This window comes from Streptomyces yongxingensis, assembly GCF_055597465.1.
In genome coordinates this window covers 4,145,565-4,255,958 of sequence record NZ_CM145717.1, presented here as the reverse complement: position 1 = coordinate 4,255,958, position 110,394 = coordinate 4,145,565, and the positions used below count along the sequence as shown (strand labels likewise).

Below are 110,394 nucleotides of genomic sequence, written 5' to 3'. Positions count from 1 at the left end.
AGCTTGAGACAGACGGCGAAGCCGGTTTCGAGTAGCCCGGCGACCACGACCAGCAGCCACGCCATAGAGATGCCCTCCCGCGCCGCCGTCGGCTGCCGTCGCCCGCCCGGGGCATCCCCGGGCGCCTGGATTGCTTGATGCGATTATCCATTTACCGCCCGGATGGAGCGGCAAACACGCTCCCTGGGGGTGTCCGGCGGATCGTGACGCCTGCGGCGGGCTGTTCCCCTCCCCGCCCCTTCCCGAAACTGGGGCTCCGCCCCAGGCGCCGGAGGGTCGGGGCTCTGCCTCAGGCGCCGGAGGGTCGGGGCTCTGCCTCAGGCGCCGGAGGGTCGGGGCTCTGCCTCAGGCGCCGGAGGGTCGGGGCTCTGCCTCAGGCGCCGGAGGGTCGGGGCTCTGCCTCAGGCGCCGGAGGGTCGGGGCTCTGCCTCAGGCGCCGGAGGGTCGGGGCTCCGCCCCAGGCCCCGGAGGAGCGGCTCGGCCTCAGGCCCCGGAGGAGCGGGGCTCCGCCCCAGGCCCCGGAGGAGCGGCTCGGCCTCAGATGCCGGAGGGCCGGGGCTCCGCCCCTGCCGTGCGGCGGAGGGCACGCCTAGTCGCCCTCTCGCCGCTCGCGGGTGGCCAGCAGTCGCCGGAGGGAGTAGAGCCGGGCCGGGTCGGCGTGGCCGTCGGCCACCCACTGGTCCAGCGCGCAGTCCGGCTCGTCGTGGCTACAGGCGCGCGGGCAGCCCTCGGTGCCCGGCTCCAGGTCGGGGAAGGCGTGGATGACCCGCGCCGGGTCCACGTGGTGCAGCCCGAAGGACCGCACGCCCGGGGTGTCGATCACCCACCCCTTGGCGTCCGGCAGGGGCAGCGCGAGCGCGGAGGTGGTGGTGTGGCGGCCGCGGCCGGTGACCGCGTTCACCTGGCCGGTGGCCCGCTGGCGGTCCGGGACCAGCGCGTTCACCAGCGTCGTCTTGCCCACGCCCGAGTGGCCGACGAAGACGGTGATCCGGTCCGTCAGCCGCTCCCGCACCCGGTCGGCGGCGGCGTCGCCGTCGGCCAGCTCGTCGCGGCTGGTGACGACATAGGGGACGCCGAGCGGCTCATAGGTCTTCAGCATCTCGGCCGCGGGCGCCAGATCGGACTTGGTGAGCACGAGCAGCGGCTCCAGGCCCGCGTCGAACGCGGCCACCAGACACCGGTCGATCAGCCGCGGGCGCGGCTCCGGATCGGCCAGGGCGGTCACGATCGCGAGCTGGTCGGCGTTGGCGACCACCACCCGCTCGTACGGATCGTCGTCGTCGGCGGTCCGGCGCAGGACGGAGGAGCGCTCCTCGACCCGTACGATCCGGGCGAGCGTGTCCTTGTCGCCGGAGAGATCCCCGACGATCGCGACCCGGTCGCCGACCACGACGCCCTTACGGCCGAGCTCGCGGGCCTTCATGGCGGTGATGGTGCGGTCCTCGACCAGGACCGTGAGCCGGCCGCGGTCGACCGTGAGCACGAACCCCTCGGTGGCGTCCTCGTGTTTGGGGCGGATGCTGGTGCGCGGCCGGTTGCCCTTGCGGTTGGGGCGGATCCGAACGTCGTCCTCGTCGGTGTGCTTGCCGTAGCGGCGCATGAGTCCAGGCTCTCAGGATCTCCGCGCCGAGGTCGTCGTCGCGTCGAGCATGCCGGTCCACAGACCGGGGAAGTCGGGGAGGGTCTTGGCGGTGGTCGCCACGTTCTCGACCAGCACGCCGTCGACGGCCAGGCCGAGGACGGCGGCGGCGGTGGCCAGCCGGTGGTCCTCGTAGGTGTGGAAGATCCCGCCGTGCAGCGGGCGCGGGCGGATCCGCAGGCCGTCCTCGGTCTCGGTGACGTCCCCGCCCAGCTCGTTGATCTCCTTGGCGAGGGCGGCGAGCCGGTCGGTCTCGTGGAGCCGCAGATGCGCGATGCCGCGCAGCACCGACTCGGAGTCGGCCAGCGCCGCGACCGCCGCGATCACCGGGGTGAGCTCGCCGACCTCGTGCAGGTCGGCGTCGATCCCGGTGATCCGGCCCGTTCCGGTGAAGGTCAGACCGGTGTCGGTGAGCTCGCAGGAACCGCCCATCTCGGTGAAGATCCGGCGCAGTTCGTCCCCGGGCTGGGTGGTGCGCTCCGGCCAGTCCGGGATGGTCACCCGGCCGCCGGTGACCAGGGCGGCGGCCAGGAACGGCGCCGCGTTGGACAGATCGGGCTCGACGACCAGGTCGCGGCCGAGCAGCGCGCTCGGCGCCACCCGCCAGACGCCCCGCTCGCCGCCCGCCTCCGCGGTGTCCACCCGCGCGCCCGCCGCGCGCAGCATGTCCACGGTCATCCGGATGTGCGGCAGCGAGGGCAGCGCGGCGCCGATGTGACGCACCTCGACGCCCTGGTTGAAGCGCGGCGCGGACAGCAGCAGCGCGCTCACGAACTGGGAGGACGACGAGGCGTCGACGCGGACCGGGCCGCCGTCCAGCGCCCCGCCGCCGTGCACGGTCATCGGCAGCGCGCCGCGGCCGTCGTCGTCGATGCGGGCGCCGAGAGCGCGCAGCGCGTCGATCACGCCGTGCAGCGGGCGCTCGTGCGAGCGAGGGTCGCCGTCGAAGTGGACGGGGCCGTCGGCCAGGGCGGCGACCGGCGGCAGGAAGCGCATCACGGTGCCGGCGTTGCCGACGTCGATGGTGGCCGGGCCGTGCAGCCCCGCCGGGATGACCCGCCATGCCTCTCCGCCGCCGGAGGGGCCGCTGGAGCCGAGGGCGCCGTCGGACACCGTCTCCTCGATGCCGACGCCCATGGCGCGCAGGGCGGCGGCCATCAGGAGGGTGTCGCGGGAGCGGAGCGGGCGGCGCAGCCAGCCGGGTTCGGCGGCGAGCGCGGCCAGGATCAGACCGCGGTTGGTAACCGACTTGGATCCGGGCACGGTGACGGTCGCGTCGACCGCTCCATCGGCGGTCGGAGCGGGCCAGAGGGCGGTGTGGTCGCCCGGGGAGGTCTCAATGCCGGTCATGGGTCTCACTTTAGTGGTTCGCCCGGAGTGCCAATCTTGATCGAAAGTGGCGAAACCCAGTCGAAACACGGCACTGCTACGAGGCGCCCACGAGGTGCCGACGGTGGCGCGCCGGGCGCTCGTACGGGGCCACAGCCCCAGTCGGGGTCCCAGCCCCGGTCGGGATCACAGCCCCAGCCGGGGTCCCAGCCCCGCCGGGGTCACAGCCCCATCAGCCAGCGCCCTCCGGCGAGCAGCGAACACAGCGAGACCACGTGGAAGAGCAGCAGCCAGGCGCCGGCCGGAATGCCCGTCAGCCGGGCGAGCTGGTCGGGGTCGGAGTCGTACGCGCCGCCGTGACGGCGCTTGCGCTGGAGCTCGAAGGCCGGACGCACGCCCCCCAGGAGGAGGAACCACACCACGGCATACGCGAACCCCGCCTGGACGTCCGGCCCGGTCAGCCAGGAGACGAGGAAGAAGGCGGCCCCGCTGATGACGACCGTAAGGACGCCATAGGCGTTGCGGATCATCACCAGCATCGCGACCAGCAGCGCCGTCGTCCCCCACAGCAGCAAGGTGATGTGGTTCGCCGCCAGCAGCCAGGCGCCGCCGAGGCCCAGCAGGGACGGGGCGGTGTAGCCGGACGCCGCGGTGAGGATCATGCCCAGGCCCGTGGGCTTGCCGCGCGAGACGGTCAGCCCCGAGGTGTCCGAGTGCAGCCGTATGCCGTCCAGCCGCCGCCCGCTGAGCAGGGCGACCACGGCGTGGCCGCCCTCGTGGGCGATGGTGATGGCGTTACGGGCTATCCGCCAGGCGGTGCGGAAGACCACGACCGCGAACGCGATCACGCCGGTGGAGACGACCAGCCAGGTGGTGGGGTCGGGCTGGGCGCCGGTCACCCGGTCCCACAGGTCGGCGGCGTTCGTTGCGTCCATGTGCGGGCGGCTCCTCGCGTCGGTAGGGGTCGTGGCAGTGTGGCACCTATGTGCGGTCGATACGCAGCGAGCCGGAGGCCGGAGGATCTCGTCGGGCTCTTCGGAGTGGAGAAGTGGGAGCCGGAGGAGACTCTGGCGCCGGACTGGAACGTCGCGCCCACCAAGGACGTGTACGCGGTGCTCGAACGCCCCCTTAAGGACGCCGCCGAACCGCGCCCGGTTCGCCAGTTGAGGGCGCTGAAGTGGGGGCTGGTGCCGTCCTGGGCGAAGTCCCCCGAGGGCGGCGCGAAGATGATCAACGCACGGGCCGAGACCGTGCACGAGAAGCCGTCCTACCGGCGCCCGTTCGCCTCGCGGCGCTGCATCCTGCCCGCCGACGGCTACTACGAGTGGGTCACCGCGGCGGGGGAGCGGCAGCTGGAGGAGAAGGGCAAGCGGAAGCGGCCCCGCAAGCAGCCGTACTTCGTGACTCCGGTGGACGGCTCGGTGATGGCCATGGCCGGCCTGTACGAGTTCTGGCGGGACCGGACGCTGCCGGACGAGCACCCCCGGGCGTGGTGGGTGACCTGCACGGTGATCACCACCGAGGCGGACAAGGAGCCCTTCGGGGGCGCGGCCCGGGACGAGGGGCCGGGGTCGCTCGCCGAGATCCACCCGCGGATGCCGCTGGTCCTCACCGAGGACCGCTGGGCCTCCTGGCTGGATCCGGGCCGCACCGACACCGACGACCTGCTGCCGCTGCTGGCGCCGCCGCCCTCCGGGCTGCTGCGGGCCTACCCGGTGGCCACCGGGGTGAGTGATGTCCGTAACAACGGCCCCGAGCTGCTCGAGGAGCTCGAGGCCCCGGAGGAGGGCACGCTGTTCTGATGGCCGCGAAGAAGACGGATGAACCTCGGGTGACCACCGAGATGGTGGTGACCCCGGCCGGAGACGCCCGGATCACCTGGCACCACGCCCCGGGCGCCCACGCCCTCCTCGCCGCGAGCCATGGCGCCGGCGGGGGCATCGAGGTGCGGGACCTGCGCGCGCTGGCCGGGGCGCTCCCCGGGCTCGGGGTGAGCGTCGCGCTGGTCGAGCAGCCGTGGCGGGTGGCTGGCAAGAAGATCGCGCCCGCGCCCTCGACCCTGGACACCGGATGGCGTGCCGTATGGCCGGCGCTGGAGAAGGCCGGGCTGCCGATCGTGGCGGGCGGCCGCAGCGCCGGGGCGCGGGTGGCCTGCCGGACGGCGACGGAGCTGGGCGCGAAGGCCGTGCTGGCGCTGTCGTTCCCGCTGCACTCACCGGGCAGGCCGGAGCGGTCCCGGGCCGAGGAGCTGCTGGCCACGGGCGTGCCGACGCTGATCGTCCAAGGTGGCCGGGATCCGTTCGGGCGACCGGAGGAGTTCCCGGAGCTGCCCGCGGCCATGGAGCTGGTGGAGGTGCCGTACGGGGATCACGTCTTCGGCCTGCCGAAGTCGGCGGACCTCGACGAGCCCGCGGCGCTCGCCCTGATCACTGGGGCCGTCACCGACTGGCTGCCGCGCGCCCTGGGCTGATCGCTGGCCAATGGCCTTGGCCGCTGGCCGCTGACCGCCGACCCCGCCCTGGTCAAGGGCGCCCGGCGCCCTTGACCAGGGCGGGAATGCGACGGGAGGGATCCGTGTTGAAGGGGCTGTCGGTACTCACCGTGTAAGAGGCACTGATACGCGGAATACGAGGAAGAGGAGTCCCCCGCATGGGTTCGCTTGCTTGCCCGGCCCGTCCACAGGCCGCTGACCTGGACTGGTCCCAGCTGCAGGCGGCGCAGGCCGTGAAGATCGGAGCGGCGGGCGCACCGGATCGTCGTCTATTCTCCGATTCGAGCGGGTCCACATCCGGACCCGACACGAAGCTGGAGGAGGTGGGTCAGGTCACTGGGACCGACGCAGGGACCGACGGCGTTACCGAGGGAGAGCCGGTCGAGCGGTCGCAGGAGTCGTCCTCGGAGCGCAACGCGCGCTTCGAGCGGGATGCCCTTGCCTTCTTGGACCAGATGTACTCGGCCGCGCTGCGGATGACGCGTAACCCGGCCGACGCCGAGGACCTCGTGCAGGAGACCTATGCCAAGGCGTACGGGTCCTTCCACCAGTTCCGCGAGGGCACCAACCTCAAGGCGTGGCTGTACCGCATCCTGACCAATACCTTCATCAACTCGTACCGCAAGAAGCAGCGGGAGCCCCAGCGCAGCGCGGCCGAGGAGATCGAGGACTGGCAGCTCGCGCGGGCCGAGTCGCACATGTCGACCGGTCTGCGCTCAGCCGAGTCGCAGGCCCTCGACCACCTGCCCGACTCCGATGTCAAGGAGGCCCTCCAGGCCATCCCCGAGGAGTTCCGCATCGCGGTCTATCTCGCGGACGTCGAGGGCTTTGCCTACAAGGAGATCGCGGACATCATGGGTACACCCATCGGTACGGTGATGTCCCGGCTGCACCGTGGGCGCCGCCAGCTCCGCGGTCTGCTGGAGGACTACGCCCGTGGGCGCGGGCTGGTCCCGGCGGGCGCGGGCGCCGCGGCGGACGAGTCGCACGATCGGAAAGGCGCGGACTCATGAGCTGCGGAGAGCCGCATGAGACGGACTGCTCCGAGGTTCTCGACCACCTCTACGAGTTCCTCGACCACGAGATGCCGGACGGCGACTGCGCCAAGTTCGAGGTGCACTTCGACGAGTGCTCTCCGTGCCTGGAGAAGTACGGTCTCGAGAAGGCCGTGAAGAAGCTCGTCAAGCGGTGCTGCGGCCATGACGACGTGCCCACCGACCTCCGGTCGAAGGTCATGGGGCGGATCGAGCTGATCCGCTCCGGGCAGGCGGTGCCGGAGCGCGAGATCACGACGGAGACGAACGCGCCGAGCAGCGTCCAGGAGTGACCCCGGGGCTTGGGCCCCAGTGGATCGCCGGTCGAACGCCAATCGACTTGGCGCGTTCTCATTCCCACCCTCGGTGATCAGATCATCACTCGAAGGGGTGTAATCGGACAGTCCCTCCGGTCCCATACGCCCCGCCTCGTCCTAAGCTCCCCAACCACCTGACCCGCCCCGCCCGAGAGGGGCGGCGCGATGGACATGGATGGGGAGGAGGACACCGTGCGGGCACTTCCCCACGGGGCGCGCGCCTATGTCCTGTGCGCCGTGCTCGCCGGGGCGTACTGCGCCGCCCCGGCCGTACGGCCCGGAGCGGCCGTCCCCTGGGCCACGACCGCCCTGCTCGCCGCGGTCCACGCGGTCGGCTCCAGGGTCCGCGCCCGCTGGCCCGAATGGTGCAGCCCCGTCCTTCTGGCCGGGGCTTTTCTGCTGCCGCCGGCCGCCGCGGCGCTGGTCGCCGTGCCCGGTGCGCTGCTCGCCCGCGTCGAGCGGCCCCCGGCCGGGGCGCGGCGGGCCTGGCGCGCCGCACGGCTCTCGCTGGCCGTCTGGGCCGCCTCGTGCGCCTTCGCGGCCCTGGACGGCCCCGGGACCCTCAGCGCCCTCTGGGCCCTCGGCGACGGCGCCCAGGGCCCCGCTGGACAGGCGTCGTCCGATACGCCCGGCTTTCCGTACGCCCTGGCGGCCGCCGTGGCCGCCGCGCTCGTCCTGGGCCTGACCGCCACCGCCCTGGAGGGCGGGGTGCTGGTCACCGCCGAGCGGCAGTCCCCGCGCGCCGCCTGGTGGGGGCGGCTGCCCGGCGCCCTCGCCCCGTATCTGGTGCACGGGCCCGCCGGGCTGGCCATGGCGGTGCTGTGGCGCAGCCCTTACGGACCGGCGGCGGCCCTGCTGGTGTTGCTGCCGATGTACGTCTGCGCCTGCGGCTTCGTGCTCTACCGCCGCGAGAGCGCCGCTCACCAGGCCACCATCCGGGCCCTCGTCCAGGCGGTCGACATCAAGGACCGCTACACCCGGGGCCACAGCGAGCGCGTCGGCCGCGCCTCCGCGATGATCGCCCGCGAGCTGGGCATGAGCGGCGACCGGCTGGAGGCGGTACGGATCGCGGGCATCCTGCACGACGTCGGCAAGCTCGGCGTGCCCACCCGGCTGCTGCGCAAAAACGGTCCGCTGACGCCTGATGAGCGCCGGGTGATCGAGCTGCACCCCGAGTACGGCGACGAGATGGTGCGCGGCATCGGCTTCCTGGGCGAGGCGCGGGCCGCGATCCTCCACCACCATGAGCGGCTGGACGGCAGCGGCTATCCGTACGGGCTCGCCGGGGCGCAGATCCCGGAGTTCGCCCGGGTGGTCGCGGTGGCGGACGCCTTCGACGCGATGACCTCGACGCGTACGTACCGCAGGGCCCGGCCGGTGCCCACGGCCGTGGAGGAGCTGCAGCGGTGCGCGGGCTCGCAGTTCGACCCCCGCATGGTGCGGGCCCTCACCCGCGCCCTCGACCGCCACGGCTGGCACGCGGCGGTCACCGCGGACGCCCCTGAGGAGCGCGGAAACGTCCCGGCAGACGCCCTCCCCGAACCCGCCCCGCCCCTGGTGCGCGCGGCGGCCCCCGGCACGTCGGACGACCCCGGCGGGCCCCGCCCCGGCGCGGGCGGCCCCGGCGGTGGCCCATGAGCCCCGCCGAGGACCCCACCACGCCCGACAAGAACGCCCCCGACCGGGCCCCCCGGCCCGCCCCCGGGTCAGCCGCCGAGGTGCCCGGGGAAGCCCCGGTCACCTCGGGCAGAGGCGGGGCGGATGCCCCGGACCGTCACGGCCCTGAGCGCGGCTTCCGGCCCGCCGCCGGTCCGGCCGACGGGGGCTCCGGGGGAGCCCCGGACGTCTCGGCCAGAGGCGAGCGCGGCGCCCCGGACCGTCACGGCCCCGACCGGGATCCTCGGTCCGCCCCCCGGTCGGCCGACCCGGAACCCGGGGGGTCCCCGGTCACCTTGGGCAGAGGCGGGGCGGATGCCCCGGACCGTCACGGCCGCGAGGGTGGTCCCCAGCCCGCGCCCGGCCCGGTCGACGGGGGGCTCGGGGGAGCCCGGGACACCTTGGGCAGAGGCGGGGCCGGCGTCCCGGAGTGCCATGGTCCGCGTGACCGGGACGAAAGTGCGGCTCGATGGGCCGCCAGGGCGGCCCGTCCCGCCTCGGCAGCGGCCACGCCCCGCACCCCGAACGCCCTCCCCGGCGCCCTCGCCCGGATCGCCGAGCGGCACGCCCGCGCCCTCCACCGCGCCCGCCACCAACGAGCCGAGACCGCCGCCGCCCGCGAGGAGGGGCGGGAGCGCATATCCCGGGGCCGTTATGGCGGCCTTACGGTCGTCGCCGTCTATGGCGCGGCCGGGGCGCTCGCCGTGGTGGCGCTGGTGTGGACCGAGTGGCATGGGGTGCGGCAGGCGGAGGCGGCGCTGGCCTTTGGGGCGCTCATCGCCGTGGGGGAGGCGATCCGGTGCGTCGAGGCGCCGCCCGCGCTGCCGGGCGGCGGCGGGGGAGTGCCCGATCCGCGCGGTGAGCCCGCGCCCCTCGCCGCCGCCGGCGCCCTCGGATACGCCCTGCTCGGGCGGCTCGGCGGGGAGCCCGCCACCCACGGCGTCCTCCAGGTGGTCACCGTCGTCGTGGCCGCGTCGCTCGCCGGGCTGGTGGCCCCGCTCGCGCTCGGCTGCCCGGTCGACCCCGGCCACACCGCCCGCCGGGTGCTGACCGCCGCGTTCGCCGCCGTCTGCTTCCAACCGCTGCACCGGACCGGCCGTTTGGCCGACTGGCTCGGCCACGGTCCGTCCATCGTCGGCTATTTGCTCGCCCTGCTGGCCCTGACCGCCCTGTGCGACGCCGTCCTGGCCGCCGCCCTCGCCCGCGCCCGTACCGGCTGGCCTTACGGGCCGCTGCTCCGCGACGAGCTGCGGTCGCTGCCCGGTGTGGGGGCGGCGGTGTGCGCGACCGCGGCGGTGATGGCGCTCACCGTGGCCGTCGCCGGGCTGTGGCCGGTGCCGGTGCTGGCGGTGCCGCTGCTGCTGATCCAGTACTCCTACCGCCGTTACGCCGGGATACGGGCCACCTACCGCCAGACCATCGCCTCCCTGGCCCGGTCGACCGAGATAGCCGGGTACACCCCGACGGGCCACGCCCGCGAGGTGGCCGGGCTCAGCCGGGCGGTGGGGCGTGAGCTGGGTCTCTCCGAGCCCCGGCTGACCGTGCTGGAGTACGCGGCGCTGATGCACGACATCGGCCAGCTTTCGCTGGTGGACCCGGTGCCCGCCGGGGCCACCGAACCGCTGCCCGCCGCCGAGCAGCGCAAAATCGCGCTGCTCGGCGGCGCTGTGGTACGCCAGACCGGGGTACCCGCCGAGGTGGCGCTGGTCGTGGAGCGCCAGGCGGACCCGTACCGCGAGCAGCCGCTCGCCGCGCGTATCGTGCGCGCGGTGAACGCGTACACCGAGCTGGTGAGCGGGCCCGCGGCCGAGGGAGCGGCCGGGGCGGCCGCGCTGCGCGCCCTGGAGCGGCTGCGGCTGGCCACGGCGCGCGACTTCGACCCGGCCGTGGTCGAGGCGCTCGCCACGGTGCTGTCGGGCGGGGTTTACGGCCGCCCCCGGTGAGAACTGATAACTCGCCGGTAATGAGCGGGGCTCCCGAGGGGCATGGTTGGATGCGAGGAGAGGGGTGCCAGGCCAGATGGCCGGTGGCAAGGAGGTGTGGTGGGCGTCGCATCCCGGCCGCAGGGTGAGGGGTCGGGCTGAGATGTCCGCGAATGTGTGGCAGGTTGTCTTCAAGGGAGGGCGACGCCGTCCGCGAAGGCATCTGGTACGGGACGACTTCGATACCGGCAGGCGGGAATCGTGAAGATCTTCGGCAAGGTACGGCACCGGCCGTCCGCCTCATGGCGGCAGGCCACGGACCGTGCGTTCACGCTCATCGGCGACGGCCGGTACGAGGACGCGGGCGCGCTGCTGACCCGCGCCGCCGACCTGGAGCCGTGGCTGTCGGAGTCCTGGTTCAACCTGGCGCTGCTGCACAAGTTCCGGCACGACTGGGAGCAGGCGCGCGCCGCGGGGCTGCGGGCGGTCGCGCTGCTGGACCGCGAGACGGGCGCTCCGGACTGGTGGAACGTGGGGATCGCGGCCACCGCGCTCCAGGACTGGCCGCTGGCCCGCCGCGCCTGGCAGGCGTACGGGCTGAAGGCGCCCGGAGAGGCGTCCGCGTCCGGTGAGCCGCTCGGCATGGAGCTGGGCAGCGCTGCGGTGCGGCTGTCCCCGGAGGGCGAGGCCGAGGTCGTCTGGGGCCGTCGGCTGGACCCGGCCCGGATCGAAGTGCTGTCCATCCCGCTGCCGTCGTCCGGGCGGCGCTGGGGCGAGGTGGTGCTGCACGACGGCGTACCGCACGGCGAGCGCGTGACCTCCGCGGGCCCCGCGTACCCGGTCTTCGACGAGATCGAGCTGTGGGCGCCGTCCCCGGTGCCGACCTGGGTGGTGCTGCTGGAGGCGGCCACCGAGGCCGACCGGGACGCCCTGGAGCGGCTCGCGGCGGACGCGGGCTTCGCGGCCGAGGACTGGTCGTCGTCGGTGCGGCTGCTGTGCCGCTCCTGCTCGGAGAGCCGGATGCCCAGTGACGAGGGCGAGGGCGAGCATCTGGACCCGCACGACCACAGCGAACCGGGCCATCCCGGGCCGCTGGGCCACCGTATGGCGGGCTCGGGCTCGCTCTGGGTCCCCGAGCGCGAATGCGGGATCGCGGCGCCCGGGGGGCTGGTGCGGGGGCTGCTGGACGGGTGGGTGGCCGACAGCCCGGACACCCGGGAGTGGCGGGACCTGGAAGAGGTCTGCTGACCGCCTGGCGGCTGCCCTGGAGGCCCTGGGGGTGTCCGGTGGACGTGACGCCTGCGGCGGGCTGTTCCCCTCCCCGCCCCTTCCCGAAACTGGGGCTCCGCCCCAGACCCCGGAGGATCGGGGCTGTGCCCCAGACCCCGGAGGATCGGGGTTCCGCCCCAGGTCCCGGAGGGTCGGGGCTCCGCCCCAGACCCCGGAGGGCCGGGGCTGTGCCCCAGACCCCGGAGGGCCGGGGCTCCGCCCCAGACCCCGGAGGGCCGGGGCTCCGCCCCAGACCCCGGAGGATCGAGGTTCCGCCCCAGACCCGGAGCGCCGGGGTTCCGCCCCAGGTCCCGGAGGGCCGGGGTTCCGCCCCAGCTCCCGGAGCGCCGGGGTTCCGCCCCAGACCCGGACGGCCGGGGTTCCGCCCCAGCTCCCGGAGCGCCGGGACTGCGCCCCAGAACCGGAGGGCCGGGGTTCCGCCCCAGACCGGAGTGCCGGGGCTGCGCCCCAGACTCCGGGGGCCAGGGGCGGAGCCCCTGCCATGCGGCGGAGCCGTGTATCGATGCCGGGGGCCGGTCACAGTGCGTAAGCGCACCGCGCCCCGCCGCGTGGTGCCCGTACCCTGTAGGGCGACGCATCACGGTTGAAGGAAGGCATACGGCGGACGATGTCGCAGCAAGGGACGAAGCAGCGGGTGGACGACGAGTTCATCGTGGACACGGAGGACTGCGAGGAGCGCGAGCGGGCTTTCCGCGAGCGCGGCACGGCCCGCCCGATCACCGTGTACGGCAACCCGGTCCTGCACAAGGAGTGCCGGGACGTGACCGTGTTCGACGAGGAGCTCGCGCGGCTCGTCGACGACATGTTCGCCAGCCAGCGGGCGGCGGAGGGCGTGGGCCTGGCCGCCAACCAGATCGGTGTCGACCTCAAGGTCTTCGTCTACGACTGCATGGACGACGAGGGCGTTCGCCATGTGGGCGTGGTGTGCAACCCGGTGCTGGAGGAGCTGCCCGCCGACCGCCGGGTGCTGGACGACTCCAACGAGGGCTGTCTGTCGGTCCCCACGGCCTACGCGGAGCTGGCCCGCCCCGACTACGCGGTGGTGCGCGGCCAGGACCTCGACGGCGAGCCGATCGCGGTGCGCGGCACCGGCTACTTCGCGCGCTGCCTCCAGCACGAGACCGACCACCTTTACGGCTACCTCTACATCGACCGGCTCTCCAAGCGCGACCGTAAGGATGTGCTGAAGCAGATGGCCGAGGGCACCGCCCGCTATGAGACGGTGCCGAACGACTGAGCGTGCCGTACCTCACAGGGCCGGGCCCCTTGGGCCCGGCCCTGTTGATGTCAGAAGTCGTCGTCGAAGGCGACCGACCCCTCGACCGCGACCTGGTACGCCGACGCGCGCCGCTCGAAGAAGTTGGTCAGCTCCTGGACGTTCTGCAGCTCCATGAAGGAGAACGGGTTCTCCGAGCCGAAGACCGGCGTGAAGCCGAGCCGCTGGAGGCGCTGGTCGGCCACGCACTGCAGATACTCCTGCATCGACGCGGTGTTCATGCCCGGCAGCCCGTCCCCGCACAGATCGCGGGCGAACTGGAGCTCCGCCTCGACGGCCTCCTTCAGCATGTCGGTGACCTGCCGCTGGAGCTGGTCGTCGAAGAGGTCCGGCTCCTCCTCGCGGACGGTGTCCACGACCGAGAAGGCGAACTCCATGTGCATCGACTCGTCGCGGAACACCCAGTTGGTGCCCGTCGCCAGGCCGTGCAGCAGGCCGCGCGAGCGGAGCCAGTACACGTAGGCGAAGGCGCCGTAGAAGAACAGCCCCTCGATGCAGGCCGCGAAGCAGATCAGGTTGAGCAGGAAGCGGCGGCGGTCCTCCTTGGTCTCCAGCCGCTCGATCTTCTCCACCGAGTCCATCCAGCGGAAGCAGAACTCCGCCTTCTCCCGGATGGAGGGGATGTTCTCGACGGCGGCGAAGGCCGCGGCGCGGTCGTCCGGGTCGGGGAGGTAGGTGTCCAGCAGCGTCAGATAGAACTGGACGTGCACGGCCTCCTCGAAGAGCTGCCGCGACAGATACAGCCGCGCCTCGGGGGAGTTGATGTGCTTGTAGAGCGTCAGCACCAGGTTGTTGGCCACGATGGAGTCGCCGGTCGCGAAGAAGGCGACCAGACGGCCGATCAGGTGCTGCTCACCGGGGGAGAGCTTGGCGAGGTCGGCGACGTCGGAGTGGAGGTCGACCTCCTCCACGGTCCAGGTGTTCTTGATCGCGTCGCGGTAGCGGTCGTAGAACCGCGGGTACCGCATGGGCCGCAGGGTGAGTTCGAAGCCCGGGTCGAGCAGGTTCTTGTGGTGCTCGGTCGAGGTGTTCGCGGTGGTCATCTCGGATGCGGTGGTCATCTCGGATGCGGTGGGCATTACTGGCAGACCTCGCAGGACTCGGGGTTTTCCAGGGAGCAGGCGACGGCCTCGTCCTCGGCCGGTGCCTGCTGGACGGGGACGGTGGCCGTGGCGGCGCCGCCCCGGGCGCTCTGGGCGATCCGGGTGGCCGGACGCGAGCGCAGGTAGTACGTGGTCTTGATGCCGCGCTTCCAGGCGTACGCGTACATCGAGCTGAGCTTGCCGATGGTCGGCGCCGCCATGAAGAGGTTCAGCGACTGGCTCTGGTCGAGGTACGGCGTGCGGGCCGCCGCCATGTCGATCAGGGCGCGCTGCGGGATCTCCCACGCGGTGCGGTACAGCTCCCGTACGTCCGCGGGCACCCAGGAGAAGTCCTGGACCGAGCCGTTGGCCTCGCGCAGCGCCTCACGGGTCCGGGCGTCCCAGACGCCCAGCTTCTTGAGGTCGTCCACCAGGTAGGAGTTGACCTGGAGGAACTCCCCGCTGAGCGTTTCGCGCTTGAAGAGGTTGGAGACCTGCGGCTCGATGCACTCGTAGACGCCCGCGATGGAGGCGATGGTCGCGGTCGGCGCGATCGCCAGCAGCAGCGAGTTCCGCATCCCGGACTTCGCCATCCGCGCGCGCAGCGCCTGCCAGCGCTCCGGCCAGGTGGCCACCGCGTCCGGGTAGTGGTCCGGGTGCAGCACACCGCGCGCGGTGCGGGTCTCGGCCCAGGCGGGGTGCGGGCCGTGGCGCTCGGCGAGCTCGCAGGACGCCTCGTACGCGGCGAGCATGATGCGCTCGGAGATCCGCGTGGAGAGCGCCGTGGCCTCGGGCGAGTCGAACGGCAGCCGCAGCCGGAAGAAGACGTCCTGGAGCCCCATCAGGCCCAGACCCACCGGGCGCCAGCGGGAGTTGGAGGCACCGGCCTCCTCGGTGGGGTAGAAGTTGATGTCCACCACGCGGTCGAGGAAGGTCACGGCGGTGTGGACGGTGGCGTCGAGGCGCTCCCAGTCCAACTGCCCGTCCTCGTCCAGGTGCGCGGCGAGGTTGACCGATCCGAGGTTGCACACGGCGGTCTCGCCGTCGTCGGTGACCTCCAGGATCTCGGTGCAGAGGTTGGAGGAGTGGACGACCCTGCCGGGCTCGGCGGTCTGGTTGGCGGTGCGGTTGGCGGCGTCCTTGAACGTCATCCAGCCGTTGCCGGTCTGGGCGAGGGTGCGCATCATCCGGGCGTACAACTGGCGCGCCGGGACCTTCTTGACGGCCTTCCCCTCGGCCTCGGCCTCGCGGTACGCGGCGTCGAACTCCTCGCCCCACAGGTCCACCAGGGCGGGCGCGTCGACCGGGGAGAACAGCGACCAGTCGGCATCCGCCTCGACCCGGCGCATGAACTCGTCCGGGATCCAGTGGGCGATGTTGAGGTTGTGGGTGCGGCGCGCGTCCTCGCCGGTGTTGTCCCGCAGCTCCAGGAACTCCTCGAGGTCCGCGTGCCAGGTCTCCAGGTAGACACAGGCCGCGCCCTTGCGCCGGCCGCCCTGGTTGACGGCGGCCACCGAGGCGTCGAGCGTGCGCAGGAACGGCACGATGCCGCCTGAGTGCCCGTTGGTGCCCCGGATCAGCGAACCGCGCGCCCGGATGCGGGAGTAGGACAGACCGATGCCGCCCGCGTGCTTCGACAGCCGCGCCACCTGGTGGTAGCGGTTGTAGATCGAGTCCAGCTCGTCCAGCGGCGAGTCCAGCAGATAGCAGGACGACATCTGCGGATGCCGGGTGCCGGAGTTGAACAGCGTGGGGGAGCTGGGCAGATACGACAGCGTGCTGGTCAGCCGGTAGAGCTCGGCCACGTCGTCCAGCGCCCGCTCCGAGAGGTTCTCGGCGAGCCCGCAGGCCACGCGCAGCAGGAAGTGCTGCGGGGTCTCGATCACCTGACGGGTGATCGGGTGGCGCAGCAGATAGCGGCTGTAGAGGGTGCGCAGCCCGAAGTAGCCGAAGCGGTTGTCGGCGCCGTCGGCCAGGGCCCGCTCCACCAGTGCGTCCAGCCGCTCGGCGTGGGTGGCGGCGAACTCGGCGGTGGAGTCGGCGAGCAGGCCCTCGCGATGGCCCACCCGGACGGAGGTCGAGAAGGAGACCGCGCCCTGCCCGGCCGCCTCCTCCGTGATGGTCAGCGCCAGCAGCCGCGCCGCGAGCCGCGAGTACTCCGGCTCCTCGGCGATCAGCCCGGCCGCCGCCTCGGTCGCGAGCCCGCGCAACTCCGCCTCGTCCGAGCCGGGATGACGGCCGCGCAGGGCGGCGGCCGCCACCTTGCCGGGGTCGGTGGCGGGCAGGTCGGCGGTGAGTCCGGTAAGAGTCCGTAGCAGGGCGGTCCCGGGCGCGTCGTCCGCTGCCTGAGAAGCCGCCTGCGCTGAAACCGGATCGGCGGGCGCGATGGTCACTGAGGTGCTCTCCCTCGGTCGGCTGGACCGCGAGGGTGGTGCGATGGGCGCGTACGGGCATGCCGATGCCGCACTCCTCGTACGCCAGGCACACCACGCAGCGTCCATCGGCCCAACCCTCGAGGCCGGGGGACGTGTTCACAGGGCCGTCGGCAGGTGCTCGGACTCACGGGCACGCCGGATTGAGCGCACACGTACACCGTTGCGGGACAGTTCCGGATTCCCACCGGATTCCCCTGCGGCGACAGCGAGGACGAGCATACATCTTGTGTCAGCCGACGCACGCACCCCCATATCTTGTGTCGGGAGGTGCGGAGTTTCGTATGAATGTGCTAATGCGTTCCGGGGTGGCCCATGACCTGGGGCGTGCGGCCCGCCATGCGGCGAGCCTGCCGGTCAGCCGCCGCCGCGGCTCAGGCGGTCCCGCACCCGCCGGGCATCCTCGGCGCGGTGCTGTGCCAGGTACTGGGCGAGCGCCTCCTGCCAGCAACGGCGGGCCTCATCGAGTTCGCCGAGCTCGGCGTGGACCTGACCCAGCCGGTCCAGGGTCTCGGCCTCGCCGTAGGCGTGGCCCATGTCCCGCAGCAGGCGCAGAGCCTCCGTGAAGCGGGTCACGGCCAGGGCGTACTGCCCGCTCTGGTGGGCCAGCCGGCCGAGGGTGCCGAGGGCGTCCGCCTCACCGTCGCGCTCCTGGTGGCGGCGGAACAGGGCGAGCGAGGTCTCCCCGTGGGTGCGTGCCTTCTCGTACGCCCCCAGCCGGGCGGAGTACAGGCAGACCTGGTTGTGCGCTTGGGCTTCCCAGACCGGCGTGTCCAGGGTCTGAAAGAGGGTGAGGGCGTGACCGGCGTGGTCCAGCGCCTCCTGATCGTATCCGCGGCGTTCCCAGGCGTAGGCCAGCACCAGGTGGGTGTGGGCCGTTTGAGTGACGTCCCCGGAGAGCTTGGTCATGGACAGTGCCTGGTCAAGGTGGTCCAGCGCCTCCTCGTGGAGGTCGGAGCGGATGCAGGCTATGCCGAGGTTGCGGTGGGCGAGCGTCTTCGCCGCCGGGTCGCCGAGCCGTCGGGTGGCCTCCAGCCCCTCCCGCCAGGCGGCGAGCTGAGCGTGCAGATGGCCGTTGCGGCGGTGGAAGGTGTCCAGCACCCAGGCGATCCGCCACACCACCTCGTCCCAGCCCGAGTCGGCGGCGAGCCGCTGGGCCGCCAGCAGCCCGGCGTGTTGGTCCTCCAGCCAGGCCAGTGCCTCAGCCTGGTCGGCCATGGCCAGCGGGTCGGCGGACGGCTCCGGGAAGTCGATCCGCATGCGGTGCGGGTGCAGCAGCCGTTCGGCGCCGCGGGCGGTGTGGAGGTAGAAGTCGACCAGCCGTCGCAGCGCCGTGGAGCGCTCCTCCCGCCCGCCGGTCCGGTGGGCCTGCTCCACCGCGTAAAGGCGCAGCAGATCGTGCATGCGGTACCGGCCGGGACGGTCCTCGCGCAGCAGGTGCGCGCGGATCAGCTCCTGCAGCACCGCGCGTACGCGTGGGGCGGGCAGGGCGGTGAGGCGGACGATGGCCGGCTGGCCGATGTCGGGCCCGGGTGCCAGCCCGAGCAGGCCGAACACCTCGGCCGCCGCGGGGGACAGGGCCAGGTACGAGGAGGTGAAGGCGGCCCGCAGACCGCCGTCCAGGCCGTCGGCCTCCAGGGTGTCCAGTCGGCCGGCCGCCTCGCGGAGGTCCTCGGCCAGCGATGAGAGCGGAGCGTGGGGGCGGACGGTACCGTGCGCGGACACCAGGCCGAGCGCCAGCGGCAACCCGGCGCAATGGCTGATCAGTTCGGACACGGCAGCCGGCTCGGCCGCCGTGCGGTGATGACCGAGGCGGCTGGTGAGCAGGTGCCGGGATTCGTGTTCGTCCAGCACATCCAGGGTCAGGTGGTCCGCCCCGTGCTGCATGGTCACCCCGACGAGCTGATTGCGGCTGGTCACCAGCACACCGCAGTCGGGGCTGCCGGGTATCAGGGGCAGCACCTGGGCGGCGCTGTGCGCGTTGTCCAGCACGATCAGCATTCGGCGGCCCGCGGTGAGGCTGCGGTACAGGCCCATCTGGGACTGTTGGCCGGCCGGAATCGATCCCGGCTCGACGCCCAGGGCGCCGAGGAAGCTCTGCAGCACCGCCTCGTGGGGCAGGGGTTCCTTCGAGGGGTCGAAGCCGAGCAGGTCGACGTAGAGCTGGCCGTCCGGGAAGTCGGCCAGATGGTCGTGTGCCCAGCGCAACACCAGCCATGTCTTCCCGATGCCGCCGGGACCACCGACCGTGGCGATCACCACCCGGTCGCCCCGCTCCGCCCACCCCCGGTCCAGACGGTCGAGTTCCCGCGCCCGCCCGGTGAACAGCGGGGGCGGGGCCGGAAGCTGGCGCGGCACCGGTAACGTCGCCGCCCCCGGCTGATCCGGAACGGACAGCTCGGGAGCGGTGGTGAGGATCTGCTGGTGCAATTCCCTCAGCCGCGGAGTGGGGTCGGTGCCGAGCTCCTCGGCGAGCTGCTCCCGGACGCGCTCGTAGTGCTTGAGCGCGTCGGCCGGGCGTCCGCAGCGGTAGAGGGCGAGCAGGTACTGGACGGCCAGGCGCTCGTCCAGCGGATGGTCGGCGATCAGCTTCGCGAGCTCGGGGAGGATCGCCTCGTGTCGGCCGATACGCAGCTCCGCCTCGTACAGCTCGGCCAGCAGGGCCAGCCGCTCCTGCTGAAGCCCGGCCCTGTTCCGCGCGGCCCAGTCGCCGCCGAGGCTGCCCAGGGCCTCGCCGCTCCAGAGCTCGGCGGCCCGGCGGTAGAGCTGCCCGGCGCCCTGGTGGTCGTGTTCTTCCGCGGCTTTCCTGCCCTTCCGGCCGAGCGCACGCATCAGGTGGACGTCCACCCGTTCGGGGTCCACCGCCAGGACGTAACCGCCCGACCGGCGGAGCAGCGGAGAGGAGCCGGTACCCGGGGTGTCGTCGTGCTCCAGCAGTTTGCGCAGCCGGGCGACATAGCTGTGCAGGCTGGCCCGGGCGGCGCGGGGCGGGGCGTCGTCCCAGACCCGTTCGATCAGGGCGTCCACGCTGACCAGTTGACCGGCCCGGAGCGCGAGGATCGCCAGTGTGCAGCCCTGCTTCGCCGGCCCCGCGGAGACGTACCCCCCGTCAGCGGTCCGCACCGTGATCTCGCCGAGTAAGCGGATCAGCGGTCGGGCCGAGTGCGCGCTCTCGATGCGGCTCATCCGGCAACGGTCTCACATTCAAGGTTCGTTCAAGGTTTCGCCACGAGCGTTCCGGCACGGTGACGGCTGCTGTCCGGTGGCCGTCGCAACGGGGGATACGGATGCTGGTGACCGAGTTGAACACGGAAACCCTGCCCGCGAAGGAGCGGTTCGCCGCCTGGGTGGAGCTGGCCAACCAGTCCTTGACACCCGCCTTTGTGCGCAGTGACGACGAAGGGGACTTCCGCGCCTCGATGCGTGTCCTGGCCCTGGGCGACGTCCTGGTGGCCGCGCTGGATCACCCCCCGGTGCGGGTCCACAGAACCGCCGGGCAGATCCGCGCCTTCGACCCCGAGGCATATGTGCTCACCCTTCTCCTCGAAGGCAGCGCCGTCGTGCGCCAGCAAGGCCGGGAAGCCACCTTACGGGCCGGTCAGTGCGCCCTGCTCAGCACCTCTCACCCCGGTGAAAGGCAGTGCGGGCACAGCCTGGGCACCATCTCCCTCGTCCTTCAGTGTCCTCGCGCACGCCTGCCCCAGTCGGCCAGGCACATCGACCGCCTCACCGCCGTCACCATCGATGTGCGCCACGGCTTGGGCGCGGTCCTCACCAACTGGCTGACCAGCCTGACCGTCCGTGCCCGTGAACTGGCACCCGCGGACGCCCTCACCCTGGCTCAGGCCACCCTCGACCTGCTCACCGCTCTCCTGACGACGCTCCTGCACGCCGGTGCGGACCTCAGTCCGGAAGCCCGCCGCCGTGCCTTGCGCGCGCGTATCGGCAACCACGCCGAAAGGCATCTCGGAGATCCCGGCCTCACGCCGCAGGCCATCGCCGACGCACACCACATCTCCCTCAGGCACCTGCACCAACTGCTCGCCGCCGAGGAGACCACGCCCGCGGCCTGGATCCGCCACCGCCGTCTCGAACGCTGCCGTCAGGACCTCGCCAACCCCCATCTGCGCCATCTGACCGTCGCGGCGATCGGCCGCCGCTGGGGATTCGCCAGCAACGCGCATTTCAGCCGGGCCTTTCGCAGTGTGTACGGCACCACGCCGAGCGATCACCGGCACACGGCGCTGACGGGGAACGGCGTATAGGGGCGCTATGCGGCAGACTCGCCCAGCTCCACGGTGAAGGCCCAGAGGGTGATGTCCGTGTCGGGCAGGGGCGCCCAGTCGCGCTCCGGGGCACGGGTGAAGCCCAGCCGCTCGTACAGGCGGTGGGCGGCGGTCATCGACTGCTGGCTGCTGATCACTATCCGCCGCAGGCCCAGTGCGCGGGCCCGGTCCAGGCAGGCTCGCACCAGCGCCTCGGCGGCGCCGCGGCGGCGCGACTCGGGGCGGACGGCCAGCATCCGGAACTCGCCCTCGCCGGGGCGGGCCAGCTCCGCGTACGCCCCGCCGTGCACGGCGAACGCCACGGCGCCCAGGACCTCGTCGCTCGCCGCGTCCGCCGCGACCAGCAGCTCGGCCTCGGCGGCCCGGCGGCGGGCGTCGCGCAGGGTGGCGAGATAATGATCACTGTCCCCGAAGTCCAGCAGCCCGTCGCCCAGGTACACCCGCGCGGTGAGCTCCCCGATTGCGTTCAGTTCCTCGTCCCGCGCGCGCCTGATCGTGATGTCCATGCCCGCAGTCTGCCGCAGGCCACTGACAGCCGGGTAGCCGTGCGCCGGGGGTGGGTTCTCGGCGTCACTGGGTGACGGCGGTGATCACTCCGGTGTACCCCGCGCGCCTGTTGGCGGCGTCGGCTTCCTGGTGGGTGACGTAGCGCCGGACCGTACCGTCCGGCAGCGTCAACTCATAGACGACAACGGGCTGAGGCGGCCATTGAGGTGCTGTTCCGCCGCAGTTGCAGGCCATGGTTTTCCCTGCCTTTCGCTCGGGTCTTGTTTCGGGTGGGGGTCAGTCCAGCCATCGCGAGGCGACACCGGCCAGGTAGGAGAGCGTCAGGGCGGTGGCCGGGAGGTGGAACCACGCGGTGGTGTGCAGCAAGGAGGCGTAGACGGCGATGGCGGCGGCCACCCATGTGCTGGTGCACCAGCCGCAGTTGACCAGGTAGGTGGGGCGGGAGTCGTCGCCGAAGCGGTCGGCGACCCAGGTCCTGAACCCCGCCGCCAGGGTGTCCTTGGTGATGAAGCGGGTGATCCGGCAGGTGGTGCCGAGGGCGAGAAGGAAGGCGGCGAGGGTCATCGGATCGTTTCCTCCCCGGGTGGTCATGCGGGGGTCGGCACGGCTGATGTCACCGATGGGTCGGCACTGCCGATGTCACTCATTAGAGGCATGACGGGCGACGGCAAGCCATACCTCTCGGCAGGCATTCGCCCGAATAGCCGAGCGCTTGTCATACAAGCTCGGTGCCATGCGCATCCTGATGCGCCAAACGAGTGATGGCCGTCTGAGGGCCTTGAGTGACGCGGAGGGGCGTGGGTAACTGGAAACGTGGCCGCCGAGGCTGCCCCATACCTCGTCGGCCACTCCAGGAGCCGGGCGTCCGCCCCGTGGCTCCGCCCTCATCCGCGCACCGCTCCCGCGCCCCGACCGGCCGCCCGTGGCTCATCCGTTCCTCCGGTGGCGGCCTGTCTCGACCGCGCGGTGATGACGAGGCGTTGACCGGTGGTGTGTCCACGTCCGTCGGCACGCCGTCGGCGCACATCACCCGAACCCTTCCCCGGAGGACCGACCATGACTTCGACCGCTCTCGCGACCGCCGCCACCCAAGCCGCCACCCACGCCGCCGCCACCGCGGGCTACTGGCCGCCGGTGGGACCGCCGACGCTGCTCGCCGTGGTGCCCGACTCGGGCCCCGCCGCCGGTGGCAACTACGTCCGGCTGTTCGGGCAGAACCTGCGCGGCGTCACCAGCGTGTCCTTCGGCGGCACGCCCGCCACCATCGTCTACCAGGACAACCCCGGCGGTGGCGGCGGTGGTGGCTGGGGCGGAGGTGGCGGTGGCTGGGGCGGTGGCGGAGGTGGCTGGCCCGGTGGCGGCGGCAGCCCCGGCTACGACGGCATCGTGGTGATAGCCCCGCCGCACGCGCCCGGGACCGTCCAGGTCACCGTCACCACCGCCGCCGGGACCAGCAACGGCCTGCCGTACACCTACGTGGCACCGGCCCCGCCCATCGCCATCGCCATCACCCCGACCGTGGGCCCGACCACCGGCGGCACCGTGTACGTGATCACAGGCACCAATCTGACCGGCGTCACCAGCGTCACCTTCGGCGGAAGCCCCTCGACCATCCTGGCCATCAACCCCGCCGGGACCAGCCTGATCGGCTTCACCCCGGCAGGCCCGCCCGCGGGCGGCCACGTCACCGTGACCCTCACCGGCCCCGGCGGCAGCACCAACGTGCCCGGTGGCTTCACCTACTTCGTCCCGCCGCCCGCACCGGTGCCGCTCGCCATCACGCCCGCCACCGGACCCGCCACCGGCGGCACCCCGTTCACCATCACCGGCACCAACCTCGGTGGTGTGCTGGGCGTGCTGTTCAACGGCACTCCCGCCACCAGTGTGACCGCCACCTCCACGACAGTGGCCGGCATCACCCCGCCCGGGGTGGTCGGCAACGCGACCGTCACCCTGGTGACGGCCTTCGGCACGGTCAATGTCCCCGGCGGCTTCACCTACGTCTGACGCGCGCATCCGGCCGAAACCGCGCCGGTCACCGGGCCCCTTCCGGCAGGACCCGGTGACCGGCCCCGCGTCACATGCGCGCGTCCGGACCGCCGCCGCCGATCCCCGGCACGCTGCACTTCGGGACCTTCCGCACCAGCCGGAACGACACCCCCTTGGTCGTATGGTCCTTGCCGAACTCCGCCACGATGAGCAGCGTCGCGCCCTTGACCCGCCTGCCGTCCGGCAGGACGGTGTCGTCCGGGATCAGGTCCGGGTGGATGACGGCGCTCCAGGGATCGGACGAGACCGTCAACGCGTAGCCCGCGGTGGCCCAGGGAGCTTGGGGCGGGATGCCCGTGGGGCAGTTCTCGTCCCCCTCCAGGACGGCCGCCCGCACGCCCATCTCCTTGAGCTGCTTCTGCAGACCGGGCAGGCCCTCGGGCCGGTCCAGGCGAAGGATCAGCGAGCCGTCGTCCTGCTTGGTCACGGCGTACGCGGGCGAGGCACCCGAGCCGCTCAGCGTCGGCACGACCACCGCCGTGGCGGCGGCCGCCGCCACCGCCGCGACCGCGAACCGGACGCGGAAGCGACGGGCCGGGGCCCGGGTGGCCCGAACGGGGGCCGGATCCGTGGCCATGGCCGACAGCTCCGACGCCAGACGCCGCTTGAATCCGGTGGGCGTGCTCATGAGACAACCTCCAAGGTGTGTTCGGTGCTATCGGTTTGTTCGGCGTGTTCGGCGCGTTTTCCGCCGGCCGGGTGCGCGGCGCGCAGCGCCCGCTTCGCGCGGTGCAGACGAACCCGCACCGTCGCCTGGCTGAGCCCGAGGGCCTGGGCGGCCTCGCGCGGGGTGAGGCCGTCGACGGCCACCAGATCGAGGACTTCGCGCAGCGGCTCGCTCAGCGCGCCGTGCCGCTCGGCCAGCGCCCGCGCCGCCCGTTCCGCGTCGATCCGCTCCTCGAGCGCGGCGATGTCCTCCTCGTCCAGCAGCCGGTGCCCGTTCAGCCGGGCCACCGCGTGCCGCTCGCGGACGTTGCCCCGGACATGGGACGACAGGACGTTACGGGCGATGCCGTACAACCAGGCGGCGGGTGACCCGCGCTCGGGGTCGTACCGGCCGGCGGCCTCCAGCGCCGCGACGAAGATGTCGGCGGTGAGGTCCGCGGCCACCTGCGGGCAGGTCGTGCGCCGGGTCACGAAGCCGAGGACGGCGTCGAAGTTCTCCTCGTAGAACGCCGCGAATCCCGCGGCGTCCGGTCGCGGCGGCGCGCCCCGGCTCATGGGTCGTTCGGGTATGAGGGGCACCCGTTCCTCCAAGGTGCTCGGTGATCCCTTCATCCGGTACTTGGCCGCACGGCCCCCAACCGTTTCACCGATGCCCGGGCCCCGGCCGGGCGGTTTCGCTCGGCACGGTCGGCCGACGCACCGGCCGCCCATCATGAGGAATCGATTCATGTGCTGAGCGCACATACAGGTGAGGCTTATTCTCAGGGGTCTGCTTGACGGTTCCATGCAATCGTGTGCATTCTGCACGCGATGAACTTACTCCTGGAAGGCGGAGCCATGCCCCGTACCCCGGAACCCGAAGTGCTCATCTGCGGCGCCGGTGCCGCCGGACTGACACTCGCCATCGACCTCGCCCGCAGAAATGTCGGCTTCCTGCTGATCGACAAGGCGGCCGGGCCCTTCATGGGGTCCCGTGGCAAGGGGATCCAGCCCCGCAGCCAGGAGGTGTTCGAGGACCTCGGCGTCATCGACCGGATCGTGGCCTCCGGCGGGGAGTACCCCGTACAGCGCTTCTACGCGGACGAGGGGCCGGTCGACCGGTTCGCCATCGAGATGCCCGCCCCGACGCCGGCGGAGCCGTACCAGATCCCGCTGCTGGTACCGCAGTTCCTCACCGAGCGCTGTCTGCGCGAGCGGCTCGCCGAGCTGGGGCACGCCCCGCTGTACGGCCACGAGCTCACCGGAATCGACCAGGACGGCGACGGCGTGTCCGCGCGGATCGCCACCCCGTCCGGGGAGCGCACCGTGCGCGCCGCCTACCTCGTGGGCGCCGACGGGGGAAGGAGCTTCGTCCGCAAGTCCCTGGACATCGGCTTCCCGGGCAGGACGCTCGACGTGCGGGCCGTCGTCGCCGACGTCCGCGCCGACGGCGTCTCGACGGACGCCTGGCACCGCTGGGGCGAGGGCACGGACGCGCAGGTGTCACTGTGCCCGCTGTACGGCACGGACATGTTCCAGTACCAGGCGCCCGTCCCCTTCGGCGTCGACATCGACGTCTCGGCGGCGGGGCTGACCGCCCTCTTCCACGAGCGCGCCGGCCGCACCGACATCGTGATCCGCGAGGTGTCCTGGGCGTCCGTCTTCGAGATGAACGCCCGCCTGGCCGACACGTACCGGGACGGCCGGGTGTTCCTGGCCGGTGACGCCGCCCACGTCCATCCGCCGACCGGCGGGCAGGGCCTCAACACCGGCGTGCAGGACGCGTACAACCTCGGCTGGAAGCTCGCCGCCGTCCTGGACGGCGCACCGGACTCCCTCCTGGACAGCTACGAGCGGGAGCGCCGCCCGATCGCCGAGGCCGTCCTCGGCCTCTCCGAGCGGCTGCTGAAGGCCGCGAAGAGCCGCTTCACCAGCCGGGGCCGCGAGGTCAGCCAGCTCGACCTCGGCTATGTGGACTCGCCCCTCACGATCGCCACGCCGTATCGGGACAAGGGCCCGCTGGCCGGGGAACGTGCCCCCGACGCCCCCGTCACCGGCGCCGGAGGGCTCGACACCCGGCTGTTCAGCCTCTTCCAGGGCCCCCACTGGACCCTGCTCGGCTACGAGGCCGACCGCGCCGCCGCCCCGACCGGCCGCAAGGGCCTGCACATCCACACCACCGGCCCGCGCGGCGATCTGCGCGACACCGGGGGCCACTTCCGCGACGCGTACGGCCTGGCGGCCGGGCAGTGGGCGCTCGTCCGCCCCGACGGATACATAGCGGCCATCGCCGACCTCCCCGCCATTGAGGCCCACCTCGACACCATCCGGTGAAGCTGCGCATCGGCCGCGGGTAGTCTCTGGGCCATGGCCACACGACGCCAGCGGCAGGTCACGCAGCGACGGCTGCATGAATCGATCATCGACCTCATCGCGATCATGAACCAGCCGCACCGGGACGAGATCCTCATCGCCGAAGCGGGCATCCAGCTCGACCGCGCGCTCTTCCCGCTGATCGTGGGCATCCACCGGTTCGCCCCGATCGGCGTGGTCGAGCTCGCCGACCGAGCGGGCCGCGACCACACCACGGTCAGCCGCCAGGTCGCGAAGCTCGCGGAGTTGGGCCTGGTGGAGCGCCGCCCCAGCGCGGAAGACCGCCGCGTCAAGGAAGCCCTCCTCACGGAGGAGGGTCGCCGCGTCATCGACGCGATCGACGCCGCGCGCGGTCGCCTCAACCAGCCGGTGTTCGAGCAGTGGAGCGACCGGGATCTGGTGGAGCTGGAACGGCTCATGCGGCGCTACGTGAACGACCTGGTCGGCTGGTCCGCGGCCGAGAAGGCCGCGGACGACCGCTGATCCTTACGCTGTGCCGAGGTGGTCGAGCCGCCCTGCCTTCGCGCTGCGTATGAGGGCGCCGAGGGCGGTGGGGGTGGTGGTGAGGATGGTCTCGGGTTCGTCGCTTTCGCGGAGCCGGATGGTGGCGTTGTCGAGTGCGGAGATGTAGAGGCAGGCGTTTCCTTCGGAGCTGTACGAGGACTTTCGCCAGTCGCGAGCGGACAACTCATTCACCTTCCAGGGTGCTGACGATCTTCCGGATGAAGTCACGGGATTGGTTCTCTGGCAGAGCGACCGCCTCCATGCGATCCAGCACGACGCGATACTTCTCCAGCTGGGCCGCTGCATCGAGGAGTTCGGAGCCATACTCCGCATCGAGTTGCACCGTGTCCAGCTGAGGGACAGGCCCGGTGGCGTAGCAAACGGACTGTCCCGATCCCGGGAACGACCCGGCGTCGAAGGGGATCACCAGCACTTTGATGTGATCGTGCTCGCTCATGTCGAGGATGTGCCGGAGCTGTGCTCGTGCGATGTCCGGTCCGCCGAAGCGCATCCGCAGGGCAGCCTCATGGACGATCGCCGTATAGGGCGTCGGCTTGTCCCGATAGAGGATGGCCTGGCGTTTTACGCGGTGCGAGACGCGGTGTTCCACGTCTGGAGGAGGCAGAGCAGGCACGGCCTGCCGGAAGATCTCCCGAGCATGCTCGGACGTTTGCAGCAGGCCGGGGATGTGGGCGATGTAGGCCGTGCGCAGCGCAACAGCGTGGTGTTCGAGTTCGGCGAGGTCGAGCAAGCCGGTGGGCAGGGTTTCCCGGTACTCCTCCCACCAGCCGCGCTTGCGCTGTGCCGCCATGTCGATGAGCGCCGCGATCAGGGCTTCGTCCCCGCACGAGTAGTTCCGCGCCAGTGCTCGCAGGCGCTCCGCGCTGACTCCGAACCGGCTCGCCTCGATGTTGCTGATGGCCGTCTGATTGGTGCCGAGCAGGCGCCCGGCCTCGGTCGACGTCAAACCGGCGCGCTCCCGAAGCCTGCGCAGCTCGGTGCCGAGGCGGAGTTGGCGTGCTGTCGGAACACTTCTCTGGGGCATTCGCCGATTCTCTCTGCTCATGCGCAACAGGCGCGTCACTCACACGAGTGGTATCCCAAGCACTTCTATCGATGGCGTCGAATACCTTATGTGGTCGGAGCTACGGTGTGTGCCCGGACACAGTCCAACTCCACGCACAAACCGGAGACTTCATGCCCACCGCAGCAACGGAAACCCCCTGGTCCTACTCCCTACGCCTGCCCCATGACCCCCGCGCCGTAGCCATCGCCCGGACTACCCTCCGTGCGGTCCTCGCCCGGCACGGGCTGGGCGAACTCACCGACCCCGCGACCCTCGTCGCGAGCGAGATGGTCACCAACGCCTACCGCCACACCACCGGCCCGGCCGAAATGCGTGTCCGCGCCGTGGAGGAGGGGCGTCTGCGGATCAGCGTGTGGGACACCAATCCGGACATCCCGCCGCCCTTCGACAAGCCCCCGGCCCTCTTCGACCGCTCGTCCGCCCTCGCGGAGGCCGCCGCGAACACCGAGGCCACCTACGGCCGTGGACTCCTCATCGTCCGGATCTGCGCCGACAACTGGGGCGGTTACGCCCTCGCCGACGAGCTCTTCGGGCGGAGCGGCAAGCTGCTCTGGTTCGAACTCGCACCGCAACACACCTGCGACGCCTTCGAGATCGTCGCCTAACGCCCACCGGGCGTCATAGCGGGTGGGAAGGAGTTCAGTTCCGGCTCTCCGTAGGAGTCGTACGATTCCTCCTTCTCCTGGCTCCAGTCCGGGTCCATCGCGCAGGGCCCGCTGCTGCCCCCGCCGAGTCGCCGGAACTCCGCCTCCCACCTGATCCCGGTGCTGAAGCCGCCGTCGCGCTCGGCCTTGACGCTCCACTCCTCGAGCTGCTCGTCCTTGCCGAATCGCGTGATGCGCCACCCCTCCGCCTTGAGGTGATCCCGCACCCTGCGCAGCGCGGGCAGTGCCTCCGCCCGGTCCACCTTTCCGATCGACCACCCGTGGATCAGCTGGTACGCGCCTTCCACGGGCGGGTCGGCGAAGCTGAACAGGCCGTCCGGGTAGCAGTAGTTGGAGTCGTAGGTGTTGTGGTTGTCGACATCGACGTAACCGCCTTCCACGGTGCGGTCGATGCCGAGCGCGGCGTAGGCGTCCCGGGAGTACCCGGAGAGCTGACGCGCCCGCTTCTCGGGGTCGACGTCGGGATACGTGGAATCGGTGCCCGCGTAGGCGAGCCCGGCGAGTCCGGCCACGGCCAGTGCCAGCACGCTGGTGCACCCGACGCGCCACCCATCGCCGCCCTTTCTGGCGGGCGCCTCACTTTCGGTCATATACCGGACGGTAGGTCCCGGCCCCGGTGTCCCGGATCCGCGCGGCCGCTCAGGACGGCCTAGGTACCAGTACTCACGTTCGGACGGTCGCGGAGAGGTCGCGCAGATCGTCGAAGGCCCGGAGGAGGTGTGCGTCCAGGCTCTGTGCGGGGTCGTCGATCCAGGCCCCGGCCGCGTGGTGGAAGGTGGCCCAGCCGGTCTGGGCGGCCAGGTCGGCCAGCCGGTCGGCGACACCGCGCTGCCGCAGCGCCGCCGCCACGGCTTCGGTGAGGGACGCCGCCTTGGCCAACTCGCGTTCGCGGAGTGTCGGCGTCGCCGCGATGATCGCCAGCCGTGGTTCGGAGAACGCGCGGTTCTCCTCGAGGATCCGTCCGGCGTTCCGGAAGGCGTGGAGCAGTATCTCCAGCGGTCGCAGGCCGTCGGGCGCCTCGGCCACCTCCCGCGTCAGCGTGGCGCGCAGGTCGGCTTCGCCGTCGAAGAGCACCTCGCGCTTGTCGGGGAAGTGCCGGAAGAACGTGCGCTCGTTGACACCGGCCCGCGCGGCGATCTCGGCCGTGGTGGTCCGGTCGAATCCGCGCTCCCGGTACAGCTCCAGGGCCGCCTGCTGAAGGCGGCGACGCGCTTCTGCTCCGCTCCGTGGCACGCCCCGAGGTTACCGCACATGCCAGTGACTGACACTTCGTTGCGTCAGTGACTGGCGCTACCGTAGGGTCAGTGACTGGCGCTAAGTAGCGCCAGTCACTGACATTAAGTGGGAGTCCCATGCATGTCTTCGTTACCGGTGGTTCCGGCCTGACCGGCCCCACCGTCGTCGCCGAGCTCATCGCCGCCGGTCACACCGTCACCGGTCTGGCGCGCTCGGACACCGCCGCCGCCCGGCTGGAGTCGCTGGGCGCCACACCGCACCGTGGCTCCCTGGAAGACCTCGACAGCCTGCGGAGCGGTGCCGAGGCCGCCGACGGCGTCCTGCACATGGCCTTCGGCGGCGACTTCGCCGACCCCGACGACCTGGAGCGGCGCGACCGGACCGCGATCGAGGCGCTTGGCGGGGCGCTGGCGCACTCGGGCAAGCCGTTCGTCTCCACCTCCGGCACGCTGGTCATGCCCGGCGGGCGGGAGAGCACCGAGAAGGACGAGCCCGACGCGGCAGGGATCGGCGGCTTCCGGATCCCGGGCGAGCGAGCCTGCCTGGGCTTCGCCGCCCAGGGGGTACGCGCGAGCGTGGTCCGGCTCGCTCCGACCGTCCACGGCCCCGGGGACTACGGCTTCATCGGCATGCTCATCGCCACCGCCCGGAAGACCGGCGTCTCGGCCTACGTCGGCGACGGCGGCAACCGGTGGCCGGCGGTCCATCGGCTCGACGCGGCCGTCCTGTTCCGCCTGGCGCTGGAGAAGGCCCCGGCGGGGAGTGTGCTGCACGGGGCGGCCGAGAGCGGCGTCCGCTTCAAGAGCATCGCGGAGACGATCGCCCGGGGCCTCGGCCTGCCCACGGTCTCCCTGACCCCCGAGGAGGCCGCCACGCATTTCCCCAGCCCGGCCATGGCCACTTTCTACGGCTTCGACGCGCCCGTCTCCAGCGCCCACACCCGGGAGCTGCTCGGCTGGACGCCCACGCATCCGACCCTGCTCGAGGACGTGGAACACGGCGACTACCTGGCCGCACCGGCCTCGTGACGCCTGACATCGGCGCCGTACGCACGCGAACGGGCCGTCGGCTCCCCGAAAGGAGCCGACGGCCCGTTCGCCGTCATCGATCCGCGCGGCCCGCCGCCAAGGCGTCAGTGGCCGCCCGGGGCGCCCGCCGTGGCGGGCGGGAGGTCGACCTGGACGCCCGGGTCGCCCGCGTCCGCCTTGTAGTCGGCGGAGGACGTCTCGTCCACGCCGTCCGGGGCCTTGACCGCCCGCAGGATCAGCGTCAGGACGACCGTGACCACCACGTTGAGCACGAAGGCGGTGAGGCCGATGTAGCCGATCTCGCCGATACCGGGCACATCCGCGGTGTTGCCGAAGTGCTTCTGGGTGCCGCTCGGGGTGTCGTACGCCTTCCACGTTCCGTAGACCATGCCGACCGCCCAGCCCGCCAGCAGCGCCCAGCGGTGGAACCAGCGGGTGAACAGGCCGCCCACCAGGGCCGGGAAGGTCTGGAGGATCCAGATCCCGCCCAGCAACTGGAAGTTGATCGCGACGGTCTTGTCCATGCCCAGCACGAAGATCAGCGCACCGACCTTCACCAGCAGCGAGACCAGTTTGGAGACCTTGGTCTCCTCCTCGGCCGTGGCGTTCGGCCGAAGGAAGTCCTTGTAGATGTTGCGGGTGAAGAGGTTCGCCGCGGCGATCGACATGATGGCCGCCGGGACGAGCGCGCCGATGCCGATCGCGGCGAAGGCGACGCCCGTGAACCAGTCGGGGAACATGTTCTCGAAGAGCTGGGGGATGGCGAGCTGGCCGTTCTCGACCTTCACCCCGGCGGCGATGGCCATGAAGCCCAGCAGCGCCAGCAGCCCCAGCATCAGCGAGTACAGCGGCAGGATCGTGGTGTTGCGGCGGATCACCTCACGGCTGCGGCTGGAGAGCGTCGCCGTGATCGAGTGCGGATACATGAACAGCGCGAGGGCCGAGCCCAGGGCCAGCGTGCCGTACGCCCATTGGCCCTCCGCCGCGGGTGCGAGCCCGCCCGCGCCGGCCTTGGTGAACTTGTCGTTCGCCGCGCTGAAGATGTCGTCGAAGCCACCCAGCTTGATCGGGATGTAGATGATCGCCACCGCGATGACGATGTAGATCAGGGTGTCCTTGACGAACGCGATCAGCGCGGGGGCGCGCAGACCCGAGGAGTAGGTGTAGGCCGCGAGCACACCGAAGGCGATCAGCAGCGGCAGGTCCTTGATGAACCAGTTGGTGTTCTCCCCGCCGCCGACGCCCATCACGTCCAGCACCGCCTGGATGCCCACCAACTGGAGGGCGATGTACGGCATGGTGGCGAGGATGCCGGTGATCGCGACGGCCAGCGAAAGACCCTTGGAGCCGAAGCGGCCGCGGACGAAGTCCGAGGTGGTGACGTACCCGTGCTTGTGGGACACCGACCAGAGCCGGGGCAGGAAGGTGAAGATCAGCGGGTAGACCAGGATGGTGTACGGGACCGCGAAGAATCCGGCCGCGCCCGTCGCGTAGATCGCGGCCGGGACGGCGACGAAGGTGTACGCGGTGTACAGGTCGCCGCCGAGCAGGAACCACGTGATCCAGGTGCCGAAGCTGCGGCCGCCCAGCCCCCACTCGTCGAGGTTGTTGGCGTTCTCGGCGGCGCGCCAGCGCGCGGCCAGGAAGCCCATGACCGTGACGGCCACGAAGAAGAAGATGAAGACGGCGAGCGCGACGCCGTTCACTCCGTCGTTCATGCGGAGTCACCCCCCTTGCGCTCCCGCCGCTCACGGCGGACCAGGACGTAGGCGACCGAGGTCAGCACGGCCGAGACCGGCACCCAGAGCATCTGGTACCAGTAGAAGAACGGGATCCCGATGAAGGTCGGCTCGACCTTGCCGTACGAACCGACCCAGAGCATCCCGACGAACGGGGCGATCAGGCACAGAGCGGCCACGACGCGCGTGGGCGTCACGACCGGTCTCCTGCCGGGTGAAGCGGACGTGTCTGACATGTGGCGGGCTCCAGTCCCCTCGGCTCATCACCTGCGTCACAGTCGATCACCTGGATCAGAGCTGATCATTTGTGTAATGCGCAGGAAATCTAAGCCCGGGGCCCGGCGGTCGTCACTACCCGTCCGTATATCGGTATGAGAAAGATAGCCGGTCAGCCGTATCACGGCCCCCGGCCGGTGGCGCGGCCCCAGTGACCTGGCTCAGTCGTTCGGCCGCTGGAGCCGGGCCACGAACTTGTAGCGGTCCCCGCGGTAGACCGACCGCACCCACTCCACCGGCTCCCCGGACGCGTCCCGCGAGTGCCGCGAGAGCATCAGCATCGGCAGCCCCACGTCCGTGCCCAGCAGCCCCGCCTCGCGCGGGGTGGCCAGCGAGGTCTCGATGGTCTCCTCGGCCTCGGCCAGCCGGACGTCGTACACCTCGGCCAGCGCCGTGTAGAGCGAGGTGTACTTCACCAGGCTGCGGCGCAGCGCGGGGAAGCGCTTGGCGGACAGGTGGGTGGTCTCGATCGCCATCGGCTCACCGCTGGCCAGCCGCAGCCGCTCGATGCGCAGCACCCGCCCGCCGGCGGCGATGTCCAGCAGCCCGGAGAGCCGGTCGTCGGCGGTGACATAGCCGATGTCCAGCAACTGGGAGGTGGGCTCCAGGCCCTGGGCCTTCATGTCCTCGGTGTACGAGGTGAGTTGCAGCGCCTGGGAGACCTTGGGCTTGGCCACGAACGTGCCCTTGCCCTGGATCCGCTCCAGGCGCCCCTCGACGACCAGTTCCTGGAGCGCCTGGCGCACGGTGGTGCGCGAGGTGTCGAACTCCGCGGCCAGGGTGCGCTCCGGTGGGACCGGGGTGCCCGGCGGCAGGGTCTCGGTCATCTCCAGCAAGTGGCGCTTGAGGCGGTAGTACTTCGGGACGCGCGCGGTGCGTGCCCCATTGGAGCCGTTGCCGTCGTTCTCGGCCGTCGTGGTGGCCGCCGCTGCCGCCGTTGCCCCCTCGGTGTCCATCGCGCGCCCTTCCGACTCCTGGTCCGCTGCCGTCACCGGCGTCCACCGCCGTCACCGGTCTCTTGAAATCCAGCCTCTTGAAATCCAGCGCCTCACATCGTGGCACGGTCCCGGCTCCGGACGGCCGCTCGGTCCGGATGTCGGGAAGTGTCGGTCCGGTAACGGAGCCTCCGACGACTCTTATACACCCTTGACACCCCAAAAGGTCTAGGCCAAGCTGCGGGCACTGGTCTGGACCATTAAACCCCTGATCCGGCCTTCTGAGGAGAGTGCTGTGAAGCGTGGGCTCATAGCGGCGACGGGTGTCGCGGCAATGCTGGTATCCGTCGCGGCCTGTGGGTCCGACGGCGATGACGACAAGGCCGGAGCGGACGGTTTCAAGGGGCAGACCCTCACCGTCTGGGCGATGGACGGCTCCACGCCGGACGGCTGGACGAAGGATGTCAAGGCCGCTTTCGAGAAGAAGACGGGCGCCAAGCTGAAGCTGGAGATCCAGCAGTGGAACGGCATTCAGCAGAAGGTGACCACCGCGCTCTCGGAGTCCGACCCGCCGGATGTGCTGGAGATCGGCAACACCCAGACCCCGTCCTACGCACAGACCGGCGGACTGGCCGAACTCGGTGACCTGAAGAAGTCGATCGGCGCCGACTGGTCGGAGTCGCTCAACAAGTCCGCGGTCTACGACGGCAAGCAGTACGCGGCGCCGTGGTACGCGGCCAACCGGGTCGTCCTCTACAACAAGAAGATCTGGGCCGAGGCCGGGATCAAGGACACCCCCAAGACCCGTACCGAGTTCTTCCGTGACCTCGACACCATCGAGAAGAAGACCGACGCCGAGCCGATCTATCTCCCGGGCCAGAACTGGTACTTCTTCGACGGGCTGACCATCGGCACCGGCGCCGACCTGGTGAAGAAGGACGGCGACAAGTGGGTCTCCAACCTCGCCGACCCCAAGGTCGGCAAGGCCATGGACATCTACAAGCAGTACCAGTCCTTCAGCAAGGCCCCCAAGGACAAGGACGAGGCCACCCCGCAGCAGGGCGAGATCTTCGCCAAGGGCAAGACCGGCGCCTTCATCGGCATGGGCTGGGAAGCCGGGATCGCCATCAAGGCCAACCCGAAGATCGAGAAGGACATCGGCTACTTCACCATCCCGGGCGAGACCGCGGGCAAGCCCGAGGGCGTCTTCCTCGGCGGCTCCAACCTCGCGGTCGCCGCGGGCAGCGAGAAGCAGGAGCTGGCCAAGGAGTTCCTGAAGATCGCGCTCAATGACACCTACGAGGGACAGCTCGCCAAGGAAGGCGGTGTCATCCCCAACAAGGAGTCGCTCCAGGCGCAGCTCAAGGGCAACCCCGCCGCGCAGGCGGCCGCCCCGGCCGCCGCGACCGGCGGCACCACCCCGCTGATCCCCGAATGGGCAGCGGTGGAGAACGCCCCGAACCCCGTCAAGACCTATATGACCGCCGTGCTCACCGGTAAGTCGCCCGCCGAGGCGGCCAAGTCGGTCGAGGGCGAGATGAACAAGCGCCTCAGCCAGGAGCGTTGAGCCCGATGGCCGTAGCGACCGAACGCCAGGACCCCGGCCCGGCGGCGGCCGGGGTCCGCCGGGGCGGGGCACCGCCGGGGCCCCGCCGCCCGGCCCCGGGCGCCGCCGGGCGCGCACGGCTGACCGGCGCCGCCCCGTACCTCCTGCTGCTGCCCGCGCTGGCGGCGACCGCGCTGCTGCTGGGCTGGCCGCTGGTCAAGGACGGTCTGCTGTCGTTCCAGAACCTCAATATGCGGCAGCTGATCCAGCACCTCACCGAGTGGAACGGGGTCGACAACTACCGCGAGACGCTGACCAGCGAGGACTTCTGGCGGGTCACCCTGCGGTCGGTGATCTTCACTGCGGTCAACGTCGTGCTGATCATGCTGCTGGGCACCCTGGTCGGACTGCTGCTGGCCCGCCTCGGCAGCAAGATGCGGCTGCTGCTCTCGGTCGGTCTCGTGCTCGCCTGGGCCATGCCGCCCATCGCCGGTACCACCGTCTTCCAGTGGCTCTTCGCCGCCCGCTTCGGGGTGGTCAACTGGGTGCTGGACGCGCTCGGCTGGCACTCCATGGCGCACTACAACTGGACCGGCGGCCAGTTCTCCACCTTCTTCGTCGTCACCCTGCTGATCGTCTGGCAGTCGATCCCCTTCGTGGCGATCAACCTCTACGCCGCGACCACCACCATCCCCGGCGAGCTCTACGAGGCGGCCGCGCTCGACGGCGCCGGCGGCTGGAAGAGCTTCACCTCGGTGACCTTCCCCTTCCTCAAGCCGTTCCTGCTGGCCACGACGTTCCTCGAAGTCATCTGGGTCTTCAAGGCGTTCGCCCAGGTCTTCGCGATCAACGAGGGCGGCCCCGACCGGCTCACCGAGACCCTCCCCGTCTACGCCTTCATCGAGGGCGTCGGCAACCAGCACTACGGCATGGGCGCCGCGATCTCGCTGCTGACCATCGCGGTCCTGCTGGCGCTGACCTCCTACTACCTCCGGATCGTGCTCAGGCAAGAGGAGGACGAGCTGTGAAGCGCTCGCCGCTCGCCCGGCTGTGGCCCAACGCGACCGCCGTCGTGCTCTTTCTCGGCTTCGCGTTCCCCGTCTACTGGATGTTCACCACGGCCCTCAAGCCGACCTCGGACATCATCTCGGAAGACCCGGTGTGGTTCCCGACCGGAGCCACCCTGGAACACTTCCGGAAGGCCGTGGACGCGGAGAACTTCTGGACCCTGGTGGGCAACTCGCTCACCGTCACCCTCTCGGCGGTCGGCCTCTCCCTGCTGATCGCGCTGCTCGCGTCGTTCGCCCTCGCCCGGATGCGGTTCAAGGGGCGCCGCGGCTTCCTGGTGACGTTCATGATCGCGCAGATGGCGCCCTGGGAAGTCCTGGTCATCGCCATCTACATGCTGGTGCGCGACGGCGACATGCTGAACAGCCTGCTCCCGCTCACCCTGTTCTACATGGTCATGGTGCTGCCCTTCACCATCCTCACGCTCCGCTCCTACGTGGCCGCGATCCCCAAGGAGCTGGAGGAGTCGGCGATGGTCGACGGCTGCACCCGTCCGCAGGCGTTCATCCGGGTGATCTTCCCGCTGCTCGCCCCCGGCCTGATGGCCACCTCGCTCTTCGGCTTCATCACGGCCTGGAACGAATTCCCGCTCGTCCTCATCCTGAACAAGGACCCGGAGGCCCAGACGCTTCCGCTGTGGCTGTCCAGATTCCAGACCGCCTTCGGCGACGACTGGGGTGCCACCATGGCGGCAGCGTCGCTGTTCGCCATCCCGATCCTGCTCCTGTTCCTGTTTCTGCAACGCAAGGCGGTCGGTGGGCTCACTTCCGGCGCTGTGAAGGGATGATCCCGGTTTATGACGACCCTCGCACACGACTCGGCCACCCTCACCCGCGACGCTCTCACCGTTCTCCAGCCCGGCTTCACCGGAACCACCGCCCCCGACTGGGTGCTGCGGCGGCTCGGCGAGGGGCTCGCCTCCGTCGGCCTGTTCGGCCGGAACATCGCCACCCCCGAGCAGCTGGGCGCCCTCACCGCCCAGCTCCGCGCCGAGCGTGACGACGTCCTGGTGGCGATCGACGAGGAGGGCGGCGACGTCACCCGGCTGGAGGTGCGCACCGGCTCCTCCTTCCCCGGCAACCTGGCGCTCGGCGCCGTCGACGACCCGGAGCTGACCCGCGCCGTCGCCCGCGAGCTGGGCCGCCGCCTCGCCGAATGCGGCGTCAACCTCAACTGGGCGCCCTCCGCCGACGTCAACTCCAACCCCGACAACCCCGTCATCGGCGTGCGCTCCTTCGGCGCCGAGCCGGGGCTCGTGGCCCGGCACACCGCCGCGTACATCGAGGGCCTCCAGGGCGCCGGAGTGGCCGCCTGCACCAAGCACTTCCCCGGCCACGGCGACACCGCCGTCGACTCCCACCACGCCCTGCCGCGCATCGACGCCGGTCTGGACACCCTGACCGCCCGCGAACTGGTGCCCTTCCGCGCCGCCGTCGCCGCCGGGACCAAGGCCGTGATGAGCGCGCACATCCTGCTGCCCGCGCTCGACCCCGACCTGCCCGCCACCCTCAGCCCCGCCGCGCTGCACGGCCTGCTGCGCCGGCCTGTGGCCGACGGCGGACTCGGCTTCGACGGGATGATCGTCACCGACGGCATGGAGATGCGGGCCATCGCCGACGCGTACGGCATCGAGCGCGGCAGCGTCCTGGCGATCGCCGCGGGCGCCGACGCGATCTGCGTGGGCGGCGGGCTCGCCGACGAGGGCACCGTGCTGCGGCTGCGCGACGCGCTGGTCAGCGCCGTCATCGAGGGCCGGCTGGCGGAGGAGCGGCTGGCCGAGGCGGCGGCGCGGGTGCGCGCCCTGGGGGAGTGGACGCGGCGCTGCGGAGGACCGCGCGCGGCGCACGGCATCGAGCCCGCCGCGGGGGTGGGGCTCGCCGCCGCGCGCCGGGCGCTCAGAGTCACCCCGGCCGGGTCCTCGTACGAGCCCGTGACCGGACCCGCCTACGTGGCCGCCTTCACCCCGGTGGCCAACATCGCCGTCGGCGAGGAGACCCCCTGGGGCGTCGGCGCCGAACTGGCCCGGCTGCGCCCCGGCACCGGGGCCGCCACCTACGGGCGGCAGGACGCCGAGGCCCGGGGCGTCCACGGCCTGATCGAAAATATGCTCGACACCGCGGGGGACCGTAGGATCGTCGCTGTGGTCCGCGATGTCCACCGCCACCCCTGGATGGCCGACGCGCTGGACGCCCTGCTCACCGCCCGGCCGGAGACGGTCGTCGTGGAGATGGGCGTGCCCCAGGCGCCGCCCGCCGGGGCGCTGCACATCGCGACCCACGGCGCCGCCCGGGTATGTGGACGGGCGGCCGCGGAAGTGATCGTCGGCAACGGCGCCGGTGACCACCCCGGGGACTGACCCCTCAGCCCCCTCGGCCCGGCCCGGCACATCAGCCACCTGGAGGCACCCAGCATGTCCGCCACGACGACGGCCCAGCGCAGCGACCAGCCGGGCCGGATCATGTCCGGCGAGATGGCCGAGCAGCCCGCCGTGCTGCGCCGCATCCTCGACCAGGGCGCCCCGAGGATCCGCGAGGTCGCGGAGCGGATCGCCGCCCGCAACCCGCGCTTCGTCCTCCTCACCGCCCGGGGCACCTCGGACAACGCGGCGCTGTACGCCAAGTACCTGCTCGAGGTGCTGCTCGGCAAGCCCTGCGGTCTGACCTCCATGTCCACCACCACCGCGTACGGCGCCCAGCCGGACCTCACCGACGTCCTGGTGATCACCGTCAGCCAGTCCGGCGGCTCCCCGGACCTGGTGGCCTCCACCGAGGCCGCCCGCGCGGCCGGTGCGATCACCCTCGCGGTGACCAACAACGCCGACTCGCCGCTCGCGGCCGTCTCCGAATTCCACATCGACGTCCTGGCCGGGCCGGAGAAGGCGCTGCCCGCGACCAAGACCTACACTGCCGAACTGCTCGCCCTCTACCTCTTCGTGGAGGGGCTGCGCGGCGGCGACGGCGCGGCCGCCAAGGTGCTGCCCGACCTCGCGCAGCAGATCCTCGACCGCCAGGACGAGGTCCGGCAGCTCGCGGCGCGCTACCGCTTCGCCGAGCGGATGGTCCTCACCTCCCGGGGCTACGGCTACCCGACCGCCAAGGAAGCCGCCCTGAAGCTGATGGAGACCAGCTACATCCCGGCGCTCTCCTACTCCGGCGCCGATCTGCTGCACGGCCCGCTGGCCATGGTCGACAACATCTCGCCGGTGATCGCGATCGTCACCGAGGGCAAGGGCGGCCAGGCGCTGCAGCCGGTCCTGGAGCGGCTGCGCGGCCGGGGCGCGGACCTCGTGGTCATCGGCAGCGCGTCGGAGGTGGAGCGGGCCTCGGCGGGGTTCGCCCTGCCGACGGACGGCGTCGCCGAAGAGGTCCAGCCGATCCTGGAGATCCTGCCGCTGCAGATGCTGGCGTACGAGGTGACGATCGCGCGCGGGCAGGACCCGGACGCGCCGCGGGCGCTGGCGAAGGTGACGGAGACGCGCTGAGGCTTGCGGTGGGGCCCGCGGGGACACCGCGAGGCATACGGAAAAGGCTCCCGCGGCCTCGGCGAGGCGCGGGAGCCCGGGTGTGACACCCGCGGGCCGCGGCGCCAGGGCGGGACCCTCAACCCGCCCGGCACCGCAGCCCGGAGTTGCGTCGGCCGAGCGGCCGACCTGAGGACTCCCGGGCGGTCAGGGCAGAGCGCTCCGGGTTCCTCGATCCGCCCTCCTGTGCGGGGAGAGCGGAAGATCGCAGTGCTCGATATTCTGGACTAGACCACTGCTGTCTGTCCACGCTTATGCGCGAATAGGCTAATCCACCGGTGAGGGTAGGCTCACAACGTGCCCTCCATGAACGACCTCGTCCGCCAGCACACCGCACTCGACGATTCCGACCTCGAGTGGCTCCACCTGCTGGTCTCGGAGTGGCAACTGCTCTCCGACCTCTCCTTCGCCGATCTTGTGCTGTGGGTCCCCACCAGCGACGGCACCCGGTACGTCTCCGTGGCCCAGATGCGGCCGAACACCGGGCCCACCTCCTACCAGGACGACATGGTCGGCCATCTCGTTCCCCGCGGCCGCCGCCCCATGCTGGACGCCGCCCTGGACGAGGGCCGGATCGTCCGGGAGGGCGACCCCGAGTGGCGCGAGGAGGTGCCGGTCCGGGTGGAGTCCATCCCGGTCCGGCGGGAGAGCCGGGTCCTCGGGGTGATCGCGCGGAACACCAATCTGCTGACCGTACGGACCCCCAGCCGGCTGGAGCTCACCTATCTCCAGAGCGCGTCCGACCTCGCCCAGATGATCGCCGCGGGATCGTTTCCGTTCCCCAATCAGCAGGTCGACATGGACGCCTCACCGCGCGCGGGCGACGGGCTGATCCGGCTCGACGCGGACGGGGTGGTCCAGTACGCGAGCCCCAACGCGCTCTCCGCCTACCACCGGCTGGGCCTCGCCGCCGATCTCGTCGGCCACCACCTGGGCAGGACCACCGCCGAACTCGCGCCGGTGCGCGGCCCGGTGGACGAGGCGCTGGTCAAACTGGCCAGCGGCTGGGCGCCCCGGGAGTTCGAGGTCGAGGGCGGCGACGGGGTCATCCAGCTACGGGCCATTCCGCTCAAGCCCAAGGGGCTGCACATCGGCTCGCTGGTGCTGCTGCGGGACGTCACCGAACTGCGCCGCCGCGAGCGCGAGTTGATCACCAAGGACGCCACCATCCGGGAGATCCACCACCGGGTGAAGAACAACCTCCAGACGGTGGCGGCCCTGTTGCGGCTCCAGGCCCGCCGCATGGACTCGGTGCAGGGGCGGGAGGCGCTCAACGAGGCGGTGCGCAGGGTCGGCTCGATCGCCATCGTCCACGAGACCCTGTCGCAGAACCTGGACGAGCGGGTCGAGTTCGACGACATAGCCGACCGGGTGCTGGCGATGGTGGCCGAGATATCGCCCGGCAAGGTGACCGGCCGCCGCACCGGGCGGTTCGGCATCCTGGACGCCGAGGTGGCCACCCCGCTGTCCATGGTCCTCACCGAGGTGCTGCAGAACGCGCTGGAGCACGGCTTCGGACCGGGGGAGCAGGGCACGGTCGAGGTCTCGGCGGTGCGCGGCGGCAGCGGTGAGGAGAGCCGGCTGGCGGTGGTCGTCCAGGACGACGGGCGCGGACTGCCGGAGGGGTTCGACCCGCAGCGGGCCGGAAACCTGGGGCTTCAGATCGTCCGCACCCTGGTGGAGGGCGAGCTGGGCGGGACGTTCGACATGGTGCCCGCCCCGGAGCGCGGCACCCGGGTGATGCTGGACTTCCCGGTGGGTGAGGAGAAGCACTGATGTGCTGAGCACATCGGTGTCCGCATCGTTATCAGGACCGTTATCGGGGCCGTTATCGGGATTGTTATGAACCCGGAAAGCACTGAGCCCCGGACCCATCCGGTCCGGGGCTCAAAGCTCATGATGCTGTGCGCATGGGGGTTACTACGCGCTGCGGCTCGGGGGCCACGGGGTGCCGGACTTCAGGCGCTGGCGTTGCGTGCCCGGTTGCGAGCGGCACGGCGCTTCATGGCGCGGCGCTCGTCTTCGCTCATTCCACCCCAGACGCCGGAGTCCTGGCCGGACTCAAGCGCCCACTGCAGGCACTGCTCCATGACGGGGCAGCGGCGGCAGACGGCCTTGGCTTCCTCGATCTGCAGCAGCGCAGGACCGGTGTTGCCGATGGGGAAGAACAGCTCGGGGTCTTCCTCGCGGCAAACGGCGTTGTGACGCCAGTCCATGGCTGCTCCATCTCCTCGTATTGCGGGCTCGTTGCTTGTGAATGTGAACGCTTTCACGAATCCCCCCGCAAGCGTAGGGCCGCCGAACCAGTTGGGGCTGGTGCGGTCCTGTGGAATGAGGAGGGGGTTCGGGCTCTCAAGGGGGCCTTTCAGAAGGCCGTCCCGATCGCCAAGAAGAGACTCGCAAACCTCGGCGACGGATACAACCCCTTCCGGAAAGTTTTTTTTGATTCCTTGGTGTCGGCTCGGTCACAGCCGTACTTCCGGTGGGTGGAGTCCAGGCTAAACGTTCGACTGGAAGGACTTTTTGCGGTCTCACTCACACAATCACACGCAGTGCACGGCGTACGCCTGTGAACGTCACGCTCGTACGCAGTCCCAGATGGTCACCGTCCATCTGGAACGGCAGTGGCGCCTGGGATTGCAAGGTGAAGTCCGTCAGATCGTGGAGCGCCACCACATGCTTCCCGCGGGGCCCGCGCTCGGGCGTCGACATCAGCAGTTGGGTCGCGTAGCGGGTCATCGCCGGCGCCGACAGCTTGGCGAGTCCCAGCACGTCGAGGGCGGTGTCGAAGGACGCCTGGGGCGCCGCGTAGACCGGGCGGTTGCCCAGAAAGGTCCACGGGGAGGTGTTGCAGACTATCGACAGCGCCAGCTCCTCGATCGGGTCCTCGCCCGGCCGCCCGATCGTGATGGTGCCCTGTCGCCGGTGCGGCTCCCCCATGAACTGCCGCACCATCTGCCGTATGTAGAGGGCGTGGGTGGACCGCTTGCCGCGCTCGCGCTGCTGCTCGACCCGGCCGATGACGCTCGCGTCGAAGCCGAGCCCGGCGCAGAAGGTGAACCAGCGGGCCGGGACCGACTCGTCCCGGGTGCCCGGGGTGCCGCCCGCGAGCCCGAGGCCCACGGTGCGTTCGGTGCCGTCCCTCAGCGCGTCCAGCAGGGCGCCGGTCGCCTCGACGGCGTCATTGGGCAGCCCGAGCGCGCGGGCGAAGACATTGGTGGAGCCGCCGGGCACGACCGCGAGCCGGGGCAACTCCTGCGGGGCGGGGCCATGGTGCAGCAGTCCGTTGACGACCTCGTTGACGGTGCCGTCGCCGCCGAACGCCACGACCAGTTCATGAGTGCCGCCGTCGACCGCCCGCCGGGCCAGGTCGCGGGCGTGCCCCCGGTACTCCGTGGTCGCCACGTCCAGCTTCAGATCGCTGGCGAGCGCGTGGAACAGAACATCCCGGGTGCGGGCACTGGTGGTGGTTGCTGCCGGGTTGACCACGAGGAGTGCGCGCATGCGCGCCAGCCTACCCATCCGGGACGACCGGCCCCAGGGGGGTAGGGTCCGGGCGCCTCGAGGACGGCTAGGCTGCTGGGGTGAGCAGTAAGAAGTCCGCTACCGCGAAGAAGGCGCAGAGGGCCACGGCGCGGAAGGCGACCGAGCGGAAGGCCACGGCCACGGGGCAGAAGGCCACGGCCCGGCCGGACGCCGGGGCCGCCCAGGCGACCGACGCCGCCGGCGCCGCGCCCACCGGGCCCCGCCCCGCCCGGCTGACCGCCGCCGCGGTGCTGGCCGCCGCGGAGGGCGTGGTGCTGCTGGGCTTCGGTGTCTACGTACTGATCATGGGACTGACCGGGAACCCGGAGAGCCCGCAGCAGGCGGAGATGCTCGGGGTCACCGTGCTGGCGCTGGCCCTGCTGCCGCTGTTGGCGGCCCGCGGGCTGTGGCTGCGGCGCCGCTGGAGCCGCGGCCCCGCGATGATCACCCAGTTGATGGCGCTGCCGGTGGCCTGGACGCTGCTGCAGAACGGCGGCGCGCTGATCGCCGCCGGAGTGGCCACCGGCGTCGCGGCCCTCGCCGTCCTGGCGCTGCTGATCAACCCGACGGCGACCGAGGCCCTCGGCATCGGCCCCCGCGACGCCTAGCCGGTCTCCGCCTGCGGCGGGCTGTTCCCCTCCCCGCCCCTTCCCACAACCGGGGCTCCGCCCCAGACCCCGGACGAGGCTGCCCCTGGCCCCGGGCGGGGGTTCTGTGCCCGACTCGGACCGGGGCATCCGCCCCTTCCCGTGGCCGTTGGTATGCGGCTTCGTCGCGTGGTGGGGCTCCGCCCCGATCCCGGGGTCCAGGGGCGGAGCCCCTGGTATCGGGAAGGGGCGGGGAGGGGAACAGCCCGCCGGGCGAGCCGTAGTGCTCGCTCGCTACTCCTCGACCAGCAGCTTGTCGCGCAACTGCGCGAGAGTGCGGGCCAGCAGCCGGGAGACATGCATCTGGGAGATGCCGACCTCCTGCGCGATCTGCGACTGCGTCATATTGCCGAAGAAGCGCAGCAGCAGGATCTTCTTCTCGCGCGGCGGCAGGTCCTCCAGCAGGGGTTTGAGCGACTCGCGGTACTCGACGCCCTCGAGCGCCTCGTCCTCCGCACCGAGGGTGTCGGCGACCGCCGGGGACTCGTCGTCCGTGTCCGGGACGTCCAGGGACAGGGTGCTGTAGGCATTGGCGGACTCCAGCCCCTCGAGCACCTCCTCCTCGGAGATGGACAGATGCTGGGCCAGCTCATGGACGGTCGGGGCGCGGCCATGGCGCTGGGAGAGCTCCGCGGTGGCCGTGGTCAGCGACAGCCGCAGCTCCTGAAGCCGGCGCGGCACCCGCACCGCCCAGCCCTTGTCGCGGAAGTGGCGCTTGATCTCGCCCACGACCGTGGGTGTCGCATAGGTGGAGAACTCCACACCGCGGTCCGGATCGAACCGGTCCACGGACTTGATCAGCCCGATGGTGGCGACCTGGGTGAGGTCGTCCAGCGGCTCACCGCGGTTGCGGAAGCGCCGGGCCAGGTGCTCCACCAGCGGCAGATGCATACGCACGAGGTTGTTGCGCAGCTCGGCCCGCTCGGCGGAGCCCTCCGGCAGCCGTCGCAGCTCGGCGAACATCGCCCGCGCGCCGCTCCGGTCCTGCGGATCGTGCTGCTGATGCACCTGCTCGTGCTGATCCATGTGGTCCGCCCGCTCTGGTCGGTCTCCTGCCGCCTCCGAGTCCGCGGGATGCGGCCGGGCCGGCGGGTGCGGGATGGCCGGGGTACCCACTCCCCGCGATGATGCAGTGCTCACGGAGCCCCCTTGTTCCGTCACGGCTGTCCGGGGCCGGCGCCGCGCTCCTTGTACAGGCTGATGCTGACCGTTCGGTCTTCGGCCACCGTCGAGTCCACCTTGCCCGCCAGTGCGGAGAGCACCGTCCAGGCGAAGGTGTCGCGCTCGGGGGCGCGCCCGTCGGTGGTGGGAGCCGAGACGGTCACCTGGAGTGCGTCGTCGATCAAGCGGAAGACGCAGCTCAGCACGGAGCCGGACACGGCTTGCTGCAGCAGGATCGCGCACGCCTCGTCGACGGCGATACGCAGATCCTCGATTTCGTCGAGGGTGAAGTCCAAGCGGGCTGCGAGGCCGGCGGTGGCCGTCCGCAGCACCGACAGATAGGCACCCGCAGCGGGCAGCCGGACTTCCACGAAGTCCTGGGTCCCGGGCTCGCCTGCGATCTGGGACACCCTCACCTCCAAGGTGACACAAGCTGATTGAGCTGAGCTGATTGGAGCGTCGGCCCCGAACCCTTATGGTGGAGGGTGGTACGGACCGACGCTGTATGTACTTTGGCTGCGACGCTATCGCGATCTGCGGTTCGGTGTCGCCCGGACGAAGCACGGCCCCCATCACGGGTGAACCCTGGCCCAGAAGGCCGCGATATCACTCATAGTAAGCACATGAGTACGCAGCGTGGCTAGAGGGTTTGCGGTCTCAATTCGAAAGAGATGTCGCCTCACTCAGGAAATCGCTGGTCACGGCGGTGCCCATGGCCTGAGCGGCCAGCGCTCGCAGCGGCTCTCCAGAGAGCCTGCGCACCGTCCATTCGTCCATCGCCTCCGCGCCGAGCGCGGCGTAGAAGCCGATCGCGGGCTCGTTCCAGTCGAGCACCGACCATTCGAAACGGGCATAGCCCCGCTCCACGCAGATCCGCGCCAGCTCGGCGAGCAGCGCCTTGCCATGGCCGCCCCCGCGGGCCCGCGGGGTGACGTACAGGTCTTCCAGATACACGCCATGGGTGCCTGTCCAGGTGGAGAAGTTACGGAACCACAGGGCGAACCCCACCGGACCGCCGGGCTCCCCGGCACCACCGGCCTCCTCGGCGATCAGCGCGAACACCGCGGGATGCGCCCCGAAGAGCGCCTCGCGCAGCTGCTCCTCGGTGGCCTTCGCCTCCTGCGGAGCCCGCTCGTAGTCCGCCAGCTCGCGGATCATCGCATGGATCGCCGGAACGTCGGACGGCTTCGCTGATCGGATCATGTGGTGAAGGCTAGCGGGCCACACCGACAAACGCGGCAGTCGATCTCCGACATTGCGCGGAAAACGCCAAGACCAGGGCGTTCGCGGAGCCGGGACTCACCACACGCCGGCCTCTCACTACACGATGAGCTGATCCACAAAGCACCAGCGCCAGTCCTCGCCCTCCTCGAAGCTGCGCATCACCGGATGGCCGGTCTCCTCGAAGTGGCGGGTGGTGTGCTGGTACGGCGAGGAGTCGCAGCAGCCCACATGGCCGCACACCAGACACTTCCGCAGCTGGACGGGGTGGCTGCCGACCGCCAGGCATTCGGGACAGGTGTCGGACCGCGGCTCCGGTTCGGGACGCGGCAGTGCGGGAACATGCGGGCACTCGTTCATGATTGCCAGACTAAAACGCCGCGTGAGCGGAGCACACGGACGACCGTCGGGACCGACGGAGACAGGGCCGGACGATGGACGTATTGCCGTTGTTGATGCTGGTCGCGGGCAGCGCGGTGGTCGCGGGCGCGGCGCGCCGGACCCCGGTGCCCGCGCCGCTGCTGCTGGTCGCGGTCGGGCTCGTCGTCTCGTACGTGCCGGGGGTGCCGGACTACACCCTGGACCCGCATATCGTGCTGCCCCTGGTGCTGCCGCCGCTGCTGCACAGCGCCGCGCTGGACAGCTCGTACCTCGACCTGCGCGCCAATCTGCGGCCGATCGCGCTGCTCTCCGTCGGGTATGTGCTCTTCGCGACGGTCGCGGTCGGCGTGGTCGCCCATCTGCTGATCCCGCAGCTTCCGCTGACCGCCGCCCTCGTACTGGGCGCGGTGGTCGCGCCGCCGGACGCCGTGGCCGCCACCGCCATCGCCCGCCGGATCGGGCTGCCCTCCCGGCTCACCACGCTCCTCCAGGGCGAGTCCCTGTTCAACGACGCGACCGCGATCACCGCCTATCGGGTGGCGGTGGCCGCGGCGGTGGGGGAGGGCGTCAGCTGGGCCGAGGGCCTGCGGGAGTTCGCCTTCGCGGCCATCGGCGGTGTCGTGGTCGGTCTGATCCTGATGGTGCCGCTGCACTGGCTGCGCACCCGGCTGCGGGACGCCCTGCTCCAGAACACCCTCTCGCTGCTCATCCCCTTCGTCGCCTACGCCGTCGCCGAGCAGTTCCAGGCGTCGGGTGTGCTGGCCGTCGTGGTGGTCGGGCTCTACCTCGGACACCACTCCTGGCAGGTCGACTTCGCCACCCGGCTCCAGGAGGCGGCGGTCTGGCGCATGATCGACTTCGTTCTGGAGTCGGCGGTGTTCGCGCTGATCGGGCTGCAACTGCGGGTCGTGGTGGGGGGCCTGGGGGAGTACGGGGCGGGCGAGGCCGCCTGGTACGCGGCCCTCGTCTTCCTGGCCGTGGTGGCCGCCCGCTACGTCTGGGTCTTCCCGTCGACGTTCGTGCCGCGCATGCTCTTCCCCGGGATCCGCGAGCGCGAGCCCGGCACCAACTGGACCGCGCCGGTCGTCGTCGGCTGGGCCGGGATGCGCGGGGTGGTCTCGCTGGCCATCGCCTTCTCGATCCCGGAGACCGTGCACGGCGGTGCCCCCTTCCCGGCCCGCAATCTGGTCCTCTTCCTGACCTTCACCACCGTCATCGGCACCCTGGTGGTCCACGGGCTCACGCTGCCGTCCCTGATCCGGCTGCTCGGGCTGCCGGGCCGCGACCCCCACGCCGAGACCCTCGCCGAGGCCCAGGCGCAGAACACGGCGTCGCTGGCGGCCGAGCGCCGTCTGGCGGAGCTGCTCGCCGATGAGCGCAACGCCCTGCCGTCGCCGCTCGCCGACCGGCTGCGCACGGTGCTGGAACAGCGCCGCAACGCCGTGTGGGAGCGGCTGGGCGCGGTCAACGAGGTGACCGGCGAATCGGCGGACGACACCTATCGGCGGCTGGCCCGGGAGATGATCGAGGCCGAGCGGGCGGTGTTCGTGGACCTGCGGGACGCCCGGCGGATCGACGAGGAGATGCTGCGGTCGCTGCTGCGGCGGCTGGACCTGGAGGAGGCGGCGCTCTACCGGGAGGGGGCCGCGGAGGAAGGGGCCTGAGCCCCTGGCCCCTCCGCGCCCGCCCTTACGTGCTACGCGCTTCCCCAAGGGCGCTCTGGGCGCCCCGGAGGGTCCTACTTGAGCTGCTCGCGGATCCGGTCGCGCATCCAGTCCATGGTGAAGCCGCGCGGATCCACCTTGCCCGGCTGCCATTCGAGGTGGCCGATCACCGAGCGCTCGGTCCAGCCGTGATGGCGGCACACGGCCGCCGCGGCCCGAGCGATCGCGTCCAGCTGGGCCTCGGGCCACGGGTCCTCGCCGTCGCCCAGGTTCTCGCATTCGAAGCCGTAGAAGGCGCGGTTCCCGTCGGTGTTCGCCTCGTTGTCCGGTGGGAGGGCCTTCTCGGCGATCACCGCCCGCAGGACGTCGTCGTCGCCCAGCCCGGCGTGGTTGGCGCGGCCGTAGCCGACCAGATGGACGCCGCCGTCCTTGGCGATCACGCCGTGGCACAGCGGGCCGGGCAGCCCCTCGAAGCCGTCCCGGCAGATCTCCACGGTCTCCGCGGTGCCGGAGGTGACGGTGTGGTGGATCATCACCCCGTGCACCGGGCCCCACGGCCCCTTGTGGTTCCGGTTGTGGTGCCGCCAGTCGCCGACCTGCGTCACCTGTAAGCCCTCGTTCGTCAGCGCCGCCAGGAAGTCCCCCGCGGACATGGGTGTGGCCATGCCCCGCCTCCGTTCTGGTCGTACGGCGGGCCCCGGTCGTGGCCCGTCTCGTTCACCCGCTTGCTTACCCGCCGCACACCCATAAACACATGGGGTGATGAATGGTGGGGGGCGCGTTATCGTGCGGACCGGTTCATCCGTACGACCTCGCAACAGGAGACGCACCGCACCATGGACTACCAGGCAGTGCTGGAGGAGGTCGCGGCCCATGTGAGGCCGCAGATCGGCCGGGGTCGGGTGGCCCAGTACATCCCGGCGCTCGCCTCGGTGGACGCGGACCGCTTCGGGATCGCCCTCGCCGACGTCGACGGCCGGGTCACCGGGCTCGGCGATTGGGAGCGGCCCTTCTCGATGCAGTCCATCTCCAAGGTGTTCAGCCTCGCGCTCGTCCTCGCCGACGACGGCGAGAAGCTGTGGCGGCGGGTCGGCCGGGAGCCCTCGGGCAACCCCTTCAACTCCCTGGTGCAGCTGGAGTACGAGCACGGCATCCCGCGCAATCCGTTCATCAACGCCGGGGCGCTCGTCGTCACCGACCGGCTGCACACCCTTACCGGCGACGCCAGCACCACCATGCTGGACTTCCTGCGCGCCGAGAGCGGCAATCCGGACCTCGCCTTCGACCAGGAGGTCGCCGCCTCCGAGACCGCCCATGGCGACCGTAATGCCGCCCTCGCCCACTTCATGGCCGCATACGGCAACCTCGACAACCCCGTGCCGACCGTCCTGGAGCACTACTTCTGGCAGTGCTCGATCGAGATGAGCTGCCGCGATCTCGCCCTGGCCGGCGGCTTCCTCGCCCGCCACGGGCTGCGCGCGGACGGCTCGCGGCTGCTGTCGCGCAGCGAGGCCAAGCGGGTCAACGCGGTCATGCTCACCTGCGGTACGTACGACGCGGCGGGCGACTTCGCCTACCGCGTCGGGCTGCCCGGCAAGAGCGGGGTCGGCGGCGGCATCGTCGCGGTGGTGCCCGGCCGCTGCACGCTGTGCGTCTGGAGCCCGGGGCTGGACGCCCGTGGCAACTCGGTGGCTGGGGTGGCGGCCCTGGACCACTTCACCACGCTGACCGGGTGGTCCGTCTTCTAGGGTGGTCCGGCGGATCGTGCCGCCTGCGGCGGGCTGCTTCCTTCCCTGCCCCTTCCCCGCAGCGTCGATATGCGGCTCCGCCGCGTGGGGGCCTCCGCCACAGACCCCTGGGCCCGGGCTCTGCGTTGTTCCCCTCCCCGCCCCTTCCCGAAACTGGGGCTCTGCCCCAGACCCCGAGCCGGGGCTTCGCCCCAGACCCCGAGCCGGGGCTTCGCCCTAGACCCCGAGCCGGGGCTTCGCCACAGACCCCGAGCCGGGGCTTCGCCGCAGACCCTGGGCCGGGTTTCTGCCCCAGCGCCCGGGGCGGGGCTTCGCCCCAGACCCCCTGGGGGGCCAGACCCCCGGACCGGGGCTTCGCCTCAGACCCGGGGCGGGGTTCTGCCCCAGACCCCGAGCCGGGGCTTCGCCACAGCGCCCGGGCGGGGGTTCCGCCCCAGACCCCCTGGGCCGGGGTTCCGTCCCAGCGCCCGGACGGGGTTCTGCCCCAGGCCCCGGGCCGGGGTTCCGCCCCAGCGCCCGCCGGGGCTTCGCCCCAGACCCCGGACCGGAGCATCCGCGCCTTCCCAAGGCATCGGTATGCGGCTCCGCCGCGTGGCGGGGCTTCGCCCAGGGCTCGGGGGTCCAGGGGCGGAGCCCATGGTTACGGGAAGGGGCGGGGAGGGGAAAGACCCGTGTCCGCGGAGGTGGCGCGTGGCCTGGCGTGGCGGGAGCATGGAGGGTAGTGGTGGTGAGCAGGAGGTGTACCGCCATGCAGCACGAGATGCGCGCCGAATACGAGGAGGGCAGCTCCGGGCGGGTCGCGGGCGCGCCGGTCAAGATCTGGCACATGGTCCGCGGGAACGGAACGACCGCGATGTGCGGGCGGGAGCTGGACCCGGACGCCGAGACCCAGGCCGCCGATCTGTGGGCCACGGGTGACGCGGGGCCCTTCTGCCACTCCTGCGGCGCGATGTATCTGCGCGAGGTCCCTTGAGCGCCTCGAGCGAGTACCGGGAGCGGAGGGCGCTGATCGGCCACGGCGCCGTGGTGTGGACCCGTACGGCCGGCACCGGGCCGCAGCGGGTGCTCCCCGACGGCTGCACGGATCTGATCTGGAGCGAGGCGGGACCGGGGCCGGACGGCGAGCTGCTGGTCGCCGGGCCGGACACCCGCGCGCACCTCGCCCCCGGCCCGCCGGGCACCCGCGCCGTGGGGCTGCGCTTCGCCCCCGGTACCGGCCCCGCCGTGCTGGGCGTACCGGCGCATGAGCTCCGTGATCTGCGGGTGCCCCTGGCCGCGCTCTGGCCGGGCGCGGAGGTCCGGCGGCTGGCCGAGCGGATCGCCACCGGGCGGACGGCCGCGGGACGCCTTCTGGAGGAGGCGGCGTCCGGACGGCTGCGGACGGCGGAACCACCCGATCCGGTGCTCGCCGCGATCGTCGCGGGGGTCTCGCACGGGACCGGAGTGGCCGGGATCGCCGCCGCCGTGGGCCTGGGGGAGCGGCAGCTGCACCGCCGCTCCCTCGCCGCGTTCGGCTACGGCCCCAAGACGCTGGGCCGGGTGCTCCGGCTGAACCGGGCCCTGGACCTGGCGCGCACCGGCCTCCCCTTCGCCGAGGTCGCGGCCACGACGGGCTACGCCGACCAGGCCCATCTCGCCCGCGACGTCAGGGCACTGACGGGCGTCCCCCTGGGACGTCTGCTGCGGGGGTCAGGCGGGTAGCGGGGCGAAGAGGTCGATGCCGTTGTCGTCGGGGTCGAGGACCGTGGCGTAGCGCTGGCCCCAGGGCGCGTCCCACGGCTCCAGCTTGCCGCGCACCCCCGCCCCCACGAGGTCCTGGTAGGTCTTGTCCACGTCGGCCGGGCTGTCGCAGGCGAAGGCCAGCCCCACCTGGTGGGAGCCGCTCGGCGGCGTCCACTCCGGGTCGAAGGAGCGCACCGTCGCGACGGTGTCCCACATCAGCCGGGCCCCGCCGGGCAGGGCGGCCTCGACGTGGGGCTGGGTGTCGGCGTCGGCGGGGATGCCGATGCCGAGGCGGCGGTAGAAGGCCAGGGAGGCGGCCATGTCGGCGACGACCAGGCCGATGGCGTCGAATCGTGCTGTCATACGGGCAGCGTAGGGAGCGCGCGGGCGGGCGGTCTTGAACGAATCGGACGTCCCCGTCGAGGGCGGCCCGGGATGGCCGGGGAAGCCTCACGGGCAGTGGATGACCTGGCCCGCGTACGACAGATTGCCGCCGAAGCCGAAGAGCAGCACCGGGGCCCCGGAGGGCACCTCCCCGCGCTCGACCAGCTTGGAGAGGGCGAGCGGAATGCTGGCCGCCGAGGTGTTGCCGGACTCCACCACATCGCGGGCGATCACCGCGTTGACCGCGCCCAGCTTGCGCGCGACCGGCTCGATGATCCGCAGATTGGCCTGGTGCAGTACGACACCGGCCAGGTCCTCCGGGGAGATCCCGGCCCGTTCGCACACCTCCCGCGCGATCGGCGGCAGATGGGTGGTGGCCCAGCGGTAGACCGTCTGGCCCTCCTGCGCGAACCGGGGCGGTGTGCCCTCGATACGGACCGCGCCGGCCATCTCCGGGACCGAACCCCACACCACCGGGCCGACGCCCGGCCGCTCGGCGGCCACCACCACGGCCGCGCCGGCGCCGTCGCCGGTCAGCACGCAGGTGGAGCGGTCGGTCCAGTCGGTGGCCGCGCTGAACTTCTCCGCGCCGATCACCAGGGCCGCGGTGGCCGCCCCGGCCCGGATGGTGTGGTCGGCGGTGGCGAGGGCGTGGGTGAAGCCCGCGCACACCACATTGAGGTCCATGGTGGCGGGGCGGGCCAGCCCGAGCCGGGCGGCGACCCGGGCCGCCATATTGGGGCTGCGGTCGATCGCCGTACAGGTGGCGACGAGCACGAGGTCGATGTCGGAGGGGGTGAGCCCGCTGTGGGCCAGCGCCTTGGCGGCGGCGGCCGCGGCCATCTCGTCGACCGTCTCGTCGGCGCGGGCGAGATGCCGGGTGCGGACGCCCACCCGGCTGCGGATCCACTCGTCGCTGGTGTCGACCATGGCCGCGAGGTCGTCGTTGCCGAGCACCTTCGCGGGCTGGTAGTGGCCGAGCGCCAGTACGTGCGAGCCGGTCATCGGTCATCCCCTTCGCCCAGTGTCGACGTATCCGCGCAATTTTGCGGAGATCTCGACGGACAGTCTGCGGTGTGTCCAGTCTTGAGGGGAGCAGACGTGCCGTGCGCTCGGGTTACTCACCAATCTTGGGCGCCAAGATCTGGAGTTCCCGGCCTTCCCTCGGTGGGTGCCGAGGGTCGTGGCGGAAGGGGATGGCCTCTGACCGTGGCTCAGGGCAGCCGGCTCAGGAGAGTTGGCTCAGGAGAGTTGGCCGTCGTAGTCCGGGAGCTTGAAGGACTTCTCGGCGTGGCCACCGGTGAGGTCGGTGGGGCTGTTGCCGATGTTGGCGATGATCGTGTAGCCGTTCTTCTCGATCTCCGCCCGCTTGGCGGTCTTGTACTCCGCGACGGAACGGAAGAGGTCCGGCAGATGGCGTACGTACAGACCGGCCACCGAGTAGCCGGCCTTCTCCAGGTTGTACTCGGTCGGCAGGTAGATGATGCCGGGGCGCGCGGTGACGAAGAAGATGGCCACACCGCGGTCGTGGGCGTACTGGGCGAGCTTCAGCACCGGCTCGACGGCGGGCTGGGGGTAGCTGAAGCCGAAGTCCGTCTCGAGCGAGGTGTTGTCGATGTCCAGGACGAGGGCCTGCTTCTCGCCCGAGGGGTCGGCGGTGCGCTCCTCGATGTACGGGCGGGCCTGCTCGTCGATGATGGCGCGAACATCACGCTGCCAGGTCTCGTAGTCGACCTCCTCGGCGGCGGTGGCGCTCGACGGCCCCGCCGTGGCCGCCGTGACCGCCGCGGCCGCCGTGGTGCCGGTGAGGCCGGTCGTGCCGGTGGCGCCGGTGGTGCCGGGCGTGGCCGCGGTCGCCGTGGTGGCCGTTCCGCCGACGCCGATGGCGAGGGCGACGACCACCGTCGTCATGCCGAGCCGCCGTGATCGCACGCGTCCTGCTGTCATCGGTCACTTCCTTCGCGTCGAGGCGATTGCCGGGTGGCATGTTCACGCCTGACGGTGGACATGAGAAGACCTCTGCTTTACCGGCGAGTAACGGTTCGCGACCGAGGGGCCTCAATAGGCCAATGACACGTGCCGGGACGTTCGTTGACTGGTCAGCCGGTAGATGGGTATGTCATCTACTGAAGGGCCGGCCTGGACCCCGGCGATGACCGGCGTGGCCGCGGGCTCCGGTGTCGCGCGCCTCCACCAGGTCAAGGAGGCTTGCATGTTCGATGATCGGCCCGCCTTCGGCGTCCGAGTCCACGCACTCGGCGGTGTCACCGTCGCCGAGGTCGCGGGAGAGCTGGACATCTTCGCCGCGGGGCGGATCGTGGCTCGACTCGATTCCCTCGTTCAGGCGCGGTGCCCGGATCTGATCCTGGACCTACGACCGGTCACATTCCTGGACTGCGCCGGATTGTCGTTACTGTGCCGATTGCGCAATCGCGTGCTGGAGCGGGACGGGCGGCTGCGGCTCGTCATCAGCGATCCGCGCTTTCTGCGACTGCTGCGCATGGTCCGGCTGGACGACGCCTTCGAGGTACTGGAAGATCTGACTCCGGCGATCGCGGGCACGGCGGGTCCGGTGGCCGGAGGAGGCGGTGACGCCTTCGCATAGGCCGTATCTGACCAAGTGTCAATAGTAAGAACCGAAATTCACTCGGACGAGCGGTCTTTACCGGCGGAATGCTGCGTCCCTCCCTCTGTAACCGGGGGTCACCCCCTTACGCTCGCGGGACGTCGCCTGAGGACCCGGCGGATTTCGCACCCGATGCCCGACCCTGCCCGCTTCCGGGACCTGACGAAGGTGAGAGGGGGCAGTGTGCCGTTCCGAGGGGATATCGCGATGACGCAGCAAGGCGCTCCCCGTGATGCGCCGGTGCCGCTGGATCCGGGTGCCCAGAACGCTGTGCGGGAGCCCGCGAGCCTGGGGCCGGTCGACCGGACCTCCGACGGGGATCCCGCTGCCGCTCAGGACGGCGCCGGCGGGGATCCCGCTGCCGCTGAGGACGCGACCGCCGGGGACGCGACCGCCGGGGATGCCACCGTCGGGGACGCCGCCGTCGGGGACGCCGCCGTCGGGGACGCCGCCGCCCCTCGGGCCCGTACGCACCGGGTCGCCGGGTACACCGTCGTGGAGCTCCACGGTGAGATCGACATCGCCGGGGTGGGCAGCGTGGGACCGGCGCTGGACGCGGCCACGGCCGGGGACGCGCCCGCGGTGATCGTGGACTTACGCCCGACCGCCTTCTTCGACTGCTCGGGCCTGGGGCTGCTGTGCCGGGCCCATCGGCGTGTGCGGGAGCGGGGCGGGCGGATGCGGCTGGTCTGCGACGACGCCTTGATCCTCCGCACCCTGCGGGCGGGGAGGATGCTGGATGTGCTGCATCCTGTGGCCACGCTGGACGAGGCGCTGCGCGAGGAGGAGGGCTAGGGGGCGACGGGGCGTGTCGCCTGCGGCGGGCTGTTCCCCTCCCCGCCCCTTCCCGAAACTGGGGCTTCGCCCCAGACCCCCGGACCGGGGCTTCGCCCCGGGCCCCGGGCGGGGGCTCTGTCCCCGGGCTCCGGGTCGGGGCTTCGCCCCGGGCTCCGGGTGGGGGCTCTGCCCCCGGGCCCCGGGTGGGGGCTTCGCCCCGGGCCCCGGGTGGGGGCTCTGCCCCCGGGCCCCGGGTGGGGGCTCTGCCCCCGGGCCCCGGGTGGGGGCTCTGCCCCCGGGCCCCGGGTGGGGGCTCTGCCCCCGGGCCCCGGGTGGGGGCTCTGCCCCAAGCTCCGGGCGGGGGCTCTGTCCCTGGGCTCCGGGTCGGGGCTTCGCTTCAGGCTCCGGGTGGGGGTTCTGTCCCCGGGCCTCGGGTCGGAGTTCTGCCCCGGGCTCCGGGTGGGGGCTCTGTCCCAGGCTCCGGGTCGGGGCTTCGCTCCGGGCCTCGGGTGGGGACTCTGTCCCAGGCTCCGGGTCGGGGCTTCGCTCCGGGCCTCGGGCGGGGATTCTGTCCCAGGCTCCGGGTGGGGGCTCTGCCCCAGGCTCCGGATGGGGGCTCTGCCTCAGGCCCAGGGCGGGGCTTCGCCTCAGGCGCCGGGGCGGGGCTTCGTTCCTTCCTGTGGCATCGATATGCGGCTCCGCCCCGGGCCTCGGGGTCCAGGGGCGGAGCCCCTGGTTAACGGGAAGGGGCGGGGAGGGGAAAGCATCGCTCGCCATGCGGCTCCGCCGCGTGGTCTCCGGATACCCCGCAGAGCGCACTCCCGCGTGGCGGGTGGCGGCCGCGCTGGGCGGCCGCCCGTGGCGGGGTAGCGGCTGGGCGTAGCGGGGTAGCGGCCGGGCCTGGCGGGTAGCGCTCCCGCGTGGCGGGGTGGCGGTCGGCTCAGAGCCGGCGGTCCTGGGGCGGGGGAGGCGTCACCCGATGGCCCCGGTGCTGCCGCCCGCGGCTCCAGGCGCGATGGCGGGGCCGCCCGCCGCCCGGGAGGGTCTCGTGGCTCTCGGGGGACATGCGGTTGCCGTTCTGGACGTTGGTCCGGTGGATCAGCAGGGCGCCCACGGCGATCAGCGCGAGGATGACGACCACGGTGATCAGAGTCTCCATGGTGCTCACTCCCTGCGGCCGGGGCCCACAGCTGGAGGGAATCCGGCCGGTTCGTGCGAAATGCTCCTGGTGTCTATACGGTACCTCCGGCCGGAGACGGCGTCGCTTCCCGTGCCGACCGGGGCCGAACGGCCCCGGCGTCCGCACCCGCCGATACCGCGTCCGCACCCGCGATACCGCGTCCGCACACGCCGAGCGCCCGCACCCGGCGTCGGGAACCGGGTGCGGGCGGTCAGGCCCTGATCCAGCGGATCAGTGGGTTCTGTCGGCTCAGTGGCTCTTGGCCAGCTGCTTCTCGAGCTTGGCCAGGCCATTGGCCCAGAGCTGGTTGACGCGGCTGATCTCGGCCTGGTTCGGCTGCGAGTTGGTGCAGGACGTGCCGGGGCCGCCACCGGACATCAGCTCGCTGCACGGACCCGAGTAGTGGTCCGGAAGGCCCAGCACATGGCCGGTCTCGTGGGCCGTGACCCGGGTCGAGTCGTACTGCTGGTTCTGGGCGTAGTCCAGGAAGACATAGCCGCTGCCGTGCCCGTCGGTGCTCGCGTACGAGCCCCGGGGGTCATTGCCCTCGCGGTAGGTGAAGTCCGCGTTGCCGCCCTCCTGGAGCTTCACGTTGCTCACCGCGGAGTTCCAGATCTGGGTGGAGCGGGCTATCTGCGTGCGGAAGGTCGGGGCTGAGCTCGCGTTGTAGGTCACGGTGACGGCCGCCGTCGCGCTGCGCGACTTCGCCCGCTTCTCCAGCGCCGACTTCATGACGGCCTTGATGAAGGCGTCGGTGTCGGCCCGCTCCTCGCCGCTCGCCGTGTAGGCGGCGGCCGCGGCACCGCGCTGGGCCGTGGAGTGGTCGGGCGTGGCCGCGGACGCGGGCATGGCGGACAGGGACACCGCCAGGCCGAGGCCGATGGTCGCGGACAGCGCCAGCTTGGGGAGTGACATAGTGGGGGGCTCCTCATCGTCCTCGGGCCCCGGTCGCCGTGTGGGGTGGCGGCCGGGGCCGTGGGATGAACTCTTGGCTGACGCAGAGTCTTGAGGAGAACCGGCCGTACGCGGAGATATCAAGTGGTGATAGGACGAGGGCATATCCCCCGCCGGGCGCTCAGCGCCCTTTCTACGACGGTGGTTTGACGTCCCGTTGACCGGTGTTTGACCACCGATTGATCGAATCAGATACGGGTTGGTGGGATTTCAGAGTCTGGTGTGACCGACAAGTGCGCAGTTATGCTCCCGCCGTGGAGCTCGAGGTGAGGCACCTCCGTGCACTGTGCGCCATAGCCGACACCGGCAGCCTACGGAAGGCGGCGCGTCAACTGGGCATGACCCAGCCGTCCTTGACGACCCAGCTCCGGCGCATCGAGAACACCATCGGCGGCCGGCTGTTCTCGCGGGAGGTCACCGGCAGCCGGCCGACCCCGCTGGGGCGGTCCGTGCTGTGCCGCGCCCGGCCGATCGTGGCCCAAATGAACGCCCTCGTCAGCGAGGTACGGCTGGAGGCGGGGCAGACCGCCGACGCCCGGCTGCGCATCGGCAGCACGGGCAGCCGGGCCGTGGTCGGCTGGCTGCGCAGGCTCCGCGCCCGCTACCCGGACGCGGACACCACCATCCACATCGACGTCTCCGCCAACGCGCTGCTCCAGATGGTCGCCGCCAACCAGTTGGACGTCGCCTTCGTCCACGAGGTCGAGGGCGCGCCGCTGCGGGTGCCCGAGGGCGTGGAGCGCCGGGTGCTCGTGGAGCGGGAGCCGCAGTTCGTGGCGCTGGCCGAAACCCATCCGGCCGCCGCGCGGCCCGTGGTGCGGCTCGCCGAACTCGCCGCCGACCAGTGGATGGTGGACCCCAGCGTGGACGGCGAGGGGCCCGGGCTGCGCCGGGTGCTGGCCGCCGCGGGGCTCAACCCGAGGGTGGTCTACGGGGACTATCTGACCGCCGCCGACCTGGTCGCCTCGGGCGAGGTGGTCACCCCCTGCCAGCCCACCGCGCGGTCCCGCCAGGGAGTGGCCGTCCGCCCGCTGCACGGGGATCCGCTGACGGTCCGGCTGTTCCTGGCCTCACGGGCGCTCCCGGCGGCCCGTACCGGCGCCGATGGGTCCGCCCCGGACGCGGCGGTCCGTTCCGGTGCCACCGAACCCGCCCCGGACGCGGCGGTCCGTACCGGCGCCGACGGATCCGTCCCGGACGCGGCGGCCGGTGCGCCCCTCGACGTGGACGCCCTCTTCGGTGACCTGGCGGACGCGTACTTCGAGATCGCCTGGGCGAGCGCCGCGTACCGCCAGTGGCTGGTCCGCAACGAGAGTCCACTGCTGCGCTTCCAGGAGTCCCCGACCCGCGAGGAGCTCGACATCCTGGGGCTCGCCGGGCCCGCCGAGGTCTCGTAGCCCCGAAGGGGTGGTGAGCGATGACTTTCGCTCCGCCGGGCGGTCCAAGCACACGGGAGCCACCGGACCGCCACGCCATGCGAGGAGCGAGCAGATGATCACCGAGCACGAACCGCAGACCGCGCTGGACACCCGTTTCAGCAGTCCGGACGCCACCGCCACCGCCTGGCCGGAGGGGCGTGAGCGGCTGGCGGCCGCGGAGCTCTACTGGCTGTCCACCGTCCGCCGGGACGGCCGCCCCCACGTCACCCCGCTCATCGCCGTCTGGCTCGACGGCGCGCTCTGCTTCTGCACCGGTCCCACCGAGCAGAAGGCCCGGAACCTCGCGCACCAGCCGCGCTGCGTCCTCACCACGGGCGCGGGCGTGCTGCGCGAGGGGCTTGACCTGGTGGTCGAGGGCACGGCCGAGCCGGTGCGGGACGACGCCACGCTGCGGCGGATCGCCGCGGCGTACGTGGAGAAGTACGGCGAGGAGTGGACCTTCCAGGTGCGCGACGGCGCCTTCCACCACGAGAGCCATGAGGCCCTGGTCTTCCGGGTCGCCCCGGCCACGGCGTTCGGCTTCCGCAAGGGCGAGTACGGCCAGACGCGCTGGCGCTTCTGACGTCCACGGACGACCCCGGGCCGTTCGGTCCCGTCAGTCCAGGTCGAGCAGCCCGCCGGGCAGCCCCACCGGAAGGGTCTGCTCCGACCAGATCGTCTTGCCCTCGGCGGTCTGGCGGCTTCCCCAGCGCTGGCTGAGCCGCGCGACCAGCAGCAGCCCGCGGCCGCCCTCGTCGAAGGTGCGGGCGCGGCGCATGTGCGGGGCGGTGCTGGAGGAGTCGGTGACCTCGCAGATCAGCGAGTGGTCATGGATCAGCCGCAGCTGGATGGGCGGGGCGGCGTGGCGGATGGCGTTGGTGACCAGCTCGCTGACGACCAGCTCGGTGGTGAAGACGGCCTCGTCGAGCCCCCATTCGGTCAGCCGCTCCGTCACGTCCCGGCGGGACCGGGCCACCCACGCCGGGTCGGCGGGCACGTCCCAGGTGGCCACGTGCGCCGCGTCCAGGGTGCGGGTGCGGGCGAGCAGCAGCGCGACGTCGTCCGGCACGCCCTCGCCGGGGAGGAGCGTGCGCAGCACGGCGTCGCAGGTGCCGCTCAGGGAGCCGCAGGGGTGGGCCAGCGCGTCGGCCAGCAGCAGACGCCCCTCGTCCACGTCGCGGTCCCATTCGCCCATCAGCCCGTTGGTGTAGAGGGCGAGCACGGCGTCCTCGGGCAGCTCGGTCTCCATCGCCTCGAAGGGCAGCCCGCCGACCCCGAGCGGCGGTCCGGGCGGCACCGGCAGGAACTCCACGGAGCCGTCCGGCCTGGCCAGCGCCGGGGCGGGGTGCCCGGCCGCGGCCACCGAGCAGCGGTGCGAGACCGGGTCGTAGACCGCGTACAGACAGGTGGCCCCCACGTCCCCGGTGGCCTCCTCGGCCCCGGTCTCCGCGGCCAGATGGATCACCAGGTCGTCGAGGTGGGTGAGCAGCTCGTCCGGCGGCAGATCGACGTCGGCGAGGGTACGGACCGCCGTCCGCAGCCGGCCCATGGTGGCCGACGCCTGGATGCCGTGGCCGACCACATCGCCCACCACCAGCGCGACCCGCGCCCCGGAGAGCGGGATGACGTCGAACCAGTCCCCGCCCGCCCCCGCGTACGGGCCCGCGGGCAGATAGCGGGAGGCGACCTCGACGGCCGGCGGCTGGGGGAGGGTCCGCGGCAGCAGGCTGCGCTGCAGGGCCAGCGCGGTGTCGCGCTCCCGGGTGAAGCGGCGGGCGTTGTCCACGCAGACGGCGGCCCGGGTGGTGATCTCCTCCGCCAGCACCACATCGTCCTGGGTGAACGCCTCGGGGGTGCGGTGGCGGGCGAACACGGCCACCCCGAGCGTCGTCCCCCGCGCCCGGATCGGCACCGACATGATCGAGTGGACGCCGAACCGCCGGATCGCCTGGGCGCGCTCGGGCTTCAGCGCGCCCCACTCGGCGATCGAGGGGTCGGTGGACGCGTGGATGATGGGCCGCCCCGCCACCAGGCATTCGGCCATCGGCGAGACCTTCGGGTAGGTGTCCACCTTCCCCACCGGCACCACGGACTCGGGGCATCCCTCGTAAAGGGACTGCCGGGCGGCGCGGCGCAGCACGACCGGGTCGGCGAGCGGCCCGGACGGCAGCTCCTCCTCCTGGGTCAGCCGGTCCAGCAGGTCGATGCTGGTGTAGTCGGCCAGCCGCGGTACGCAGACATCGGCGAGCTCCTGTGCGGTGTGGTCGATGTCGAGGGTGGAGCCGATCCGTTCGCTGGCCGCGCTCAGCAGCAGCAGCCGCTGGCGGGCCAGGTACTGGTCGGTGATGTCGTGCGCCGCCATGCAGACCGCGTACACCCGGCCGTCCCTCGTCTGCAGCGGGGCGAACCGGGCCGACCATGCCTGCTCCTCGATCTCGCCGCTTCCGGTGCGCGGATACGTCTCCACCTCGTGCGGCTCGCCGGTGGTCAGCACATGGCGCATGGCCGCTTCGAGCTGTTCGCTCTGGAGCTTGCCCTTGATCTCCGACAGCCGCAGACCGCGGATCTCCGCTTCGGGGAGGCCGGTGACGCGGGCCATCTCGGCGTTCACCGTGCGCAGCCGCATGTCGGCGTCGTAGATCGCCATCGGGCAGGGCGACTGGGTGTAGGCCCATCGCATCAGCGCGTCGTTCCACGACTCGGGGGGCTGCTCCGCCCGGGGTGCCGCGGCCACCAGCAGCCAGTCGCCCTCCGGCCGTCTGCGGTGGGCCAGCAGCGGTACGGGCACCTCGTGGCCGTCCCGGTGGCGCAGCGCCACGGTCCCGTGCCACCGGGTCAGCCGGGTGCGGGCCTGCCGGGCCTCGGTGGCCGTCGCGCGGCCCGGATCGGCCAGCAGCTCGGCGGCGGGCCGCCCCACGACATCGGGGGACGGATGCCCGAGCAGTCGACGGGCGCCCTCGTTCCAGCTGGTCAGCGTCCCATCAGCGCTGACGGTGGCTCGTGCCGTATCCGTTTCGTCGAAGCCGCCCCGCTCCCGCGCGGAGCCGCTGTCGTGGCGCTTCATCCTCGCCATCCCTCCGGGGGCGGCACCGGGTCCGTCCACCAGGGCTCCCTTCCAGCCTGGTCCACTCCGGTCCGGGCATCAACCAGAGCCCGGAGCCCGGAGCGGACGCCTTGGGGAGCGCGTGGGTCAGACCACCGCGGGCCGCGCGGGCCGCAGATGCCGCCCGGCCCACTCGGCGAAGCTGGTGAGCGGGAGGCCGAGGGCGCGTGCGAACTCGGGGCGGGCTGGCTGGCTGACCGTGTTCGTCCACTCGTGCCCGAGGCCCCACTGCGGCATCCCGGCGGCGAGCGCCTCGTCCACGGTCATCGACGGGGCGGTCAGCTCGGCGCCCGTGACCTCGGAGAGGACCTCGGCGACCCGGGTCATGGTCATGTGGTCGCCCGCCAGCTCCAGCTCGACCTGGTGGAACCGCTCGGGCTCCGCGATGGCCGCGGCGGCCGCCGTGCCGATGTCGGCGACGGCGATGAGGGCGAGTTCGGTGCCGGGCTTGAGGATGGTGGCCAGGCCGCCCTCGGGGCCGTTCGGGAGCAGGGACAGGAAGTTCTCCATGAAGAAGGCGGGCTTGAGCAGCGTCCAGTGGCGGAAGCCCGCCTCGCGGACCCGGTCCTGGAGGCCGGTCTTGGTGGCGAAGTAGTTCTCCAGCGCCGCCCAGCGGCCCTCCGCCCAGCCGGGCGCGTTGTGGTGCTGCCCGGCGCCGGAGACGGAGGTGTGCACGAACTGCGCCACCCCCGCGTCCCGCGCGGCGTCGATCAGGTTGCGTCCCTGGACCCACTCGGAGTCGCCCTGGAGGTCGTTCATATCGGGCAGCTGGATCGAGAAGACGGCGCGCGTCCCCTCGGCGGCCCGCCGCACCGAGTCGAGGTCGAGGAGGTCGCCCTTGACCAGCTCGGCGCCGAGCGCCGCCACGGCCTGGGCCCGCTCGGTCGCGGGGTCGCGGACCAGGGCCCGCACGGGAACGCCCGCCGAGAGCAGGGCTCGGGCGGTGGCGCCGCCCTGCTGTCCGGTGGCACCGGTGACGAGGACGGGGGCGGAGGTCGGGGATTGCGAAGGCATGCTGCTCCTCGGGCAGAGGTGAATCGACTCATCGACAAGTCGACTGGGAAGACTAAACGGCGGGCCCCGCCACTTATGACTCGGTACGATACGGAGGCCCCCGCCACTTAGCAACCCGGAGGTGACGCCATGCCCGCCCAGCGCGCGGACGCCCGGCGCAACTACGCGCGCATCCTCGCCGTCGCCGAGGAGGAGGTCGCCGCGCACGGCGCCGACGCCTCCCTGGAACAGATCGCCCGCACCGCCGGAGTCGGCTCGGCCACCGTGCGCCGCCACTTCCCCACCCGGCGCGCCCTGCTGGAAGCGGTCTTCCGCGAGCGCATCGACACCCTGGCCACCCGCGCCCGCGAGCTCGCGGAGGCGGACGACGTACGGGCCGCACTGCTGGACTGGCTGGGCGCGCTCACCGTCTACTCGGCCACGGTCCAGGGCCTGGCCACCGCGCTGCTACGGGACGGGGAACTCGACCCGGAGCACGCGAACCCCTGTGTGAACACCCTCGCCGAGGCGGGCGAGCCCCTGCTGCGGCGGGCCGAGCGGGCCGGTGCGGTGGCCCCCGGCGTGACCCCGGTCGACCTGGTCACCCTGGTCGCCGGCATCGCCCTGGCCACCCAGCGCCACCCCGACCCGGCCGCCGAGGCGACCCGACTGCTGCACCTGACCGTGGCGGGCATCAGCCCGCGGGGGTGAGGGGGCTTCAACTTCGGCGCCAGCCAAGGATTTTTGCTACATGCAATGTGTGGTTTTGGTACCATTCGGGTTTGCTCGCGCTTTGCGCCGCGCGGTGCTCGGCGTTGCACCGCCACTCCGTGAGGGCGCCGGCGTCGCGGAAGTACCCGACGGTGCTGCCCAGCCCGCCAGGAGTCAGCCACGCAGTGAGCGGGGCATAGGCATCGACGGGCGCGCTGATGCGGCGCTAGGTACCGGTGGTCAACTGACTATGGCACCTGGTTTTTGGCTGCTCAGCTCCTTTGCGCAGCGCGGGGCCGACTATGCGCCGTTCGCCCAGTCATTCAAGGCGTAGGTCGTTTCGCGAATACAGGTATCAACCAACTCGCTCAGTTCTCCGAAGTCGTAGGAAGGGAAATACTGGGGTACTAGGCCAAAGATCGGCTGCTCCGGGTCTACCTTCGTAGTATCGGCTCCCTTCAGCAAGTTGTAGTGCATCAAGGTGTTCCGAAATTCTCGCACCGCTCCATCTGTGATGACACGCACGGCATCTTTATTCAGGATATTTTCTAGCACTGCGTTAGACGAGGGCGACAGTGGGTAACGTGCATCCTCCTTGAGGGTTTTGAGGCTCAACAGCACTTGATACAAGGTGATGTAGCGAATCTTGAACACCGTGTACTCAAGGTTACGAATATCAGCGCCAGCAGTGATGATCTTGTCGACGAAGTTCATCCTGACCTGAAAGTCGGTCAAGACGCCATTGATGGCCTGTGTGCTCAATCCGTTAAAAGCCTGCGTGTAGTATGTTGAAGCCCGCACATCTGTAGATCTCAAATGCGCCCCACACAGGTAGCGTACAAACGTCTCGCCTCCCTGGGTATCCATACGAGCGCCAAGCGCTCCGAAGCATCGACCCATCTGCTGCGTAATGCCGAGCATGTACGCGCCGTTATCGTCCTGGAAGAGCTTTTCTGCCTCAACTCCAAGGTGAAACGCAGCGGCATGTGAGGTCGTAACTAGCGCACCCTCGTACGTGAACAGCCCCAAATCCTTCTCCCACCTCCGGGCGAGCCAGAGCCAGGTATTCCCGAGGAAGTACTCAGAGTGCTTGCTCAAGATGTCATCTTCAAAAAACCGCAACTGTCCGTCAATGTGTCGCCGGGTGTCCTCGAAGAGCTTCAGGCTATGCCGCGCGCGAGCACACACTTCCTCAGCTTCTGCAGAGAACCCGTCAAACACTGACGGATCGATTGCCTGGGGCTTCCTCTTCGCCTCATGAAGCACCAGAGCAAGGTATGGAGCCATGCACAGGGGTATGATCGACGATAGACTCGCGGCGTTCACTGCCCGAAAGTCGCGGAACAATCGGCCCATGTAGTCAACATCGCTCGCCACACCGGCCTTGATGACGTCGCTGTTCACGGACACTACCAGCCTCCTTACCTCGTGCCACTTTCATTGTCGGCGCCGAGGGATGCGTATTCCCGCCGAGGAGAACACCCTCGTAGTTGCTTGCTACTTCCAGTCCTTCAGTGTTACCTGGGGCCCACCGGTGAGGTAGCAGTGCAACGCGCTGGCAGTGGTGTCCACGAATGCCTTGGGGACGGCGGTAGCGTCCACCCAGCGGACCTGGGCGTGCTTGCGGGGTTCGCGGTTTTCGGGTTCGCCGGGCTCGCTCTTGCCGACCGGCAGGTCCCACATGCCCTGGGCGAACTTGGCGTTCTGGCTGCGCTGGAGGAGGACGACGCGGTTGTTGGCCTTGTCGTGGACGATGACGGCGGCGACCAGCAGGGTCATGGATTCGGGGGCGGGCGGCAGGGCTTCGGGCTGGTCGTCGGACTGAGGCTGAGCCACGATAACGTTCCTTCCTCGACCCATTGGTGGACAGCTTCGGCCTAATGATCAGCGGTACGTTCGATTTCGATGGCCAGAGCGCCAAGGGCTTCCTTCTCGGGTGGGTAGATGGCGCGGATGTTGGCCAGTTGCTCGTCGCGGGTGGAGGTCGGGTTGACGTTGGCCGGGCCCTCGCCGTCGAGCAGGGCCTCGAAGCTCGGGTACTCGGTGACCCGCTTGACCTTGACCTCGCAGGTCTCGTCGGTGCCCTTGATGCGGAAGCGGATGGTGTCGCCGGGGGCGAGGTCGGCGAGGTGCGGGTATTTCACCCGCACCTCGATGGTCTTGGTGCCCGCGGCCACGAGGTCGAAGTACTGGGGGTAGAGGTTGAGCTCGCGGACGCGGGCGGTGGTGTCGGTCATGGGGCGGGGACGCTCCTGGTGGCTGGTGTGGTGATCACGCGGCCGATCTCGGCGGCTGAGTACGACCGGAAGAAGTGGCGCGGGTCCGACAGCAAGGTATCGGCCAGGGACAGCAGTTGCTCGGCATACTCCGTGGTGGTGCCGGGCCATTTCCGGGTGTCGAGCATCCAGTCGGCGGTGCCGTCAGGCGCGGTGGTGCCGCCTTCGCGGATGACGGATTTGGACAGCTTGGCGCCGGTGTCGGTGACGACTTGGGGGCAGAAGAGACGGGCCGGCAGTTGGGAGCGGCTGAGGCCGACGGCCTGGAGGGCCTCGTCGACCAGGTGGGAGCCGAAGACCCAGTCGCCGCCCTTGACCATGATGTACAGGGTGCCATGGGGGCTGGACAAGGCCAGTTCCTTGACCATGTTGCGGTACAGAGTGGCCAGGTCCAGGTAGGCGCCTCCGGCCGGGGAGACGGTGGCCCGGTAGGGGCCGTGGTGGAGGCAGACGGCCGCCACGTGGGCGGTCTCGCGGTCGGTGAGGTGGACGCGGGTGCGTTCGGCGTATTTCTCGGCCCAGCCGCAGCCGAGGTGCGGGCAGGGGACGCGCAGGTGTGGGGTGCCGGTGGAGGGGGCGAGCCACCAGCGGGCGGCGTCGAGGCGGGGCAGGAGGCGGAGCGAGGTACGGCGGAAGTGTTCATCGGCCTGCTGCTGGCTGTAGGTCTCGACTCGATGCGGGATTCCCAGATGCCGGGACAGCGCTGTGAACAGGGGCTGGTAGAGGGCGGTGATGAGGTCGGTCAGGGCCTCGTCGCCGAGCGCTTGGGCGTAGGCGCGCTGATAGCGGTGGCCGCTGACCGGGTCGGCGGCCAGCTCGTACGGAGCGTTGTCAAGGGCGCTGAACAGGACCTCGGCGGGGAGCCCGAAGCGGTCACGCAAGCGGGCGGCCATGGTGAAGGCCAGGGACTGGACGAGCGATGTGCCGATGTGTGGGGCGCCGTTGATCTGAGTGCCGACGACCATCGTGATCCGCTCGGGCGCCGCAGCCATGATGCGCGGGGCCAGGACATCTTCTGCGTGGTGGAGGGCGTTAGCGAGGACGGTGTTCGGTGATAAGGGACTGTATGTCACGGGACGTCTCCCAGAGGGTCAGCATGCTGGTACCGAGCTGTGGTCGAAGGTGGCCCAGACGCATTTGCCGGGTCGCACAGCCGGATGTCGTCGATGCGTTCGGTTCGCTGCCACTGCGTATGGGCCTCGGTAACGAAACCGCGAGCAGCGGGGGCGGTGTGCTCGCGCCGGGCGAAGCACATCGTGCGGTGCTCGATGGAGCCGCTGCCGAAGTGGTCCGGCTCGGGCGTCTCCGGTTCATTGGACGGATACCTCGACATGACATCTAGCCAATCGCCGTAGCTCGTTCGTGTCGGGAGCCAGCGTGGGGGCCGTTCCGGGGGCCACTATGGGGGCCAGAAGTCCTGTGCTCCGGGGAGAGGGTGGGATGGGCGACACGGGGATCGGAGCGCTGCTTGCCCGGCTGCGTATCGAGCGAGGCTGGACCCAGCAGCGGGTGGCCGATGAGTACAACGCCCTGGAAGGGCGCTGCACCAAGACCGGTAAGGAGATGGGCCGCTACGAGCGCGAGACGCGCATCCCCGTCCCGTACACGCGGAGATACCTGGCGAAGGTGTTCGGCGTCGACGTCGCGGTACTCGACCAGGCCGCCGCAGTCAGCAAAAGACGCCGGAGCGGCGACGACGGGGCTGTGCAGGCGCAGGAGCGGCCCGTGTCGCACCAGGCGCGTCCATGTCCCGTGGCGAATGTGGTGTCGGCGGATGCCACGGTGTCCGCGGACTTCGCCCGGTTCATCGCGCGGCGCAACGCCGACGAGTCTGTCGTCGAGCAACTGGAGGCTGATGTCGCTCAGCTTGCCCGCGCCTACGTCAGCCATCCACTGCTGGAGCTGTACGTCGAGATCAAGCGGTCGCGGGACGGGGTGTTCGCGTTGCTGCGCGGGCGTCAGCACCCTCGGCAGACCGCTGACCTGTACGTCGCGGCTTCACGGTTGTGCGGCCTGTCCGCCCACGTCTGCCTGGACCTGGGCGACTACGGCTCAGCGGCCACCCACGCACGCACCGCCCGCGCCTGCGCGGGGGCGGCCGGGCACGAAGGGATGCTGGCTTGGGTGCGAGCCGTGGAGTCCCTGATCGCCTATTGGACCGGGCGGTACGAGCAGGCGGCCGGACTGGCCCGGGCGGGCCGGAGGCACCGAGCGAGTGGGAGCATCACCGCCCGCCTGGCCGGCCTGGAGGCGCGTGCCCTGGCCATAGCGGGAGACCATGCAGGCGCAGTGGCGGCCCTGGCCGACGCCGATCGTTCCCGTGAGGCGGCATCCGGCCCGGACGAGGCACCGGGCCTCTTCGCCTTCCCGGCGGCCAAACAGTTCGCCTACGCCGGGACGACCCACCTCGCCGTGGGCGGACCGGCACACATCCAGCAGGCGATCGCCTGCGCGGGCACCGCGATCCGCCTCTACCGCGATGCGGAGAACGACGACCGGTCGGTCGGCGACCTTTTCGCCGCCCACCTCGATCTCGCCCGTGGCTACCTGCTCCTGGGCGATCTGGACGGCACCGAGGCGATGCTCGGCTTCGTCCTGGACGCCCCGCCGGAGCGCATCTCGGCCAGCATTGTGCGACGGCTCATCGGGCTGCGCCGCGAGCTGGGTGGTCCGCAGTACGGAGGAGCCGAGCGGGCGGCAGACTTACGCGAAAGACTCCAGTACACGGCTGTCCTCGCGGCTTCGCCCGCCGCCCGTCCTTCGGAGCTGTCGACGTGACCGAACCGTCCGCCGCCCACGATGCCGCCGTCACCGATCGGGGCCGCCTCGCCGGGAGCGCGTACAACGGCGACCGGGACCTCGCCGCCCGGCAGTCCCTCTACCGGTGGCAGACGCCCCGCTACGACCTGCCCGGCATGGTGGCCGAGCAATTGAGTGGCCTACGTGGGCGGGTAGTCGACGTCGGATGCGGCAACGGCCGATTCATCAAGCGGCTCCGCCGGGATCGGCCCGACTTGACCGTGCTGGGGCTGGACATCGCCCCCGGCATCCTCGACGGGGTACCCGGCCCGGTCGCTGTGGCGGATGCCACTCGCTTGCCGATGGCCACCGCGAGCTGTGATGCGGCGCTGGCCCTGCACATGCTCTACCACGTCACCGACATCGCCCAGGCGGTCGGCGAGCTGTCCCGCGTGGTGAAGCGGGACGGGCTGGTGATCACCTCCACCAACAGCGACCGGGACAAGTCCGAACTCGACGACCTCTGGGAGCGGGCCGCAGGGGACGTCCTTGGCACTGGACGGGGGCCGACCCGTATTTCGCTCAGTGCCCGCTTCTCCCTGGAGAAGGCCCCGGCCTTCCTCGGGGAGGAGTTCGGTCACGTGCAGACCATCGAGCTGCCGGGTGTCATCACGGTCCGTGACCCGGGACCCGTCATCGCGCACATGGCGTCGTACCGCGCGTGGGCCGACCAGCACGACGTGCCCTTCGACGCGACCATCGAGCGGGCCCGCGCCATCCTGGGCGATCACATCTCCCGGCGCGGTGCGTTCGAGATCAACTGCAAGGGAGGTGTCCTCGTCTGCCGGCGCTGAGCCGCCGCATCACGCGAGGGACCAACGCATCTGCGGCTCGAGGAAGAGAAGACCGCACCCGGGCCACTCGGGGGCGGCTCGGGTGCGGTCCGGTGGTGCTGGGGAAGAGCGGGGTCAGCCCTTCTTGGTCTCCCAGAAGATCTTGTCGATCTGGGCGATGTAGTCCAGGGCCTTCTGCCCCGTGGCCGGGTCGGTCGAGCCCTTGGCCGCGCTCAGGGCCTTGAGGGTGTCGTTGACCAGCTGGTGCAGCTCGGGGTACTTCTCGAAGTGCGGGGGCTTGAAGTAGTCACTCCACAGCACCGAGACATGGTGCTTCGCGAGCTCCGCGCGCTCCTCCTTGATGGTGGTGGCACGGGCGCGGAAGTGCGGGTCCTCGTTGGCCTGGTACTTCTCCTGGATGGCCTTGACGGACTCGGCTTCGATACGGGCCTGGGCCGGGTCGTACACACCGCAGGGCAGGTCGCAGTGGGCGCTGACCTGAACCTTGGGGGCGAACAGGCGGGAGAGCATAGAGCTGTCCTTCCATTCGTGATCGTCTTCTCAGGTGCGAGATTACTCCGTGGGGGAAGCCTTTTCTCGGGTGCCCCGGGGGGCTTAGGTCAAAAGTCCAGTGCAAGGCTGGGATGCCTGGGATCGTGATGGGTGCAGGGTGAGGACCGGAGGTGCCGTGATGCGGGAGCAGCTGGGCGATCGCGGGCAGGAGCCGGACCGCGACCAGCGCGGACTGCTGCGGATCGGGCTCGCGGAGGTGTACAACCCGTCGATGCAGCCGACGCTGTACCCCGGCGACCAGTTGGTGGTGCGCTACGGCGCGCCCGTACGGCCGGGGGACGTGGTGGTTCTGCGCCATCCGTTCCGGCAGGACCTGCTGATCGTCAAGCGCGCGGTGGAGCGACGCGAGGGCGGCTGGTGGGTCAAGGGCGACAACCCGTATGTGGAGAACGACAGCCGGGAGTTCGGCGTCGTGCCGGACGAGCTGGTGGTGGCCCGGGCCTGGGTGCGGCTGCGGCCGCTGCGGGGCGCCGGGCGCGGTGGTCAGCGGTCGATGGCCGGGCTGGTCTCCTGGGCGGTGTCCGCCGTACGGCCCGTGGGCTCGCGGTCCTGGCGGCTGCGCTCGGCGCCGGCCGTCCGCTCGGAGTCCAGGCGTTTGCGGGCGCGGTAGGCGGCCACATTGGCGCGGGTGGCACAGCGGTCGGAGCAGTAGCGCCGGGATCGATTTGTCGATGTGTCGAGATAGGCGTTGCGGCAGGGTGACGCCTCACAGATGCCCAGCCGGTCGGCGCCCAGCTCGGTGAGGTGGAAGGCCAGCCCCATCGAGGCGGTCGCGGCGTATCCGGCGCCCGCGTTGGCGGCGTAGTCCGCGATGTGCATATGCCACTTGGGGCGGCCGTCCTCGTCGCGGGTCTCGTGGCCGGAGATCTGCGGACTCACCGGGAACTCGATGAGCAGCGCGTTCAGCAGGTCCACCGCCAGCACCTCGTCGCCGCCCGCCGCCGCCTCGAAGACCGCGCGCAGCCGGGCCCTGACCGACCTCAGCCGGGTGACATCCGCGTCGGTCGTCCGCCGGGCCTGGCTCTCCCCGAAGAGCGCCCGTACGGCCTCCACCGAGGTCAGGGTGTCGGTGCCGCGGCTCGGCTCCTCGCTGTTGACCAGGCGCACGGCGAGATCCGAGTAATAAGCCAGTTCCACTTGTGGTCCTTACGGTGGCGGTCTAGGGTCACATCGGGTTCAGGTAAGAGGCGTTCTGCCTACTAGGGTATTACGGGCGGCTGCGCCGAGACGATGACGCATGGCTTGGAGGGGCTCGATGACGGACACCGTCGCCGTGGCGGACTGGCAGGCGTGGCAGCGGAGCTGGGACCGGCAGCAGGAGTGGTACCTCCCCGATCGTGAGGAACGGTTCCGGGTGATGCTCGACACGGTCGAGGCCGTCGTCGGCCCGGAGCCCCGGATCCTCGACCTGGCGTGTGGCACGGGCAGTATCTCGGACCGGGCGCTGCGCCGGTTCCCGGGCGCCACCAGCACCGGCGTCGACCTCGACCCCGCGCTGCTGACGATCGCCCGCGGCCACTTCGCGGCCGAGCCGCGCGCCGCGTTCGTGACCGCCGATCTGCGCGACCCCGGCTGGACCGAGCGGCTGCCGCACCGTGCGTACGACGCCGTCCTGACCGCCACGGCGCTCCACTGGCTGGGCTCGGACGAGCTGCGCGTGCTGTACGGGCGGATCGCGGGCGTGGTGCGCGAGGGCGGGGTGTTCCTCAACGCCGACCACATGCCGGATCCGGCCACGCCCCGGCTCAACGCCGCCGACCACGCGTACCAGGAGGCGCGGCGGGCGCGGGCCAAGGCCGAGGGCGCCCAGGACTGGGTGGACTGGTGGCAGACCGCCGCGCGGGACGAGGCGCTGGCGGGGCCGGTCGCCGAGCGGTTCGCGATCTTCGGCAACCCGGCCGATGGGCCGGACCACGCGAACGGCGTGGCCGAGGCGTTCCAGCCGGTCGCCTGGCACGTGGACACGCTGCGCGCGGCGGGCTTCGGGGAGGCGCGGGCCGTCTGGTGCTCGCCCTCGGACGCGATGGTGCTCGGGCTGAAGTGACCGGGGCGGAGTGTGCGAGGGCGGTACGGCCATCGGCCCGTACCGCCCTCGCGTCCGTACCAGGGCCTACCGCACCAGCGCCTACAGCACCTTGGACAGGAACGACTTCGTCCGCTCGTGCCGCGGATTGGTCAGCACCTCCCGCGGATGCCCGGACTCCACCACCACGCCGTCGTCCATGAAGACGACCGAGTCCCCGACCTCGCGCGCGAAGCCCATCTCATGCGTCACGACGATCATCGTCATGCCGTCCTCCGCGAGCCCGCGCATCACATCGAGCACATCGCCGACCAGCTCCGGGTCGAGCGCCGAGGTGGGCTCGTCGAAGAGCATCAGCTTCGGCTCCATCGCCAGCGCCCGCGCGATCGCCACGCGCTGCTGCTGGCCGCCGGAGAGCTGGGAGGGGTAGTTGGCCGCCTTGTCGGCGAGGCCCACCCGGTCCAGCAGCTTCAGCGCGCGCTCCCGCGCCACCGCCTTGGACTCCCGCTTGACCTGGACCGGCGCCTCGATCACGTTCTCCAGCGCGGTCATGTGCGGGAAGAGGTTGAAGCGCTGGAAGACCATGCCGATGTCGCGCCGCTTCTCGGCGACCTCGCGGTCCTTGAGCTCGTAGAGCTTGTCGCCCTTCTGGCGGTAGCCGACCAGATCGCCGTCCACGTACAGCCGCCCGGAGTTGATCTTCTCCAGGTGGTTGATGCAGCGCAGGAAGGTGGACTTGCCGGAGCCGGACGGGCCGATCAGGCAGAACACCTCGCGCGGGGCGACCTCGAGGTCGATGCCCTTGAGGACCTGAACCGGGCCGAAGGACTTGTGGACGCCCTCGGCCTTCACCATGGCGGTCATGCGCCGACACCTCCGGAGCGGTTGCTGAAGGAGAGCAGATTGGCCCGGACCCGCTGCAGCGGGGTGGCCGGCAGGCTACGGCTCGAGCCGCGCGCGTAGTACCGCTCCAGGTAGTACTGGCCGACGCTGAGCACGGAGGTGAGGATCAGGTACCAGGCGGCCGCGAGGAAGAGCATCTCCGCCGTGGCACCGGAGTTCTGGCCGACCTCGGAGGTGGCCTGGAGCAGGTCCCAGTACTGCACCGCGATCACCAGCGAGGTGGTCTTGAGCATGTTGATGAACTCATTGCCGGTCGGCGGCACGATCACCCGCATCGCCTGCGGCAGCACCACCCGGCGCAGCGTCTTGGCGTGGCTCATGCCGAGCGCCTGGGCGGCCTCGGACTGGCCCTCGTCGACCGACTGGATGCCCGCCCGGCAGATCTCGGCCATGTACGCGGCCTCGTTCAGCCCGAGGCCCAGCAGGGCGGCCAGGAACGGGGTCATGAAGTCCGACCACTCGTCCTTGTAGATCGGCATGATGTTGATGTAGTCGAACACCAGGCCGAGGTTGAACCAGACCAGTAGCTGCACATAGACCGGGGTGCCGCGGAAGAACCAGATGTAGCCCCAGGCGATGGAGGCGGTCACCGGGTTCTTCGACAGCCGCATCACCGCGAGGATGATGCCGAGGACCACGCCGACCACCATCGAGAGGATGGTGATCCAGACGGTGTTCCGGACGCCCCTGAGGACCTCGCCGTCGAAGAAGTAGTCCGGGATGGCGCCCCAGTTGACGTCACCGCGGGCGAAGGCGGAGATCAGCAGGACGATCAGGGCGATGGCGATGATCGCGGAGACCCAGCGGCCGTAGTGCCGCACCGGGATGGCCTTGATGCTCTCCGGCGCCGGCGGTGGGGCGTCGACCGGATCCGCCTTTTCGGTCTTGAGTGTCACGGATGGTGCCTTTCAGCGCGAGCGCGGACGGGGGGAGGGCCGGATCACTTGCCGCCGTTGATGATGGCCTTGGTGACCGCGCCGTCCTTGACGCCCCACTTCGCGATGATCTTGTCGTATTCGCCGTTCGCGATGATCAGGGCGAGGGCCTGCTTGATGGCATCGCGCAGCTGGGTGTTCTTCTTGGCGACGGCGATCCCGTACGGGGCCGCCTCCACCTGATCGCCGACGAGCTCGAAGTCCTTGCCGCCGCCGGAGGTCTTCACCGCGTACGCGGCGACCGGGAAGTCGCTGGAGCCGGCGACGGCGCCACCGCCGCGCAGCCGGGTCTGGGCCTCGGTGTCATTGCCGAACGCCTCGATCGAGATCTTGCCCTTCTTGTTCTTCAGGCAGGTCTTCGACTGGGACTTCGCCAGGTCGTGGGAGACGGTGCCGCGCTGCACGACGATCTTCTTGCCGCACAGGTCGTCCCAGGTCTTGATGCCCTTGGTGTCGCCCTTCTTGGTGTAGATCGAGACGCCCGCGGTGAAGTAGTCGACGAAGTCGACGCCCTCGCCCGCCTTCTTGCCGGTGTCGGGGTCGACGCCCTCCTGGCGGCCCTTGTTGTCGGTCATGGCCGACATGGCGATGTCGTAGCGCTTGGAGCGCAGACCCGAGAGCAGGGTGTCGAAGGTGCCGTTGTTGAACTCGAACTTCACCCCGAGCTGCTTGCCGAGGGCGTCGGCGATGTCCGGGTCGATGCCCATGACCTCGCCGTTCTTCTTGAACTCGACCGGCGGGTAGTTGATGTCCGAGCCCACCTTGATCACCTTGGCGCTCTGGATCTCCTTGGGGAGCTGGTTGAACAGCGGGGCGGAGTTGCTGTTGGACCCGCCCGTGGCCTTGTCGGTCTGATCGCCGCAGCCCGTCAGCAGCAGGGCGCCCACCACCGCTATCGCGCCGACGGGGGCCATCCGGGACTTCAGGGTGGCCCCACGGGGCGTGAAGCTGGCGGTCATGCTGGTTCCTCCGGCAGGGTGAGGGGGCGAGATCTCGGGAACACGTTTGTGGGTGTCGCGATCTCGTGTGATTGGGGCATCTTGCCATCGGACGGGCCCGTACGGGCCGCCGGCCATGTCAAAATCGGATAACGGGCGATCCCCGTGGTGCACAACCGGACAGCGGTGCCGGCCGGACAGCGGCGGCCGGTGACGCGGGGCGGGCTCATGATCATGCGGGGAACAGCGCGTGACAGCGGCATGGACTTTCCCTAGAGCTTCGCCCGCCTTCGGGCGTAATGCCTGGTTTTCCGGCGTCATGGCACCAGAACTCGTTCGTCCCTCGACGCGCGCTTCAGGTAGAACAGACGGCTACACCCCTCACCCGGGGCTCAGGGCGCGTGTGCGACGCGCCCGGCGTTCGTACCCACACCCATGCGGTGGTCATCCGCTGAATGGGACGACGCGGTGCCCGCCCGCTCCGAACCTGGGGCGGATACCCTCGACAGAAAAACGACAAAGGGGTCAAAACAGTGGCAGCGGAGATGGTCAATCCTCGCAGCGACAGCACAAGCGGCAGCGGCGAAGGAGTCGAAGGCGTGACCGACGGGGAGCCCTTCGATCCGGCGTTCGCCCTGCACCGCGGCGGCAAGATGGCCGTCCAGGCGACCGTGCCCGTGCGCGACCGGGACGATCTGTCCCTCGCGTACACACCGGGCGTGGCCAAGGTGTGCAGCGCGATCGCCGAGCAGCCCGAGCTCGTCCACGACTACACCTGGAAGTCCCAGGTCGTCGCCGTGGTGACGGACGGCAGCGCGGTGCTGGGGCTCGGTGACATCGGCCCGGAGGCGTCCCTTCCGGTGATGGAGGGCAAGGCGATCCTCTTCAAGCAGTTCGGCGGCGTGGACGCGGTGCCGATCGCGCTCGACTGCCGGGACGTGGACGAGATCGTGGAGACCGTCGCCCGGTTCGCGCCCTCGTTCGGCGGCGTCAATCTGGAGGACATCTCCGCGCCCCGCTGCTTCGAGATCGAGCGCAAGCTCCAGGAGCGGGTGGACATCCCGATCTTCCACGACGACCAGCACGGCACGGCGGTGGTCACCCTCGCCGCGCTGCGCAACGCCGCCAAGCTGACGGACCGTGCGCTGGGTCAGCTGCGCGCCGTCATCTCCGGCGCGGGCGCCGCCGGTGTGGCCATCGCCCGGATCCTCACCGAGGCGGGCATCGGCGATGTGGCGGTGTGCGACCGCAAGGGCGTCGTCTCGCCGGACCGCGAGGACCTCACCGACGTCAAGCGCGAGCTGGCCGGCTTCACCAACAAGGCCGGGCTCACCGGATCCCTGGAGGCCGCGCTGGACGGCGCCGACGTCTTCATCGGCGTCAGCGGCGGCACGGTGCCGGAGGACGCGGTGGCCAAGATGGCGCCGGGCGCCTTCATCTTCGCCATGGCCAACCCCAACCCGGAGATCCACCCGGACGTCGCCCACCGGTACGCGTCCGTGGTCGCCACCGGGCGCAGCGACTTCCCGAACCAGATCAACAACGTCCTCGCCTTCCCCGGCATCTTCGCGGGCGCCCTCCAGGTCCGGGCCTCCCGGATCACCGAGGGCATGAAGCTCGCGGCCGCCGAGGCGCTGGCCGCCGTGGTCGCCGACGAGCTCAGCGCGGACAAGGTCATCCCCTCGCCGTTCGACGAGCGGGTCGCCCCCGCCGTGACCGCGGCCGTCGCCGCGGCCGCCCGCGCGGAGGGCGTCGCCCGCCGCTGACGCCCCGCCAGGGGCCCGGGTGGCGCTTGTGCGCCCGGGTGACGTGTGCGGGCCCGGCGATACGTCACGGGCCAGGTGCCGATACGGGCCAGGTGCCGATACGGGTCAGGTGTCTTTACGGGTCAAGTGCCGATACGGGCCAGGTGTCTTTACGGGTCAGGTGTCTTTACGGGCCGGGCCGTCCCTCAGCCGGAGGGGCGGCCCGGCCCGCGCGCTGTCCGGCGGGCGAGCGGGGTCACACCGAGGTGCGGTTCCGTGGGGTCGCCCCGCGGCCTAAGGTCGGGATCATGTTCGCTGCCTATGCCGCACGTATCGACCGTGACCAGCCGCTGAGCGGCCTCGAACTGGGGGAGCGCCCCGAGCCGGCGGCCCGGCCCGGCTGGACCACCGTGAACGTCAGGGCCGCCTCGCTCAACCACCACGACCTGTGGTCGCTGCGCGGTGTGGGCCTCGGCGAGGAGTCGCTTCCGATGATCCTCGGCTGTGACGCGGCCGGGATCGACGAGGACGGCAACGAGGTCGTCGTCCACTCCGTCATCGGACAGAGCGGACACGGCGTCGGCCCGAAGGAGCCCCGCTCCATCCTCACCGAGCGTTACCAGGGCACCTTCGCCGAGAAGGTGACCGTCCCGAGCTGGAATGTGCTGCCCAAGCCCAAGGAGCTCTCCTTCGAGGAGGCCGCCTGCCTGCCCACGGCCTGGCTGACCGCGTACCGCATGCTGTTCACCAACGCGGGGGTGCGCCCCGGCGACAGCGTCCTGGTCCAGGGCGCCGGCGGCGGTGTGGCCACCGCCGCGATCGTGCTGGGCGCGGCCGCCGGGCTGCGGGTGCTGGCCACCAGCCGCGACGAGGCCAAGCGGGCCCGCGCCGTCGAGCTGGGCGCCGAGGGCGCGTACGAGCCGGGGGAGCGGCTGCCGCGCCGGGTGGACGCGGTGATCGAGACGGTGGGCGCCGCCACCTGGTCGCATTCGGTGAAGTCCCTCAAGCCCGGCGGCACCCTGGTGATTTCGGGCGCCACCAGCGGCCCCAACCCGAAGGCCGCCGAGCTCAACCGGATCTTCTTCCTGGAGCTGAAGGTCGTCGGCTCCACGATGGGCGGGAAGGACGAGCTGGAGGACCTGCTGAGCTTCTGCGCCGCGCGCGGGGTGCGGCCGGTGATCGATTCGGTGCTGCCGCTGGACCGGGCCCGCGAGGGGTTCGAGAAGATGGCGGGCGGCGATCTCTTCGGCAAGGTCGTGCTGACGGTCTGAATATCGCGTCGGCATATCGCCGGCCGTTGTGCGGGTCCCCGGCCGTTGTGCGGGCCGGGGATTCGCGGAGTAATACGCGGCGGCCCGCTGACCCCCGCGCTCCGGTGAATTCCCGGAATTCCGTTACGACGCCGACGGCCGTACGAAGCTCCGCCGGAAGCGATAGGAGCGGGACGAGGAACCCACCAGAGCGGGGAAGTCGCGCACCCGGTCCCAGGCGGACGAGCCGCCGTCGCGCGGTCCTCCGGCCGCCAGGGCCGCCTCGTACGACTCCACGTCGGTCCAGCGGGCGTAGTTGAGCACGCGGGCGCGGTCGGTGGACAGGTGGTGCTCGCCGTCGGCGATCAGATGGAAGTCGGCGGAGAGCAGGCCCGGGTCGGGCTCGCTCTCCAGGGCCTCGATGACCAGGTCCACCCAGGACCGGCGGACCTGGGGATCGGGGTCGCTGAAGTCGATCTCGACCACGACGAACAGCCCGGGGTCCGCCGCGGCGTCCTGAGCGGCGGCCGGTGCCTGGAAGCCGCGGTAGTGGCGGTAGTAGGCGAGGCCGAGCCGCTTGATATCGGGGACCGCGCTGTCGATCGCGTCGTTGCGCTGCCGGCGCTGGGTCCGGAAGAAGGCGTGGTACGCGGCCTCGTCGGCCCACTGGGAGTGGTGCAGCAGCGTATCGCCGTCCGTGCCCGCGTAGAGGTTGTAGGAGAGCAGCTCGGGCGCCGGCCAGGGGCGGCTGTCCCAGGCGGCGGCGATGGCCTCGACCGTGGCCCGCTGCCGTTCCGGTGTGCCCACGCTCCAGGTGCTGAACAGCGCGGCGCCCACATCGGGCCGGGTGAGATCGGGCAGCGGTCCGGAGCTGGTCGGGGCGGACATGGCGGTCTCCTCGCGGTTGGGGACGTCGGAAAGCCGGGCAAGCCGGGGAAAGGGGATCGGGGCCGGAGGGACGCTCCCCCGTGGTGCGCCCCTCCGACCCCGATCCTGAAACTTCAACCGCGGTTCAGGTCAAGCGGGCGAGGAATGAAGGGGTGCGGGGAACTGCGCGACCAGTCACGATGGCGCCGCAGACGACCGACGGCAGGTCAGGTCACTTCCAGCGGAGCGCTTACGGGATCTCCGGCGGGGCTTTCCCCTCCCCGCCCCTTCCCGAAACCGGGGCTCCGCCCCAGACCCCGCACCGGGGCTCCGCCCCAGACCCCGCACCGGGGCTGCGCCTCAGAGCTCGGGCTGGGGTTTCGCCTCAGACGCCGGGCCGGGGCTGTGCCCCAGACGCCGGGCCGGGGCTGTGCCCCAGACGCCGGGCCGGGGCTGTGCCCCAGACGCCGGGCTGGGGTTTCGCCTCAGACGCCGGGCCGGGGCTGTGCCCCAGACGCCGGGCCGGGGCTGTGCCCCAGACGCCGGGCTGGGGTTTCGCCTCAGACGCCGGGCCGGGGCTGTGCCCCAGACGCCGCACCGGGGCTGCGCCCCAGACGCCGGGCCGGGGCTGTGCCCCAGACGCCGGGCTGGGGTTTCGCCTCAGACGCCGGGCCGGGGCTGCGCCCCAGACGCCGGGCCGGGGCTGTGCCCCAGACGCCGGGCCGGGGGCTGCGCCTCAGAGCCCGGGCCGGGGCTCCGCCCCAGAGCCCGGACCGGGCCTGCGCCCCAGAGCCCGGGTCGGGGTTTCGCCTCAGACGCCGGGCCGGGGCTGCGCCCCAGAGCCCGGGTCGGGGCTGCGCCCCAGACCCCGACCGGGGCTCCGCCCCTTCCTGCGGCGCCGATATGCGGCTTCGCCGCGTGGCAGGGCTTCGCCCCTGGCACCCGGGGTCCAGGGGCGAAGCCCCTGGTAACGGGAAGGGGCGGGGAGGGGAGCAGCCCGCCGCAGGCGTCACCCCACTCCCGGACAGCACACCTACGCCCGCTCCCCCCGCAGCAGCGCCGTGATCCGCGCCGCGGCCGCCCCCAGGTGATGGCGGGCCTCGGCCAGTTGGGCGTCCGTCACCCCGTGGTCGCGGGCCGCGTCGCGGACGTCGTCGCGGAACCGGTCGAGCAGCCGCTCCAGATCGCGGGCGGGGGCGCCGGAGGGGGTGAAGTCCCTGGCCCACTCGGGCTCCCGCACCCCGGCCGCGCCGCTGCCACCGTCCCCGGGGGTCGGCTTCTCCTCCTCGGGCCCGCCCTCCGGCTTGGTCATGTCCACCCGCTCGACCGTGACGTCCGGCCCGGACGGCTCGTCGTCCCAGCCCCAGCCCCAGTCCGAGCGAGAGGCGCCCTGCCGGGAGATCCGGCTCATACCGCGTGACACCTCGGCCAGCCCCTCGCGCACCGCCCGCTGCCAGTCGCCCGCCCGGATGTGCTCCTGCGTCTGCTCCTGGACCCGCCGGGCGATCCGCTGGACCTCCTCGCGCGCGAAGTCCTGCGCGTCCCTGGCCTGCTTACGGGCGCGCTGGGCGTCCTGCCGGGCCCGCCGGCTCTCCTCCTTGGCCCGGCGCGCCTGCTCCTTCCACTCCTCCTTCGCGCGCCGCATCTCCTCCTTCGCCTGCCGCCAGGTCTCCTTGTCGCCCCACGCCCCCTCCCACGGGGCCTGTTTGTCCTGGGCGGCGCCGGAGGCGCGGGCCTGCTGGGCCGCCTCGCGCATCTCCCGCCGCAGATCGCTCGCCGAGCCGCGGACGTCCTCCCGGATCTCGGCGGCGAGTTCGGCGACCGACTCGCGGATCTCCAGCTCCAGGTCGGCCAGCTCGCCGCTGCGGTCGGCCAGTTCGGCGCGCCCGGCGTCGGTGATGGAGTACACCTTGCGGCCGCCCTCGGTGGTGTGGGTGACCAGCCCCTCGGCCTCCAGCTTGGCCAGCCGCGGATAGACGGTGCCGGCCGAGGGCGCGTACAGCCCCTGGAACCGCTCCTCGAGCAGGCGGATGACCTCATAGCCGTGGCGCGGCGCCTCGTCGAGCAGCTTGAGCAGATACAGACGCAGTCGGCCGTGGGCGAATACGGGGGGCATCAGAGGACCTTTCCCTGGGTGCCGTCGGTGGTGTCCGTGTCGTCCTCGGACGGCGGACGGCGCAGCAGCGCGATGGCGCCCGAGACGGTGGTGGCCTTGAGGCTGCCATGGCCCGTGCCCAGCCGGCCGGTGATCCTCTTGGCGCCCCACTGGCCGGTGACCCGCAGATCGTCGAAGCTGTTGGAGACCGAGCCGCTGGCCGTGTTGGCCTCCACTTCGGCGTCGGTGGGGTGCGGCAGCCGGATGGCGATCTCACCGGAGACGGTGGTGAGGCAGATGTCGGAGCCCTTGGGGGCGGGGGCCAGGTCGAGCACCATGTCGCCACTGACCGACTCGGCCCGTACCGAGGGTCCGGAGCCCTCGATGACGGTGAGGTCGCCGGAGACGGAGTGGAACCGCAGATCGCCGGTGACGGCCTGGGCCTCGACCCGGCCGGATACGGTGTCGGCCTGGACCGGACCGGTCAGCCCGAGCAGGGTGAAGTCGCCGGAGACACCGCGCAGCTCGGCACGGCCGGACAGCCCGGAGACCACGGCGGAGCCCCCGACCACGCCGACGGTGGCGCTGGTGCCGACGGGCACGGTGAGGGTGACATGGGCGGTGCGGGTGTAATGCCCGAGCCACTTGCGGAAGCCCTTCCGGGGGAGGTCGTCATAGCCGACGCTCAGGGTGCCGTCGATGTGGGTGACCTTCAGCGGCGGGCCGTCGATCTCCGAGACCTCGAGGCGGGCGGGGCCGGGGGCGGCGCCGACCACATTGACCGTGCCGCCCGCGATCTGGACGTCGAGCGTGGACACCGGGTCGTCGAGGGTGAGCTTCTGTGGCGCGTTGATCGACCACTGTGATCGGGCTGACATCCCTGGCCTCCCCTGGCTGGACGGACGACGCGCCATCTGGACGCAACATATCGTGTCTTCTCCACAACACGATATATCGCGGCTGCGCGGAGTCAAGCCCGGTCCGCCCGGTCCGCCCGGTCCGCCCGGTCCGCCCGGTCCGCCCGGTGCGGCCCGGGGGCGGAGGTGGCGGCGGGCCGCCTCCGACGTCCCGCGCACCCGTGCACAATCGCACGAGGTGGTGGAAGATGCATGGCGCAGCCATCGTTTCTCTGTGGGCTGAATCGCACTTTTTGAAGAAACTCCTCCGGCCTGAGAATTTCCGTTAGAGCTTCGCTAGAGTCCTGGTAGAGCGTCATGGAGACGTATGTTCGGGACTGTTACCTTCGTGGCCTCAGAATCGGGAAGGAAGAGGGGCCGTGGGGGAATGACGTCACAACCCTTGAATACCTCGGTGCCACAGGAAGGCGCGGAGCCGAACTCGGTTGCCCGGCTGTTGTTGCGGGCGGCGCGCGACCACGCCCATTCGGGGGTGCGCTATCTGGTCGGGCCCACCGCGAGTGAATCCGTGCGGCAGTCCTATCCGGAACTTCTGGAATCGGCGCTCGGGCTCCTCTCCGCACTCCGCGACCGGGGATTGCGGCCGCAGGACAAGGTGGCCCTGCTGCTGGACCGCCAGCCGGAGTTCCTGACGGTCTTCTGGGCCTGTCTGCTGGGCGGCTTCGTACCCTGCCCGATGGTGCCGATCTCCGGTGACCCGGCCCGCTGGGCAGCCCAACTCACCCACGTCAACGAGCTGTTGGACGGCCCGCTGCTGGTGACCACCGAGGCGACGCGGGCCGAGCTGCCCGAGGTGCCCGGGCTCGCGGTGGCCGTCGTGGAGGAGCTGCGGGAGGCCGAGGACGCCTCCGGCGCCGAGCGCCGGCAGCCGCCCGCCGTGCACTCCGCGGCCCCGGACGACCTCGCCCTGCTGGTGCTCACCTCCGGCTCCACCGGGAATTCCAAAGCGGTCATGCTGACCCATGGAAATATCCTGGCGTCGATGGCCGGAAAGGCGGGAAAGCAGCGGCTCACCGCGGCCGATACCACCTTCAACTGGATTTCCTACGACCATGTGGCCGCGCTTCTGGAAGCGCATATGCTGCCGCTGTACGTGGGTGCCGAACAATTGCACGCGGAAGCCGCGGTCATTCTCGAGGAGCCGCTGCGGTTTCTCCGGATCATATCCCGCCACAAGGTCACGATGACCTTTACTCCGAATTTCCTCCTCGGCCCGCTCAATTCCTCCGCCCATGAGATAGCGGAGGAGATATCGGCGGGCGGTGAAGGGCTCGATCTCAGCGCGCTGCGCCATATCGTCAGCGGCGGTGAGGCGAATGTCGTCGCGACCGGCGAGGCATTCCTGGCGCATTACGCACCGTACGGTCTGCGGGAGGCCGCGCTCTGGCCCGCCTTCGGCATGACGGAGACCTGCGCGGGCAGCATCTACAACCGCGCCTTCCCGGCCACCGACGCGGGCCAGGAGTTCGCCAACCTCGGCACCCCCGTCGAGGGGCTGCGGATCCGGGTCGCCGACGACGAGCACCAGGCGCTGCCCGCGGGCGAGATCGGCGAGCTCCAGCTCAGCGGCCCGATGATCACCCCCGGCTACTACAACAACGACGAGGCCACCAAGGAAGCCTTCACCCCCGACGGCTGGTTCCGCAGCGGCGACCTGGGCCGGATCGACGAGGGACGGCTGACCCTCGTCGGGCGCAGCAAGGACAGCGTCATCGTCAATGGCGTCAACTACTTCAGCCATGAGATAGAGGCCGCCCTGGAGCAGCTCGACGATGTCGCCGGGGGCTATGTCGCGGCGTTCCCGACCCGCCGCCCTGGCAGCGACACCGAGCAGTTGGTCATCGCCGTCAGCCCCGAGCCGGCGGACCACGACGAGGCCGGGCTGCACCGCATGATCACCGCGGTGCGCTCCACCGTCGTGATCCACTGGGGCTTCCGGCCCTCCCTCATCCTGCCGCTGCCCAAGGACGCCTTCCCCAAGACCAGCCTCGGCAAGACGCTGCGCCGCCGGATGCGCCAGCGCCTGGAGTCCGGCGGGTACGACGACGTCATCGAGCGGGTCGCGGAGCTGACCACCCGCCGGCTCGGCGGCCACACCCCGCCCGAGGGCGAGACCGAGCGGATCCTCGCCGAGATCTACGCCGAGATGTTCGACACCACCGCGGACCGGATCAGCGCCACCGCCAGTTTCTTCGACCTCGGCGGCACCTCGCTGGACATCCTGCGGCTGCGGCGCCGGGTCCACCGCCGCCTGGGGGTCGCGGACCTGCCGGTCATCACGGTGCTCACGGCGCCGTCGGTACGGAAGCTCGCCGCCCGGCTCGACGGCGGCGGCGCGCCCGGCTCCGCGGTGTACGACCCGGTCGTACCGCTCCAGACCGGCGGCGGGAAGACCCCGCTGTTCTGTGTCCACCCCGGCGTCGGCGAGGTCCTGGTCTTCGTCAACCTCGCCAAGTACTTCGTCGGCGACCGGCCGTTCTACGCGCTGCGCGCCCGGGGCTTCAACGAGGGCGAGAAGCCCTTCACCAGCTTCGAGGAGATGGTGGAGTGCTATGTGGAGGCCATCCGCGCCCGCCAGCCGCACGGCCCCTACGCCGTGGCCGGATACTCCTACGGCGGCGCCGTGGCCTTCGAGATCGCCAAGGCGCTCGAGGCGCAGGGCGAGCGGGTCGACTTCGTCGGCAGCTTCAACCTTCCGCCGCACATCAAGTACCGGATGGACGAGCTCGACTTCATCGAGACCGCGACCAACCTGGCCTTCTTCCTCGACCTGATCAACAAGAAGCAGTCGCTCGACCTCCCCGCCGAACTGCGCCCGCTGTCCCAGCAGGAGCAGCTCGCGCATCTGCTGCGGATCGCCCCGCCGACCCGGCTGGACGAACTCGACCTGGACCTGGACAAGTTCACCGCCTGGGCGGAGCTGGCCCATGGCCTGACCACCCTGGGCCGCGACTACCACCCCAGTGGCACCACCCGGTCCATGACGGTCTTCTACGCGATCCCGCTGCGCGGCACCAAGGAGGACTGGCTGGCGAACGAGCTGCGCCGGTGGGACGACTACACCACCGAGCCCAACCGGTATGTGGACGTACCCGGTGAGCACTACACACTGATGGGCCCGCGGCATGTCGCGGCCTTCCAGGCGGTTCTGCGCAGGGAGCTCGACCGTGCGCTGGACGACGCCGACCGGGCCCGGACCGCGGGCCAGTCATAGGCTCGTACGGCCCAGGCACGAGGACCCGAGAGGGCCGAGTACAGGCCCCGACAGGGCCAGGCACAAGGAGAAGAGCAGGGTGGAAGGCAAGAAGATCCTGGTCACCGGCGGCACCGGGCAGGTCGCCCGGCCGGTGGCGGAGGCGCTGGCCGAGCGCAACGAGGTGTGGTGCCTGGGCCGGTTCGGCACCCCCGGTGTCGAGAAGGAGCTGAACGACCAGGGGATCACCACGTTCCACTGGGACATGAACGATCCGCGCGAGGCGGCGTACGAGGGGCTGCCGGACGACTTCACCCATGTCTTCCACTCGGCGGTGCGCCGCGGTGAGGACGGCGACGTCAACGCGGCCATCGAGGTCAACTCGGTGGCCACCGGGCGGCTGATGTCCCACTGCCGGACAGCGGAGGCGTTCCTCTTCGTCTCCACCGGGGCGCTCTACAAGCGGCAGACCCTCGACCACGCGTACACCGAGGACGACCCCGTGGACGGAGTGGCCGACTGGCTGCCCGCCTACCCCGTGGGCAAGATCGCCGCGGAGGGCGCGGTACGGGCGTTCGCCCAGGTGCTGAACCTGCCGACGACCATCGCCCGGCTCAACATCGCCTATGGCCCCGGCGGCTACGGCGGGGTGCCGATGCTCTACTTCAAGCGGATGCTCGCGGGCGAGCCGATACCGGTGCCCATGGAGGGCCAGAACTGGTGCTCGCTCCTCCACACCGACGACCTCATCGCCCACGTCCCCCATCTGTGGCAGGCGGCGTCGACCCCCGCCACGCTGGTCAACTGGGGCGGGGACGAGGCGGTCGGGATGACCGACTGCGTGCGCCATCTGGAGGAGCTCACCGGCGTCACCGCCCGGCTCGTCCCGAGCGAGGTCACCCGGGAGACGTACCGCTTCGACCCCACGAGGCGGCGGGAGATCACCGGCCCCTGCCGGGTGCCGTGGCGCGAGGGCGTACGGCGCACCCTGCAGGCGCTCCACCCCGAGCACCTTCCGTCTTGAGCCGACACACCGCAGCCCGAGGAGTGGCGACCACCATGGCATCACCGAACATCGAGGCCATCCGCGCCTCCTACGCGGGTTTCCGCGACCGCGACATCGCGGGGATCCTCTCGGGCATGCACCCCGATGTGGAGTGGGTGCATCCGGAGGGGATGGCCAAGTACGGACTCGGCGGCACCAAACTGGGCCATGCGGGGATCAAGGAGTTCCTCGCCCATGTGCCGACCGTGCTGGGCGGGATGAAGCTCGCGCCCAAGGAGTTCATCGAACAGGGCGACCGGGTCGTGGTGTTCGGCACCCGCGAGGTGACCTCGCTGAGCGGGAGGACCGTGACGCTGGACTTCGTCCACTCGTGGACGATGCGGGACGGCAGGGCGACGAGGATGGAGGACATCTTCGACACCGTGGCGTTCCACGAACTGATCGAGAGCTGACCGGAATCGAACAGCGGCCGTCCGCTCCCGCGCCGGGAAGGCACGGGAGCGGACGGCCGTTCTTCCGGCTTCCGGAGCGGGTCTCAGACCGTACGGAAGACCTCTTCGTACTCCAGGCGTGGCAGCCGCCCCATCCAGGCGTCCGGGCCCGGCTTGCCGATGTTGACCACACAGACCGCCGCGTGCCGCCCGTCCTCGAAGAACTCCTTGGAGACGGCCGCGTGGTCGAAGCCGATCATGGGCCCGGCGGCGAGCCCCGCAGCGCGCACGCCCAGGATGAAGTAGCCCACCTGGAGTGCGGTGTTGAACCGCGCCGACCCCTCCCGGGCCTCGGGGTCGGCGAAGAACGCCTGCGGGTTCTCCATGAACGGCACCAGCCGCGGCAGCTCCTCGTGGAAGTCCAGGTCCGCGGCGAGCACCGCCACCAGCGGGGCCTTGGCCGTCTTCTCCTGGTTCCGCCCCGTCATATGCGCCACCAGCCGGGCGCGCGCCTCCTCCGAGCGCACCAGCACCACCCGCAGCGGCTGCTGGTTCATCGAGGTGGGGGCGTACTTGACCAGTTCGTGGATCGCGCGGACCTGCTCGTCCGTCACCGGCTCGTCGGTGAAGGTGTTGGCCGTACGGGCCTCCAGGAACAGCTGCCGCTGCGCCTCCGGCGCCAGGGTGAGAGGGCTCAGGGCCTCGCTGCTCTCCGGTGCGCTCATGGAGCTCTCCTTGTGAAGCGATGGTGAAAGGACGTGATCCGCCGATGAATTAATTGGACTAGACGGGCTAGTCCACTGCGGTAAACGAAGGCTAGACTCACAAGTCCATCGAGGGCAAGACCGGCTGGGAACGAGGAGGTTGGGCCGTTGCGGACGGACAGCGGTCCCCGGCGCGGCGCGGCGGGACGGCCCGTGGGCCCCCAGCCCGCCAAGCGCCAGGCGATACTGGAGGCGGCGGTGGCCGTCTTCCTGCGCGAGGGGTACGACCGGGCGAGCGTGGATGTCATCGCGGACGAGGCCCGTGTGTCCAAACAGACCGTCTACAACCACTTCGGCGACAAGGAGCGGCTGTTCATCGCCGCCGTCGAGGAGGAGCGGGAGCGGGTGGCGGCCGGTTTCGCCGCCGGTTCCCCGTACGCCCTCGGGCCGGACGACGCCGGGGCCCCCGAGGCGTACGACCGCGGCGACGCCCGCACCGCGCTGCTCGCCTTCGGCCACCGGGTGCTCGCCGTACTGCTCGACGCACGGGCCTCCGCGCTGCGCCGCCTGGTCATCGCCGAGGTCGCCCGCCATCCCTCGCTGCGGCCCGCGTGCGCGGAGGGGGAGCCCCAGCAGCTGGTGAAGTACCTCGCCGAGATGCTCGGCCGGCGCACCGGCAGCGGCGAACTGAGCGTGCCCGATCCGGCAACCGCCGCCCGCCAGTTCGTGGCCCTGATCATTCAACAGGGGCTCTACCAGTCGATGTACGGCACCCGCCCGCTCGCCGAGGACGAGGCCACGGCCCTCTGCGAGAGCGCCGCCGACCTGCTCGTCCGTGCGTACCGCCCATGAAGCCCGAAGAGAGGTGCCACCCATGCGTGTGAGCGTGCTCGGCCCGCTGACACTCGGCCTCGGCGCCCGGTCCGGGGTGCCCAGCGCGATGAAGCCGCGCAAGGTGCTGTCCCTGCTGCTGCTCAACGCGGGCCGGATGGTGCCGGTGCAGTCGCTGATGGCCGAGCTGTGGGGCGATCAGCCGCCGCGCACCGGGCTGACCACGCTCCAGACGTACATCCTGCATCTGCGCAAGCTGCTCGCCGAGGGGCTGGGGATGTCATCGGCCGCCGTCACGCGGGATGTGCTGCAGACCCGGCCCGGGGGCTACGCCATGGTGGTGAGCCCGGGCGAGCTCGACGTCCATGAGTACCGCGACCTCGTCGCCGAGGGCGAAGGCGCGCTGGAGGTCGGCGACGAGCGGACGGCGGACACCTCCTTCCGGCGGGCGCTGGCCCTCTGGCAGGGCCCGGCCCTGGTCGACGTCACCCCGCACGGCCGGCCGCTGCAGGCGGAGGTCGCCCGGCTGGAGCAGTCCCGGCTCACGGTCACCGAGCGCGGCATCGAGACCCGGCTGCGGCTCGGCGGCCATCTGGAGGTGCTGAGCGACCTCGCCTCGCTGGTCGTGGAGCACCGCTTCCACGAGGGCCTGCACGGTCAGTACATGCTCGCCCTCCACCGCTCCGGCCAGCGCACCCGCGCCCTGACGGTCTACCAGCGGCTGCGGATGGCGATGACGGAGGAGCTGGGCCTTGAGCCCTCGGCGAAGCTCCAGCGGCTCCAGCAGGCGGTGCTGGTGTCCGACCCCCGGCTGGACCACGAGGCGGGGACGCCGGGGCGGGGGCCGGTGGTGGCGTGAGGGGCGGCCGGTAGGGCTGGGCAGCCCCGCAGAGCGCTGCCTTGCAGAATGCCGCCCTGCAGAGGGCTGCCCCGCAGAGCGCGCAGCCCTCAGACGTCGTGGTCCTCAGACGTCGTGGCCTTCAGACGTCGTCGTCCTCCTCGTCGAGCCGGGCCAGCCAGGTCGCCAGCCGCTCCACCGGGACCTCGAAGTCCGGGTTCAGGTCGACGAACGTCCGCAGCTGCTCGGCGAGCCACTCGAAGGTGACCTGCTCATCGCCGCGCCGCTGCTCCAGCTCCTCGATACCGCGATCGGTGAAGTACAAGAGTCGCTCCGGAAGGGTGGTGTGGATCTACCCGCCCAGGATATGCGGCCCCGCACTCCGGTGAGCGACCGGTGAGCGACCCGAGGGCCGCCGGGGTTGACGTTGACGGACGACCCTGATCGAGCATGTGCCGCTGGGGCGGCTCGGCCGGGCGGAGAAGGTCGCCTTCTGGATCACCCAGCTCGCCCGGCCCGAGGCGGGCTACCCCACCGGTGTCGTGCTGCCCGTGGACGGCGGGGCGCTGGCCGGCTAGGGGGTGTCTGTTCATTCGGTCGTCTGGTCAGCGGTCCACCCAGTCCGGCGCCCACACGTCGTGCGGGGTTCGCCGGCCTGCGGTGCGCAGATGGTCGCGTAGAGCGGTCAGCACGGGGTGCTGATCTCCGCTGCGGAACAGCAGCACGTGCGGGTAGACCGGGGTCGGGTCGTGCAACGGGATGCGTCGTAGGTCGTGGGTCTGGGGCCACAGGTACCGGTCCCCGCTGCCGACGAGGGTGGCCAGCGAGGCCGAGTCGGCCAGCGCGTCCATCAGGACCTCGTCACCGAAGTTGGGGCCGAGCGCGTCGATGCTCAGGCCGAAGGACTCGGACAGCGCCTGGTAGAACGCCGCCCACTCCGTGCCCGGCCTGATCCCGGGGATCCAGATGCGGTGGCCGGCCAGGTCAGCAGGACTGACCCAAGGCGCGTCAGCCAGCGGGTGGCCGGGACCGACCAGAAGCTCCAGGGGTGCGTCCAGGAGTCGTTCGGCGCTGATCCCGGCCGGGACCTGATCTGCCGGCAGGGCACGGAAGGACGCGTCGACGGTCCCTTCGAGCACCGCTTGGGCGGCCTGGGTGGCGTTCTCCGTGCTCAGCGTGATCGCGTCGAGGTCCACCTCGGGGTGGGAGCGGTAAAACCGGTAGACGGCCTGGGCCGGGGAGATGCGCCGATTGAGGACATCGACGCGCAAGGGACGGCTTCCGGGGCGCACGGCCTGCTCGGCCTGCTCGATGGCCGCGAGGACCTTCTTGGCGTGCGGCAGGAAGACCTGCCCGTCCAGGCTCAGCCGGGAGCCTCGGGAGGTCCGCACCAGGAGCGTGACCTTGATGTGCCTCTCCAGGGCCGCGATCCGCTTGGAGACCGCCTGCTGACTGATCCCCAGCTCGTCCGCCGCAGCCTGGAACTGGCCGGTCTCAGCGACGGCCACGAACGTCCGCAGCGCTTCAACATCCACCCTTCCACTCTACTTTCACAACCATTGGTTGTGTCTGGTGCGGTGCAGAGTTGTTTGATCGAGTGTTCTGCGCGGTGGTGGGATCAGCACATGTCTACCCGCACAGAGCAGGTTATGTATGTCCGGACGCCTGAGTTCGCGCGTCATGCGAAGCGGATCGTGGAGGTGACCGATGCGACGTCTCGACTGAACGTGCTCCCGTTCAGTGACAGCGAAGGTCGCGCGGAACTACTTTCTGTTGTGTTCGGTGGCCCGCTACCGGAATCGGTGGTGATCTACCCGCCGTTCTTTACCGAGTACGGGCTGAACACGACGTTCGGTGAGAACGTCTTCGTCAACCAGGGATGCACCTTCATGGACAAGGGAGGCATCCGTATCGGGAACGGGGTCATGATCGCCCCGAAGGTCAGCCTCATCACCGGAGGCCATCCGCTGCCCCTGGCCGAGCGCCGCGAGTACCTCTCCTTCGCCCCGATCGTCATCGAGGACGACGTCTGGATCGGGACGGCTGCCGTGATCACGCAGGGGGTGACCATCGGTGCCGGTACGGTGGTCGCTGCCGGTGCGGTGGTCACTCGTGATGTTCCTGCCGGCACCGTGGTCGCGGGAGTGCCCGCCCGAGTGATCAAGAAGATCGACTGAGTCCGGCCGGGCTGCTGGCCCGGGTGCGCAGCACCTCGGCGGTCCGACCCTGACGCCTCGTCATGCCCGGCTGACCGACCGGCAGTGGGACCGCATCCAACCTCTGCTGCCCTCCAGTACCGGTCGTCGTGGCAGGCCGTGGGCCGATCACCGCCGCATTGTGGAGGCGATCTTCCCGTTGCCAGGGGCTCCGCCCCTGGACCCACGGAGCCCCCCACGCGGCGGAGCCGCATGGCGATGCTGCCGGTCGGACGCGGGTCGATACGGCCGGAAGGCCAGGCCCCCATGGGACCTGGCCTTCCGGGACGGACGCGTGAATCAGATCTCGAAGACCTCGCTCACCAGCGCCCCCTGCTCCGACTGGTGCCGCTTGTTCGACCCCACCGCGGGCGAGGACGAGTGCGGGCGGGAGACCCGGACCAGGCGCTCGGCGGCGGGGACGTCCGCGCCGACCGACAGCTCCAGGTGGTCGATCAGGTTGAGCGCGACGAACGGCCACGCACCCTGGTTCGCCGGTTCCTCCTGCGCCCAGACGAACTTCTCGACGCCCGAGTACTTGGCGATCTCGGCCTGCAGCTCGGCACCCGGCAGCGGGTACAGCCGCTCCAGGCGGATGATCGCCGTGTCGTTCGCACCGCGCTTGTCCCGCTCCGCGGCCAGGTCGTAGTAGACCTTGCCGGAGCAGAAGACCACCTTGCGCACCGAGGCCGGGTCGACCGTCTCGTCGCCGATCACCGGGCGGAAGGAGCCGCTCAGGAACTCATCGGTCTTCGACGCCGCGGCCTTCAGGCGCAGCATCGACTTCGGGGTGAAGACGACCAGCGGCTTGTGGTGCGGGTTGTGGACCTGCCAGCGCAGCAGGTGGAAGTAGTTCGACGGCAGCGTCGGCGCGGCGACCGTCATGTTGTTCTGCGCGCAGAGCTGGAGGAAGCGCTCGATCCGGGCCGAGGAGTGGTCCGGCCCCTGACCCTCGTAGCCGTGCGGCAGCAGCAGCGTGACGCCGGAGGTCTGGCCCCACTTCTGCTCGGCCGAGGAGATGAACTCGTCGACGATGGTCTGCGCGCCGTTGACGAAGTCACCGAACTGCGCCTCCCACATCACCAGCGCGTTCGGGCGGGCCAGCGAGTAGCCGTACTCGAAGCCCATCGCCGCGTACTCGCTGAGCAGCGAGTCGTAGACGTTGTACCGCGCCTGGTCATCGGTGAGGTACAGCAGCGGGGTGTAGTCGTCGCCGGTCTCGCGGTCCACCAGCACCGCGTGGCGCTGGCCGAAGGTGCCGCGGCGGGAGTCCTGGCCGGCGAGCCGGACCGGGGTGCCCTCCATCAGCAGCGAGCCGATGGCGAGGGTCTCGCCCATGCCCCAGTCGATCGAGTCGTCCTCGATCATCGCCGCGCGCCGCTGGAGCTGCGGGAGCAGCCGCGGGTGGACGGTGATCCGGTCGGGGATGTTGACCTGGGACTCGGCGATCCGCTTGACGACCTCCTGGGAGACCGCCGTCTGGACCGAGACCGGGAACTCCGCCTGCGGCTCGGGGACCTCGGCCGGGGCCGGGGCCGAGACCGCGTCGCGGACCTCGGTGAAGACCTTCTCCAACTGGCCCTGGAAGTCCTGCAGCGCCTGCTCGGCCTCTTCCAGCGTGATGTCGCCGCGCCCGATCAGCGACTCGGTGTAGAGCTTGCGCACCGAGCGCTTCTTGTCGATCAGGTCGTACATCAGCGGCTGGGTGAAACCGGGGTTGTCGGTCTCGTTGTGGCCGCGGCGGCGGTAGCAGATGAGGTCGATGACCACGTCCTTGTTGAACGCCTGGCGGAACTCGAAGGCCAGCCGCGCGACGCGGACGACGGCCTCCGGGTCGTCGCCGTTCACGTGGAAGATCGGCGCCTCGATCATGCGGGCGACGTCCGTGGCGTACATCGAGGAGCGGGACGCGGCCGGGGCGGCGGTGAAGCCGACCTGGTTGTTGATCACGATGTGCACGGTGCCGCCGGTGCGGTAGCCGCGAAGCTGCGACATGTTCAGCGTCTCGGCCACCACGCCCTGGCCCGCGAAGGCCGCGTCGCCGTGGAGGGCGACGGGCAGCACCGTGAAGTCGGTGCCGGCCTTGCCGATGATGTCCTGCTTGGCGCGGACGACGCCCTCCAGGACCGGGTCCACGGCCTCCAGGTGGGAGGGGTTCGCGGTGAGCGAGACCTTGATCTGCTCGCCGTCCAGACCGGTGAAGGTGCCCTCGGCGCCCAGGTGGTACTTGACGTCGCCGGAGCCGTGCATGGACTTCGGGTCGAGGTTGCCCTCGAACTCGCGGAAGATCTGCGCGTACGACTTGCCGACGATGTTGGCCAGCACGTTCAGCCGGCCGCGGTGGGCCATGCCGACGACGACCTCGTCCAGGCGCGACTCGGCGGCCGCGTCCAGCACCGCGTCCAGCAGCGGGATGACGGACTCGCCGCCCTCCAGGGAGAACCGCTTCTGGCCGACGTACTTGGTCTGGAGGAAGGTTTCGAACGCCTCGGCCGCGTTGAGCCGGCGCAGGATGCGCAGCTGCTCCTCGCGCTCCGGCTTGTCGTGGCTGCGCTCGACGCGGTCCTGGATCCACTTGCGCTGCTTGGGGTCCTGGATGTGCATGAACTCGATGCCGGTGGTGCGGCAGTACGAGTCGCGCAGCACGCCCAGGATGTCGCGCAGCTTCATCATGGACTTGCCCGCGAAGCCGCCGACCGCGAACTCGCGCTCCAGGTCCCACAGGGTGAGCCCGTGCTCGACGATGTCCAGGTCGGGGTGCTTGCGCTGGCGGTATTCCAGCGGGTCGGTGTCGGCCATGACGTGGCCGCGGACCCGGTAGGAGTGGATCAGGTCGAAGACCCGCGCCGCCTTGGTGACGTCGTCGTCGTGGCTGACGTCGATGTCCTTGAGCCAGCGGACCGGCTCGTACGGGATGCGCAGCGCCTTGAAGATCTCGTCGAAGAAGTCGTTCTCGCCGAGCAGCAGCTGGCTCATGATCCGCAGGAACTCGCCGGAGGCGGCGCCCTGGATCACCCGGTGGTCATAGGTGCTGGTCAGCGTCATGACCTTGGAGATGCCCAGCTTGTTCAGGGTGTCCTGGGAGGTGCCCTGGAACTCGGCCGGGTACTCCATGGCGCCGACGCCGATGATCAGGCCCTGGCCGGGCATCAGCCGCGGCACCGAGTGGACGGTGCCGATGCCGCCGGGGTTGGTCAGCGAGGCCGTGACGCCGGTGAAGTCCTCCATCGTCAGCTTGTTCGCACGGGCGCGGCGGACGATGTCCTCGTACGCCTGCCAGAACTCGAAGAAGTTGAGCGTCTCGGCCTTCTTGATCGCGGCCACGACGAGCTGGCGGTCGCCGTTGGGCTTGACCAGGTCGATGGCGAGACCGAGGTTGATGTGCTCGGGCTTGACCAGGGTCGGCTTGCCGTCCTTCTCGGTGAACGAGTAGTTCATCGAGGGCATCGCCTTCAGCGCCTGCACCATGGCGTAGCCGATCAGGTGCGTGAAGGACACCTTGCCGCCGCGGGCGCGCTTGAGGTGGTTGTTGATGACGATGCGGTTGTCGAACAGCAGCTTCACCGGAACGGCGCGCACCGAGGTGGCGGTCGGCAGCTCCAGCGACGCGTTCATGTTCTTCGCCACGGCGGCGGACGGGCCGCGCAGCGTGACCAGCTCGGGCCCCGCGGCGGGCGCGGCGGGCTCCTTCTTGGAGACCGTCGGCTCGGCCGGGGTCGGCTTGACCGGCGCGGGCTTGGCCGGGGCCGCTGGGGCGGCCTTCGCGGCGGGGGCCGCGGGCTGCGCCGCCGCGGGCTTCGCGGCAGCGGGAGCGGCGGGGGCCGCCGCGGCGGGCTTGGCCTCGGCGGGCTTCGCGGCCGGGGCGGCGGGCTTGGCCTCCGCCGGTCCCGCCGGGGCGGGCTTGGCCGGGGCCGCCGGGGCGGCGCTCGCGGCTACTCCCTGTGGTGGCGCGGCCACCGCGGAGCCGGTGTCCTGACCCGGCTTGTAGTCGGCGAAGAAGTCCCACCAGGCTCGGTCGACCGAGTTCGGGTCCTGGAGGTACTGCTGGTAGATCTCGTCGACGAGCCACTCATTGGGGCCGAAGGCAGCGGCAGGGTTACTCCCCTGCCCGTCCTGTTCATCGGTCGAGACGCTCGAGGTGTTGGGGGACTGTGGCGACACGGCGGCAACCGCCCTCTTCCGCTTCCTAAAGGTGGTGGACAGCGGGAATAAAGGCTACGCCTCTTGGACCCTTACGTGCAGGCCGCACTGGTCAACGTCGCGCACGTCACATTGATCGGCGGGTTTCAGCGCATGACGCGCCGGGAAACACACGAGGTTTCGTGCGTTTCCTCAGGCGCGGGGCAGCGCAGACGTGCACCCCTGCCGCTCGTATGTGCGCGACAGGGTCGACTTTACTTCAGCTTTGATCTCAGGGGGTGCCTGGTTTGGATTCCGGGGCAGGTCCGGGGAGGCTGACCTTGATCCGGCAGCCGCGCGGGGACTCCGCCACCCCTATCCGCCCGCCGTGCAGATCCACCGCCCAGCGCGCGATCGCCAGCCCCAGACCGGTGCCGCCGTCGCTGCTCGGCCCCGGCCGCCGCCGGCCGTCCACCGAGCCGTCCGGGGAGAGCCCGCCCCGGTTGAACCGCTCGAAGACCCGGTGCCGCTCCGCCTCCGGGATGCCGGGGCCCTCGTCCAGCACCTCCAGCTCCAGGCTCTCCGGGCCGTCACCGCGCCGGGCGCGCACGGTCACCCGGCCGTGTGCCGGGCTGTGCTTCACCGCGTTGTCGATGAGATTCGCCATCACCTGGTGCAGCCGCTCGGCGTCGGCGTGGGCGGTCAGCTCGGGCGGCGAGACGTCCAGGTTGAGATGGACGTCCTTACGGGTGTGCGCGCCCGAATGGGACTCCGCCCCCTTGGCCATGCCGGCCTCCTTGAGGATCCCGGCCAGATACGGCCAGACCTCGAACCGCCGCGTGTGCAGCGGCACCACCCCGTTGTCGAGGCGGGAGAGATCGAGGAGCTGGTCCACCAGGCGGCCCAGGCGCTGGGTCTGCTTCAGCGCGACCCGCATGGTCTCCGGATCGGCCTCCGAGACCCCGTCCACCACGTTCTCCAGCACCGCCCGCAGCGCCGCGATCGGGGTGCGCAGCTCATGCGAGACATTGGCCACCAGCTCCTTGCGGTGGGTGTCCACCGCCTCCAGGTCGGCCGCCATCCGGTTGAACGCGGACGCCAGGTCGCCGAACTCGTCCCCGCGCTGCGCCGCCCGCACCCGCCGGGTGTAGTCGCCGCCTGCCATCGCCCGGGTGACCTCGGTCATCTCGTCCAGCGGGGCCGTGAGCCCGTTCGCCACGAACTGGGTGATCAGCAGCGAGGCGATGATCGAGAAGATGGTGATGACGCGCAGCTCGGTGTCGGAGTGCATCGCCGCGAAGACGAGCAACGTGGTGATGATCACCGAGCCGACGACCAGCGCCCCCAGCGCCGCCTTGACCGAGCGGTACGGGTCGAAGGGGCGGAGCGCCTCCCAGACCCGGGCCCAGGTGGCGCGGGACCACGCCCGTCGGCCCGTGGGGGCCCCGGGCAGCCGGCAGACCTTGGGAACCTTGCGCGGCCAGAGCTTGGGCGCCTTGTCCGCCCAGACCTGGGGAGCCCTGCGCGCCCAGCCCCCGCGTGTCCAGCCCCCGTGAGCCGTCCCTGCCCGGACCTTGGGGACCCTGCGTGCCCAGCGGGCCTTCGTCATGCCGCCGGGGTCTCCAGGGCGTAGCCCACGCCGTGCACCGTACGGATCCGCTCCGCGCCGATCTTCCGGCGCAGCGCCTTGATGTGGCTGTCCACGGTGCGGGTGCCCGAGGCGTCCGCCCAGTCCCACACCTCGGCCAGCAGCTGCTCGCGCGAGAGCACCGCGCGGGGGGTGTTGGCCAGGCAGACCAGCAGATCGAACTCGGTCGGGGTGAGGTGCACATCCGAGCCGCGCACCCGCACCCGGCGCTGGGCGTGGTCGATCTCCAGCTCGCCCAGGCGCAGGATCCCGCTGCGCGGGGTGTGGGCGGCCAGCGCCGCCCGCTCCACCCGCCGCAGCAGTACGTGCACCCGCGCGGCCAGTTCGCGCATGGAGAACGGCTTGGTCATGTAGTCGTCGGCGCCGACCCCGAGCCCGACCAGCATGTCGGTCTCGTCGTCGCGCGCGGTCAGCATCAGCACGGGCACCGGCCGCCGGGCCTGCACCCGTCGGCAGACCTCCAGACCGTCGAAGCCCGGCAGCATCACGTCGAGCACGAGCAGATCGGGCTGCCACGCCTCGGCCGTGTCGACCGCCGCCGGACCGTCTCCCGCCGTCTGGACCTGAAACCCCTCGGCGCGCAGCCGGGCCGCGATGGCGTCCACTATGGTCGGATCGTCCTCGACGACGAGGACCCGGCGCTGTGCGCCAGGGGTGGTCGTGGCGGCCCCGTTGTGACCGTTGTGAGTCTGCTCCATACGCCCGCCCCTGCGTCTTCCGGTGAAACCCGCGGCTCGCGCCTGGTCATCGCTCAGCCGCGTTTGGTAGGCAAGCAAGCGTAAAGCCAGCGTACGCGGCTTTGCTACGCGCCCCGAACCGCGAGATGCACGACGTCGGGAACACCCCGGGCAACGGCGACCTCTTCCGTACGCACCTGAGTGAACCCGGCATTCCGGAGAGATTCCTCGAACGCGGGCGACGGTTGTGCCGACCATACGGCCAGCACTCCGCCCGGGGCGAGACGCGCCGCGCAGGCCGCGAGTCCGGTGGGGGAGTAGAGGCCGTCGTTGTCGTCGGTGACGGTCCAGTCGGGGCCGTTGTCGATGTCCAGGCACAGCGCGTCATAGGTCTCGGCATGGGTCCGCGGGCCGGTCCGCAGCCACTCGACCAGATCGGCGTGGACGATCTCGGCGCGCGGATCGGCCAGCGCGTCGGCGGTCACGGCCGCCAGGGGTCCATCGCGGTGCCAGTCGATCACCGCGGCCTCCCGCTCGACCACCGCGATCCGCCCCCACCGGGCCTCCGCCACCGCCTCGACCAGCGAAAACCCGACGCCGAGGCCGCCGATGAGCAGCGCGGGGGAGGGGCGGTCGGCGGGCAGCGCGTCGAGGGCGGCACGGATGAGCAGCCGCTCGGAGCGGCCGTCGGAGGTGTCCATGAGGAAGCAGCCGTTGGCGATGATCTCGAAGACGGCGTCGGCCGACGAGCCCCCGCCACCGCCGCGCCGCCGCAGCACCACCTCGCCGTACGGGCCCTCCCGGCGGTCGACGGTCACCGGCCGGCCGTCGTCGGCGGCGTGGAGGTCGTACGGCGGCTGCGGCTGCATGGGTGTGGGGTCCTCCCGGGTGGTTCCTGATCCCGCCATCCTCGCGCCGCCCCGGCTCGCTGGTCCAGCCGATTCACGGTGGCTCGGCGCCGTGCGGGCGTCGGCGTGGCGTCGTCCATGTCACAGCCCGGGGCGCCGTGACATGACTCACGGCCTCCTGGTTGTTGTGCCGGTCGTGGCGGATAAGCGGAGAGCGGGGGGGAGCGGCGACGGGAGTGAGGAAGGGGCGCGGGCGTTGACGACATCGGTAAGAGGGACGGATGCGTCGGCCGTTCCCGGCGCGCGGGCGGCGGGCGGCGGTGACCCGGATGGCCCCCGGGCCGTCGCCGGCGCTGGTCCGTGCGCCCGCTCGGCCGATCGGCGGCGGGCGGTGGGCCGCGGCTGGCCCGCGGCCGTCGGGGCCAGTACGCCGCGGGTACCGGAGGCCCGAGCGGGGCGTCCGAGAGGGCTGCCGCGCGCGCTCCTCGCCGTGCCGTTCACCCTCGGCTACACGCTCGTCCTGCTCGGCACCGGGCTCTACGCCCGTCTCGGGGACCCCGGCACCGTGCGCGATCTGCTCGCGAGCTCCAGCACCGATGTGTCCAACCTCTCCCAGCGGCCGCTGCTGACGCTGCTGGTCAGCGCGTTGTGGGCGGTGGGCGGGATCACCTCGCCGTATCTGGTCGCCTTCCCCGTGGTGCTCGGCGCGCTGGAGCGGCGGCTCGGCGGAGTGCGCACCGCCGGGGTGTTCCTGCTCGGCCACGTACTGGCGACGCTGCTCACCGAGATTCCGGTGGCCGTCTCCGTGGGCGCCGGGCATCTCCCGGACAGCTCGCTGCGCCGCCTCGACTACGGCGTCAGCTACGGGCTGATCGCCTGCGCCGCCGCGCTCGCCGGGCTGCTGCGGCCCCGGCGGCGGTGGGCGCTGCTCGGCGGAATCGTCTTCGCGCTCGCCGCCGGGATCCTCGTCGACTTCGATCCGCTCACCGGCTGGGGCCATGCCTTCGCCCTGCTGCTCGGCGTCCTCTCCTGGCCGTACGTCCGGCGAAACACCAGGTGGCGCCCGCCGTCACGGCGAAACGACGACGCCTCGTCCGACTTCGCTCACAGCGAACGAGCCTCCGGGAACACCTGAGCCCCCTCCGCGCATTGAGTGGGCATTGACTTATTGAGTCCTCGTGGCTCAACTTGCCTGCCGAAGGGGAGATCATGGCTTCGCTGTCCACACCGCTCACCCTGCCCGTGCTGCCTCTCGACGATGAGGTGGTGCTCCCCGGCATGGTGGTGCCGCTGGACCTTTCCGATACCGAGGTGCGCGCCGCGGTGGAGGCCGCCCAGGCCGCCGCACGCTCCAGTGGGAGCGGAGGAGGTAAGCCGAAGGTGCTGCTGGTGCCGCGCGTCGACGGCACCTACGCCGGTATCGGCACGCTCGGCACCGTCGAGCAGGTGGGCCGGCTCTCCGACGGAGACCCCGGCGCGCTGATCCGCGGTGTGCGCCGCGTCCGCATCGGGGCCGGGACCACCGGACCCGGGGCGGCCCTGTGGGTGGAGGGCACCGCGGTCGAGGAGATCGTGCCCGACCCCCTGCCCGGTGCCGTCACCGAGCTGATCAAGGAGTACAAGGCGCTGGCCACGAGCTGGCTGCGCAAGCGCGGCGCCTGGCAGGTCGTGGACCGGGTGCAGCAGATCGACGACGTCTCGCAGCTCGCCGACAACTCCGGTTACTCGCCCTTCCTGTCCGTCGCCCAGCGCGTCGAGCTGCTGGAGACCACCGACCCGGTGGCCCGGCTGAAGCTCGCCGTCACCTGGCTCAGCGACCACCTCGCCGAGCAGGACGTGGCCGAGTCGATCGCCAAGGACGTCCAGGAGGGCGTCGACAAGCAGCAGCGCGAGTTCCTGCTGCGGCGCCAGCTCGAAGCCGTCCGTAAGGAGCTCGCCGAGCTCAATGGCGACCCCGAGGACGAGTCCGACGACTACCGCGCCCGCGTGGAGGCCGCCGATCTGCCCGAGAAGGTCCGCGAGGCGGCCCTGAAGGAGGTCGACAAGCTGGAGCGGTCCAGCGACCAGAGCCCCGAGGGGAGCTGGATCCGCACCTGGCTGGACACCGTCCTGGAGCTGCCCTGGAACGAGCGCACCGAGGACGCGTACGACATCCAGGGCGCCAAGGCCGTGCTCGACGCCGACCACGCGGGTCTGGAGGACGTCAAGGAGCGGATCACCGAGTACCTGGCGGTGCGCAAGCGCCGCGCCGACCGGGGCCTCGGCGTCGTCGGCGGCCGCCGCGGCGGCGCGGTGCTCGCGCTGGTGGGCCCGCCCGGCGTCGGCAAGACCAGCCTGGGCGAGAGCGTCGCCCGCGCGATGGGGCGGAAGTTCGTCCGGGTCGCGCTCGGCGGCGTCCGCGACGAGGCGGAGATCCGCGGCCACCGGCGCACCTACGTGGGCGCGCTGCCCGGCCGGGTCGTCCGGGCCATCAAGGAGGCGGGTTCGATGAACCCCGTCGTCCTCCTGGACGAGATCGACAAGGTGGGCTCCGACTTCCGCGGCGACCCGGCCGCGGCCCTGCTGGAGGTCCTGGACCCGGCGCAGAACCACACCTTCCGCGACCACTACCTGGAGGTCGAACTCGACCTGAGCGACGTGGTCTTCCTCGCCACCGCCAACGTCCTGGAGGCCATCCCGGAGGCGCTCCTGGACCGGATGGAACTGGTCCGGCTGGACGGCTACACCGAGGACGAGAAGGTCACCATCGCCCGTGACCACCTGCTGCCCCGCCAACTGGAGCGGGCCGGTCTGGAGCCGGGCGAGGTCACGGTGACCGACGAGGCGCTGCGCAAGCTGGCGGGCGAGTACACCCGCGAGGCGGGTGTACGGACCCTGGAGCGGTCCATCGCCCGGCTGCTGCGCAAGGTGGCGGCCCAGCACGAGCTCGGCGAGCGCGAACTGCCCTTCACCATCGGCGTGGAGGAACTGCGTCCGCTGATCGGCCGACCGCACCACACCCCCGAGTCCGCCCAGGACCCGGCCGAGCGCCGCACCGCCGTCCCCGGCGTGGCGACCGGGCTCGCGGTCACGGGCGCGGGCGGTGACGTGCTGTTCGTGGAGGCGTCGCTGGCCGACCCGGAGACGGGCGGCGCGGGGCTGAACCTCACCGGTCAGCTCGGCGACGTCATGAAGGAGTCCGCCCAGATCGCGCTCTCCTTCCTGCGCTCGCACGGCGCGGAGCTGGAGCTGCCGGTCGGCGACCTGAAGGAGCGCGGCATCCACCTCCACGTCCCGGCGGGCGCGGTGCCCAAGGACGGCCCGAGCGCGGGCATCACCATGACCACCGCGCTGGCCTCGCTGCTCTCCGGCCGCCAGGTGCGCCCGGACGTGGCGATGACCGGCGAGGTGTCCCTGACCGGGCGGGTGCTGCCCATCGGCGGCGTCAAGCAGAAGCTGCTGGCGGCGCACCGGGCCGGGGTGACCACCGTGATCATCCCCAAGCGCAATGAGCCCGACCTGGACGACGTCCCCGCCGAGGTTCTGGACAGGCTCGAGGTCCACCCGGTCTCCGACGTCCGCCGGGTGCTGGAGCTGGCCCTCGAGCCCGCCCGGGCGGCGACCCCCGAGGTTCCGGTAGCGGCGTGACGGACGCTGCCGGGAGCGCAGTGGCCCGGGGCCCCGTGTCGAACGGGGTTCCGGGCCACGCGTGACCTGTCGGCCGTGCGTATCGTTGGACTGACCGGCCGCAGGTTCTGTGCCTGCGGCGTGGAGGAGCGGCACGATGACCGTCATGGCGATTGACAGGATCGAGATGGCCGACAGCGACGAATTCAGCCTGGACGAGATGTTCGACTGGCTGGAGCGGAGTCATGTCCCCGAGGGCTACAAGGTCGAGGTCGTCGAGGGGGCCGTTTTCATGTCGCCGCAGAGGGACGTTCACTGGTCCATCATCCGCAGGATCGTGCGAGCTCTCGAAGATCGTTTTGGGATGAACGTGAAGGTGCTCTCGGATGTGCGCATCGATTTTCCCGGGCGCAAGAACGGTTTCGCCCCGGATGTCGTCAAGGTCTCGCAGAACGCGGTGAAGACCGACCAGGGCCGTTGGCGCAGTGAAGACGTCGAGTTCGTCGCCGAGGTGATTTCCAAGGACACGGCGCCGAACGACTACGGCCCGAAGAAGGCGGCCTACGCGGAGGCCGGGGTTCCCGTCTACCTGATCGCGGACCCCTACACCGGCAAATGCCACCTGTTCACCGAGCCCAAGGAGGGCGACTACCTCAGTGAGCTGTCGGTTCACTTCGGCAAGGAAATCGACCTGACCGGCACCGCCGTCGACCTGACGCTCAAGACCGACGAGTTCCCCCGCGACTGATCCACCCCCCCGCTGCCTGGTTCCCACAGGGCCAGGCAGCGAGCCCCGCGCTCCGGCACGCTGAGCCGCATGAAGGTCATCGTGATCGGAGCGACAGGAACCATCGGGCGTGCCGTGGCGGACGCCCTCGAAGGTCGGCATGAGGTCGTACGGGCCTCCCGTACCGGCGCCGCCGGCGCCGTGCGCGTCGACATGGCCGACCCCGCCACCCTCGACCGGCTCTTCGCCACCGTCCAGGACGTCGACGCCGTCGTCTGCTGCGCCGCCTCCGGCGCGCTGACCCCGCTCGGCGGGGACGCCTCGGACGAGGAGTTCACCACCGGTCTGGACGCCAAGCTGCTGGGCCAGGTCGCCCTCGTGCGCCGTGCCCTCCATCACCTGCGCGACGGCGGGTCCATCACCCTCACCAGTGGGGTCTTCGAAAAGCCCACCCCCGGCGGGGCCTTCGGCGCGCTGGTGAACGCGGGGCTCGACGCCTTCGTCCGGGCCGCCGCGATCGAGATGGAGCGCGGGGTGCGGGTGAACGCGATCTGCCCGGGATGGGTGCGGGAAACCCTGGAGAAGCTGGGCATGGACCCCGCCGAGGGAACCCCCGTGGAGACTGTGGCCCAGGCGTATGCGCAGGTCGTCGAGGGGACGGCACAGGGGCAGGTGATCGTGCCCAGCAGCGGCTGACCCGGGACCGGACGGGCAGCTCGTTGACAGCCAGACAGGTCTGTCTGGTAGCTTCGGCAGTGAGACAGACAGACCTGTCTGTCCGTATTGCTCAGTCCCTGTCGGAGGAATTCCGTGCGCACCCTGCTCGTCCTCGCCCACCCGGATCTCGCCGCATCCCGGGTCAACGCCGCGCTCGCCGAGGCGGCCCGGCCGGTGGAGAACGTCACGCTCCACGACCTCTACGCCGCCTGTCCCGATCTGCGGATCGACGTCGAGCGCGAGCAGCGGCTGCTGCTGGAGCACGACCGGATCGTCCTGCAGTTCCCCTTCTACTGGTACTCGGCGCCGCCGCTGCTGAAGAAGTGGCTGGACGAGGTGTTCCTGCGCGGCTTCGCCTACGGCAGCGGCGGCACCTCGCTGCGCGGCAAGTCGCTGCGGATCGCCACCACGGCGGGTGCGCAGGAGGAGATGTACCGGCCCGACGGGTTCAACCGCTTCACGGTCGTCGAACTGCTGAAGCCCTTCGACGCGGCCGCGAACATCACGGGCATGGCTTACGAGGAGCCGTTCGTCGTCTACGGCACGCACGGGATGGACGACGCGGCGCTCGCCGCGCACCAGGAGCGCTACCGCGCGCTGCTGGCGTCCGCGCTGCCGCACGAGCGTGATCTCGCCATCGCGTAACAGACGGAAGACACTCGCCATCGCGTAACAGACGGAAGACAAGGGCCCGGCCGCGCGTATGCGGCCGGGCCCTTCGCCGTATCCACGCACGGGCCGGTCTACACCCGGGCCGGGCACGCCTCCGCCACCAGCGACCGCGCCGCCTCCCGGGCCGCCTCCGCGAACTCCGGCCTCGGCTCCAGCGCCGCCGCGGCCATCACCCCGTCCACGAGCACGGAGATCTGCACGGCGAGCCGCTCGGGGCCGGCGGCCCCGGCCTCCCGGGCCAGCTCGGTCAGCCAGGCCCGTACGGCGCGCTTGTGCTCGGCCGTCGCGGCGTGGGTCGCGGTGCCCGGCTCGGTCTCGCCCGCGGTCCTGGTGAACGCGCAGCCGCGGAAGCCGTCCCGCTCGGTCGCCGAGTCCAGCGCGTCGAAGAGGCCGATGAGCTGGTCCCGGGGGTCGGCGCCGGCCGCCTCGGCGGCCTTCCGCAGGGCCCCGCGCCAGTGCGCGTCCGATGCGTTCAGATAGGCCAGCACCAGATCGTCCTTGGTGCGGAAGTGGGAGTAGAGCGTCGCCTTCGCCACGCCCGACTCGGCGATGATCCGGTCCACTCCGACCCCGCGCACCCCGTGGGCGTTGAACAGAGCGGTCGCGGTGGACAGGATCCGCTCATGGGCGGAGGGGCGGGCGCTGCTCATGATCAAGCTCCTTGACGCGGACACACGGGGCCGTTGGGATGACCGGGGCCGCGGACCGACCGGGGCCGTGGGACGACCGGCGCCCTCCAGCGTACAGACAGACCTGTCCGTACGCCGGAGGGCGGGACGCGCCGAACACGGTCGGACGCGCCGGGTGTGGGGGGTGACGCGAGGCGGGGCTCAGCCGTTGGCGAGGGCCTGCAGCCGGTCCATGGCGCCGTTGAACTTGTTGTGGTCGCCGACCGTCGGGCCGGAGGAGGTGTACTGCCAGATGGTGTGGAAGCCCCAGCCCGCCGGAAGTTCGCCGACGGACGAGCCGTAGCGCGGAATCCACAGCGGGTTGACACCACCGAAGGCGGCGGAGTTGCCCGTGCAGCTCTTCCACCAGCTCGTCGAGGTGTAGATCACCGGATCGCGGCCGGTGCGCGCCCGGTAGGTGCTGCTGAAGTCCTTGATCCAGTTGACCATCGCGCTTGCGCTCAGCCCGTAGCAGGTCGCGCCGTAGGGGTTGTACTCCATGTCGAGCGCGCCCGGCAGGGTCTTGCCGTCCTTGGACCAGCCGCCGCCGTGGTCGACGAAGTAGTTGGCCTGTGCGGCACCGGTCGAGTTGTTCGGCAGGGCGAAGTGGTACGCGCCACGGATCATGCCGACGTTGTACGAGCCGTTGTACTGCTGGGCGAAGTACGGGTTGACGTAGCTGGTGCCCTCGGTCGCCTTGACGTAGGCGAACCGGACACCGCTGCTCCACAGCGTCGACCAGCTGACATTGCCCTGGTGGCTGCTGACGTCCACGCCCTCGACGGTGGCGAGCAGCCCCGTCGGCGCCTCACCGGTCGTGGATCCGCCCTCGTGCTTGGCTATCTGGGAACCCGCCCAGTCGTCCTCGGGATGGGGGATGGCCTTGTCGCCCTGCCCCTGGGCGGCGAACGCCGAACCGGGCAGGGCGAGGGTCATGGCGAGGAGAGCGGCGAGAATGCCGATCAGCGCACTGAGGGCGCGTCGGGTCGAACCAGGTCTGTGCACGGGCATGGCGTTGCCTCCGAAACCTCGGTGGGGGGAGCTCCGATTGGAATGACCATGTCAGGAGACGCTACGGGCGTAGACGCTACGGGCGTAGATAGACCGACGGAAGGGGGAGAGTGTGATGCCGTTGGTCTAATCCTGCGAAATACTGGTGGAGCTGCGGTAACAGCCGCGCGTGGTAGAAACTTTCACGAAGTGAAAACCCGGAGAGGGCTCTGACGTGCACAACAACGGGGCGTTGCCCCCCGAGCGGGGTGAGGGGGGCACCGTGGGCGGCATTGGTGTGGACCATGCATTCCTGGCTCTTGAGCGCGAATTGGCGGTTTTCCTCCGCAGGGCCCGTGCCGCTTCGGGGGAATTGGCCCGGGAGGTCCACCCGGAGCTCGAATCCGCCGCCTATGGACTGCTGATGCGACTGGAGGACGCCGGTCCGCAGCGCGCCACCGAACTCGCGAGCTTCGTGGGCGTCGGAAAGGCCACGATGAGCCGTCAGCTCCGGGCCCTCGAGGGGCTCGGACTGGTGACGCGGACGCCCGATCCGGCCGACGGCCGGGCCTTCCTGGTGGAGTTGACCGAGGAGGGCCGCAGCCGCTTCCGTGCCGTGCGCGGCGCACGGCGGGCGCGGTATGCCCGCCGCCTCGCCGCGTGGGAGCGCAGCGAGGTCGCCGAACTCGCCAGGCTGCTGCACCGGTTGAACGCGGAGCAGGAGGCCGACGACCGCGGCCAGACGGCGCGCGCGGCGCAGGAGTAGGGCGCTCATACACGTCAGGATCGGCGACCCGCGGGCATCCGGCGACGCGGACGTGGCAACCGCGCTACCCCGCTGGAGGGGCGGCCCTGGGGGACGGCCCCTGGGGGATGGTCCCCGAGGGGGCGGCCCCTGAGGTCAGGGCTCCACGAAGACCACGGCGGCGTCGTCATGGTTCTTGCCCCGGGGGAAGGCCGTACGGTCCGGATCGGCGTGCTCGGCCGCCCGCACCCGGTCGATCAGCGCCTGCGGGCCCTCCTTGCGCAGCAGCGCGAAGCACTCGGTCCAGTCGCCCTCGCCGAACCTCTCCACCCAGCGCGACGCCCCGTCGGTGAGCGCCGCCAGCGCCCGCACCTCGCCGCGCGGGAGCTCCCCGGTGACCGCCTTACGGGAGACGGCGGGGTCGGCGGCGGCGGTGAAGAAGCCGCCCGCCACGTTGCGCAGCGGCGCGAGCCGCCGGCCCTCGGCCCGCAGCCGGTCGATGCGGTCGTCCAGGACCGGGGTCACTCCGTCTTGGATCCGCTCGATGAGCAACACCGAGTCGGACAGCACCAGATACTCGATGCGCTCGGCGTTCCAGCGCGCCGTGACGACGGTTGCCTGTGGCGTCAGGGGGTGAGAAAGGTCACATGTTGAACTATGGGCGGCGGCGGTTCGGGCGATCGCCTCGGAGAGGCACTGTGCCAGGGGCATATCCCGTCGCGAACCGGACAGTTCGAGCAGCGATCCGCCGAGCCGCGCGGTGAACCAGTCCACACTGTGGACGCACCCGTCCCCTCCCTCGGGCGGGGTCACTCCGTCCAGCACCACCAGCGCACCGCCGCTCCCCGAGGCCGGGAGGGCTACCGAGGCGTAGTCCTCGTTGGGACAGTGCTGATCGCCGGGGGCGGTCGCGAGTTCGATGCGCATTCCCTCAGTCTGCCGGACCCCTGTCGATCACCGTGGCGGCGAGGGTCGGACCGGGCGTTGGTCCGTACCAAATCCGTCGCCGGTTTCTCCGCTGCCTGATTGGGGCGGGATTGACACTTCTGGGAAGCTGCGGGTGGGCATCTTGTCAGGACGCCGAGGTCTTTACCAATCCGCGCAAGGTGGCGGGAAGGTATGGCCGCGAGCCAAAGTTGGTGGTCAACTACGCAATACGGTTCACTCGTTCGGGTGGCCGGGCGGGTGATGCATACCCGCCCCAGACCCGTCCTGAAAGGGTCGGAATCCCTACCAGGGGTGGGGAAACACAATTGTTGATCCGTCGTCACCTCTGTCCACGTCAGCGGTCGGGCGAGAATGGATTGTGAGCACCGGTGCGGAAGAAGCGGCTTCGGGGCACCACGCACGATGCGGTCGGCGAGCCACGCCAGGATGAGGCGGCGCCGCGACGGCACACCGCACGTGTCCGTCGTCGGCTCACCACGTCCGTCGCCCTCGTCTCCGTCGCCGTCCTCGGGGCCGGAACTCCCGCCGTCCTGCTCGCCCTCGACGACACCACCGACGCTCAAGCCCTCGTCGACCTCGCGGAGACCAACCGCGGCGCGGTGACCCTCGCCCACGCCCTCGCCGACGAGCGCGACGCCATGACCCGCTACGTCGCCGACGGCCGCACCTCCGCCTCCGGCCGCGGGGTCTCCGAGGAGATGCGCGCCCGGGTCGACCGCCGGGTCCGGGAGGCGCGCGGGGAGGTCCCGGCCTCCGTCCGGCGGCGCCTCGACGCCCTCCCCGAGCTGCGGCAGGAGGCGCTGACCGGCAAGGGCTCGGCCATCGACGTCTTCACCGCCTACACCCGCACCGTCCAGGCGCTGAACGGGATCACCGACACTCTCGCCCGCCGGCTCCCGGCCGACGCCGAGTCCGGCGGCACCGCCGCGCTGGCCCCGCTCGGCCGCGCGGTGGAGGAGGCGTCCGCCACCCGCGGACTGCTGCTGGCCGCGCTGGACGCGGGCGGCGGCCAGCCCACGCTGGTCTCGGCCGCCCAGCGGACCAACCTCCGCGAGCAGTCGGCGCTCGACGACTTCGAGCAGCTCGCCCCGGCCGCCATGCGCGAGGCATACCAGCGCACCGTCAACGGCGCCGAGGTCGGCTCCGCCGAGCGCTACCTCGCCCGGCTCACCGACCAGAGCCGCCTCGCGGGCAATGACTTCTTCCTCCAGAAGGACCGCGTCGAGGCCGCCCTGAACGCCCGGATCGACCAGATGCGCGGCGCCCAGTCCTCGCTGGCCTCCGCCGAGGCGGCCCAGCTCGCCCGGGTGCGGGACGACGAGGTCACCGACCTGGAGCTGCGCATCGGCATCGTCGGCGCCGCCCTGCTGGTCGCCCTCGGCGCCGGAGTGCACAGCGCCCGCTCGATGACCCGGCCGCTGGCCGCGCTGCGGCTCGGCGCCCGGCGGGTCGCGGCCGATCCGGCGGCCGAGGAGCCGGTGGCGTTCAAGGGCCGCGACGACGAGTTCGCGGACGCCGTACGGGCCGTCAACGAACTGCACGCCAAGGCCACGCGGACGTACGAGCGGGTCGCCGAGCTCGAGCGCGAGCGCACCCGGCTCGTCGGGGAGCGGCAGCGGCTGGCCGATGAGCGGGACGGGCTGCGCGCCGAGCGGGACGCGGTCGCCACCCGGCTGGAGGGGCTGCGGGCCCGGGTCCACGGCAGCTTCGTCAGCCTCGCGCTGCGCTCGCTGGGCCTGATCGAGCGCCAGCTCGCCATCATCGAGTCCCTGGAGGAGCGGGAGCAGGACCCCGACCGCCTCGAGACGCTCTTCCAGCTCGACCACCTGGCCACCGGGATGCGCCGCTACGGCGAGAACCTCCTGGTGATCGCGGGCTCCGAGCAGAAGGCCACCCATCCGGGGCCGGTGCCGCTGCTGGATGTGCTGCGCGCCTCGATCAGCGAGGTCGAGCGGTACGACCGGGTGCAGATCCAGGCGCTGCCGCCGCATGCCCAGGTCGCCGGGTTCGCCGCGGACAGCGTCAGCCACCTGGTCGCCGAGCTCCTGGAGAACGCGACATCGTTTTCTCCGCCGGACGCGGCGGTCCAGATCTCCGGCTGGCTGCTGGAGACCGGCGAGGTCATGCTCTCCGTCCAGGACGAGGGCATCGGCATGACGCCCGAGCGCTTCGTCGAGCTGAACAACCGGCTCGCCGACCCCGTGCCCGAGTACTGCCAGGGCCCCCAGCCGGAGGACCCGCTGGGCCTCGGGCTGTATGTGGTGACCCGGCTCGCCGCGCGCCACGGCATCCGGGTGCAGCTGCGTGAGCAGCAGCCGGGCGGGGTGGCGGCCGTGGTCGTCCTCCCGACGAAGATCCTCCCCTCCGGTCCGCCCGGCGCCGGGCTGCCGCCCGCCCCGCCGGTGGGCGTGGGCGCGACGTTCGGCGCCACCGGACCGTCGTCCTTCCCGGGCTTCCCCGGCTCGGAGGCGGAGGCGAACTCCAACGCGCTGCCGGGGCAGTCCCGTTCGGTCGCGCGGGACGAGGGCCCCCAGGACCTTCGGGACCGGCTTTCCCAGGACCAGGAGGGTGTGCCGAGCGCCGCGGCGGG

Annotated in this window: 103 protein-coding genes, 2 pseudogenes and 1 riboswitch (2 of these 106 running past the window's edge); of the genes and pseudogenes, 50 read left to right on the top strand and 55 right to left on the bottom strand. The window is 71.2% G+C overall.

Going from position 1 to position 110,394, the window contains the following annotated elements; all coding sequences use genetic code 11:
- The 4 genes from ACZ6TD_RS17820 to ACZ6TD_RS17805 all read right to left on the bottom strand — a co-directional run.
- Positions 1-65 carry the 5' portion of a DMT family transporter gene (locus tag ACZ6TD_RS17820; protein ID WP_262701764.1) on the bottom strand. Its footprint begins 259 nt before the window's first position, so the window shows 65 of its 324 coding nt (coding positions 1-65); it begins with the start codon at positions 63-65; the stop codon falls past the left edge of the window.
- Between the two features lie 524 nt (positions 66-589).
- Positions 590-1,600, bottom strand: a complete 1,011-nt coding sequence (gene rsgA, locus ACZ6TD_RS17815; protein WP_471355109.1) for a ribosome small subunit-dependent GTPase A — start codon at positions 1,598-1,600, stop codon at positions 590-592.
- A 12-nt stretch (positions 1,601-1,612) separates the two neighbouring features.
- The gene (aroA, locus tag ACZ6TD_RS17810) at positions 1,613-2,989 is read right to left on the bottom strand and encodes a 3-phosphoshikimate 1-carboxyvinyltransferase (protein WP_470004637.1); all 1,377 of its coding nucleotides are present in this window, start codon (positions 2,987-2,989) and stop codon (positions 1,613-1,615) included.
- A 200-nt stretch (positions 2,990-3,189) separates the two neighbouring features.
- Positions 3,190-3,903, bottom strand: coding sequence for a M50 family metallopeptidase (locus ACZ6TD_RS17805; RefSeq protein WP_210949722.1), 714 nt, complete (start codon positions 3,901-3,903; stop codon positions 3,190-3,192).
- Positions 3,904-3,951: 48 nt separating this feature from the next.
- On the opposite strand from ACZ6TD_RS17805, the gene ACZ6TD_RS17800 reads away from it, so the two are divergent.
- From ACZ6TD_RS17800 to def, 8 genes are all read left to right on the top strand, one after another.
- Positions 3,952-4,770 carry an SOS response-associated peptidase gene (locus tag ACZ6TD_RS17800; RefSeq protein ID WP_471355106.1) on the top strand — a complete coding sequence of 273 codons (819 nt, stop codon included), beginning with the start codon at positions 3,952-3,954 and terminating at the stop codon, positions 4,768-4,770.
- Positions 4,770-5,438, top strand: coding sequence for an alpha/beta hydrolase family protein (locus tag ACZ6TD_RS17795; protein WP_471355104.1), 669 nt, complete (start codon positions 4,770-4,772; stop codon positions 5,436-5,438). Before ACZ6TD_RS17800 ends, ACZ6TD_RS17795 begins: the two co-directional genes overlap by 1 nt.
- A gap of 344 nt (positions 5,439-5,782) precedes the next feature.
- The gene (locus tag ACZ6TD_RS17790) at positions 5,783-6,472 is read left to right on the top strand and encodes a sigma-70 family RNA polymerase sigma factor (protein WP_037952362.1); all 690 of its coding nucleotides are present in this window, start codon (positions 5,783-5,785) and stop codon (positions 6,470-6,472) included.
- On the top strand, positions 6,469-6,786 hold the full coding sequence (gene rsrA, locus ACZ6TD_RS17785; RefSeq protein ID WP_471355102.1) for a mycothiol system anti-sigma-R factor: 318 nt from the start codon (positions 6,469-6,471) through the stop codon (positions 6,784-6,786). The genes ACZ6TD_RS17790 and rsrA overlap by 4 nt, the downstream gene beginning before the upstream one ends.
- A gap of 216 nt (positions 6,787-7,002) precedes the next feature.
- Positions 7,003-8,448 (top strand): HD-GYP domain-containing protein, encoded by a 1,446-nt coding sequence (locus ACZ6TD_RS17780; RefSeq protein WP_471355100.1) that lies wholly within the window; start codon positions 7,003-7,005, stop codon positions 8,446-8,448.
- A 656-nt stretch (positions 8,449-9,104) separates the two neighbouring features.
- A complete protein-coding gene (locus ACZ6TD_RS17775) occupies positions 9,105-10,409 on the top strand; it encodes an HD-GYP domain-containing protein (RefSeq protein WP_471357821.1) in 1,305 nt (434 codons plus the stop codon).
- Between the two features lie 240 nt (positions 10,410-10,649).
- Positions 10,650-11,636 (top strand): tetratricopeptide repeat protein, encoded by a 987-nt coding sequence (locus ACZ6TD_RS17770; RefSeq protein WP_471355098.1) that lies wholly within the window; start codon positions 10,650-10,652, stop codon positions 11,634-11,636.
- A gap of 649 nt (positions 11,637-12,285) precedes the next feature.
- A complete protein-coding gene (gene def, locus ACZ6TD_RS17765) occupies positions 12,286-12,915 on the top strand; it encodes a peptide deformylase (protein ID WP_037952368.1) in 630 nt (209 codons plus the stop codon).
- A gap of 50 nt (positions 12,916-12,965) precedes the next feature.
- Here def and ACZ6TD_RS17760 read toward each other — a convergent pair whose 3' ends face one another.
- The 3 genes from ACZ6TD_RS17760 to ACZ6TD_RS17750 all read right to left on the bottom strand — a co-directional run bounded on the left by ACZ6TD_RS17760 (position 12,966) and on the right by ACZ6TD_RS17750 (position 19,654).
- Positions 12,966-14,015 carry a ribonucleotide-diphosphate reductase subunit beta gene (locus ACZ6TD_RS17760; RefSeq protein WP_471355096.1) on the bottom strand — a complete coding sequence of 350 codons (1,050 nt, stop codon included), beginning with the start codon at positions 14,013-14,015 and terminating at the stop codon, positions 12,966-12,968.
- A gap of 17 nt (positions 14,016-14,032) precedes the next feature.
- Positions 14,033-16,429 (bottom strand): ribonucleoside-diphosphate reductase subunit alpha, encoded by a 2,397-nt coding sequence (locus ACZ6TD_RS17755; RefSeq protein WP_471355094.1) that lies wholly within the window; start codon positions 16,427-16,429, stop codon positions 14,033-14,035.
- A 134-nt stretch (positions 16,430-16,563) separates the two neighbouring features.
- A riboswitch (cobalamin riboswitch) is annotated at positions 16,564-16,690 on the bottom strand.
- Positions 16,691-16,825: 135 nt separating this feature from the next.
- Positions 16,826-19,654 carry an AfsR/SARP family transcriptional regulator gene (locus tag ACZ6TD_RS17750; protein ID WP_471355093.1) on the bottom strand — a complete coding sequence of 943 codons (2,829 nt, stop codon included), beginning with the start codon at positions 19,652-19,654 and terminating at the stop codon, positions 16,826-16,828.
- 107 nt (positions 19,655-19,761) lie between these two features.
- Between ACZ6TD_RS17750 and ACZ6TD_RS17745 the strand changes: the two genes are divergently transcribed.
- Positions 19,762-20,733 carry an AraC-like ligand-binding domain-containing protein gene (locus ACZ6TD_RS17745; protein ID WP_471355091.1) on the top strand — a complete coding sequence of 324 codons (972 nt, stop codon included), beginning with the start codon at positions 19,762-19,764 and terminating at the stop codon, positions 20,731-20,733.
- 5 nt (positions 20,734-20,738) lie between these two features.
- On the opposite strand, the gene ACZ6TD_RS17740 is transcribed toward ACZ6TD_RS17745, so the two are convergent.
- The 3 genes from ACZ6TD_RS17740 to ACZ6TD_RS17730 form a co-directional block, all read right to left on the bottom strand.
- Complete coding sequence (locus tag ACZ6TD_RS17740; protein WP_471355089.1) at positions 20,739-21,260, bottom strand: GNAT family N-acetyltransferase; 522 nt, start codon at positions 21,258-21,260, stop codon at positions 20,739-20,741.
- Between the two features lie 64 nt (positions 21,261-21,324).
- Positions 21,325-21,495, bottom strand: a complete 171-nt coding sequence (locus tag ACZ6TD_RS17735) for a DUF7196 family protein (protein WP_471355087.1) — start codon at positions 21,493-21,495, stop codon at positions 21,325-21,327.
- 42 nt (positions 21,496-21,537) lie between these two features.
- A complete protein-coding gene (locus ACZ6TD_RS17730) occupies positions 21,538-21,825 on the bottom strand; it encodes a hypothetical protein (RefSeq protein WP_471355085.1) in 288 nt (95 codons plus the stop codon).
- Positions 21,826-22,317: 492 nt separating this feature from the next.
- Between ACZ6TD_RS17730 and ACZ6TD_RS17725 the strand changes: the two genes are divergently transcribed.
- Positions 22,318-23,268, top strand: a complete 951-nt coding sequence (locus tag ACZ6TD_RS17725) for an IPT/TIG domain-containing protein (protein WP_471355083.1) — start codon at positions 22,318-22,320, stop codon at positions 23,266-23,268.
- A gap of 70 nt (positions 23,269-23,338) precedes the next feature.
- Here ACZ6TD_RS17725 and ACZ6TD_RS17720 read toward each other — a convergent pair whose 3' ends face one another.
- Together ACZ6TD_RS17720 and ACZ6TD_RS17715 are read right to left on the bottom strand one after the other, a co-directional pair.
- A complete protein-coding gene (locus ACZ6TD_RS17720) occupies positions 23,339-23,938 on the bottom strand; it encodes a hypothetical protein (protein WP_471355082.1) in 600 nt (199 codons plus the stop codon).
- Positions 23,935-24,555: an RNA polymerase sigma factor gene (locus tag ACZ6TD_RS17715; RefSeq protein WP_471355080.1), complete on the bottom strand. Its 621-nt coding sequence runs from the start codon at positions 24,553-24,555 to the stop codon at positions 23,935-23,937. Before ACZ6TD_RS17715 ends, ACZ6TD_RS17720 begins: the two co-directional genes overlap by 4 nt.
- Positions 24,556-24,813: 258 nt before the next feature.
- Between ACZ6TD_RS17715 and ACZ6TD_RS17710 the strand changes: the two genes are divergently transcribed.
- Both ACZ6TD_RS17710 and ACZ6TD_RS17705 read left to right on the top strand, forming a co-directional pair.
- Positions 24,814-26,289 (top strand): FAD-dependent oxidoreductase, encoded by a 1,476-nt coding sequence (locus ACZ6TD_RS17710; RefSeq protein WP_471355078.1) that lies wholly within the window; start codon positions 24,814-24,816, stop codon positions 26,287-26,289.
- Positions 26,290-26,322: 33 nt separating this feature from the next.
- On the top strand, positions 26,323-26,811 hold the full coding sequence (locus ACZ6TD_RS17705) for a MarR family winged helix-turn-helix transcriptional regulator (RefSeq protein WP_137979473.1): 489 nt from the start codon (positions 26,323-26,325) through the stop codon (positions 26,809-26,811).
- A 3-nt stretch (positions 26,812-26,814) separates the two neighbouring features.
- Here the strand turns inward: ACZ6TD_RS17705 and ACZ6TD_RS17700 are convergent, their stop codons facing one another.
- Both ACZ6TD_RS17700 and ACZ6TD_RS17695 read right to left on the bottom strand, forming a co-directional pair.
- Positions 26,815-27,024: a DUF397 domain-containing protein gene (locus tag ACZ6TD_RS17700; RefSeq protein ID WP_471355076.1), complete on the bottom strand. Its 210-nt coding sequence runs from the start codon at positions 27,022-27,024 to the stop codon at positions 26,815-26,817.
- Positions 27,017-27,877, bottom strand: coding sequence for a helix-turn-helix domain-containing protein (locus tag ACZ6TD_RS17695; protein ID WP_471355073.1), 861 nt, complete (start codon positions 27,875-27,877; stop codon positions 27,017-27,019). Before ACZ6TD_RS17695 ends, ACZ6TD_RS17700 begins: the two co-directional genes overlap by 8 nt.
- A 152-nt stretch (positions 27,878-28,029) precedes the next feature.
- Between ACZ6TD_RS17695 and ACZ6TD_RS17690 the strand changes: the two genes are divergently transcribed.
- A complete protein-coding gene (locus tag ACZ6TD_RS17690; RefSeq protein WP_471355071.1) occupies positions 28,030-28,524 on the top strand; it encodes an ATP-binding protein in 495 nt (164 codons plus the stop codon).
- Here ACZ6TD_RS17690 and ACZ6TD_RS17685 read toward each other — a convergent pair.
- Complete coding sequence (locus ACZ6TD_RS17685; protein ID WP_471355069.1) at positions 28,521-29,174, bottom strand: hypothetical protein; 654 nt, start codon at positions 29,172-29,174, stop codon at positions 28,521-28,523. The genes ACZ6TD_RS17690 and ACZ6TD_RS17685 overlap by 4 nt on opposite strands.
- Positions 29,175-29,247: 73 nt before the next feature.
- Positions 29,248-29,817 (bottom strand): TetR family transcriptional regulator, encoded by a 570-nt coding sequence (locus ACZ6TD_RS17680; RefSeq protein ID WP_471355068.1) that lies wholly within the window; start codon positions 29,815-29,817, stop codon positions 29,248-29,250.
- 119 nt (positions 29,818-29,936) lie between these two features.
- Here ACZ6TD_RS17680 and ACZ6TD_RS17675 point away from each other — a divergent pair, with 119 nt between their 5' ends.
- Positions 29,937-30,848 carry an SDR family oxidoreductase gene (locus ACZ6TD_RS17675; RefSeq protein WP_471355066.1) on the top strand — a complete coding sequence of 304 codons (912 nt, stop codon included), beginning with the start codon at positions 29,937-29,939 and terminating at the stop codon, positions 30,846-30,848.
- Positions 30,849-30,952: 104 nt separating this feature from the next.
- On the opposite strand, the gene mctP is transcribed toward ACZ6TD_RS17675, so the two are convergent.
- The 3 genes from mctP to ACZ6TD_RS17660 form a co-directional block, all read right to left on the bottom strand.
- Complete coding sequence (mctP, locus tag ACZ6TD_RS17670; RefSeq protein ID WP_471355064.1) at positions 30,953-32,566, bottom strand: monocarboxylate uptake permease MctP; 1,614 nt, start codon at positions 32,564-32,566, stop codon at positions 30,953-30,955.
- On the bottom strand, positions 32,563-32,823 hold the full coding sequence (locus ACZ6TD_RS17665; RefSeq protein WP_164436459.1) for a DUF3311 domain-containing protein: 261 nt from the start codon (positions 32,821-32,823) through the stop codon (positions 32,563-32,565). Before ACZ6TD_RS17665 ends, mctP begins: the two co-directional genes overlap by 4 nt.
- Positions 32,824-33,024: 201 nt before the next feature.
- Positions 33,025-33,819, bottom strand: a complete 795-nt coding sequence (locus tag ACZ6TD_RS17660) for a GntR family transcriptional regulator (RefSeq protein WP_471357818.1) — start codon at positions 33,817-33,819, stop codon at positions 33,025-33,027.
- Between the two features lie 274 nt (positions 33,820-34,093).
- Here ACZ6TD_RS17660 and ACZ6TD_RS17655 point away from each other — a divergent pair, with 274 nt between their 5' ends.
- The 6 genes from ACZ6TD_RS17655 (at position 34,094) to ACZ6TD_RS17630 (ending at position 41,708) form a co-directional block, all read left to right on the top strand.
- Complete coding sequence (locus ACZ6TD_RS17655; RefSeq protein WP_471355061.1) at positions 34,094-35,365, top strand: extracellular solute-binding protein; 1,272 nt, start codon at positions 34,094-34,096, stop codon at positions 35,363-35,365.
- Between the two features lie 5 nt (positions 35,366-35,370).
- Positions 35,371-36,372: a carbohydrate ABC transporter permease gene (locus tag ACZ6TD_RS17650; protein ID WP_471355060.1), complete on the top strand. Its 1,002-nt coding sequence runs from the start codon at positions 35,371-35,373 to the stop codon at positions 36,370-36,372.
- Positions 36,369-37,199 (top strand): carbohydrate ABC transporter permease, encoded by an 831-nt coding sequence (locus ACZ6TD_RS17645; protein ID WP_471355057.1) that lies wholly within the window; start codon positions 36,369-36,371, stop codon positions 37,197-37,199. The genes ACZ6TD_RS17650 and ACZ6TD_RS17645 overlap by 4 nt, the downstream gene beginning before the upstream one ends.
- A gap of 9 nt (positions 37,200-37,208) precedes the next feature.
- On the top strand, positions 37,209-38,768 hold the full coding sequence (locus tag ACZ6TD_RS17640; protein WP_471355055.1) for a glycoside hydrolase family 3 protein: 1,560 nt from the start codon (positions 37,209-37,211) through the stop codon (positions 38,766-38,768).
- Between the two features lie 54 nt (positions 38,769-38,822).
- Positions 38,823-39,893: an SIS domain-containing protein gene (locus tag ACZ6TD_RS17635; protein WP_037962906.1), complete on the top strand. Its 1,071-nt coding sequence runs from the start codon at positions 38,823-38,825 to the stop codon at positions 39,891-39,893.
- 345 nt (positions 39,894-40,238) lie between these two features.
- A complete protein-coding gene (locus ACZ6TD_RS17630) occupies positions 40,239-41,708 on the top strand; it encodes a sensor histidine kinase (RefSeq protein WP_471355053.1) in 1,470 nt (489 codons plus the stop codon).
- Between the two features lie 182 nt (positions 41,709-41,890).
- Here ACZ6TD_RS17630 and ACZ6TD_RS17625 read toward each other — a convergent pair whose 3' ends face one another.
- Positions 41,891-42,148 carry a WhiB family transcriptional regulator gene (locus tag ACZ6TD_RS17625; RefSeq protein WP_014054815.1) on the bottom strand — a complete coding sequence of 86 codons (258 nt, stop codon included), beginning with the start codon at positions 42,146-42,148 and terminating at the stop codon, positions 41,891-41,893.
- Between the two features lie 319 nt (positions 42,149-42,467).
- Entirely contained in the window at positions 42,468-43,436 is a 969-nt protein-coding gene (locus ACZ6TD_RS17620) for a diacylglycerol/lipid kinase family protein (protein ID WP_037962912.1), read from the bottom strand.
- A gap of 80 nt (positions 43,437-43,516) precedes the next feature.
- Between ACZ6TD_RS17620 and ACZ6TD_RS17615 the strand changes: the two genes are divergently transcribed.
- A complete protein-coding gene (locus tag ACZ6TD_RS17615) occupies positions 43,517-44,065 on the top strand; it encodes a hypothetical protein (protein WP_471355051.1) in 549 nt (182 codons plus the stop codon).
- Positions 44,066-44,338: 273 nt separating this feature from the next.
- On the opposite strand, the gene ACZ6TD_RS17610 is transcribed toward ACZ6TD_RS17615, so the two are convergent.
- The 4 genes from ACZ6TD_RS17610 to ACZ6TD_RS17595 all read right to left on the bottom strand — a co-directional run bounded on the left by ACZ6TD_RS17610 (position 44,339) and on the right by ACZ6TD_RS17595 (position 46,846).
- Positions 44,339-45,244: an RNA polymerase sigma factor SigF gene (locus ACZ6TD_RS17610; protein ID WP_086886059.1), complete on the bottom strand. Its 906-nt coding sequence runs from the start codon at positions 45,242-45,244 to the stop codon at positions 44,339-44,341.
- A gap of 17 nt (positions 45,245-45,261) precedes the next feature.
- The gene (locus ACZ6TD_RS17605) at positions 45,262-45,675 is read right to left on the bottom strand and encodes an ATP-binding protein (protein ID WP_014054819.1); all 414 of its coding nucleotides are present in this window, start codon (positions 45,673-45,675) and stop codon (positions 45,262-45,264) included.
- A 247-nt stretch (positions 45,676-45,922) separates the two neighbouring features.
- Positions 45,923-46,468 carry a GNAT family N-acetyltransferase gene (locus ACZ6TD_RS17600; protein WP_471355049.1) on the bottom strand — a complete coding sequence of 182 codons (546 nt, stop codon included), beginning with the start codon at positions 46,466-46,468 and terminating at the stop codon, positions 45,923-45,925.
- A 117-nt stretch (positions 46,469-46,585) separates the two neighbouring features.
- Positions 46,586-46,846, bottom strand: coding sequence for a UBP-type zinc finger domain-containing protein (locus ACZ6TD_RS17595; protein WP_471355047.1), 261 nt, complete (start codon positions 46,844-46,846; stop codon positions 46,586-46,588).
- Between the two features lie 74 nt (positions 46,847-46,920).
- Here ACZ6TD_RS17595 and ACZ6TD_RS17590 point away from each other — a divergent pair, with 74 nt between their 5' ends.
- Positions 46,921-48,531, top strand: a complete 1,611-nt coding sequence (locus ACZ6TD_RS17590) for a Na+/H+ antiporter (protein WP_471355045.1) — start codon at positions 46,921-46,923, stop codon at positions 48,529-48,531.
- Between the two features lie 74 nt (positions 48,532-48,605).
- Here ACZ6TD_RS17590 and ACZ6TD_RS17585 read toward each other — a convergent pair whose 3' ends face one another.
- Entirely contained in the window at positions 48,606-49,196 is a 591-nt protein-coding gene (locus tag ACZ6TD_RS17585; RefSeq protein ID WP_471355043.1) for an N-acetylmuramoyl-L-alanine amidase, read from the bottom strand.
- Between the two features lie 171 nt (positions 49,197-49,367).
- On the opposite strand from ACZ6TD_RS17585, the gene ACZ6TD_RS17580 reads away from it, so the two are divergent.
- The 3 genes from ACZ6TD_RS17580 to ACZ6TD_RS17570 all read left to right on the top strand — a co-directional run bounded on the left by ACZ6TD_RS17580 (position 49,368) and on the right by ACZ6TD_RS17570 (position 51,980).
- Positions 49,368-50,279, top strand: a complete 912-nt coding sequence (locus ACZ6TD_RS17580) for a glutaminase (protein WP_471355041.1) — start codon at positions 49,368-49,370, stop codon at positions 50,277-50,279.
- A 748-nt stretch (positions 50,280-51,027) separates the two neighbouring features.
- Positions 51,028-51,252: a hypothetical protein gene (locus ACZ6TD_RS17575; protein ID WP_020868512.1), complete on the top strand. Its 225-nt coding sequence runs from the start codon at positions 51,028-51,030 to the stop codon at positions 51,250-51,252.
- The gene (locus ACZ6TD_RS17570; RefSeq protein ID WP_471355039.1) at positions 51,249-51,980 is read left to right on the top strand and encodes a helix-turn-helix domain-containing protein; all 732 of its coding nucleotides are present in this window, start codon (positions 51,249-51,251) and stop codon (positions 51,978-51,980) included. The genes ACZ6TD_RS17575 and ACZ6TD_RS17570 overlap by 4 nt, the downstream gene beginning before the upstream one ends.
- Here ACZ6TD_RS17570 and ACZ6TD_RS17565 read toward each other — a convergent pair.
- The 3 genes from ACZ6TD_RS17565 to ACZ6TD_RS17555 form a co-directional block, all read right to left on the bottom strand.
- A complete protein-coding gene (locus ACZ6TD_RS17565; RefSeq protein WP_471355037.1) occupies positions 51,969-52,364 on the bottom strand; it encodes a VOC family protein in 396 nt (131 codons plus the stop codon). The two genes, ACZ6TD_RS17570 and ACZ6TD_RS17565, sit on opposite strands and share 12 nt — an antisense overlap.
- 87 nt (positions 52,365-52,451) lie before the next feature.
- Positions 52,452-53,390, bottom strand: a complete 939-nt coding sequence (locus tag ACZ6TD_RS17560; RefSeq protein ID WP_471355035.1) for a beta-ketoacyl-ACP synthase III — start codon at positions 53,388-53,390, stop codon at positions 52,452-52,454.
- Positions 53,391-53,627: 237 nt separating this feature from the next.
- Entirely contained in the window at positions 53,628-54,332 is a 705-nt protein-coding gene (locus ACZ6TD_RS17555; protein ID WP_471355033.1) for an HAD family acid phosphatase, read from the bottom strand.
- 265 nt (positions 54,333-54,597) lie between these two features.
- On the opposite strand from ACZ6TD_RS17555, the gene ACZ6TD_RS17550 reads away from it, so the two are divergent.
- Together ACZ6TD_RS17550 and ACZ6TD_RS17545 are read left to right on the top strand one after the other, a co-directional pair.
- Entirely contained in the window at positions 54,598-54,990 is a 393-nt protein-coding gene (locus tag ACZ6TD_RS17550) for an STAS domain-containing protein (protein ID WP_471355031.1), read from the top strand.
- 228 nt (positions 54,991-55,218) lie between these two features.
- Entirely contained in the window at positions 55,219-55,806 is a 588-nt protein-coding gene (locus ACZ6TD_RS17545; protein ID WP_471355029.1) for an STAS domain-containing protein, read from the top strand.
- 922 nt (positions 55,807-56,728) lie between these two features.
- Here the strand turns inward: ACZ6TD_RS17545 and ACZ6TD_RS17540 are convergent.
- Both ACZ6TD_RS17540 and snpA read right to left on the bottom strand, forming a co-directional pair.
- The gene (locus ACZ6TD_RS17540) at positions 56,729-56,947 is read right to left on the bottom strand and encodes a hypothetical protein (protein ID WP_471355027.1); all 219 of its coding nucleotides are present in this window, start codon (positions 56,945-56,947) and stop codon (positions 56,729-56,731) included.
- Between the two features lie 270 nt (positions 56,948-57,217).
- The gene (snpA, locus tag ACZ6TD_RS17535) at positions 57,218-57,883 is read right to left on the bottom strand and encodes a snapalysin (RefSeq protein ID WP_471355025.1); all 666 of its coding nucleotides are present in this window, start codon (positions 57,881-57,883) and stop codon (positions 57,218-57,220) included.
- Positions 57,884-58,176: 293 nt separating this feature from the next.
- Between snpA and ACZ6TD_RS17530 the strand changes: the two genes are divergently transcribed.
- Together ACZ6TD_RS17530 and ACZ6TD_RS17525 are read left to right on the top strand one after the other, a co-directional pair.
- Positions 58,177-59,319, top strand: coding sequence for a LysR family transcriptional regulator (locus tag ACZ6TD_RS17530; RefSeq protein WP_471355023.1), 1,143 nt, complete (start codon positions 58,177-58,179; stop codon positions 59,317-59,319).
- A gap of 94 nt (positions 59,320-59,413) precedes the next feature.
- Positions 59,414-59,923: a pyridoxamine 5'-phosphate oxidase family protein gene (locus tag ACZ6TD_RS17525; RefSeq protein ID WP_471355020.1), complete on the top strand. Its 510-nt coding sequence runs from the start codon at positions 59,414-59,416 to the stop codon at positions 59,921-59,923.
- Between the two features lie 33 nt (positions 59,924-59,956).
- Here the strand turns inward: ACZ6TD_RS17525 and ACZ6TD_RS17520 are convergent, their stop codons facing one another.
- Entirely contained in the window at positions 59,957-62,404 is a 2,448-nt protein-coding gene (locus ACZ6TD_RS17520) for a SpoIIE family protein phosphatase (protein ID WP_471355018.1), read from the bottom strand.
- Positions 62,405-62,530: 126 nt separating this feature from the next.
- Positions 62,531-63,457, bottom strand: a complete 927-nt coding sequence (locus tag ACZ6TD_RS17515) for an NmrA family NAD(P)-binding protein (protein WP_471355016.1) — start codon at positions 63,455-63,457, stop codon at positions 62,531-62,533.
- A gap of 129 nt (positions 63,458-63,586) precedes the next feature.
- Here ACZ6TD_RS17515 and ACZ6TD_RS17510 point away from each other — a divergent pair, with 129 nt between their 5' ends.
- Complete coding sequence (locus ACZ6TD_RS17510; RefSeq protein WP_471355014.1) at positions 63,587-64,147, top strand: TetR/AcrR family transcriptional regulator; 561 nt, start codon at positions 63,587-63,589, stop codon at positions 64,145-64,147.
- 300 nt (positions 64,148-64,447) lie between these two features.
- Here ACZ6TD_RS17510 and ACZ6TD_RS17505 read toward each other — a convergent pair whose 3' ends face one another.
- The 4 genes from ACZ6TD_RS17505 to ACZ6TD_RS17490 all read right to left on the bottom strand — a co-directional run bounded on the left by ACZ6TD_RS17505 (position 64,448) and on the right by ACZ6TD_RS17490 (position 67,496).
- Entirely contained in the window at positions 64,448-65,551 is a 1,104-nt protein-coding gene (locus ACZ6TD_RS17505; protein WP_471355012.1) for a hypothetical protein, read from the bottom strand.
- 93 nt (positions 65,552-65,644) lie between these two features.
- On the bottom strand, positions 65,645-65,983 hold the full coding sequence (locus ACZ6TD_RS17500; protein ID WP_471355010.1) for an NUDIX hydrolase: 339 nt from the start codon (positions 65,981-65,983) through the stop codon (positions 65,645-65,647).
- 41 nt (positions 65,984-66,024) lie between these two features.
- Positions 66,025-66,384, bottom strand: a complete 360-nt coding sequence (locus tag ACZ6TD_RS17495) for an ASCH domain-containing protein (RefSeq protein ID WP_471355008.1) — start codon at positions 66,382-66,384, stop codon at positions 66,025-66,027.
- A complete protein-coding gene (locus ACZ6TD_RS17490; protein WP_471355006.1) occupies positions 66,381-67,496 on the bottom strand; it encodes a hypothetical protein in 1,116 nt (371 codons plus the stop codon). Before ACZ6TD_RS17490 ends, ACZ6TD_RS17495 begins: the two co-directional genes overlap by 4 nt.
- Positions 67,497-67,863: 367 nt before the next feature.
- On the opposite strand from ACZ6TD_RS17490, the gene ACZ6TD_RS17485 reads away from it, so the two are divergent.
- Both ACZ6TD_RS17485 and ACZ6TD_RS17480 read left to right on the top strand, forming a co-directional pair.
- The gene (locus tag ACZ6TD_RS17485) at positions 67,864-69,201 is read left to right on the top strand and encodes an XRE family transcriptional regulator (protein ID WP_471355005.1); all 1,338 of its coding nucleotides are present in this window, start codon (positions 67,864-67,866) and stop codon (positions 69,199-69,201) included.
- Complete coding sequence (locus ACZ6TD_RS17480) at positions 69,198-70,016, top strand: class I SAM-dependent methyltransferase (protein WP_471355003.1); 819 nt, start codon at positions 69,198-69,200, stop codon at positions 70,014-70,016. Before ACZ6TD_RS17485 ends, ACZ6TD_RS17480 begins: the two co-directional genes overlap by 4 nt.
- A gap of 114 nt (positions 70,017-70,130) precedes the next feature.
- On the opposite strand, the gene sodN is transcribed toward ACZ6TD_RS17480, so the two are convergent.
- Positions 70,131-70,526, bottom strand: coding sequence for a superoxide dismutase, Ni (gene sodN / locus ACZ6TD_RS17475; protein ID WP_037965025.1), 396 nt, complete (start codon positions 70,524-70,526; stop codon positions 70,131-70,133).
- Positions 70,527-70,686: 160 nt separating this feature from the next.
- Here sodN and ACZ6TD_RS17470 point away from each other — a divergent pair.
- A pseudogene (locus ACZ6TD_RS17470) lies at positions 70,687-70,947 on the top strand (S24 family peptidase); the annotation flags it as partial.
- 104 nt (positions 70,948-71,051) lie between these two features.
- Here the strand turns inward: ACZ6TD_RS17470 and ACZ6TD_RS17465 are convergent.
- Positions 71,052-71,705: a CGNR zinc finger domain-containing protein gene (locus ACZ6TD_RS17465; protein ID WP_471355001.1), complete on the bottom strand. Its 654-nt coding sequence runs from the start codon at positions 71,703-71,705 to the stop codon at positions 71,052-71,054.
- Between the two features lie 118 nt (positions 71,706-71,823).
- Here ACZ6TD_RS17465 and ACZ6TD_RS17460 point away from each other — a divergent pair, with 118 nt between their 5' ends.
- A complete protein-coding gene (locus tag ACZ6TD_RS17460) occupies positions 71,824-72,612 on the top strand; it encodes a class I SAM-dependent methyltransferase (RefSeq protein ID WP_471354999.1) in 789 nt (262 codons plus the stop codon).
- An 81-nt stretch (positions 72,613-72,693) separates the two neighbouring features.
- On the opposite strand, the gene ACZ6TD_RS17455 is transcribed toward ACZ6TD_RS17460, so the two are convergent.
- The 3 genes from ACZ6TD_RS17455 to ACZ6TD_RS17445 are packed head-to-tail and all read right to left on the bottom strand — an operon-like array spanning position 72,694 to position 75,388.
- Positions 72,694-73,446 carry an amino acid ABC transporter ATP-binding protein gene (locus ACZ6TD_RS17455; RefSeq protein WP_037965037.1) on the bottom strand — a complete coding sequence of 251 codons (753 nt, stop codon included), beginning with the start codon at positions 73,444-73,446 and terminating at the stop codon, positions 72,694-72,696.
- Between the two features lie 5 nt (positions 73,447-73,451).
- Positions 73,452-74,390, bottom strand: a complete 939-nt coding sequence (locus ACZ6TD_RS17450; RefSeq protein ID WP_471354997.1) for an amino acid ABC transporter permease — start codon at positions 74,388-74,390, stop codon at positions 73,452-73,454.
- Positions 74,391-74,434: 44 nt separating this feature from the next.
- A complete protein-coding gene (locus ACZ6TD_RS17445) occupies positions 74,435-75,388 on the bottom strand; it encodes an ABC transporter substrate-binding protein (RefSeq protein WP_471354995.1) in 954 nt (317 codons plus the stop codon).
- Positions 75,389-75,900: 512 nt separating this feature from the next.
- On the opposite strand from ACZ6TD_RS17445, the gene ACZ6TD_RS17440 reads away from it, so the two are divergent.
- Together ACZ6TD_RS17440 and ACZ6TD_RS17435 are read left to right on the top strand one after the other, a co-directional pair.
- Entirely contained in the window at positions 75,901-77,133 is a 1,233-nt protein-coding gene (locus ACZ6TD_RS17440; protein WP_471354993.1) for an NAD(P)-dependent malic enzyme, read from the top strand.
- A gap of 287 nt (positions 77,134-77,420) precedes the next feature.
- Positions 77,421-78,383, top strand: coding sequence for a zinc-binding dehydrogenase (locus ACZ6TD_RS17435; RefSeq protein ID WP_471354992.1), 963 nt, complete (start codon positions 77,421-77,423; stop codon positions 78,381-78,383).
- Positions 78,384-78,506: 123 nt separating this feature from the next.
- Here ACZ6TD_RS17435 and ACZ6TD_RS17430 read toward each other — a convergent pair whose 3' ends face one another.
- From ACZ6TD_RS17430 to ACZ6TD_RS17420, 3 genes are all read right to left on the bottom strand, one after another.
- A complete protein-coding gene (locus ACZ6TD_RS17430) occupies positions 78,507-79,250 on the bottom strand; it encodes an antibiotic biosynthesis monooxygenase (RefSeq protein WP_471354990.1) in 744 nt (247 codons plus the stop codon).
- A 1,012-nt stretch (positions 79,251-80,262) separates the two neighbouring features.
- Positions 80,263-81,345, bottom strand: coding sequence for a PadR family transcriptional regulator (locus ACZ6TD_RS17425; protein WP_471354988.1), 1,083 nt, complete (start codon positions 81,343-81,345; stop codon positions 80,263-80,265).
- Complete coding sequence (locus ACZ6TD_RS17420) at positions 81,345-82,202, bottom strand: DUF4097 family beta strand repeat-containing protein (protein WP_471354986.1); 858 nt, start codon at positions 82,200-82,202, stop codon at positions 81,345-81,347. Before ACZ6TD_RS17420 ends, ACZ6TD_RS17425 begins: the two co-directional genes overlap by 1 nt.
- Positions 82,203-82,608: 406 nt before the next feature.
- Here ACZ6TD_RS17420 and ACZ6TD_RS17415 point away from each other — a divergent pair, with 406 nt between their 5' ends.
- The 3 genes from ACZ6TD_RS17415 (at position 82,609) to ACZ6TD_RS17405 (ending at position 86,892) form a co-directional block, all read left to right on the top strand.
- Complete coding sequence (locus tag ACZ6TD_RS17415; RefSeq protein ID WP_471354984.1) at positions 82,609-85,455, top strand: AMP-binding protein; 2,847 nt, start codon at positions 82,609-82,611, stop codon at positions 85,453-85,455.
- A gap of 79 nt (positions 85,456-85,534) precedes the next feature.
- Positions 85,535-86,458 (top strand): NAD-dependent epimerase/dehydratase family protein, encoded by a 924-nt coding sequence (locus ACZ6TD_RS17410; protein ID WP_471354982.1) that lies wholly within the window; start codon positions 85,535-85,537, stop codon positions 86,456-86,458.
- Positions 86,459-86,493: 35 nt separating this feature from the next.
- The gene (locus ACZ6TD_RS17405) at positions 86,494-86,892 is read left to right on the top strand and encodes a nuclear transport factor 2 family protein (RefSeq protein ID WP_471354980.1); all 399 of its coding nucleotides are present in this window, start codon (positions 86,494-86,496) and stop codon (positions 86,890-86,892) included.
- Positions 86,893-86,975: 83 nt separating this feature from the next.
- On the opposite strand, the gene ACZ6TD_RS17400 is transcribed toward ACZ6TD_RS17405, so the two are convergent.
- On the bottom strand, positions 86,976-87,596 hold the full coding sequence (locus tag ACZ6TD_RS17400) for a malonic semialdehyde reductase (RefSeq protein ID WP_471354978.1): 621 nt from the start codon (positions 87,594-87,596) through the stop codon (positions 86,976-86,978).
- 147 nt (positions 87,597-87,743) lie between these two features.
- On the opposite strand from ACZ6TD_RS17400, the gene ACZ6TD_RS17395 reads away from it, so the two are divergent.
- Positions 87,744-88,427 carry a TetR/AcrR family transcriptional regulator gene (locus ACZ6TD_RS17395; RefSeq protein ID WP_471354976.1) on the top strand — a complete coding sequence of 228 codons (684 nt, stop codon included), beginning with the start codon at positions 87,744-87,746 and terminating at the stop codon, positions 88,425-88,427.
- 22 nt (positions 88,428-88,449) lie between these two features.
- Positions 88,450-89,265: an AfsR/SARP family transcriptional regulator gene (locus ACZ6TD_RS17390; RefSeq protein ID WP_471354974.1), complete on the top strand. Its 816-nt coding sequence runs from the start codon at positions 88,450-88,452 to the stop codon at positions 89,263-89,265.
- Between the two features lie 121 nt (positions 89,266-89,386).
- Here the strand turns inward: ACZ6TD_RS17390 and ACZ6TD_RS17385 are convergent, their stop codons facing one another.
- The gene (locus ACZ6TD_RS17385) at positions 89,387-89,569 is read right to left on the bottom strand and encodes a DUF6104 family protein (RefSeq protein ID WP_470004700.1); all 183 of its coding nucleotides are present in this window, start codon (positions 89,567-89,569) and stop codon (positions 89,387-89,389) included.
- Positions 89,570-89,687: 118 nt separating this feature from the next.
- Between ACZ6TD_RS17385 and ACZ6TD_RS17380 the strand changes: the two are divergent.
- Positions 89,688-89,822, top strand: a pseudogene (locus tag ACZ6TD_RS17380) (ketoreductase); the annotation flags it as partial.
- A 27-nt stretch (positions 89,823-89,849) separates the two neighbouring features.
- Here ACZ6TD_RS17380 and ACZ6TD_RS17375 read toward each other — a convergent pair.
- The gene (locus ACZ6TD_RS17375) at positions 89,850-90,779 is read right to left on the bottom strand and encodes a LysR family transcriptional regulator (RefSeq protein WP_471354972.1); all 930 of its coding nucleotides are present in this window, start codon (positions 90,777-90,779) and stop codon (positions 89,850-89,852) included.
- Between the two features lie 114 nt (positions 90,780-90,893).
- Between ACZ6TD_RS17375 and ACZ6TD_RS17370 the strand changes: the two genes are divergently transcribed.
- A complete protein-coding gene (locus ACZ6TD_RS17370; protein WP_471357815.1) occupies positions 90,894-91,421 on the top strand; it encodes a sugar O-acetyltransferase in 528 nt (175 codons plus the stop codon).
- Positions 91,422-91,739: 318 nt separating this feature from the next.
- On the opposite strand, the gene ACZ6TD_RS17365 is transcribed toward ACZ6TD_RS17370, so the two are convergent.
- The 4 genes from ACZ6TD_RS17365 to ACZ6TD_RS17350 form a co-directional block, all read right to left on the bottom strand.
- On the bottom strand, positions 91,740-95,600 hold the full coding sequence (locus ACZ6TD_RS17365) for a multifunctional oxoglutarate decarboxylase/oxoglutarate dehydrogenase thiamine pyrophosphate-binding subunit/dihydrolipoyllysine-residue succinyltransferase subunit (RefSeq protein WP_471354970.1): 3,861 nt from the start codon (positions 95,598-95,600) through the stop codon (positions 91,740-91,742).
- Between the two features lie 250 nt (positions 95,601-95,850).
- On the bottom strand, positions 95,851-97,167 hold the full coding sequence (locus ACZ6TD_RS17360; protein ID WP_471354969.1) for a sensor histidine kinase: 1,317 nt from the start codon (positions 97,165-97,167) through the stop codon (positions 95,851-95,853).
- Positions 97,164-97,904, bottom strand: a complete 741-nt coding sequence (locus ACZ6TD_RS17355) for a response regulator transcription factor (protein ID WP_086709713.1) — start codon at positions 97,902-97,904, stop codon at positions 97,164-97,166. The genes ACZ6TD_RS17360 and ACZ6TD_RS17355 overlap by 4 nt, the downstream gene beginning before the upstream one ends.
- A gap of 104 nt (positions 97,905-98,008) precedes the next feature.
- Entirely contained in the window at positions 98,009-98,752 is a 744-nt protein-coding gene (locus ACZ6TD_RS17350; protein WP_471354966.1) for a spermidine synthase family protein, read from the bottom strand.
- Positions 98,753-99,221: 469 nt separating this feature from the next.
- Between ACZ6TD_RS17350 and ACZ6TD_RS17345 the strand changes: the two genes are divergently transcribed.
- From ACZ6TD_RS17345 to ACZ6TD_RS17325, 5 genes are all read left to right on the top strand, one after another.
- Positions 99,222-99,866: a rhomboid-like protein gene (locus tag ACZ6TD_RS17345; RefSeq protein WP_471354964.1), complete on the top strand. Its 645-nt coding sequence runs from the start codon at positions 99,222-99,224 to the stop codon at positions 99,864-99,866.
- Positions 99,867-99,940: 74 nt separating this feature from the next.
- Positions 99,941-102,358 (top strand): endopeptidase La, encoded by a 2,418-nt coding sequence (gene lon, locus ACZ6TD_RS17340; RefSeq protein WP_471354962.1) that lies wholly within the window; start codon positions 99,941-99,943, stop codon positions 102,356-102,358.
- Between the two features lie 136 nt (positions 102,359-102,494).
- Positions 102,495-103,085, top strand: coding sequence for a Uma2 family endonuclease (locus tag ACZ6TD_RS17335; RefSeq protein WP_471354960.1), 591 nt, complete (start codon positions 102,495-102,497; stop codon positions 103,083-103,085).
- A gap of 69 nt (positions 103,086-103,154) precedes the next feature.
- A complete protein-coding gene (locus tag ACZ6TD_RS17330) occupies positions 103,155-103,760 on the top strand; it encodes a short chain dehydrogenase (RefSeq protein ID WP_471354958.1) in 606 nt (201 codons plus the stop codon).
- A 114-nt stretch (positions 103,761-103,874) separates the two neighbouring features.
- Positions 103,875-104,426 (top strand): NAD(P)H-dependent oxidoreductase, encoded by a 552-nt coding sequence (locus ACZ6TD_RS17325; RefSeq protein ID WP_471354956.1) that lies wholly within the window; start codon positions 103,875-103,877, stop codon positions 104,424-104,426.
- A gap of 98 nt (positions 104,427-104,524) precedes the next feature.
- Here the strand turns inward: ACZ6TD_RS17325 and ACZ6TD_RS17320 are convergent, their stop codons facing one another.
- Both ACZ6TD_RS17320 and ACZ6TD_RS17315 read right to left on the bottom strand, forming a co-directional pair.
- A complete protein-coding gene (locus ACZ6TD_RS17320) occupies positions 104,525-105,103 on the bottom strand; it encodes a TetR/AcrR family transcriptional regulator (RefSeq protein ID WP_471354954.1) in 579 nt (192 codons plus the stop codon).
- Between the two features lie 180 nt (positions 105,104-105,283).
- Positions 105,284-106,132: a lysozyme gene (locus tag ACZ6TD_RS17315; protein ID WP_471354953.1), complete on the bottom strand. Its 849-nt coding sequence runs from the start codon at positions 106,130-106,132 to the stop codon at positions 105,284-105,286.
- 214 nt (positions 106,133-106,346) lie between these two features.
- Here ACZ6TD_RS17315 and ACZ6TD_RS17310 point away from each other — a divergent pair, with 214 nt between their 5' ends.
- Positions 106,347-106,877 (top strand): MarR family winged helix-turn-helix transcriptional regulator, encoded by a 531-nt coding sequence (locus tag ACZ6TD_RS17310; protein WP_470004711.1) that lies wholly within the window; start codon positions 106,347-106,349, stop codon positions 106,875-106,877.
- Positions 106,878-107,012: 135 nt separating this feature from the next.
- Here ACZ6TD_RS17310 and ACZ6TD_RS17305 read toward each other — a convergent pair whose 3' ends face one another.
- A complete protein-coding gene (locus ACZ6TD_RS17305) occupies positions 107,013-107,783 on the bottom strand; it encodes a hypothetical protein (protein WP_471354951.1) in 771 nt (256 codons plus the stop codon).
- A gap of 389 nt (positions 107,784-108,172) precedes the next feature.
- On the opposite strand from ACZ6TD_RS17305, the gene ACZ6TD_RS17300 reads away from it, so the two are divergent.
- Positions 108,173-110,394, top strand: partial view of a sensor histidine kinase gene (locus tag ACZ6TD_RS17300; protein WP_471354949.1) — the 5' portion only. It continues 1,198 nt past the right edge of the window; only the first 2,222 of its 3,420 coding nucleotides appear in the window; its start codon is at positions 108,173-108,175; its stop codon lies beyond the right edge, outside the window.

What these genes read in the sequence shown, in the direction of transcription:
- ACZ6TD_RS17665 (WP_164436459.1), bottom strand. Translation starts at nt 32,823, where the DNA reads ATGTCAGACACGTCCGCTTCACCCGGCAGGAGACCGGTCGTGACGCCC.
- ACZ6TD_RS17495 (WP_471355008.1), bottom strand. Translation starts at nt 66,384, where the DNA reads ATGACCGACACCACCGCCCGCGTCCGCGAGCTCAACCTCTACCCCCAG.
- ACZ6TD_RS17400 (WP_471354978.1), bottom strand. Translation starts at nt 87,596, where the DNA reads ATGAGCGCACCGGAGAGCAGCGAGGCCCTGAGCCCTCTCACCCTGGCG.
- ACZ6TD_RS17540 (WP_471355027.1), bottom strand. Translation starts at nt 56,947, where the DNA reads ATGGAGACTCTGATCACCGTGGTCGTCATCCTCGCGCTGATCGCCGTG.
- ACZ6TD_RS17360 (WP_471354969.1), bottom strand. Translation starts at nt 97,167, where the DNA reads ATGACGAAGGCCCGCTGGGCACGCAGGGTCCCCAAGGTCCGGGCAGGG.
- ACZ6TD_RS17525 (WP_471355020.1), top strand. Translation starts at nt 59,414, where the DNA reads ATGATCACCGAGCACGAACCGCAGACCGCGCTGGACACCCGTTTCAGC.
- ACZ6TD_RS17585 (WP_471355043.1), bottom strand. Translation starts at nt 49,196, where the DNA reads ATGGCCACACCCATGTCCGCGGGGGACTTCCTGGCGGCGCTGACGAAC.
- ACZ6TD_RS17685 (WP_471355069.1), bottom strand. Translation starts at nt 29,174, where the DNA reads ATGACCGAAAGTGAGGCGCCCGCCAGAAAGGGCGGCGATGGGTGGCGC.
- ACZ6TD_RS17430 (WP_471354990.1), bottom strand. Translation starts at nt 79,250, where the DNA reads ATGTCCGCCCCGACCAGCTCCGGACCGCTGCCCGATCTCACCCGGCCC.
- rsrA (WP_471355102.1), top strand. Translation starts at nt 6,469, where the DNA reads ATGAGCTGCGGAGAGCCGCATGAGACGGACTGCTCCGAGGTTCTCGAC.
- ACZ6TD_RS17555 (WP_471355033.1), bottom strand. Translation starts at nt 54,332, where the DNA reads ATGACAGCAGGACGCGTGCGATCACGGCGGCTCGGCATGACGACGGTG.
- ACZ6TD_RS17795 (WP_471355104.1), top strand. Translation starts at nt 4,770, where the DNA reads ATGGCCGCGAAGAAGACGGATGAACCTCGGGTGACCACCGAGATGGTG.
- ACZ6TD_RS17320 (WP_471354954.1), bottom strand. Translation starts at nt 105,103, where the DNA reads ATGAGCAGCGCCCGCCCCTCCGCCCATGAGCGGATCCTGTCCACCGCG.
- ACZ6TD_RS17580 (WP_471355041.1), top strand. Translation starts at nt 49,368, where the DNA reads ATGGACTACCAGGCAGTGCTGGAGGAGGTCGCGGCCCATGTGAGGCCG.
- sodN (WP_037965025.1), bottom strand. Translation starts at nt 70,526, where the DNA reads ATGCTCTCCCGCCTGTTCGCCCCCAAGGTTCAGGTCAGCGCCCACTGC.
- ACZ6TD_RS17800 (WP_471355106.1), top strand. Translation starts at nt 3,952, where the DNA reads ATGTGCGGTCGATACGCAGCGAGCCGGAGGCCGGAGGATCTCGTCGGG.
- def (WP_037952368.1), top strand. Translation starts at nt 12,286, where the DNA reads ATGTCGCAGCAAGGGACGAAGCAGCGGGTGGACGACGAGTTCATCGTG.
- ACZ6TD_RS17560 (WP_471355035.1), bottom strand. Translation starts at nt 53,390, where the DNA reads ATGACCGGCTCGCACGTACTGGCGCTCGGCCACTACCAGCCCGCGAAG.
- ACZ6TD_RS17640 (WP_471355055.1), top strand. Translation starts at nt 37,209, where the DNA reads ATGACGACCCTCGCACACGACTCGGCCACCCTCACCCGCGACGCTCTC.
- rsgA (WP_471355109.1), bottom strand. Translation starts at nt 1,600, where the DNA reads ATGCGCCGCTACGGCAAGCACACCGACGAGGACGACGTTCGGATCCGC.
- ACZ6TD_RS17740 (WP_471355089.1), bottom strand. Translation starts at nt 21,260, where the DNA reads ATGGACATCACGATCAGGCGCGCGCGGGACGAGGAACTGAACGCAATC.
- ACZ6TD_RS17595 (WP_471355047.1), bottom strand. Translation starts at nt 46,846, where the DNA reads ATGAACGAGTGCCCGCATGTTCCCGCACTGCCGCGTCCCGAACCGGAG.
- ACZ6TD_RS17735 (WP_471355087.1), bottom strand. Translation starts at nt 21,495, where the DNA reads ATGGCCTGCAACTGCGGCGGAACAGCACCTCAATGGCCGCCTCAGCCC.
- ACZ6TD_RS17485 (WP_471355005.1), top strand. Translation starts at nt 67,864, where the DNA reads ATGGGCGACACGGGGATCGGAGCGCTGCTTGCCCGGCTGCGTATCGAG.
- ACZ6TD_RS17315 (WP_471354953.1), bottom strand. Translation starts at nt 106,132, where the DNA reads ATGCCCGTGCACAGACCTGGTTCGACCCGACGCGCCCTCAGTGCGCTG.
- ACZ6TD_RS17650 (WP_471355060.1), top strand. Translation starts at nt 35,371, where the DNA reads ATGGCCGTAGCGACCGAACGCCAGGACCCCGGCCCGGCGGCGGCCGGG.
- ACZ6TD_RS17805 (WP_210949722.1), bottom strand. Translation starts at nt 3,903, where the DNA reads ATGGACGCAACGAACGCCGCCGACCTGTGGGACCGGGTGACCGGCGCC.
- ACZ6TD_RS17390 (WP_471354974.1), top strand. Translation starts at nt 88,450, where the DNA reads ATGCGTGTGAGCGTGCTCGGCCCGCTGACACTCGGCCTCGGCGCCCGG.
- ACZ6TD_RS17630 (WP_471355053.1), top strand. Translation starts at nt 40,239, where the DNA reads ATGAACGACCTCGTCCGCCAGCACACCGCACTCGACGATTCCGACCTC.
- ACZ6TD_RS17550 (WP_471355031.1), top strand. Translation starts at nt 54,598, where the DNA reads ATGTTCGATGATCGGCCCGCCTTCGGCGTCCGAGTCCACGCACTCGGC.
- mctP (WP_471355064.1), bottom strand. Translation starts at nt 32,566, where the DNA reads ATGAACGACGGAGTGAACGGCGTCGCGCTCGCCGTCTTCATCTTCTTC.
- ACZ6TD_RS17420 (WP_471354986.1), bottom strand. Translation starts at nt 82,202, where the DNA reads ATGTCAGCCCGATCACAGTGGTCGATCAACGCGCCACAGAAGCTCACC.
- ACZ6TD_RS17445 (WP_471354995.1), bottom strand. Translation starts at nt 75,388, where the DNA reads ATGACCGCCAGCTTCACGCCCCGTGGGGCCACCCTGAAGTCCCGGATG.
- ACZ6TD_RS17350 (WP_471354966.1), bottom strand. Translation starts at nt 98,752, where the DNA reads ATGCAGCCGCAGCCGCCGTACGACCTCCACGCCGCCGACGACGGCCGG.
- ACZ6TD_RS17520 (WP_471355018.1), bottom strand. Translation starts at nt 62,404, where the DNA reads ATGAAGCGCCACGACAGCGGCTCCGCGCGGGAGCGGGGCGGCTTCGAC.
- ACZ6TD_RS17435 (WP_471354992.1), top strand. Translation starts at nt 77,421, where the DNA reads ATGTTCGCTGCCTATGCCGCACGTATCGACCGTGACCAGCCGCTGAGC.
- ACZ6TD_RS17455 (WP_037965037.1), bottom strand. Translation starts at nt 73,446, where the DNA reads ATGGTGAAGGCCGAGGGCGTCCACAAGTCCTTCGGCCCGGTTCAGGTC.
- ACZ6TD_RS17575 (WP_020868512.1), top strand. Translation starts at nt 51,028, where the DNA reads ATGCAGCACGAGATGCGCGCCGAATACGAGGAGGGCAGCTCCGGGCGG.
- ACZ6TD_RS17425 (WP_471354988.1), bottom strand. Translation starts at nt 81,345, where the DNA reads ATGCCCCCCGTATTCGCCCACGGCCGACTGCGTCTGTATCTGCTCAAG.
- ACZ6TD_RS17625 (WP_014054815.1), bottom strand. Translation starts at nt 42,148, where the DNA reads ATGGACTGGCGTCACAACGCCGTTTGCCGCGAGGAAGACCCCGAGCTG.
- snpA (WP_471355025.1), bottom strand. Translation starts at nt 57,883, where the DNA reads ATGTCACTCCCCAAGCTGGCGCTGTCCGCGACCATCGGCCTCGGCCTG.
- lon (WP_471354962.1), top strand. Translation starts at nt 99,941, where the DNA reads ATGGCTTCGCTGTCCACACCGCTCACCCTGCCCGTGCTGCCTCTCGAC.
- ACZ6TD_RS17695 (WP_471355073.1), bottom strand. Translation starts at nt 27,877, where the DNA reads ATGCCCCAGAGAAGTGTTCCGACAGCACGCCAACTCCGCCTCGGCACC.
- ACZ6TD_RS17635 (WP_037962906.1), top strand. Translation starts at nt 38,823, where the DNA reads ATGTCCGCCACGACGACGGCCCAGCGCAGCGACCAGCCGGGCCGGATC.
- ACZ6TD_RS17730 (WP_471355085.1), bottom strand. Translation starts at nt 21,825, where the DNA reads ATGACCCTCGCCGCCTTCCTTCTCGCCCTCGGCACCACCTGCCGGATC.
- ACZ6TD_RS17660 (WP_471357818.1), bottom strand. Translation starts at nt 33,819, where the DNA reads ATGGACACCGAGGGGGCAACGGCGGCAGCGGCGGCCACCACGACGGCC.
- ACZ6TD_RS17590 (WP_471355045.1), top strand. Translation starts at nt 46,921, where the DNA reads ATGGACGTATTGCCGTTGTTGATGCTGGTCGCGGGCAGCGCGGTGGTC.
- ACZ6TD_RS17675 (WP_471355066.1), top strand. Translation starts at nt 29,937, where the DNA reads ATGCATGTCTTCGTTACCGGTGGTTCCGGCCTGACCGGCCCCACCGTC.
- ACZ6TD_RS17335 (WP_471354960.1), top strand. Translation starts at nt 102,495, where the DNA reads ATGACCGTCATGGCGATTGACAGGATCGAGATGGCCGACAGCGACGAA.
- ACZ6TD_RS17460 (WP_471354999.1), top strand. Translation starts at nt 71,824, where the DNA reads ATGACGGACACCGTCGCCGTGGCGGACTGGCAGGCGTGGCAGCGGAGC.
- ACZ6TD_RS17545 (WP_471355029.1), top strand. Translation starts at nt 55,219, where the DNA reads ATGACGCAGCAAGGCGCTCCCCGTGATGCGCCGGTGCCGCTGGATCCG.
- ACZ6TD_RS17710 (WP_471355078.1), top strand. Translation starts at nt 24,814, where the DNA reads ATGCCCCGTACCCCGGAACCCGAAGTGCTCATCTGCGGCGCCGGTGCC.
- aroA (WP_470004637.1), bottom strand. Translation starts at nt 2,989, where the DNA reads ATGACCGGCATTGAGACCTCCCCGGGCGACCACACCGCCCTCTGGCCC.
- ACZ6TD_RS17370 (WP_471357815.1), top strand. Translation starts at nt 90,894, where the DNA reads ATGTATGTCCGGACGCCTGAGTTCGCGCGTCATGCGAAGCGGATCGTG.
- ACZ6TD_RS17515 (WP_471355016.1), bottom strand. Translation starts at nt 63,457, where the DNA reads ATGCCTTCGCAATCCCCGACCTCCGCCCCCGTCCTCGTCACCGGTGCC.
- ACZ6TD_RS17330 (WP_471354958.1), top strand. Translation starts at nt 103,155, where the DNA reads ATGAAGGTCATCGTGATCGGAGCGACAGGAACCATCGGGCGTGCCGTG.
- ACZ6TD_RS17415 (WP_471354984.1), top strand. Translation starts at nt 82,609, where the DNA reads ATGACGTCACAACCCTTGAATACCTCGGTGCCACAGGAAGGCGCGGAG.
- ACZ6TD_RS17750 (WP_471355093.1), bottom strand. Translation starts at nt 19,654, where the DNA reads ATGAGCCGCATCGAGAGCGCGCACTCGGCCCGACCGCTGATCCGCTTA.
- ACZ6TD_RS17690 (WP_471355071.1), top strand. Translation starts at nt 28,030, where the DNA reads ATGCCCACCGCAGCAACGGAAACCCCCTGGTCCTACTCCCTACGCCTG.
- ACZ6TD_RS17510 (WP_471355014.1), top strand. Translation starts at nt 63,587, where the DNA reads ATGCCCGCCCAGCGCGCGGACGCCCGGCGCAACTACGCGCGCATCCTC.
- ACZ6TD_RS17405 (WP_471354980.1), top strand. Translation starts at nt 86,494, where the DNA reads ATGGCATCACCGAACATCGAGGCCATCCGCGCCTCCTACGCGGGTTTC.
- ACZ6TD_RS17760 (WP_471355096.1), bottom strand. Translation starts at nt 14,015, where the DNA reads ATGACCACCGCATCCGAGATGACCACCGCGAACACCTCGACCGAGCAC.
- ACZ6TD_RS17565 (WP_471355037.1), bottom strand. Translation starts at nt 52,364, where the DNA reads ATGACAGCACGATTCGACGCCATCGGCCTGGTCGTCGCCGACATGGCC.
- ACZ6TD_RS17620 (WP_037962912.1), bottom strand. Translation starts at nt 43,436, where the DNA reads ATGCGCGCACTCCTCGTGGTCAACCCGGCAGCAACCACCACCAGTGCC.
- ACZ6TD_RS17305 (WP_471354951.1), bottom strand. Translation starts at nt 107,783, where the DNA reads ATGCGCATCGAACTCGCGACCGCCCCCGGCGATCAGCACTGTCCCAAC.
- ACZ6TD_RS17705 (WP_137979473.1), top strand. Translation starts at nt 26,323, where the DNA reads ATGGCCACACGACGCCAGCGGCAGGTCACGCAGCGACGGCTGCATGAA.
- ACZ6TD_RS17600 (WP_471355049.1), bottom strand. Translation starts at nt 46,468, where the DNA reads ATGATCCGATCAGCGAAGCCGTCCGACGTTCCGGCGATCCATGCGATG.
- ACZ6TD_RS17720 (WP_471355082.1), bottom strand. Translation starts at nt 23,938, where the DNA reads ATGAGCACGCCCACCGGATTCAAGCGGCGTCTGGCGTCGGAGCTGTCG.
- ACZ6TD_RS17355 (WP_086709713.1), bottom strand. Translation starts at nt 97,904, where the DNA reads ATGGAGCAGACTCACAACGGTCACAACGGGGCCGCCACGACCACCCCT.
- ACZ6TD_RS17725 (WP_471355083.1), top strand. Translation starts at nt 22,318, where the DNA reads ATGACTTCGACCGCTCTCGCGACCGCCGCCACCCAAGCCGCCACCCAC.